A 108,317-nucleotide genomic window follows, 5' to 3' on the forward strand; every position below is an offset into this window, starting at 1 on the left:
ATGAGGGAACCCCCGGCCCCGGTGCTGCTGTCGAACCAGGGCGCCGTCGAGGTCACCTCCACGGGGTGTTCGGGAGCGGCGCGGTTGGCGGCCGCGCGCGCCAGCTCGACGAGCGCCTCCACCGTGTCCGCGGCACCGGGGTACAGGGAGACGCCCACGACGAGCGGCGTCCCGGAGCCACGAGGCGCGGCGGCGATGGCGCGCGCGATGCGCACCGCGTCCTCGGGCCCGGTCTCCGGGAGCAGGAGCTGCACGGCGTCAGCGCCATAGGGGGCCATCCGGTCCACGGACCGCAGCTGGCCGTGCACGCGCTCCGCCCAGCGGTGGACATGCTCCTCGATGGAGGGAGGAGCGCCGTCCCTCCGGGCCCGGGCGGCGCGCACCACGAGCAGCGCGAAGGGGCGATGGAACTGCCGGGCTCGGGCTGCCTCTTCCTCCACCGCGCGCCGGAAGGGCTCATCTCCCTCGAACCGGAGCGACTGCCCCGAGCGGCCGAGCGCGTGGATTCGCACGGACACCCCTCCGAGCCGCAGCTCGTCACCGACCTCGAGGAAGGCTTTCTCGATGCGCCGGCCGGCGATCCACGAGCCATTCTTCGAGCCGAGGTCCTCGACGGTGATGCGGTTGTCGGAGAGCAGGAAGCGCGCATGGACCCGCGAGAGGCGGCGATCGTTGACGCACAGCACGGAGGGTTCCGCGCGCCCCAGGGTCAAGGGAACCTCGGGCGTCAGCAGTCCCAGCTCGACGCCACTCTCGTGGTGGACGACGACGGCGAGCCGCTGCGCGTCTCCCTCGGCCCGCCCCACCTCCGCGCCAGTCGAGAGGGTCTCGGTTTTTGTGCCGTCAGACGCCTGCCGTGGATGCTCTGCGTGCATGACCGGCCCCCTCCCCCAGAGTGCTGCCATTCATAGCAGGAAAGCCTCCGGCCTTCAGGGCGCGGTGATCAGTAGGGACATGGAGGCACCGTCGACACCGATGCCGTACAAGTCGACCGTCCTGTCCGGTAGCTCGACGACCACGTCGCACTTCGTACAAGCGCCGTGCGGCAGGAACAGCCTCGCGTCACGCGCCTTGAGGACAAGCCCCTTCCAGAGCTGGTCGCGGGTGAGCGGGCGAAACGGGGCCGCTGCCTACACGAGCGGCTTCGACATCCTGAGCACCCGGTACGTGAGCAGTCCCTGCTCCAGCGGCCCCACCCACTGCTCGTCGCTGAAGCCCACGCGCGTCCAGAAGCGACGGGCCGAGGGATTCGGCTCGGCCACGCCCAGCCGCAGCAACCGGACACCCTGGCCACGGAGCCAGTCCTCATACGCGCGCATGACGGCCTCACCCCGCCCGCGTCCGCGCACCTCCGGCGCCAGGAGCATCAGCCCGAGGTACCACTCCCCCGGGGACGGGAAGTCGCTCACCGCTTCGAGGATGCCCACCAGCGCGCGCTCCGCGTCCCGCAGCGCCACCAGGTGGCCTCGCTCCGGTCCCAGCCCGGGTGGGCGCTCCAGCGGCATCTGCCTCGCTTCGTCTGGCCTCGCGGGGCGTCCGTAGCAGCGCTGGTAGAAGTCCGCGCAGTGCTCCAGTAGCGGCTGGAACAGCCCCACGTCGACGTCGGCCACACGCCCGGCGGTGAGGTCCGCTGTCTGGAAGAGGGGACGCATGCGTGTTGCTACAGCACGCCGCGCGCCTTGATATCCAGGTAGCGATTCACTGCCGCGAGGCTCAGCTCATCCGGCTGCACGTCCATCATCTGCACGCCGCCCTGGCTCACCCGCGCCTTGAGCACCTCGCGGTCCGTGAGCAGCTCGGAGGCCACCGCGTGCTGGAACGCCTCCTCCGGCCCTGGCGGTGGCGTGCGCAGCAGCTTCTGCAGCGCGGTGTCCTTCACCGACAGGCACAGGGGCACGTGCCGCCTCGCAAGCCGGTGCAGCGGGGCCACCATGGTGGAGGCCTGCTCCTCGTCCAGGAAGTCCGTGAAGACGCACAGCAGGCTGCGCCGCGTGAGGCGGACGTTCAGCTCCTTGAAGAGGGCCAGGTAGTCCACGTACGTGAGGCTCGGCGTGGTGGAGTAGAGCGCGTCCACCATCTTCCGGTATTGCCCGCGCCCCGCCGCCGGAGGCAGGTACGTCTTCACGCCATCCGCGAAGACGGCCAACCCCACCCTGTCCCCATTGCGCACCGCCACGAAGGCCAGGAAGAGGGCCGCGTTCACCGCGTGGTCCAGCTTGGTGAGGCCGTCCACCTGCGCGGCCATGGAGCGCCCCGCGTCCACGCAGATGAGGATGGACTGCGAGCGCTCGGACTCCAGCACACGCGTCACCGGACGGCCCCGCCGCGCGGTCGCCTTCCAGTCCACGTCCCGCACGCTGTCGCCCTGCGCGTAGTCACGCAGCCGCGCGAACTCGCTGCCACGCCCGTCTCGCCGGAGCTTCCGCAGGCCCAGGTTGACCAGGTCCAACGCCGCGCCAGACAGGAGCAACCGGCTGGCCCCGCGCAGGTCCGGGTACACGGAGATGGACTCCGCGGAGGGAAAGACGCGCTCGTGGAAGACGAGCCCCAGCGGCCCGCGCACCCGCACGTGCACGTCCCCGAAGTCGAAGCGTCCGCGCTTGGCGGGCGTCACCCGGTACACCCAGCGCGTCTCGCTGTCCGGCGAGAGCTCGAGCGGCGCCTCGTCGGGCGTGGCGGTGAAGGACTCCGGCACGTCATCCTTCACGCGCACGTCCACCGTGCCCCTGCCCCGGTGCACCAGCCGCAACTCCACCTTGTTGGGCACGCCCACGTTGAGCCGCTGGGGTAGCACCCGGTGCACCTCCAGCCGCACCCGCCGGGCGAAGAGGACATCCACCGCCGCCACCGCGAGCGCCAGCGCGTCCAGCGCCAGCACGGCGCCGCCGAGGCCGGGGAAGAACCCCGCGGCCATCATCGGCAGCGCCAGCAGCGCAAGCAGCACCCAGAGGCGCGGGGTGGGAATCAACGCGGGACCTCCACCCCCTGCACCACCTCGCGCAGCACGTCCGTCGGCGTGGCCCCATCCAGCTCCGCGTCCGGCGACAGCAGCAGGCGGTGCTTCAGCACCGGGCCCGCCAGGAAGCGCACGTCGTCCGGCGTGACGAAGCCACGCCCCCGGAGGGCCGCCAGCGCCTTCGCCGCCAAGAGTAGGTGCACGCCCGCGCGGGGCCCCGCGCCCAGGCGGATGCGGCTGGACGAGCGCGTGGCCGCCACCAGCTTGCGGACGTAGGCCAGCACCGGCGGCTCCACCGTCACTTCGCTGAGCGCCGTGCGCGCCGCCAGCAGGCCGTCCTTCGCCACCGCCGCGTTGACGCCCGCACGCGCCAGGTCGCCCGAGTCGAAGCCGCGGTGCACCGCGGCCAGAATCGCGTCCTCCTCCTCCGGCGCCGGGTAGCCCACCTCAATCTTCAGGAGGAAGCGGTCCAGCTGCGCCTCGGGCAGCGGGTACGTGCCCTCGGACTCCACGGGGTTCTGCGTGGCGAACACCGTGAAGAGGGGCGACAGCACCAGGTTGCGGCCCTCCAGCGACACGCCGCGCTCCTGCATGGCCTCCAGCAGCGCGGACTGCGTCTTGGCCGGAGCGCGGTTGATTTCGTCCGCCAGCAGCAGGTCCGTGAAGATGGGGCCGCGCACCAGCGCGAAGGCCTGGGACTTCAAGTCGAAGACGCTGGTGCCCAGGATGTCGGCGGGCATCAGGTCCGGGGTGAACTGGATGCGCTTGAAGTCCGCGCCGATGCTGCGCGACAGGGCCTTGGCCATCAGCGTCTTGGCCACGCCGGGCACGCCCTCCAGCAGCACGTGGCCGCCGGCGAGCAGGCCCACGAGCATCAGCTCCAGGACCTCGTCCTGGCCGACCACGGCCTTGCGCACCTCGTACAGCACACCCTCGCGGATGGCGTGGGCGGCCTGCACGGCGGCGCCGTTCGAGGTGAAAGCGGGAGCGGTATCGGTGACGTTCATGTCGTTCCGGGAGTGCTGCGCCGGCCGGTGCCGGCGGTGTGGAGGCGTTGGCGCAGCCTGGCCGCGACGGCGGCAAACTGCTGGAGGTCGTTGTCACTGGCCACGGTGTCCGCCTGGGCATTCACCGCCTTGAGTCCCTGCGCCAGGTCCGCGCGGCCCCGCTCGCGCAGCCCGTCCGCCACCGTGGCGGCGGGCGCGTGCGGTGGCAGGCCCGCGTGCAGAGCCAGCTCCTGGGTGAGGCCCCGGGCGATGAGGCCCGCGGCGAAGCCCTGGTGGCGGCCCTCGCGGTACAGGCGGCCCATGGCGAAGAGGGCGTCGGTGGCGCCCACGCGGGCGGACTCGGGCGGAGGGCGCGGGCGGCCGAAGCGCCGCAGCGACACGGACCACAGCACCACGCCGAGCAGCAACTGCGCCACCGCGAAGTGCAGGCCGTAGCGCCGCGCGAAGTCCACCACCGAGCGCTCGTTGGTGAAGCCGTGGTGGAACTCGTCGAACTCGTAGGGGCCGGGGCCCAGGGCGGCCAGGGTGCTCAGCCAGAACTGCGCGTTGTCCGCGCGCGCCAGCGCCCGGTTCATCGCCAGCTCCGGCGCGCCCACCACCAGCACCCGGCCCTGGCCATGCGGCACCACCGCCGCCACCACCTGGCCCAGCCGCTCGTCCTCCAGCACCGGCACCGCGCCCTCCGGGAGCTGGAGGTACGCCTGTACCTTCGCCTCCACCCGCTCCACGCCCAGCGTGTACGGCGTGGGCATGGGAGGCACCAGCGTGCGCATGGGCAGGGTGGTGTCCGCCTTCACGAGCTTGACGGAGAGGGCGTCCAGCAGCGGGTTCTCCCGCGAGCCCCAGGGCACGTACACCAGCGTGCCGCCGCCCCGGACGAGCTCCAGCAGCTTCTCGTGCTCGTCCTCGTCCAGCGCGGCGGCGCGGAAGGCGTTGAAGCCGGTGCGCGGAACGTTCTCGTCCTCCAGGCCGGCATCGGGCTCGGCGGCGAGCCGCGTCTGGTCCGGGTCCTCCTCGTATGCGCCGTCCACCTCCACGGCCAGCAGTACCTGAGTGGCCTGGCCGGAGACGAGGCGCAGGTCCGCCATGCGGCGGGCCACGGGCAGCCCGCTCTCCTGGGCGAGCAGGAAGAGGGCGCGCGCGCCGTCCTCCTGGGCGCGGAAGGTGGACAGCGTGTCGGCGAACTCGCCGCGCCGGGCGCTCTTCACGAGGAAGGAGCCGAGCACGACGGTGAGCACCAGTCCGCCCACCACCAGCAGCGGGAAGCGGTCACGCACCGGCGGCCTCCTGGGGGGCGGGCGCGGCCAGCAGCGGCTGGGTGAGGCTGCGGAACTCGCGGTAGCCCTCGGCGCCTACCGGCAGGTTGCCGTACCACGCGAAGTCGAAGCGCCGCGTCAGCTCGCGGAAGGGCGCCTTCCACTCCGCGCGTCCTCGGAACTGGCGCAGGTAGTCCCAGTTGCTCAGCGTCACGTCGTAGAGGATGGCCCCGTCGCGGTGCAGCCGGGACAGCAGCGCCAGGTACAGGCTGCGCACCGCCTCGCGGTACTCGCCCCGGGCGGCCAGCTCGTCGGCCAGGTGCGCCCAGCCCTCCGGCGGGCGGGACAGCGCGTGCGTCGAGTCCCCCGCCAGCGCCACGGCGTCCACCGTGGACACCTCCAGGCCTCCGCCTTCGCCCTTGCGCTCCTTCTTCAGGTACATGAGCAGCAGTCCGCCCAGCACCACCACCGTCAGCGTCACCAGCAACACGACGAGCACGTTGGCCACGGCGTTGCCGGTGATGAGCGGCGTGTTCAAGTCTCTCGGCGGAGGCGCCGGGTCCCTCTTGAAGAGCTCCTTGAGGAACTCACCCAGCCAGTCGATGAACCGCCGCCACCAGCCCGGGGGCTCGGGGGGCGGCGTGGGCTCGTCGGAGGACTCCACCGGAGGCGCCACCGCGAACTCCGGTCGCGCGAGGATGTCCTTCGCTCGCGCCGTCGCGGCCCTCGCGTCCACCCGGGCCTGGGCGTCCACCGTCTGGGTGGCCTGCGCCAGTCCCCGCTCCAGTGAAGCCAGCGCCGAGTCGCAGTCCTCGTCGTCCCAGGCCTGGCGCTCCACGGTGCGCACCAGCCGGTCCAGCTTGCCCGCCTCGGCGGGGCCGAGCGTGCCCAGGGACTCGAAGCGTTTGTCCTCCGAGGGGCCGGTGCCCTCGCACGCCTCGGCCACGGCGCCCAGCCGCTTCGCCGCGTCGCGGCCCGAGGCCACGGGCGGCCTGGGGGCCTCGTCGTCCTCCTGGGGCTGGGCCCGGGCCGGGCTCGCGGTCAGCAGACTCGCGCCCAGCACCAGCGCCAGCACCGCCGCGCTCCGGGAGCCGAGCGGCCGCCCCGAGCTCCTCGCGGGCAGTTGCTGCACGGCGGCCAGCAAATCCAACCCCTCCTGCCGCACGCGCCCGTCCACCAGCAGCAGCGTGGCCGAGGCGGCGCGCACCGGCTCGAAGAGGGCGAACGTCATGGCCGCGAGGAACAGCAGCCACGAGGGGGTGTCCAGCGAGGCGAAGCGCTCGGCGAACGTCAGGTCGATGCCGGCCAGCTTCCGGCCGAGAATCAGCCCGAAGTTGGCGGCGATGTGCAGGTTGAAGAAGGCCAGCAGCTGCACGCTCATGAGGACGCGCACCAGCATCGCGGTGCCGCGCGCCGGGCCCAGCAGCCGCGAGCACAGGCCATACAGCCGCAGCGGGCTGCCCCGGCCGTGCATCACCGCCGCGTAGCCCACGCACTGCGCGGAGAGGATGAAGAAGCCGATGCCCAGCGTCAGCACCATCATCAGCGTGTTGAAGATGAAGAGGTACGCCACGGTGATGAAGAGCGCGGGCGCGCGGCCCAGCGCGGCCCGCATCGACGCCCACGCGGAGGGCTCGCCCTTCGTACCCAGCAGCACCTCCTGCACGTAGTGGCACGCCGCGCCCTGGCACAGCCCCCGGACGAACCACGCCAGGGTGAGGGCCAGCGAGGGCAGCGCCAGCGGCTGGCCCAGGCGCACCGCCTCGGCCAGGTACAGCACCGCGGCCACGACGGCGGCGCCGCCGGGCACGGTGACGGCCCAGACGCCCGCGTTGCGCGCGCACAGCCGCAGCGCCGCGTCCATGAGGGCCACCGCGCCCCGGGGGCGCAGCTCGAGAGCGGAGACGGCCATGCGCTAGCCCGCCGCCATCTGAGCCACGAGCAGGATGCCACCCCAGACGAGGCCCATCCCCACCAGCGCCAGCACCACGTTGCCCACGGTCCACTCCCGCCGCTCGCCCGGGCCCTCCAGCGCCTTGAGGCGCCGGTCCAGGCAGCTCGCGCAGCGGTTGATGCCCTCGAACTGCGTGGTGCACTCCCGGCAGATGACGCGCCGGCACTCCACGCAGACGCCGAGGCCGGCGCGCTCCGGGTGGTAGTGGCAGCGGCCCGAGCCCTGAATCATGACGCCACCTTACGCAAACCCGGGCCCGCCGCACCACCCCCCGAAGAGGGCGCCTACAACTCGTCGAGGAACTCGTCGTTGTACGTGTAGCGCGACAGTCGCTTGACGAGCGCCTCCATGGCCTCTACCGGCTTCACCGAGTGGAGCATCTGCCGCAGCTTCTTCACCTTCTCGTACTCACGCAGGGTGAAGAGCTTCTCCTCCTTGCGCGTGCCGGACTGGGCGATGTTGACGGCCGGGAAGACGCGCTTCTCCGCGAGCAGCCGGTCCAGCGTCACCTCGGAGTTACCGGTGCCCTTGAACTCCTCGAAGATGACCTCGTCCATGCGGCTGCCGGTGTCGATGAGCGCCGTGCCGATGATGGTCAGCGAGCCGGCCTCTTCCGTCGCGCGGGCGGCGCCGAAGATGCGCTTGGGGCGCTCCAGGGCGCGGCTGTCCACGCCGCCGGACATGGTGCGGCCGGAGTTGTCGATCTCCTTGTTGAAGGCGCGCGCCAGGCGGGTAATCGAGTCGAGCAGGATGACCACGTCCTTGCCGGACTCCACCAGCCGGCGGGCGCGCTCGATGGCCAGCTCCGCCACCTTGAGGTGGTCCACCGTGGGCCGGTCCGAGCTGGAGGCCAGCACCTCGGCCTTGATGCCCCGGCGCATGTCCGTGACTTCCTCGGGCCGCTCGTCGATGAGCACCACCATGACGTGGCACTCGGGGTGGTTGGAGAGCACCGCCTGGGCGATGCGCTGGAGCATGATGGTCTTACCCGTCTTCGGCGGGGCGACGATGAGCGCGCGCTGACCCTTGCCGATGGGGGCGATGAGGTCCAGCACCCGTGTCACCAGCTCCTTGTGGCCGTTCTCCAGCTTGAGCCGCTCGGTGGGGTCCACCGACGTCAGGTCCGCGAAGTGCGGCAGCCGCGGGGCGCCCTCCAGGGGCCGGCCGTCCACGGTGTCCACCTTCTGGATGATGCCCTTGTTGCCGCGCATCTGCGCGAAGGCCGTGAGGTACTGGCCCTGCCGCAGCTTCAGCTTCTGCACCAGGTTCTTCGGCAGCTCCGGGTCGTCCGGCGCCGCCAGCAGGTTGCGCTTGAGCTGCCGCAGGTAGGCGTTGGGGCCCTTGGACTCCGTGTCCAGCACGCCCTCCACCGGCGACAGGTTGGACTGCGGCGCGGCCTCGCGCTGCCGCTCGCCGCCCCCGTGCTGCTGCTGGCGCTGCGGGTGGTGCTGCTCCCGCGCCTGCTGCGGCGCGTGCTGCGGGGCGGCCTGGCCCTGCTGCTGCTGCGCCTGCCGCTGGCGGTACTGCTCCAGCTCCTGCGGCGTCAGGAAGACCTGGACCTGTTGCCCGTCCGGCCCGGGCTGCATCCGGTAGGCCTGGCCATCCGGGGTGAAGAGCACCTGTGCGCCACGACGGCGGCGGCGGCGGCGGCGGCGGCGGCCGCCTGCCTGGCCGGGCTGTCCGGGGGCGCCTCCCTGGGAGGGGCCTCCCGCGCTCGCGCCATCGCCGTCGTCGGGACCCTCGTCGTCGCCCTCGTCGCCGCCGTCGTCATCCGCTTCGGGCGGAGGTGCCGGCCGGGCGGCCACGGGCATCGGAGGAGGGTCTCGGGGGTCGCTGTTATCGGGATTTTCGCTCATGGGTTTCCAGACGGCGCGCGTCCCATGCAGGCCATCCCGGAGGGGAGGCGGAGACGCAGGGTGACTCAGGCTGTGGGACAGGGAGCCGGACGCGGGGCCTTGAAGCGAGCAGGCCGAACCGCCGGTCCCTGGAGCACCCTGGCGGCCCTGAGGCCGTCCGGGATGCATGAACAACACTAACAGAGGCCGGGGGCGGCGCCGCCGCTTTTTTCACCCGATGTTGGGCTTCGGACCTCAATCCACGGTGAGGGTGAAGGGCATCATCGCCTTCATCCCCGGCTGGAGCAGCTCCAGATTCACTCCCGCGGAGCGCGCCAGCGCCCGCAGCGGCTCGGGAATGGCGGGCGGGGGCTCGGGCAGGAGGGAGAGCGCCGCCTGGACGCCCGGCTCCCCTCCGAGCCCGGAGAAGAAGCCCCGCGCCTCGCCGAGGATGACCACGTCCAGGTCCTCGTCGGGGGCCACGCCGGCCCGCTTGCGCGCGGCCTCCACCGCCTCGGGCAGCCCGCCCAGCCGGTCCACCAGCCCGCGCGCTAGCGCGTCCTGGCCGCTCCACACGCGCCCCCGCGCCACCGCGTCCACCTGCGCCTTGTCCAGCTTCCGGCGCGCGGCCACCTCGGTGATGAAGACGTCGTACGAGGCATCCACCCACGCCTGGGCCGCCTTCTGCTCCTCTGGCGTCCACGGGCTCCACGTGTCGAACATGTTCGCCAGCGGCGCCCGGGCAATCGTCTCCTGGCCGATGCCGAGCACGCCGCCCAGCAGCTCCTGGAGCGCGGGCTTGATGTAGAAGACGCCGATGCTGCCGGTAATCGTGGGGGCCAGCGCGAGCACCTCGTGCGCGCCCATGGCGGCGTAGTAGCCGCCGGACGCCGCGACGTCGCCCATGGAGGCGATGACGGGCTTGTGCTTCGCCGCCTCCAGCACCGCCTGGTACATCAGGTGCGAGGCCAGCACGTCGCCGCCGCCCGAGTCGACGCGGATGACGATGGCCACCACGGACGCGTCGTCCTGTGCCTGCTCCAGCGCCCGGATGACTGTCTCGGCGCCGGCAATCTGGCTGAAGCCCAGCGGGTCCTCGCGGCTGCGGCCCCCGGAGATGGTGCCCAGCACCGGCACCACCGCCACGCGGCGCCGACGGCCCCAGCGCCCCTCACGCTCGTCCCGGGGCGCGTAGGTGGTCTTGAAGCGGCCCCCCGGCACCAGCTCCTTCACCTTCGCGTCCAGCTCGGTGGGGAGGATGACGCCGTCCAGGAAGCCCAGCGCGTGCGCCTGCTTCGCGGTGGCCAGGCCCGTGGCCCACAGCTCGCGCAGCCGCTCCGGCGGGTGCTTGCGCGACTCGGCCACGCCCTTCTCGTACCAGGCCACCTGCGTGTCCAGGTACGCGTTCACCGTCTCCCGCCACGCATCGCTGGGCTCGGTCTGGGTGAGCTGCTCGGGCGCCGTCTTGTACTGCCCCACGCGCGCCACGTCCCAGCGCACGCCCAGCTTCTGCATCGTCCCGCCCACCGTCTGGAGGTGCGCCACCAGGCCGTTGATGGGCAGCATCGCCTCGGGCACCGCGTAGACGCGGTCCGCCGCCGAGGCGATGAAGTAGCCCCGGTCGTCCGCCGACAGCAGCACCGCCATGACGCGCTTGCCGGAAGCGCGCAGCCGCAGCACCGCCTGACGCAACTCCTCCGCCTTGCCCCAGTCCACCCCCGGCAGGCCCTCCATCTTCAGCACCACGCCCGTCAGCCGCTCGTCCTTCGCGGCCAGGTCCAGCCACCGCGTCAGCCGCAGATACGGGTCCGTGTCTCTCGCCCCCAGCAGGGCCAGCAGCGAGCTGGTGCCGCCGGCCAGCACGTCGTTGAGGTCCAGCATCGTCACCACGCCGCCGGGCGGGCGCAGGCTCCGGTAGCTCTCGCTGGACAGGCGCAGCGCCACCACGTGGTCCGTCCCGTCCTCGGTGCCGCCCGCCGCGTAGGTGAGGCCGAGGCCGGACGTGTCCACCGTCGCCGCCACCTGGAGCGCCAGCGGCACGCCGCTGACGAAGCCGTGCGACACGCCCGCGCCCAGGCGCACCCCGGGAATCACCTCCGCGTTCAGCGTGTACGTGGCCCGCCCCTGGCGGAAGGCCCCCTCCGAGAAGAGCCAGTCCACGCCCAGCGTGTAGCGCTCGTCCAGCGGCCTCAGCCCCAGGCCCAGGTTGTACTGGCGCTCCAGCTTCACCTCGCCCTCCTCGGGGGCGTTGAGGTCCTTCACCACCGCCGCCAGCGACAGCCCGCGCGCCGGCCTCGCGGTGAGGCCCAGGTCGAAGCTGGACAAGTCATCGAGGTCGTCATCGTCCGAGCTGAAGCCGTGCCACGCGCCGCCCAGCTGCAGCGTGCGCGAGCCCAGCGACAGGCCCAGCGACGTCTTGCGGTAGTCCGGCTCCGCGTGGCCGCGCACCCACTCCATGGCGCCGCCCAGGCCCAGGCCCAGCAGCCGCGTGGCCAGGAAGACGCCGTCTCCCACGCCGTCGCGCACCAGGTTGCGCTCGTGCAGGTAGAAGAGCTGGCTGCCGCTGACGTAGCCGAGCCCCGCCGGGTTGAGCGAGAGGGACGTGGCCTCGTCCACCAGGGCCGCGCCGGTGGGTGGCAGCGTCACCCCCCGCGAGGGCTGCTGGGCGCTGTCGATGGCGCCCGTCTGGGCAAGGGCAAGCGAGGGGAGCAGCAGGAGGGCGAGCAGGCGCATACGCCCCGGGACTCTAGGCGTCGAGGGCCCCGGGACAAGCGCCGCGCGTCACCAATCCTCGGTTCCGGACACCCCGTCCAGCGGGTCGTCCGCTTTCTTCTTCTTCTCCGACGCCTTGGTGCGACCGCCGCGGTCCTCGGCGCTCCAGTCCTCGGTGCCGCCGCGGTTGTCCAGCGGGTCCGAGCTGCGAGTCACCTTCTCGCCGCTGCCGTTCACCAGCTGGTTCACCATGCGCTCCATCTCCGCCTTCAGCTGGCCGAACTCGTCGCCCTGGAGCGCCACGCGCCGGCCGCCCAGCCGCTGGCCGCTCTTCACGTCGTAGTAGCCCAGGTGCAGCTCGGCGCCTTCCTCCAGCGCCTTCAGCGTGCCCACCATGACCCTGTCCAGCCCCAGCGACTGGCCCATGGCCGTGACACCGGAGGACTTCTGTCCGGCGCGCATCACCTCGCCCGCCACCCGGTCCAGCTGTACGTCATAGGCCTTGTACGCGGCCGTGGGCACCAGGTCCGTGCTCATCTCCACGTCGTCCGTCGTCACCTCCAGCAGCTGGCCGTGCTGCCGGAAACCGGGGCGCTCCATCCGCACCAGGTGCTTGCCGATGGCCAGCGCGGGCAGCGTCACCGGCGTGTAGCCCACCAGCTCTCCGTCCACGTACACCCGCGCGCCCGACGGCCGGGACTTCAGCGTGGCACCGCCGCGCAACTGCGCGGTGCGGCCGGTGGCCACCTGCACGCGCAGGGCGAGGTACTCCCGGTTGAAGCGCTTGGGGGACAGCTCGTAGGTGGGGTTGAGGGCAATCAGGTCCATCAGCACCAGCTTCGCCTCCTCCACGTCGCCGCGCAGGTGGAGCACCGCGCCGTAGAGGGCCAGCGCCTCACACAGCGGCGAGCAGCCGCGCATGGCACCCGCGGCCGACTCCAGCTCCTTGAGGGTGCCGCGCACCTTCTTCTCCGCCTCCTCGTACTCCTTCTTGTCGAAGGCGGCGACGCTCTCCGAGAAGCTCTTGCGCGCACGGTCCAACGATGCCTTGGAGGCCGTGTCCTCCGGCATGCCGAACAGCTCCTCGGGCTTGCGCACGGCGAAGCCGTCGAAGTTCCCCAGGGCATCGTTCATGTAGGTCTCCATCCGCACCCCCGCGGACTCGGAGGCCGGGTCCATGGGCACCAGGAGACTGGAGACGCGCCGCGCCGGGGGGGGGGCCGCCAGGGCCAGCGTGGGGAGGAGGGCGAGGAGAAGGGCTTTCATGGGGAACCTCGGAGCAGGCGACGCGAGCCGCCCGCCGGACATTCAAACCCTGCGTCTCAGAACCCGACGCCGCCGGACACGGGATTCCAGCCGTTTCCGCCCCTGTCCTGGTTGGCCACGTAGACGGCGCCGGCCGTCACCGCCGCCGCCCCGCCCACCACCGCCCAGAACCAGGGCTTCTTCAGGAACTGGGGCGCGCGCGAGGGGCCACTCTCCGCGACGCGGGGCGCCATGGCTCCATTGACGAAGCCGCGCACCTGCTCCGCGGCGGCGGCCGTGTTCTGCTGGGCGTCACGCGGCGTCAGCTCGATTTCCACGCCGCGCAGCCGCGCCTTGGAGCGCAAATCCCACGCCTGGAGCTCCGCCTCGGCGCGGCCCTTCTTGTCCCGGGACACCGCGGCCAGCACCACGTAGCGCGCGCTCAGCCGCTCGCCCACGGCCCGCGCCTCGGCGGGGACCGCGTCCTGGTCGAAGGCCTTCTCCGTGGCGGCCGCGGCGGCGGCGTCGCGCATGGCGGACAGGCCCGGCGAGGGCTCCAGCTTCGCCTTCACCTCGGCGGACGCGGAGGACTTCACCTCCGTGTAGTAGGCGGAGGGCACGTAGCCGGGCAGCGACACCACCACCGGGTGCAGGCCGGCGGGCACCTCCACGCCGCGCAGCGGGGTGACGCCCACCTCCTGGCCGCGCACCAGCACGCGGGCGCCGGTCGGCTGCGAGTCCACCACCAGCGTGCCCGCGGGCCGCCCCTTCACCGCCGTCATCGCCTCCACGTAGGCCGACTGCACCTCCTGGCTGAACAGGGCGCTGTCGGGGCGCGCGGTGGGCTCGGCCACCACGGCGCTGGTGAAGGCCTGCGACGCGCCGGCCGTGTTGCCGTTGAGCAGCCGCGAGGCGCCCAGGAAGATGTACGTCTGCGCCAGCCGCTCCGTGCTCAGCTCCGCCGGGGACTGGGTGTAGGCCTCCGCCGCCGCCTGGAACTTCAGCTCCGCGGCCTCGGGGTCCAGGTTGTCGTAGGCGGTGCGGCCCTCCTCGAAGAGGGTGTCCGCCTTCGTCAGCGAGAGGGGCGCGGGCGGCGGGAAGGCCGCCCCCAGGTCCACCAATTCCACGCCGCCGCCCATGCGCAGGTTGCGCAGCAGCTCGCCCTCCAGCTTCACCGCCGCGTCCGCCGCCGCGGGCGTGCGCGCCACGGCGAACAGCGCCACCGGGCCGGACGCCGTCATCGCGAGCGACGGCACGTCCTTCACCGGCGTGTCCCTGACGGGCGTGGAGGCGGGAGGCTTCGGCGCCACCGGGGTGGCCACCGCGGGCTTCGCCGGCTTCTCCAGCGGCGTCACCGGCGTCGCGCTCTCCCCCGGGGTGGCGGGCTTCTCGTCGGGGTCCCCGAAGACCATGGGCTCCGGAGACGCCACGTCCGTCGTCGCCGTCTCCGGCTCCTCCTCGGTCGGCACCTTCTTCTTCTTCGACGGTGCCTTCTTCTTCTTCACCACCTTGGTGACGGTCGCCTTCTTCTTGGACGACTTCTTCCGGGTGGTCTGGGCGTGCGCGGGGAGGACGGCCAGGAGCAGCGCGAGCAGCAGGGCGAGTCGGCGGAACGTGTTCACGGCGCGGAGCCTAGCCGAGCAGGGGGGCTCCCTCACAAGTCCCGCCCCGTCCGGAAGGCCCCGCCGGGGTGGGGAAGGACCCGCACCGGGAGGGGGCAGGTCCGTTCCCGGCGGAAGTGGGGGGGCTAGACGTCCAGGTCCTGGACCTCGGCCGCCCGCTCCATGATGAACTTGAAGCGGGCGCTCACGTCCTTACCCATCAGGTCGTTGATGAGCCGGTCCGTCTCCAGCGGGTTGTCGATGGTGACGCGCAGGCTCATCCGCTGCTTCGGGTCCAGCGTCGTCTCCTTCAGCTCGTCCGGCGTCATCTCACCCAGGCCCTTGAAGCGCATGATGTTCGGCTTCGCGTTGCCCTTGGTCTTCTCCCGGATGATGCGGTCCCGGTGCTCCTCGTCCAGCGCCCAGTACGTCTCCTTGCCGAGGTCCACCCGGTACAGGGGCGGCTGGGCGATGTGGATGGCGCCGCTCTCGATGAGCGGGCGCAGGTGCCGGTAGAAGAAGGTGAGCAGCAGCGTGGCGATGTGGTGGCCGTCGCTGTCCGCGTCCATCAGCAGGAAGACGCGCCCGTAGCGGAGCTTGGTGATGTCGAAGTCCGTGCCGATGCCGCAGCCCAGCGCGGAGACGATGTCCTGCAGCTCCTTGTTCGTCGTCACCTTGTCGGTGGACGCCTGCTCCGCGTTGAGCACCTTGCCGCGCAGCGGGAGGATGGCCTGGGTGCGCCTGTCCCGGCCCTGCTTCGCCGAGCCACCTGCCGAGTCGCCCTCGACGATGAACAGCTCGCTCTGTCCCGGGTCGGTCGAGGAGCAGTCCGCCAGCTTGCCCGGCAGGTTGAGCCGGTGGCTGACGGCCGTCTTCCGGCTGATGGCCTGGGACGCGGCCCGGCTGGCCTCGCGCGCGCGGGCGGCGAGGATGATGCGGGCCACCACCGCCTCGGCGATGGACTTGTTGTCGTTGAGCCACTTCTCCAGCGCCGGCCGGAGCACGCCGTCCACCTGGGCCGCCACCTCGGGGTTGTTGAGGCGCCCCTTCGTCTGGCCCTGGAACTGCGGCTCCACCACGTAGGTGGAGAGGATGGCGACCATGCCCTCGCGGATGTCCTCCGCGGTGAGCGTCACGCCCTTGGGCGTCAGGTTGTGCGTTTCAATGTAGTTGCGCACCGCCTTCACCACGGCGCCGCGCAGGCCCGCCTCGTGGGTGCCGCCCAGGTTGGTGGGGATGCCGTTGACGTACGAGCGGATGTGCTCGTCCGTGGCCTCCGTCCACGCCAGCGAGGCCTCCAGCCGCACCCCGTTGTCACGCGAGTGGTAGAAGGTGACGCTGCCCGGCGGCACCATCGGCTTCTGCCGCTCGGCCACCACCTTGGTGAGGTACTCGGCGATGCCGCCGTCGTGCTTGTACGTCACGTGCGTGTGCGGGTGGGCCGTGTCATCCTTCCAGATGACCGTCATGCCCTTGTGCAGGTAGCTCTTGGCCTCCAGCCGCTCGCGCACCAGCTCCGCGTCGAACTTCAGCTTCTCGCCGAAGATTTCGGGGTCCGGCTCGAAGGTGACGGACGTGCCCGTGCCGCGGCAGGGGCCCTCCACCTTCAGCGGGGTGGTGGCCCGGCCGCGCGAGTAGTTCTGCAAGTGCCGCTTGCCGTCGCGCTTGATCTCCACCACCAGCTTGCGCGCCAGGGCGTTGACCACCGAGCTGCCCACGCCGTGCAGACCGCCCGAGTGGATGTAGTTGCCCTGCTCGAACTTGCCGCCCGCGTGCAGCGTCGTGAGGATGACCTCCACGGCCGGCTTCTTGTGCTTGGGCATGATGTCCACGGGGATGCCGCGCCCGTTGTCCACCACGGTGATGCTGCGGCCGTCCTTGTGGAGCGTCACCTCGACGGTGGTCGCGAAGCCGTTGATGACCTCGTCCACCGAGTTGTCGAGGATTTCCCACAGCAGGTGGTGATAGCCCGTGCTGTCGGTGCCGCCGATGTACATCGCGGGGCGCTTGCGCACCGGCTCCAGGCCCTCGAGGACCTGGATGTCCGCGCCTGTGTAGCTTTCCTTCTTCGTCGCCATGGCGTCCTCTGACTACTCCTTCTTCTCAGGCAACTGGATGAAGGCGATGGGCCGGGCCACCTTCTCCACCGCGTCGCGCTTCGACATCTCGTGGCCCTTGCCGCCGCGGCCCGTCACCTCGTACTTCGCCGGGGACAGGTGCAGCTGGCGGCCCTTCTGCGTCTCGAACTCCAGCTTCGCGTCCTTCTCGTTCGGCTTGACGGCGAGGAAGTCCACCACCGCGTCGCCCTCGTCCACCTTGATGACGGTGACGCCCTTGCCGGGCCCCGCCAGCTCATTCACCTCCGCCACCTTGCACACCAGGGCGCTCGTCTTGCGGGTGAGCACGGCGACCAGGTCCTTCTCGCCCACCGGCTGCACGCCGATGATTTCGTCGCCCTCGCCCGTCTTCGCGTAGCGGCGGCCGGCGCGGGTGGAGGCCTCCAGGTGCGGCTCCAGCAGGAAGCGCATGCCCAGGCCGTGCTTCGTCACGCCCAGGAGCTTCTCGTGGCGGGGCAGGCGCGCGTCCAGCGACAGGGCGGACACCACCCGCTCGCCGTCGTCGAACTTGAAGAACTTCTGCACCGGCTCGCCGTAGCCCGTGGAGGCGGGCACGTCGTTGAAGCGGGTGACGTACGCGGTGCCGAAGTTGCTGAACAGCACCAGGTTGGCCTTGAGGCTGCCGGCCAGCACCGCCATGACGGCGTCGCCCTCGCGCAGGCGGGTGGAGGCGGGGTCCTTCACCTCGCGCACGCGCTTGAGCCACCCGTCACGGGTGAGGACGACGTGGGCGTCCTCGTCGGCGATGAAGGACTCCTCGTTGAACTCCAGCTCCTCGGAGCCCGCGCCGCCGATGCGGGTGCGGCGCTTGTCGCCGTACTGCGTCTTCAGCTCGAGCAGCTCGTCCCGGACGACGCTCCAGACCTTCTCCTTGCTCTTGAGGATGCCCTGGATGCGCTTGATGGCCGCGCGCTTCTCCTTGAGCTCTTCCTGGACGACGAGGATTTCGAGTCGGGCCAGCTTGTAGAGCTTCATCTCCAGGATGGCGTCCACCTGGACCTCATCCAGCTTGAAGCGGGCGATGAGCTTCTTCGCCGCGTCCTGCTTGCCCTCGGACGCGCGGATGATCTTGATCATCTCGTCGAGCGCGTCGTAGACCTTCTCGAAGCCCTCGAGGATGTGGACGCGCCGCAGCAGCTCGCCCAGCTCGTGCTCGAAGCGCTTGCGGACGACCTCGTTCCGGAAGACCAGGAAGTGCCAGAGGATGGCCTTGAGGTCCAACCGCTGCGGGGTGCAGACCTCGGGGTTGTCCTCGTTGGGGACGAGGCAGGTGAGGTTGACGCCGAAGTTCGTCTGGAGCGGCGTCTGCTTGTAGAGGTACGCCATCACCAGCTCGGGGTTGGCGTCCTTCTTCAGCTCCAGGACGATTCGCACCTCCTTGGTGGACTCGTCGCGCACGTCGGTGATGAGCGGCATCTTCCGCTCGCGCACCAGGTCGCCAATCTTGGCCACCAGGGTGGACTTGTTCACCGTGTAGGGGATGGAGGTGATGATGATGAGCTGGCCGCCGCGCTTCAGCTCCTCCAGCTTGTACTCCCCGCGGATGCGGATGCTGCCCTGGCCCGTCTCGTAGATTTCGCGCAGCTCGGGCTTGCTGTTGAGCACCTGCGCGCCGGTGGGGAAGTCCGGCCCCTTGACCCACTTGAGCAGGTCCTTGGTGACGAGGTTCGGGTTCTCGATGAGGGCCACCAGCGCGTCCACCAGCTCGCCCAGGTGGTGGGGCGGGATGTTGGTGGCCATGCCCACGGCGATGCCGGTGGTGCCGTTCATCAACAGCTGCGGCACGCGGGCGGGGATGACGACGGGCTCCTGGAGCGAGCCGTCATAGGTGGCCCGGAAGGGGACCGTCTTCTTGCCCAGCTCGGTCAGCAGCTCGCTGGCCAGGGCCGCCAGGCGGCACTCGGTGTAGCGCATGGCCGCGGCGCCATCGCCGTCCATGGAGCCGAAGTTGCCGTGGCCGTCCACCAGCGGGTAGCGCAGGGAGAAGTCCTGCGCCATGCGCACCAGGGCCTCGTAGATGGAGGCGTCGCCGTGGGGGTGGTACTGGCCCATGACGCTGCCGACCACCTTGGCGGACTTCTGGTACTTGGCCTCATGCGTCAGCCGGTGGTCGTGGTACATGCCGAAGAGGATGCGGCGCTGCACCGGCTTGAGGCCGTCGCGCACGTCGGGCAGGGCGCGCGAGGTGATGACGGACAGGGCGTAGTTGATGTACCGGCGACGCGCTTCGTCGGCCAGCGAGGCCGGAACGGAATTCTCCCCACCACCACCACCGGCCCCCGCCGCGCCGCCGCCACCGCCACCACCCCCGGCCCCCTGCTTCTTTCGCGTCTTCGTTTCGGCTTCTGCGAGCATGGTCATCAATCCAGGTGAGAACGCCTCGTACCCGAACGCGGCGCGCGGTCCGCGCACTCCTCACTTTCGAGTCCGGAGGTATGTAACAGGGCGGCGGGACTACCATGGCCCCCTGACATTGGGAACGAATTCGGGGGGTTGCGCACTCTCCAGCCACTCCCACCTATACGGCCGTGCAGTCCTGCGCTCCAGTAGAACCCGCCTGCAACCCCGCGAAATTCCGGGGTTGTGGGCCTGACTGGTTGCCGTGGGGACGGGACGGTGGGTGTGGGGGGTACCGGACTACCCGTTGTCGCCGGAAGGGGAGGCGGGCGGGCGGGACTTCTTGGGGGCCACGTTGGGGGTGCGACCCCAGTTGCCGTCCTTGAAGATGCGGACGCCCCGGCCGGAGGCGCCGCCGCCGATCATCCCCGGAATCGTGGCCTGGAGGGGCTTGCCGCCCGGGGGCTGGTAGACGACGCGGACCTTGCGGGCGGACGGAATCGCGGGGCTGGTGGCGTCCACGAGCAGGTAGACGGTGTCCTCGTCCGAGTGGAGCCGCTCGGTGTCCTGGCGGTGGTTGAGCTCGGCGAGCAGCTCGCCGTCATCGGCGGAGCGGGCGTTGTCCGCGAGCAGGCGCACCTTCACGCGCAGCCAGGTCTCCGGGGGGCCGCCGTTCTCCTTGGCGGCCTCGCGGACGCCCTGGATGACGATGGCCAGGTCGGCGCCATTGCCCGGGGCGTCGCCCGTCAGGCGCATGCCGGTCTGCTTGCTGGAGTCGGTGTCGAGCAGGAGGGTGGCGTTGGCGCAGCGGCTCTTGCAGGCGTCGCCCCAGGGGGCCCGGTCGAAGCGCAGGCGCATGGCGAAGTCGCTGCCCTGGGGGCCGATGGTGGCATCGACGATGACGGGCCGCTCTCCGTCGGGGGGGGCGGTGTAGCGGAAGGTCGGCTTCTCCTTCGCGGCGAGGCTGGTGCCGGCGGCGAGCAGGGTGCAGACCAGCAGCGGCAGCGGGCGCATCACGGGGTGGACCTCCTCGGGGGGCGAAGGGGTCGTATTCAAGTGGGAAGCGGCCCGCGGCTTCAAGTCCCGACGTTAGAGTGGACGCGGAGGAGGACGCGGAATGCGCAAGCCATACGTTCGGCAGCTCAAGCTCGGCCCCATGGACAACTTCGTCTACCTGGTGGGGCCGGCGACCTCGGATGAGGTGCTGGTGGTGGACCCCGCGTGGGACGTGGAGGCGATTGAGCGGGTGGTGAAGGAGGAGGGAAAGCGGCTGGTGGGCGCCTTCGTGTCGCACTGCCACTTCGACCACATCAACGGGCTGCCGGATTTGCTGACGCGGCACGACGTGCCGGTGTACGCCCAGCGCGAGGAGGTCCAGTTCTCCGCGGAGCTGCGCGAGCTGGGTGACGCGCTGCGTCCGCTCGGGCCCGGGGACGTGGTGAAGGTGGGGCAGGAGGACTTCCGGGCGCTGCACACGCCGGGGCACACGCCGGGCTCGCACTGCCTGCTGGCCGGGGACGCGCTGGTGTCCGGGGACACGGTGTTCATCAACGGCTGCGGCCGGTGCGACATGAATGGCGGCAACCCGGAGGAGATGTACCGCTCGCTGTCCCAGGTGCTGCTGAAGGTGCCGGACACCGCGAAGCTGTGGCCGGGGCACGACTACGCGGACGTGCCGGTGACGTCCATGGGCGACGTGCGGCACAAGAACCCGTACTTCGCCTTCAACGACGTGGCCTCGTTCGTGGCGTTCCGGATGCGGCCGAGGAAGTAGGCGCGCGGCGGGGCGACGCTGGAGGCCCGGAGGCGACTCCGCGAGCCCCGCGCCGCCTGCCCGCCGGCGCAGTGCCGCCCCTCGCGACGCGAGCCCACCTTCCTCTCGCGGGGACCCTTGGCCCCGCCGGATGCTGAAGGGAGGCCACCGGTGCACGGGACGACACCAGCGTCAGCGAAGGGCCGGGCTTTTCTCGGCGGGCAGGCACCCGGACGCCCCCTGAGCATCCCCGGAGCGGGGGCCGGCATGCTGAAGCCCTCCGAGGTGCACATCACCGCCGAGCCCCTCGCGCGCTTCGAGCCGGTGCTCGGCGAGGCGGGCTGGCATGCCCTCCAGGAGCGCGTGGCGCAAGCCCGTGCCCACCTGACGGGGCGCACCTTCTGGAACGTGAACTCCACCGCCCGGGGCGGGGGTGTGGCGGAGATGCTCCCCCGGCTGCTCGCCTATGCGCGCGGAGCCGGCGTGGACGCGCGGTGGATGGTGCTGGAGGGGACGCCCGAGTTCTTCCGGGTGACGAAGCGGCTGCACCACGCGCTGCACGGCTCACCCGGAGACGGCTCGCCGCTGGGCGTCGCCGAGCGCGCGCTCTACGACGAGGTGCTGCGCGACAACGCGGAGGAGCTGCTCGCCCTGGTGAGGCCGGGCGACGTGGTGGTGCTGCATGACCCGCAGACCGCCGGCCTCGCGCCGGGGCTCGTCGAGGTGGGAGCCCGCGTCGTGTGGCGCTGTCACGTGGGGCGGGACACCCCCAACGCCGAGGTGGAGCGCGCGTGGGCCTTCCTTGCCCCGGGACTCGCCGCCGCCCAGCTCACCGTCTTCTCCCGCGCCGCCTACGTGCCGCCACAGTGCGCGGACCGCGCCATCATCATCCGCCCCTCCATCGACATCTTCGCGGTGAAGAACCAGCCGATGGCGCCGGACGTCGCGTGCGCCATCCTCGCCCACACGGGACTGCTGCGTGAGGACTCCGGTGCGCCCGAACCCCTCTTCACCCGGAACGACGGCGTCCCCGCCCGCGTGTCACGTGGGGCCGACATCGTTCGGCTGGGCTGCGCGCCCGCGCGGGACACTCCGCTGGTGGTGCAGGTGTCGCGGTGGGATCCGCTGAAGGACCCCGCGGGGGTGCTGAGCGGCTTCGCCCAGTTGGTCCACGCCAACCCGGGGCTGCGCGCGGAGCTGGTCCTCGCGGGCCCCGCGGTGACGTCCGTCGCGGACGACCCCGAGGCGGCGAGCACGCTCAACGACGTCATCGCCCGGTGGTTTCAGCTGCCCCATGCCCTGCGCCAGCGCGTCCACCTGGCGTGTCTGCCCATGGCGGACCTGGAGGAGAACGCCGCCATCGTCAATGCACTCCAGCGCCACGCGGCGGTGGTGGTGCAGAAGAGCCTGCAGGAGGGCTTCGGGCTCACCGTCACCGAGGCCATGTGGAAGTCCCGCCCCGTGGTGGCCAGCGCGGTGGGCGGCATCCAGGACCAGGTGGTCCACGGGGTGAGCGGGCTGCTGGTGCATGACCCGGCCGACCTGACGGAGTTCGCCGCCGCGGTGCGCACGCTGCTGTCTGACAGCGAGCTCGCCGACCGCATGGGAGTGCAGGCCCACCAGCACGTGCTCGCCCACTTCACCGGCGCCCGTCACCTCACGGACATGGGGCGGCTGCTCGAACAACTGGACGCGCGCGCCGAGGGGGCCGTCGCCTCCAGGCACTGAGCCCGCTGCGCGCAGGTCCTCTCGGTTTGCCGGGAGGTCCATGAACTCCAGGCTCGTGCCCCACCCGGGCGTCAGCGGAGCCCGGGTTCCGGCCATGCTCGCCCCCGGGTTGTGGGTAGAGTGGGGCCGCATGTCTCATCTGCTTCCCGTCGAGGGCGAGCGCACGAAGTTGCTGGAGGCGCTCGCCGAGCTGGTCGCCCATCGCGGGCATGCCACGCTGGTCCGCGCCCCCATCCTCCGTCCCCACCCGTCGCACTTTCCCGATGCCTGGTCGCCGGACGCCAACGGCGTGCGGGCCATGGCGCGCAGGCTGATGACCCATGCCGGGCTGGGGGCCTTCGACGTCCACATCACGCTCTACGAGAACGAGGTCCAGCTTCAGCACACGGCGTCCGTGGGCGGAGTGGGCTACTCGCGGCACAAGGAGGGGGCGGCGGCCTGGTTCGCGGGCTTCGACGGGGCCACGTGTCTCTTCGGCGTGGACCAGGAAGAGCTGGAAGATGTCGAGCAGCTCGCCGGGGGCCTCGCGCACGAGGTGGCCCACGCGTATCGCCACGTGAATGGGCTCGAGGTGGAGGACCGCCAGCACGAGGAACAGCTGACGGACCTCACCACCATCTTCCTGGGGTTCGGCCTGCTCACCACGAACAACACGTTCCGCTCTCGCGCCAGCGGGGCGCTGATGGGGAGCTCGACGGTGCACAGCTGGAGTGTGGGGGGCCTGGGCTACCTCTCTCCTCAAGTCATGAGCTTCCTGCTGGCCGCGCAGGTGGTGGCGCGCGGCAGCGAGCGCGAGGAGGTCCGGATGCTCAAGCGGGCACTGCGGCCCACGCAGGCCGAGGCCTTTGGTGCCGCCTTGAAGCTCCTCGAACCCGAGCGGGAGGCGCTGCGTGGCAGGCTCGGAGTGCCTCCGCCGCTTCAGTGGGAGGCGCTTCCTCCGCCCATGTCTCTTCCGGACGGGGTGACCCGCGAGGAGGGGAGCGCCAGGACCACGGCCGCGGAGCCTGAAGCAGGGGAGGGCCGCCGAGGGGCCATCGCGTTCCGGGTGCCCGAATCGCGCGCGATGCTCTTTGGCGTGCTCGGGCTGATTGCGATGCTCCTCATCGCCATCGTCTACCAGTCCTCCTGGCTGCTGCTGCTGCCCGTCGTGGGCTGGTGGTGGGGCGCGCGCTATCCCGACTTCTATTGCTCGGACAGCGAGTGCAACAGCCTGGTCCGGCTCACCGACTCACGCTGCCCGGGGTGTGGCCAGCTGCTGGTTGCGACGTTGCAGACGGCGCGAGAGCGCTGGGATGCGGAAGCGGACTACTGGCGTCAACACGGCGGCGCGTCGGCGGAGCAGGTGGCCCTGGAGCGCGAGCTGGCGGAGGAAGCACGGGCCGCACCGCCCGAGCCGCCGGTGCCTCAGTCCGGCGAGAGCACGGCGCGAATCTTCTTCGGCGTCGCGCTGCGGCTCGTCCTGGTCTTCGGCGGCTTCTTCGCCGTCTGCACGGGCTATTTCTACTTCTTCGGCCACGCGTAGGCTGGAGTCCTGCGTGGCCATCATTCATGGGCAAAGCCGCGCATATGAGGGATGGGGGCCCTGTTGAGGGGGAGGGAGGGTGCAGAGGGGCCGAGGAGGGCCGCTGACGGGGCCGCCCGAGCGATGCTCCCGGCCGGTGGACAGGCCGCTTGAGCCCCCTTGGGGCACACGCCTGCCCAGGCCGCGCTCCCATCAGGTGCGTGGCAGGAGTCTGGGCCTGTTGGCTGTCTTGAGCCTCAACACCCCACGGCCTGGGGTGGCCCTCGTGCCGGGGCCAACCTCGCACATGCCGTGGGCAAGCCCAGCGCATAGCTCCTGCATCTGCTGGATGGCCTGCTCCGGCGTGAGCTCGCCCGAGCGCAGCGGGGCCTGGAGCTACCCGGGAGGGACACGGCTGCCCGGGCAGCCCACCCAACCACTTGCACGCTCCTGTCCCGCATCTCATGCTGAAGACATGAGCGACTCCAGCTGCCAGCGCGTCCTGGGCGGAGGTGGGGCCGCGGCCGCGCGCCGCGCCTTCCTCGCGAAGGCGTGCGCCGTCGCCGCTGCGGAGCGGCCCGGTCTCGTCATCATGGCAGACGAGGCGCGCTTCGCTCTCAGCGTGGAGCAGCCGGTCGGGTGGTTGAGCGTGCCGCTCGCGGAGATCTATGAGGAAGACCGCGCGCTCCCCGCGGAGGAGCGGGGCGCCGCGCTACGTGAGGGGCTTCGCGCGCTGCTGCCCTGAGTCGCTGACCCGTTGCATCGAGCACGCGCGGCGAGGATGCGGCCCAGGTTCTCCTCCATCCAATCGACGAGCCCCTCGACGCGCTCCAGCGGAGCTCACCGCCTCCGGGATGGAGGCCCGATGAAGGCGGCTCGGTAGTGCCCGGAGAGCATCTCAGTGGGACTGCGCCTTCGGTGACGACAGCAGCACCAGTACCAGTGCCAGCAACGCCGGCATCGCCTGTACGAACAGGATGGAGACCTTGGAGGTAAAGCCGCCGAAGACGCCCGCGACCAGCACGCAGCCCAGGAAGAACAGCTTCACATCGCGTCTGCCCGTGGCCAGCGCCCAGCCCAGACCCGCGGCCAGGAAGCCGTTGTAGAGGCCCTGGTTGGCGGCCAGCACCGCCGAGGAATGCAGCACCTCGCGCGGCAGCTTGAACACCTTTTCGCCCACGGCGTGGTCCCAGAAGAACATCTCCAGGACCATGAACCCGACGTGCAAGAGGGCTACGAAGCCCACCATGATGTTGGCAAGCAGTTTCATGCAGGCAATGTGCCCCTGAGTCCCCCTTCGTGGCAATGACCACTGTGGCCAGACCCTTGGCCGCTCAGGCCAGCGGTCACGCCCCACGCCGGAAGGCCGCCGGGGTCATCCCCGTCCAGCGCCGGAAGACGCCGCGCGCTTCTTCGCCGCCGGCTTCTTCTTCGCCGCCGGCTTCTTCTTCGCCGCCGGCTTCTTCTTCGCCGCCGGCTTGCTCTTCTCGGCGCCCGGCGCCTTCTTCTTCTCCGGCGGCCGGATGACGGACTCGTAGTGCTGGATGTACGCCTTCGCGGGCGAACGGCGGATGGCCTCGCCAATCACGTCGAGCGCGACGTCCTCGAGCTTCTTGAAGCGCACGCACGACTTGCCCATGTCGAGCTTCTTGCCCGTCTTCGCCCACGCCTCGCGGAACCACTTCTCCTGCTCAGGCTGGCCGTAGTTGCACATCAGGTAGACGGCCATGTGGCTCTTCTGCGAGGCCAGCGATGCGAACGGCAGCGGCTGCTTCGGATCGCAGTGGTAGCCCGCAGGGAACACCTTGTGCGGGACGTAGTAACCAATCATCCCGTACTGCATGCCCTCCTCGTAGCTCTTATCGAGGTTGTCGAGGATGACCTTGCGCACGGCGGAGAGCGCCGCACGGCGGTCCTCCGGAAGCGAGGCGAGGTACTGGTCAACGGTGGTGGCTTTGCTCTGCATGACGGCGAGCCTAGCGGACGAGGAACGTGGGCACAGCACGGTAACCAAGCGCATAGAAGAGATGAAGCGGCCCGGCCAGCCACGGAGGTGGAGGGAGACCCACCGAGCCCTGGATTGCCCTCACCGCCTCGTACAGCACCGTCCCCTCCGGCTGCCTCCGCCGGTACTCCCACCCGCGCTCCTTCCCGGCCACACCTCGCCAGGGCTCACGCTACGGAGGGGCTCCCACGGGCTTCCGTGGAGCCCCTGGCTGCTCGGGTGGTTCGAGGCGCGACCAGGACAGCGCGTCAGGATGGGCGAACCCGGTACCAAACGGGTACCCGTCGAGAACAGACCTCAAGACGCCGGAAGCTTTGCCGCAGGTCTCATACGGGCGACAGCAGTGGAAGAGCACTCCCTCAGTCGCAGCCCTGAGCGTCCTCCGTGACGAACCCGTTCTTCGAGGAGATACGACGGCCGTAGCAGGCCCCGTTCTCGGTCAGCTGGTAACGGTGCGTGGACGTTCCCACCGCGTTGCGCTGCGCGCGCGGCACACCCAGGTTGTAAACGGCCTCGCCGGTGTAGACGTCGCTGAACTTCCGGTGCGACTGCATGCGAGCACGAAGCGCTTCTCGGAGCAGCTCACCGTCGGAAGTCCGAGGGCATCCGAAACCGTGACATTCCGATGTCTGGAGTGCCATTGCACCAGGCGGCGGGGGAGTTGGCAGGCGGGGCTTGCTCCTGTCGTTGCTCAGGCCGGTGTCCACGCATATCCAGCCAGTTGTGGTGCTCCGTGGAGAACAAGGTACGTTCATAGGCCAGGGCAGAGATAGCTCCTTCCAGTGCAGCCTCCTTTGGGCACACGCCAACAAGGTGGAGCATTGGCGGCGAGGACCCAGCAGGCGCCGTTCAGCTCCACGTAGCCAGCGAGGCACGGCGGCCGGGCCCGGTTTTCCTGGGGCTTACCTCCGTGCTCGCCGAGACGAATGAGGAGAACAACCAGGTCGTCGTTCCCTTCACCGTCGACCCGTAGCGGGGCCCTGATCCGTTGACGGGAGGTCGACCTCGGACCTCATCTGGGTGGCAGTTGCCATCCGGTGGGGCCCGAGGTGCATTCCGCGCCCCCTGCCTTGTGTCTGACAGGAGCCGCGAAGTAAGGACTCAAGGACAACCATGGCCATTCCCAGACAACGGCTCCGCCGGACGAGCTTCCTCCTCGCGTTCCTCCTCTTCGCGTCCGGTTGTCTGCCGACGACGGACGCCCCCGCTCCCGACGCCCCTGAGTCCGCCTTGCGCGCACGTAACACCCCCAGTTCGCGGCTCACGTACACCCATGTGCGCGCGGAGCGGAGTGGAACGCCAGGGCCGTCGGACATTCTCAGCTGGATAGACAAGGTGCAGGACCTGAGGGACTACGTCAAAGACTACAACCGGTGCGCGGGAGAGGGCTTCAACAAGCCTGGCTGCACCGCGAAGGACATGACCTGGAAGGGCATCTGCCTGCTGCTGTCCTGGCAGGTAGGCGACATCGGCGACATCATCGATTTGGGCATCGGTATTCCCGTCGACAAATTGTGCCTGGGCGAACCGACGCTCAAGTGCTGCAAGTACGAGCCAGCCACGGAGACGAGCTGTCACACCGCCTTCAACACGAGAGCGCCTATCAACTGCGAGGGCAATGATACCCGCCCCTTCGCGCAGTCCTACGGCGAGTGCCTCGCTGCCAACCGCTACGAGGGAGACCCGGGCTGCTATTGCGACTACATCCCTGCGTGCGTCAGCTCCGGCCCAGTGGTCGAGCGGCCAGACGCGGGCGCATGGCGCTTCAATCAGCTTGGTGTGGGGCTCGCCAATGCCATCGCGGCAGGCCCGGACGCGCTCATCCGGCGGCAGCCGGGGAACTTCGTGGACTATGTCAGCTTCGTCGGCACCTGTCCGCACCGGGAGGTCATCCTCACGGGAGCCCCCTTCTCGAAGCCAGATGAGTTCCCGCCGGGCTACCCGCTGAGCCCCGCCTACCACGAGAGTGACAACGTCCCGGAGGCCCGCTACCTGCGCGGGCTCACCACGCTCGCCATCCAACGCGTGTTCGCGGGCATCCCGAACCTCCAGGCCCGATGGAACGCCATCTCCTCGCGCTACTGGACGGAGCCGGAGAAGGCGGCGTACCTCGCCAACATCCCGGACCCGGAATCCGTGCTGAAGGGCTGTGTGGGCGAGTTCGGCGTGGACATGCTCCGCAAAGCCTATCCGGGGGAGTATCTGCTGCTCGCGGCGCCCCTCCAGGGGGAGACCGAGCCCGACTGTCCCGACGGTTGGGTAGGTGGGGCCGCCATCTGCGCCGCAGCGTCGCTCAGCATGACAGCGAGTACCTCGGAGGCCACGGTGACGCTGGTGCCCACGGTGCAGGACCCGAACCCAAGCGGCAACGTCGATGGAACCTACGCCGTGCAGCTCGACTGGGGCGATGGCTTCGTGGAGGGCCGCGCCTATGGCGTGTCCGAGCCGTCCACCCACGCGTGGACGCACACGTTCGAGGCGGCCGGCACCTACACGGTGACGGCGCGCATCATCAACGCGTCCGGACTGGTGGGAGAGACCACCGCCCAGGTGACAGTGACCGAGGGCTCCGGCCAGCCTGTGCGGCGCTCGGTGGAGAGCGTCCAGTTCGCACTGGAGGCCTCCGTGACCGCGTACATCCACGGGCGCATCCGCGTGGACGTGGAGGGCATTGACGCGGAGGGCAAGGTCCACAAGCTGGGCTATCACTGGGTGCCGCTGACCGGTGCGGGCTGGACGAATGTCACCGTTCCCATCACCACGGTGTTGAACCATGACGGCCTCACGGACCTCCAGTCGTTCCGACTGAAGCCGAGCCACTACGATGGTAACTCTGTCTCGCTGCGCGTGCTGCGGCTGTCAGGCGTGACCCTGAACCTGCACGCTTCGCCGGGCATGTCGCCGCAGTCGCGCACGTACGTGCTGACGAACCGGGACGTGAAGGTCTATGCGTCCGGGGTCTCGGTCCCCACCGCGCCGCTGGTGGAGCGAGGGACGGGCAGGTTGGAGTTGCCGCTGATGAACGCGGAGATCGTCATCGACCTGCCGGCCAGCACGGAGCCGGACCCCGAGGCGAGCCATGGCTGCCGGCCGGTGTATGGCACGGACACTCCGCTGATGCGGACGGCCAATGGTGGCTGCGAAGACATCGCCAGCGGGCTGGTCTTCGCCGTCCTCCCGGCCTACAGCAACTGGCACGACGCCATCTGGGACTCGTCCGTTCCAGGCAGCGCCCCCCCGGATGCACATGACTACGGCCGACTCAATGAATACCCGGGCGGATACCCCGTCTTGCAGGGGCCGGATACCTCTGCCGCGGCCTATTGTCATGAGCTGAGCCAGGGTGGTTTCAACGACTGGCGATTGCCCTCCGAGGCGGAACTGGCCAGGGTGACGAGCGCCTCCAGGGCCGGGGCCTACTTCCCTCACGCCGTCTCGGAATACGCCTGGACCACATGGAGCTGGGACACTGCGACCGCCGTGCTGCTCTCGCTCTCGTCGGGCGCCAGGAACTATGCCAGCAAGGCGACCGGCTCCTACCGTGTCGTCTGCGTGCGGAGCGCGCCTCCACCCATCGAGCATGCCTGTCGGGTGCCCGCCGACGGCGAGCAGCTCTTCGTGACGGGAAGCGGAGGCTGCATGGATACGCGTGCTGCAGGACTCGTGTGGAGCCGGGCCTCGGTGCCCGTGAAGACGTGGCACGCCGCCGTGTGGGGCTCCGAGCTGGCGGGCAACGCGTCGCCGGACGTGGACGATGGAGCACGCGCGAATGACTACACCGGTGGATTCGTTCCGGGCATCCCGGATGCTTCGCTGGAGAACTACTGCCATTCGCTGGTGGAGGGCGGATTCAGCGACTGGCGCCTGCCCACCTCGGCAGAGCTCCGGAGCGTGAGCGGCAGCGCCTGGGCGGTGAAGTACTTCGCCTTCGACACGAACGACTACTTCTGGAGCGCGTCCACCGACACCACGGCTGGCATCGCCGGTCTGAGCATCCACTTGGGTAGCGCTGGCTTCGGGTATGACGCGAAGACGGCGTATCGGCGAGTGGTCTGTGTGCGGACTCCGGTTTCCGTTGTGGCCGCGGACCTGACGCCTACAGCCTTCATCGGGCCTGCCGCGGCGGCGACACGGCAGACGGTCTCCTTATCCTGGACCGTCACGAATCAGGGCTCGGTGGGGGCCATGCCGACGTGGCGCGACGCCATCTACCTGTCGCGTGACACGTACCCCAGCAGCACCGACAGGCTGATGCTGGAAGAGTATCGGAGTACGCTGCTCGCGCCGGGTGCCAGCTATACCGTCACGAAGTCTTTGACCTTGCCGGGCGTGCCAGCGGGTGACTACTTCCTGCTCCTGCGCGTCGACAGCACTGCCGTGCTGGTGGAGAAGGACGATGGGAACAACGGGTGGACCGCGCTGCCCATCACCGTGACGAACCCCGACCTGGCCATCACCTCGTTCAGTGGGCCGTCGGTGGCCGCGGTCCAGCAGCGGGTGCCCATCAGCTGGACGGTCACCAATGCGGGTACGGCCAGCGCATACTCCCCCTGGCAAGACTACGTCTACCTCTCCACGGACGCGACGTTCGGTGGGGGAGACGTTCCGGTGACGTACCCGCTGAGCTCGGGCGTGTTGGCGCCTGGGGCGAGCTATACCGTTACGAATACCGTGGCCGTGCCGAACGTTCCCGCCGGGAACTACTTCCTGCTCCTCCGAGTCGACAATCACGGTGAACTCTACGAGTCGGACGAGACGAACAACACCTGGACCGCGCTGCCCATCACCGTGACGAACCCCGACCTGGCGGTCACCGCGTTCAGTGGACCCTCGGCGGCCGAGGCCCGGGAGCCCGTGTCCTTCACGTGGACGGTCACCAACGCGGGCACGGAGGTCGCGCATCCGGAGTGGTATGACTACGTCTACCTCTCCACGGACGAGACATACGACAGCGGGGACACGTCGGTGACGATCGGGGTTCGCACGAGCGCGCTGGCACCGGGCGAGAGCTACACCGTCACGAAGTCCGTGGCCCTGCCGAACGTTCCCGCCGGGAATTACTTCCTGCTCCTTCGGGTGGACCGCAACGGTGTGCTCCACGAGCCGAATGAGACGAACAACACCTGGACCGCGCTGCCCATCAGCCTCCGCGCCGCGGACCTCGTCCCAGGGGGGCTGTCGGCTCCGGCCTCGGCACGGGCGGGGTCCTCCATCAGCCTGACCTGGAGCGTGAGCAATGGCTCGGTGGACGTCGATGCGCATCCGAGCTGGGCGGATTACGTCTATCTCTCCAAGGACGCGACCTGCTGCACGGGGGATACGTCGCTCACGAACGTGTCGCGCTCGACGGTGGTGGCGCCAGGGGCGAGCTATTCCCTCACCAGGACCGTCACGCTGCCGGCGACTCTGACGCCCGGTGGCTACAACCTCATCCTGTCGGTGGACAGGAACGGCTCGCTCCCCGAGACGAACGAAGAGAACAACCTGGTCGTCGTTCCCTTCACCGTCGACCCGTAGCGGGCGGGCTCACCGGGTGGGGATGGCTCCTGGGTTCATGGAGCCATCCCCCCCGGGCTCAACCCAATAGGGCTCCTGTCCTTCCTATGCTCAGCACGGCCAGGACGTTGTTGATGGACTTGAGGCTCAGGAGCTTCACCCCGGAGCGCTTGCGTAGGCGGCGCCCTCGTGACGAGCCCGGAGGACCGCAACACGATGACTTTACACTGTCGGATGCCCGGCACCGCACCGCCGCAGGCTAGATCTCAGCCTTCCCACCCGACTTGAGGTACGAGAGAGAGAGTCGTATGCGAACCCTCTCGATGCCCATCATCGTCGCCGCCCTCCTCGCCGGCTGTAACAAGGACCCGGACCCCACGCCAACGCCCCAAGACTCGGGCGTCTCGCAGCAGGACGCGGGCGTCCCGCAGGAAGAGCCGCTTCCCACCGGCCCCCCGGTCCCGCAGGGTCCGCCCAACGTGCCCGAGTTCGATCCGGCCTTCCCCGGGCAGACACGCGTCCCGGCCATCCAATCGCAGACGGCCATCCAGGTCACTGAGATTGCCTCCGGCTTCAGGAACCCGTGGGCCATCGCCTTCCTGCCCGACCAGCGCATGCTCGTGACGGAGAAGCCCACCGGCTCGCTCTACATCGTCACTCCGCAGGGCGCGAAGTCCCCCGCCGTCGCGGGGCTGCCCGCCGTGGATGGCCGTGGTCAGGGGGGCCTGCTCGACGTGGAGGTCGGTCCCGACTACGCGCAGAGCCAGCTCATCTACTGGACCTATTCCGAGCCACGACAGGGCGGCAACGGGCTGGCGGTGGCGCGCGCGAAGCTCGTGGAGGGCGCGCAACCTCGCGTGGAGGGTGTTCAGGTCATCTTCCGCATGATGCCCACGCTCGAGTCGACGCTGCACTCCGGGGGACGGCTGGTGTTCACCCCTGACGGCAAGCTGTTCGTCACGCTTGGAGAGCGCTCCATCCTCGCAGGCCGGGTGCAGGCGCGGGACGTGACGAGCCACTTCGGCAAGGTGGTCCGCATCCATCCCGACGGCTCCGTGCCCCAGGACAACCCGTTCGTGAACACCGCGGGAGCGAAGCCGGAAATCTGGTCGGTGGGCCACCGCAACATCCTGTCGGCGGCGCTCGACGGCCAGAACCGGCTGTGGACGGTGGAGATGGGGCCACGCGGGGGTGACGAACTCAACCGGCCCGAGGCGGGCAAGGACTACGGCTGGCCCACCATCGGGTATGGCGAGGAGTACTCCGGCGCGCCCATCCACGAGAGCCCCGAGGGCCTGGGCATGGAGCAGCCCGTGTACTACTGGGACCCGGTGATTTCCCCCTCGGGGATGACCATCTACACGGGGAGCCTGTTCCCCGAGTGGCGGAACAACGTCTTCATTGGAGGACTGTCCAGCCAGGCACTGCTGAGGCTCATGATGCGGAATGACCGCATCGTGGGCGAGGAGCATCTCCTCAAGGACCGGAACGAGCGCATCCGCGAGGTGGTGCAGGGGCCCGACGGCGCCCTCTACCTGCTCACCGACGCCACCAACGGCAAGCTGCTCAAGGTCACACCGCGCTGAAGTTCCCGCCCGCCAAGGCATGATTCGCGCTCCCCGAGTGAGTCGGCCCTCGGGGAGCGCGTCGAGCCCCAGGGAGACGTGGCAGTAACGTCTGCTCTCCCTGAAGTTCGCGTCACCCAGGACAGAGACATGAAGGACATTCAGCAGCGCGGTTCTTCGCAATCGGCGCCCCACCGACGTCGTTACAATGCGCGCCATGCACGCCTTCTGGAAGCGCAACACGGCCCTCTTCCTGGGCAGCCAGGCCCTCTCGCTGCTCGGCTCCTCCCTGGTGCAGTACGCGCTCCTGTGGCAGGTGACGCTGCAGACGCGCTCGAGCGTCATGATGACGCTCTATATCGTGGCCGGCTTCCTGCCCACCTTCCTCCTCTCGCCCTTCGCGGGCGTCTGGGCCGACCGGTACGACCGTCGCAAGCTCATCGCCCTCGCTGATGCGATGATTGCGCTGGTGACCCTGGCGCTGGCCGTGGTGTTCACGCTGCGCGGCACGGAGTTGTGGCTCTTCTTCCTGGCCGCGGCGATCCGCTCCGTGGGCACGGCCGTTCAGCAGCCAGCGGTGGGCTCGCTGCTGCCGCAGTTGGTGCCCGAGGACCGGCTGATGCGGGTCAACGGCATCCAGAGCACCCTCCACTCGGTCAACATGCTGGGGGCGCCTGCGCTCGCCGGCTTCCTCATGTCTGTAGCCCCCCTGCAGGTGCTCTTCTACGTCGACGCGGTGACCGCGGCCCTGGCCATCGCCATCCTGACCTTCTTCGTCCGGGTAGAGGCTCGCCCCCGCGCGCCGGTACAGGATGGGGCCTCGCAGTTGGGGGAGATCCGCGACGGCTTCCGGTACATCCGCGGCCACGCGCACCTGGTGCCGTTCTTCGGCTACCTGGGCTTCATCCTGGTGCTCATCACCCCGGCCGCGTTCCTCACGCCGCTGCAGACGGCGCGGAGCTTTGGGGGCGAGGTCTGGCGGCTGACGGCCATCGAGATGGTCTTCTCGGTGGGCATGATGTTGGGAGGCACCGCGCTTGCCGTGCGGAGCGGCTCCAGCAACCGCATGCGGACGATGGTCGCCTCCACCCTCATCATGGGCGCGAGCACCGTGGCCCTCGGCGTGGTGCCCCACTTCGGCGTGTACCTGGCGTTCATGGGACTCTTCGGCGTGGCACTGCCGTTCTACAACACGCCCGCCACAGTCATGCTCCAGGAGCACGTGGAGCCGGTCTACCTGGGCCGTGTCTTCAGCGTGCTGACCATGCTCTCCACCGCGCTGATGCCGCTGTCCATGGTGCTCTTCGGCCCCCTGGCGGAGGTGGTCGCCATCGAGCGGATCCTGCAGGTCACCGGCGTGCTGGTGCTCCTCCTCGGACTGCTCGCGCCGCTACACCGCCGGCTGATGTCCTTCGGCGAGCCCAAGCGGACTCCTGGTGAGTCCCAGGACTCGACCGGGATGACGGCGTGAGCCTCATCATTGGCCTCGCAGTTCCCACCTTTCACTCGACCCAGTGGCGCACCGTCAGAATCCGGAAGCCCGTCTGCGTGTCGACGAAGAAGGACACCTGGATGCCGGCCCACGGGCCATTCTCGTAGCTCAGGTGGCAGCCCTTGAACGTGTGACCCGCGATGCGCGACTCGAGGTCCGCGAGGCCGTCCGTCACAAGCCCACCCGGAATCGAGTTGTCGCGGTTGGCGAAGGTCACCGCGCTCGTGACGTAGTTGCGGACCTCGTCGGCCGTGGCCAGCGTGGGGCGGTTCGTCCAGTACGGGCTCGGGAAGGTGCCGGGCCTCTCGCCGTGGGGGGGGATGCTGACCCACATCAGCTCAGAGCCGGTACCCGCCCGTCACCTCGACGCGCTGTCCGGTAATCCACCGAGTGTCCTTCGACAGCAGCGAGGCAATGACGTCGGCCACGTCCTCGGGCTCACCCACTCGACCCAGCGGCGTCTCGCCAGCGACCACCTTCTGGAATTGTTCATCGCGCATGAGGCCTCCTCCGAAGTCGGTCGCGATGCCGCCCGGCGCGACGGCGTTGACGTTGATGCGCCTCGGTCCGAGCTCCAGCGCGAGGGCGCGCGTCAACACCTCGAGGGCGCTCTTCACGGCCGAGTACACGGCGACGCCGGAGACCGCATAGCGAGTCAGGCCCGTCGACACGTTCACGATGCGACCACCATCAGCGAGCACCGGGAGGAGTTTCTGCGTGAGAAAGAACGGCCCCTTGAAGTGGACGTCGACGAGCGTGTCGAACGCCGCCTCGGACGTCTCGCTGAAGGCCGAGAAGCCTCCCGAGCCACCGTTGTTGACGAGGAAGTCGAACGTGTCGCGCGACCACACCGACGAGAGCTGTCGCTTCACGTCAGCTACGAACGCGTCAAAGGTTCCAACCTGGGTGAGGTCGAGCCGCAGCGCAACGGCCTTGCGCCCCGTGCCGCGGATGGCTTGCACGACGTCGGTCGCCTCCTTCTCGGCGGAAACGTAGGTGACGATGACGTCGACGCCGCGCGCAGCGAGGGCAAGCGCGGTGCTCTTGCCGATGCCTCGGCTGGCGCCAGTGATGAGGGCAATGGCGGTGGTCTTCTCGTTCGACATGGGAGTCCTTTCAACGACCCGGCATGGGGCTCGGACTCTTGATGCCGTACACTCCTCGACGTAACTAGAGACTCTTTCACCCACTACGAACGTATGGGTGCCATAGGAACCACGAGGTAACCATGCCCATCGTCAAGGCGCTGCCCCTCATCCCCGCCGAGCGCGCGCTGAAGGTCATTGGCGGCCGATGGAAGGTGTTCGCGCTCTACTACCTGTTCGAGGGACCGAAGCGCCTCTCCGAGCTCCGGCGCCTCATCCCCACGGTGAGTCAGAAGGTGCTCGTGCAGTCGCTGCGAGAGCTGGAAGAGCACGGCATCGTTCATCGCGAGATCTTCGCCGAGGTGCCTCCGCGCGTCGTCTACACGGCGACGAAGCTTGGCATGAGCCTCCATCCCATCGTGAAATCGCTCTGCGATTGGGGGAAGCGCCACGCGGACGAGCTCGACGCCGCCGCGGCTGGATGCCCCCCTTCGCTCCCCGTCCCTCAAGCGCCACGCAAAAGGACAGGGCGGGACGGGGCGGGATGACGAGCTACACCCGCCGCGCCCGAGCGGACACGGGCGGCATCTGCAACCCACCGCGCGGCTTCGCGCGCATGGACCAGTACACCGCCACGGCCAGCAGGCTCACGGCGAGCAGCGTCCACAGCGCGGCCCACACCACCGCGGGCACCAAGGTCAGGTCCGCCAGCAGCGCCGCATCACTCCGCGAGCGCACCGCGCTGTTCCACAGGTCGTCCCGCAAATCGAACACCGCGTAGAGCGCCGTGAAGGCCGCGATGAACAGGTTCACCGCGTCCACCGCGCCGTCGGGCAGGTACTTCGCACCCAGCCCCATGGCCACCGCCGTGCCCAGGCAGAACGCCAGCGTGAAGAAATCCCCCGCGTACACCAGCCCCATCACCGTCAGCCACACACACGCCGCGCCCAGCACCCAGCGCCGGAGCTGGAAGCGGAAGGTCGCCAGCAGCAGCCCCGCCCCCGCCACCGCGCTGCCCAGGTAGCCTCCAGAGTAGACGACCACCTTCGCCAGGAAGCCGGGCGGCAGGCGGGACAGGCAGGAGCCCGACTCGTTGGTCGCCAGGTGGATGCTGTCCACCGAGCCTCCCACCAGCAGCGTGGCCAGCGCATGCCCGCTCTCATGCATCATCACCACCAGCACCTTGAGCGGCCAGAAGACGGGCGAGTACCAGAAGTACCACCCCACCCCCAGCATCAGCACGAGGAGGGCCAACCGGCCGAAATCAAGCTGCGCTCCGCTGGCGGTCTTCATCGCTCGTACCCCTCCGGTGGGACACCCCAACACTTAAGCCCGGTCCGTCTTCCATGAAAAATCCCCATCCATGGCGCGGAGCGTTGGAGGAAAGGGGATTCGCGTGCGGGCGCCGGACGGGGTAGGGAGGAAACACCATGAAGAAGACGCTCCTCCTCCTGTCGCTCGTGGCGGCTCCGGCTCTGGCCGGAGAAGGCAAGTGGACCCCTCAGCAGGTCCTGGAGCTGGACCCGGCGTGGCTGCGTGCCCAGGGCCTCCAGGTGCCTCCCAAGAAGCTGTGGGACCCCCAGCGTGGCACCGGCCTGCTCGCGGGCACGGTCAACGTCGGCGGTTGCTCCGGTGCCTTCATCGCCCCCTCCGGTCTCGTCATCACCAACCACCACTGTGCCTTCGGCGTCATCCAGGAGCACAGCACCCCACAGCGCGACCTCATCACCGAGGGCTTCCTCGCCTCGAAGCGCGAGGATGAGCTGCCCGGCAAGGGCTCGCGCGTGCAGGTGCCTCGCAGCTTCAAGGACGTGACGAAGGAGGTCCTCGCCTCGGTGCCCGCGGGCGCCGACGACCTCGCCCGCTACAAGGCCATCGAGCGCAAGCAGAAGGAGCTGGTCGCCGAGTGCGAAAAGCGCCCCGCCACCCGCTGCAACGTGGCCACCTTCGACGGCGGCCTCAACTACACGCTGATGGACTCGGTGGAGCTGGCCGACGTGCGGCTCGTCTACGCCCCGCCCCGCGCGGTGGGTGAGTACGGCGGCGAGGAGGACAACTGGATGTGGCCGCGCCACACCGGTGACTTCGCCATCCTCCGCGCGTACACCGCGCCGGACGGCAGCTCGGCCCCGTACAGCGACAAGAACGTCCCCTACAAGGCCGAGTTCTTCTTCCCCCTGGCCACCGAGGGCGTGAAGCCCAACGACTTCGTCATGGTGCTCGGCTACCCGGGCCTCACCTTCCGCGCGCTGCTCGCCGAGGAGATGGCGGAGCGCCAGTCGCGCCTGTACCCGCGCTTGCGCGACGTGTTCGGCGAGGCCATCAACATCCTCGAGGAGGAGAGCGACAAGAGCCCCACCGGGAAGATTGCCGTCGCCTCGCAGCTCAAGAGCCTGCACAACGTGCACAAGAACGCGGGCGGCCAGCTCGCCGGGCTGAAGCGCGGCCGCATCGTTGAGAAGCAGCACGCCTCCGAGGCCGCGGTGGCCGCCTGGGCGGGCAAGGACGCCAGGAAGTGGGCGCCCGCGCTCTCGGCCCGCGAGGCCCTGCTGGCCGAGCAGGCCAACACGGCGAAGGTGTTCGAGCGCGAGTTCCTCCTGTCCTCCGTGGGCCGCCTGGCCCGGGGCCCGGCCCTGGCGGCGACGCTGTCGCGCCTCGCCGCCGAGCGCGCGAAGCCGGACCTGGAGCGGCGCCCGGAGTACATGGACCGGGAAATGCCGCGCCTCAAGGACCGGCTGGAGCGCGAGCAGAAGAACCTCTTCGCCGCCTCGGACAAGCGCCTCCTGCAGGCCTTCGTCCGGCGCGCGCAGGCGCTGGGCCCCGAGGAGCGCATCGCCGCAGTGGACAAGCACTTCGGCGCGAAGTCCCAGGAGAAGGACGTCGTCGCGAAGATTGACGCCATGTACGCCGGCACGAAGGTGCTGACGCTCGACGAGCGCATGAAGATGGCGGGAGAGACGGTGGCGCAGCTGGAGGCCCGCAAGGACCCGCTGCTCGCCTTCGGCCTGGACCTGGCCCGCGAACTGGCCGCGCTGGACGAGGTGAGGGACCGCCGCCAGGGCGCCGCGCTGCGGCTGCGGCCCGAGTGGCGCAAGGCCGTGCTGGCGCACGCGGGCAAGCCGGTGGCTCCGGACGCCAACGGCACCCTGCGCGTGTCCTTCGCGAAGGTGCAGGGCTACTCCCCGCGCGACGGCGTCGTCTACACGCCCCAGACGACGCTGGCGGGCCTGCTGGCCAAGCACACCGGCCAGGAGCCCTTCGACGTGCCGGCCAAGGTGTCCAAGGTCGCCGAGGCGAAGCGCTACGGGACGTGGATGGATGCGAAGCTCAAGGACGTGCCGGTGGACTTCCTGTCGGACGCGGACACCACGGGCGGCAACTCGGGCAGCCCCACCGTGAATGGCAGGGGACAGCTCGTCGGTGTGAACTTCGACCGCGTCTGGGAGAACGTGGCCAACGACTTCGGCTACAACCCGGACGTGGCCCGCAACGTCAGCGTGGACGTGCGCTACATCCTCTGGATGCTGGACCAGGTCGAGGACGCGGACGCGCTGCTGCGGGAGCTGGGCGTGCGCAAGGGCCCGCCCGTCGTGAGGGAGACGCGCTGATGTCGGACGCGGGGAACGGCTCGCTGCCCCTCCCGGTCTTCAAGCCGGAAGAGAAGGTGTGCTCCAACTGCAAGCTGTTCAGCCCCCACTCCGTGGAGGAGCGCCGGGGCTGGGTGGGGACGTGCCGGCTGCACTCGTGGCGCGGCATGTTCCCGCCCTCCGCTCCCATCTGCGACAAGTTCGTTCCCAAGGGCAGCGCCGCACCCCTGGCGCTCCCCGTCACCGTCCGCGCGCGGGCCGTCGTGCGCGGCGTGGCGCCGGTGGTGGTGCGGCGCCGCGTGGACCCCAATGAAGAAGTGGACCTGGAAGGGCTGAGCATGACGCGTGAAGAGCTGATGGAGATCTTCCGGGAGGCGTCCGGCATGGCCGAGTCTCCGCAGCTGGCCAACAAGTGGGAGGGCGGCACGGTGCGGCTCGTCCCCTCCAACCCGGAGCTGCAGCCCAAGGACTTGCCCATCGACAACCTGTTCCACAAGGTCGTCATGGTGCGCGACAGGCTCCGCGTGCTGGAGCAGAAGCTCAACGCGCACCCCAAGCTGTCGGACGCGGAGAAGGTGGAGATGCAGAGCTACATCACCCGCGTCTACGGCTCGCTCACCAGCTTCAACGTCCTGTTCAAGGACAAGTCGGACCAGTTCGTCGGCTCGAAGGGCGACGAGTAGGCGCACCCCGGACGCCGGCCGGGCCCAGGCCCGGTGCCGGCTCTGGGGGGGCGAGGCGCACCCCACGGGGAGTCACGGCTGCTGGCCGCGCTCCTCCATGAGAGACAGCGTGCGCTGCCGGGCGCGGTGCAGGGTGCTCTTCACCGTGCCCTCGGGGATGCGGAGCAGGCGGGCAATCTCCGGGTAGCTCAGGCCGCGCACCTCGCGCAGGTAGAGCACCTGGCGCTGCTGCTCGTTGATTTCCTCCATCGCCTCGCCGAAGTGGCGCTCCAGCTCCGAGCCCACCGCCTGTACCTCGGGCGACAGCGGCTCCTGGGGCTCGAGGCTCAGCCGCTCCCGGCGCTTGCGCGCGCGCAGCCAGTTGATGCTGCTGTTGACCATGACGCGGTGGAGCCAGGTGCTCCACGCGGCCCGGCCTCCGAAGCCCGGGGCCACGCGGGCCAGCCGGGCGAAGACGTCCTGCACCACGTCCTCGGCGTCGTCGGTGTCGCCGACGATGCGCCGGGCGATGGCCAGCGCGCGGGAGCGGTGCTCGGTGTAGAGCTGGGTGAGGGGAGGAAGCGAGACGCAGGCGGCATTCATGGCGGGTGGTCTCCTGGAACACCCCGGGTGGGGACTGCCAGGAGTTGGAACGAACGAGCCGCCAGAAGGTTCTATCGCCCCGTGGGGAAAGGATTTCCTCCCCCGCGTGTCGGGTGGCCGACACGCCTACCTCCCCCGCGTCCCTCCGCTACTCCTGCTCGTCCTGCTTCGTCAGGCCCCAGTCCTTCAGCCGCTTGAAGAGGGTGGAGCGCGCCACGCCCAGCTCGCGCGCCACGCGCTCGCGGTTGTTGTTGCAGCGCTTCAGCGCGGCCTCGACGATTTGCCGCTCCAGCTTCTCCAGCATCTGCTCCAGCGTCATGCCGGGCGGCAGCTCCGGCACGGAGATGCCGGTGTCGCGGTTCAGCTCCTGGTCGAAGGCGAGGCCGTCCGCGTCGATGACGGGCCCCTTGCGCAGCAGCAACGCGCGGTGCACCACGTTGCGCAGCTCGCGGATGTTGCCCGGCCACGAGTGCTGCTGCAGCCGCTCCAGCGCCGCCGGGGTGAAGCGCACGGCCTGCCCGCGCGGCGCATAGGTGCGCAGGAAGTGCTCGGCCAGCGCGCCCAGGTCGCTCTTGCGGCTGCGCAGCGGCGGCAGGTGCAGGGGGATGACGCAGAGCCGGTAGTACAGGTCCTCGCGGAAGCGGCCCTCGCGCGCCGCCGCCAGCAAGTCCCTGTTGGTGGCCGCCACCACCCGCACGTCCACCTGGATGGGACGGCTGGCGCCCACACGCTTGATTTCCCCACCCTCCAGCGCGCGCAGCAGCTTGGCCTGCAAGTCGAGTGGCAGCTCGCCAATCTCGTCGAGAAAGAGGGTGCCTCCGTCGGCCTCCTCGAAGGCGCCCTTGCGCGCGGTGTTGGCGCCGGTGAAGGCGCCCTTCTCGTGGCCGAACAGCTCGCTCTCGATGAGCTCCTTGGAGATGGCCGCGCAGTTGACGGGGATGAGGGCGCGGTTCGCCCGCTGCGAGCAGGCGTGGATGGCGCGCGCCACCAGCTCCTTGCCGGTGCCGGACTCGCCCAGCACCGTCACCGCCGCGGACGAGGGCGCCACCCGCTCAATCAGCTCGGACAGCTGCCGCACCGACGGGTCCGAGCCGATGATGCCGTGGAAGTCCGCCACGTCCTTGCGTGAAGCCGGGGCCGCCGACTCCAGCACCAGCTCCGTCTCGCCCACGCGCAGCACGGTGGGCAGCGGCACCTCCGCCTCGAATACGCGCACCGGCCCCAGCCAGGTGCCGTTGGTGGAGCGCAGGTCCACCACGTGGAAGGTGCCGTCGCGCCGGGTCACCTTCAGGTGCCGGCTGGAGGCGAAGCGGTCCTGGAGGACCAGATCACAGCCCGCGTCCTTGCCCGCGGTGAAGCCCTCGCCCGTGAAGCGGTGCACGGACTCGTTGAGCCCCTGCTTCACCCGCACCTGCGCCGGCTGCCAGCGCGCGGTCCGCGCGTCCACGGCCTGCACGGACGTGGTGTGCCCCACCTCGGTGGTGACGTCCGCGCCGTCCCCGCCCGCGCGCAGCCGGAACACCGCGCGCCACTGGCCCAGGGCCAGGTCCGCGCCGTCCGCGAGCTCGCCCGCGGTGACGGACTGCCCGGCCACCAGCGTGCCCTTGCCGGACAGGTCCTCCACGCGGCAGCGCTCGCCATCCCACAGCAGGGCCACCTGCTGGCGGCTCACCTCCGGGTCGGGAATGGCGACGTCACACTGCTCGCCGCGACCGAGCACCAACCGGGCCCGGTCCACCGCCACCCGCAACACCTCCTCGCCACGACGAAAGAACACCAGCTCTGGCATTCCCAGCCCCTCCCGACAGGTTGGTTCCCGAGCGCTTTACACGGCGGGTGTTCACCTTTCAACCCCACGCCCCGGGTAGGGCGTGGGGGAGGGTGGCCTCAGCGACGCGGCGTGAAGGTGGGCCGGTTGAGGAAGCCGGCGAGGCGGGCGGCCCGGAAGCTGGGGTCCTTCTTGTCCGGCGGGAGGATGGTGACGCCCATGCCGATGGGCCCCAGCCGCTTCTGGGCCTCGGGGTCCAGCTTGAAGTTCACATCCATGGCCGGCTCGCTGTACTCCAGCCGCTTGCCCAGCTTCAGCGTGCCGGTGGCCAGGGCCTCCAGGTCGTCGCTCTTGAGGCGCAGCGTCTGCACGGTGCCCAGCCCCTTCTCGAACTGGATGCGCCCGGTGAGCGCGCCCAGCGCGATTCGCGGCAGGTCCACGGCCATCGCCTGCCCGCCGCCCATGGGGAGGGAGGCCTTGCCGCCCTTGATGACCAGCCCCTGCGAGTCCAGCGTCAGCTCGCCGTCCGCCTGGGACAGGTCCGCGTCCGGGCCCTTGCCCTTGGGCAGCGTCAGCGCGAGGGTGCCGTTCAGCTCACCCTCCATGTCCAGGCCGGTGAAGGCCGGCAGGTTGCCGCCGGAGGCCTGGAGGCCGTCCGCCTCCACGCGCACCTTCACGTCGCCCAGCCCGCCCACGGCCGCGCTCAGCGTGCCGCCCATGGCGCTCGCGCGCACGGCCACGCCCGGCGGGAAGAGGGTGGGGCGCACCGCCACGGAGTCGAGCAGCACCGGCTCGCCCAGTTCCAGCGCGCCCGGCACGTTGCCCTCGCCGGTGGCCAGGGCCGCAATCACCTCGGCACTCAGCGGCTGGGCCGGCTTGCTCACGCGCACCTGGGTGGCGGTGATGCCCGCCAGCCCCGGCCGCAGCGAGCCGATGCGCACGGCGAGCCCCGCCTGGGCCGCCTCCGTCACGAGCCGCGAGCGGATGGCGTCGTACGGGAAGGTGACGAACAGGCCGAGGATGAAGGCCACCACCGCGAACGCGGCGTAGCCGAGGAAGAGCTTCCAGCGGGCGGGCTTGGTGTCAGGAGGCATGGCTTATTGCTTCATCCGGTAGGTGGCGACGGTGGTCCACGCCGTCAGCGTGTCCGAGGCGCTCCTCGGCTCGATGCGCAGGTACTTCACCTTCACCACCCCCGGCCCGCTCTCCACCGTGGTGAGGAAGTCCGTCAGCTTGCGCAGGTCCACGTCCGTGAAGGTCAGCTCCACGGAGCTCTCGATGATTTTACCGTCCCCCACGCCCAGCTCGCCCTTGGGCGTCATGTTGGGCACCTGGAGGCCGGCCGCCGTGGCCTTGTCCTCGATGTAGCTGATGAGCTGCACGTCGCTGGACGACAGCTGCTGCTCCACCGACTGCCGCGCCGCCTGCGCCTCGCGGTAGCTGGCCGCCAGCGCCTGCACCTCCTGCAGCTTCGCCAGCTTGTCCTGCGTGCGCTTGCGGTAGCCGGACGCGCTGTTGGCGAACGTCACGACGACGGCGAAGACGATGAACGCCAGCAGCGCCGCGCCGGCGATGGACACCATCCGCCGCTCACGGTCACTCAGCCGCTCGAACCACGTCGTCACCGGTGCGAAGACTTCCTGGATCCTGGCCATGACTAGCTCTCCCCGCCCTGCGTCCCCGGGCACTGCACCTGGACGTCCAGGCGGAAGGACACCTTGTTGCCGTCCCGCGTCCGCTCCACTTTGCCCTGCCGCACGTCCTTGAAGCACGCGTGGCCCTTGAGCGCGTTGGACAGCGTGTCCACCTGCTTCGACGAGTCCGTCTCACCCTGGAGGATGACGCGGTCCAGGTCGATTTGAATCCGGTCGAACTTCACCGGCACGTCCTCCGGCACCCGCTGCGTGACTTCCGCCAGCAGATTCACCGCCGTCAGCTTGGGCAGCGCCGCCGCCGGGCTCTCCACGCCCTTGAGCATGCTGAGCGCGCGGTTGTAGTCCTTCTCGCACTTGCCGAGGATGCGCTGCGTGGTGTCACACAGCACGGCGTCCACCTGCGCCTCGCGGCGCGACAGCACCGAGTTGCGCACCACGCCGTAGGCGATGAAGAGCAGCAGGAGCGTGGCCGCGAACGAGGCCAGCAACCCCAGCTTGTCCTTCATGTAGTCGAAGTCACCCTTGAAGGAGAGGTCACCCCGGCGGAAGTTGAAGCGCGGCGCCCTGGCGCCCGTCGCGTTGCCCCGCAGCGCCAGCGAGTACGCCTGCACGGCCGCCGGCTGCACCGCCGCGGGAATCGCCTCCGCCGCGTCCGCGGGCAGCGCCAGCAGCCGCACCGGCAGGTTCAAGTCACGGGAGAGCTGCTCGGCCAGCCCGGGCATGCGCGCGGTGCCGCCGCTCAGCACCACCGAGCCCACCTGCTGGCGGGTGCGGGCGGTGAAGGCCTTGAGGGTGGGGCGCAGCTCGCGCAGCACCGGCTGCAGGCCCCGCACGAAGGCCCCCGCCGCGCGCTCCGCGTCCGGGCCCTGCGCCGCGCTGGCCATGGCCCCGTGCTGCTCCTTCCAGTGGTGCGCCTCCGCCAGCGACGTCTGGAACTCGGTGGCCAGCGCCTTGCTCAAGTCCCGCCCGCCGCCCGCGAAGGTGCGGGTGAACGTCACGCCCAGGCCCGGCTTGCCGAAGGACACCGAGGTGCGCTCGTGGCCGATGTCCACCAGCGCCACCGCGCCGCCCTCGCCCGTGCCCTCGAAGAGGCCCGGCGACTGCTGGAACAGGTTCTGGTAGGCGAGGCCGGGGTGGGTGACGATGCGCGGGTCCAGCTTGAGGTCCGCCAGCAGCGCCAGCAGCGACTGCAGCTCCTCCTTGCGCACCACGCCCACCAGCAAGTCGCTGGCCTTGTCCTTGCTGCCCTCCACATCCTTCAGGCCGACGACCTGGTAGTCGTAGACGGCGTCGGAGAGGTCGAAGGGCAGCTGGCTGCCAATCTCGAAGGGCAGCGTCGCTTCAATGCGCTTGCCGTCGGAGAACGGCAGGCTCAGCGCGTGCGTGGTGAGCGACGGGCCGGGCAGGGCGATGACGACCTGGTCCAGGTTTCCGGGCGGGAGCTGGCCGAGCAGCTCCTGCACCGCGGCGCGCAGGGTGTCCGCGCGCTCGCCCTCGGGCGCGCGCCGGACCTCGGCGAACCCCTTGACGGTGTGTCCCTTCGTCTTGGACTCCAGCACCACGCCCTTCACGGAGTGGCTGCCAAGGTCCAGGCCAAGAATGCGGGCCATACTATTCCTCTCTCCAGTACAGGAGCCTGCCCAGCGTGTCGTCCAGCCGGACCACGGCGGTGAGCGTCTTCTGCACGCTGCCCGCTTCTCCCACGGATTTGATGGTGAACGTCTGACTCTTGTCGCCCACGAGCCGGTTGCCCGCCACGTTGGCCTTCACGGCCGGGTTGATGGGGATGCCGGCTGACTCGACCACGGCGACGAAGTCCTGCACGGACATGCCGAAGAAGCTGAACATCTTCGCCGAGCGGACGCGGGTGATGACCTCGTTGAGGAACACCGGGTCGTGCAGCCGCGGGTCCGGCCGCGTCTGGTCCGCCACCGACATGATGGCCAGCCCCAGCATCACCGGGTCGTCCGTGTTGATGTTGGGCCGCCGGTTGATGTCCGGGTACACGGTGAGCCTGTCGCGGAACGCGGACATGAACTGGTCGTTCACCCCGTGCACCCGGTACAGCTCGTCCACGCTGTCGAAGCGCGCGTTCTTCGGCTCGTAGGTCGGGTCATAGCGGCTGTACGCGGCGCCCTCATCCGAGAAGCCGGAGGGCAGGGGGTTCGTTGCGTCCACCAGGTTGATGGCCGAGCCCGTCTCGTCGTCGTCCGCCCAGTCCTTCAGCGCCAGCACCACGTCCTGCGGCGTGCTGCGCACCTTGTTGGCGTCGTCGCGCTCCCAGAGGAACTCGAAGCGCTTGTCGTTGAACATGTCCAGCATGCGCAGCATGGTGGGGTACGCGTCGCCGGCGCCGGCCATCAGGCGGTGGACGTTGAGCTTCTCCTCCTCGTCGGAGATGGAGGCCAGGAAGCAGCCCTCGAAGCCGCCGAAGGAGCGTTGCGTCATCTGCGACGCCACCTCCATCGCCGCCGGGTCCTTCTCGGCGTCGTCCATCTTGAAGTCCTTGTCGTCCGCCGGCTCCATCGCCGCCGTCTCGCCGTCCGCGCCCTCGCTCTTCACCAGCCCCTTGAGCATGTGGCAGTCCACACGCGCCATCTTGTAGAGCTGGATGTTGAGCGACGACGGCTGCGGCGTCTGCTGGCCACCCTGCTGCGCCTGCGGGCCCAGGAACTGCGAGAGGAGGGCCGCCGGGTTGGGGATGGGCGTCTGGTCCACCTGCTTCTGGAAGCGCAGCAGCAGCCGGGACAGGGCAATGCCCGAGCGCGCCAGGTAGTACGCGCGCACCTCGTCCCGCTGGTTGGCCGCCAGCTGCAGGTCCACCCGGCTGTTGTAGGCGAAGTCGGTGGCAATCACCGTGAGGATGGCGATGGACACCACCGCGATGATGAGCGCCACGCCACGCGAGCGCCGCTCACGGCGGGCCGCGGGGGACGCGCTCCTACGGCGGCGGGACTTCTGTTGGAAGAAGCTGGGCATCAGTACCTCGGCAGCTCCGTGTTGAGCATGATGCGGGCCTGGGTGGTGTACTTCGCTTCCTTGCCCGTCTCGTCCACGGCCGTGACGGTGACGCGCACCCGCGTGGGCAGCAGGGCCTTGAGCTCCGTGCGCCGGGTGTCCCACTCGTCGTCCCACTCCTTCTTCTCCGAGTTCCAGTACGCGAACTCCAGCCCCTTGACGCCCTCGAAGAGCACGTCCGTGTTGCCGCCCCGGTCCATGCGGTCATCCACGTTGGGGTTGACGCGGCGCTTGAGGTCCTGCCGCCCCTTCGCCTCCCGGTCCGTGGACGCCTCCACGAAGTACTCCACCACCGCCTGGTCGGACTCCTTCACGTCCGTGTACAGGCGCTGGTGTGAGAACGTGGTGAAGAGCAGCTTGTCCCGCTCGCCGACGAAGTTGGTGGGCCGGTCGTTCTGATCTCGGAAGCGCTTCAGGTCATACCTGTCGCTGACGTACGCGGAGCCAATCTCGCGCGCCATGCGGTTCATGGCCACGCGCACCTGGCGGTAGCGGTCCGCGTCCGCCTCCACCGTCTCCTTGGCCGTCAGGCCCGTCTGGAAGGCCATGGCCACCACGGTGCCCATCAGCGCCGTAATCGCGACGGCCACCATGACCTCCATCAGCGTGAAGCCGCGAGCGTGGCGCCTCATCACTGGGTCCTCCTCTGGAAGCCGGGGATCTTGATGTTGCCCAGCGGGTTGTTGCCCTGGCCGCCCGGGGGGACGATGCCGCCCGTGCCCGGCTGCTGGGCGCCGCCGTTGCGCTGGTTGTTGAAGTCGGACTGGCGCATGAGCGGCATGCGCGTCTGCGGGTCCAGCATGGTGCCGTTGGGGCCGGGCATCGGGTTGGCCACGATGAGGCCCGTGTTCGGGTTCACCCACTGGTTCTCCTGGCCCGGGGGCTGCTGGCCCTGCGACTGGGCGAAGGCCGCGCCGCCGTTGCGGTCCGAGCCCGGCCCCAGAGACACCACGTGCGTCACCAGGTCGATGCTCTCCAACTGCGTGCCCTCCATCCAGAAGACCGTGAGGTGCACCTCGCGCACCGTCTGGGTGATTTGCTGAATCATCTGCGTGAACATGGGCTGCGCCATGCCCATGGCCGCGCCGCCCATTCCACCCAGGCCCGAGGGCTGGGGACCGCCGGACGCGCCGTCCTTGCCACCGCCGCCGCCCGCGCCGCCGCCGAAGAGGCTGGCGATGCCGCCCATGGGGTCTCCATCCCCGCTATCGCCGATGGGCAGGTTGAAGATGGCGCCGATGAGCTGGTCCGGCGTCACGCCCTCCGTCTTGGGGGCGATGATGCGCGCGCGCCACTTGAACTGGGGCCAGCCGTCGTCGGAGAAGTCACCGGACTCCTCGTCGTCGTCGTTGGAGAAGCCGTCGTCGTAGAGCTTCTGCTCCAGGTCCGTCATCTTCGAGCGGGCCAGCAGCGACGCCACGGTGAGGCGCTTGGTGTAGACGTGGTTGGACACCGCGCCCGCGTTCAGGTCGAAGATGGCCATGAGCGCGAGCCCGAGGATGGCGAGCGCCACCACCACCTCCAGCAGGGTGAAGCCCTGGTTGCGTCTCATTTCGGCACCTCCAGCTCTTCGGCCACCACCTGCACCTTGCCGGTGAGGGGTGACACGTCCAGCGTCCAGACGTTGTCCCCCTGCTTGACGTACACGTGGGCCTTCTCCGTGTAGCCCTGCGGGAAGAAGTAGAGGTAGGCCACGCCGCTCTCCACCGGCTCGCGCTGGTGGCGCGTCCACACCGACACCTTCACGTCCCCCGGCAGCTCGCGCGAGGGCACCTCTTCCGAGGTGTACGACGAGAAGCGGGCCGCGTTCTCCACGCGCTGCTTCTCACCTTCCATCAGCTCCGTGGCGGTGGGCGCGTCCCCGCCGGACACGAGGTAGTTGCGGCGCGTCTCGCCGTTGGCGCCCGTGCCTCCGCTGGCGCGCGCGTTCCGCTCGCGCTCGCTGTTCTCGTCGCGCAGCGCGGTGTCCCGGTCCCTCGACGTCGTCACCGCGCCCTCCGCGCACTCGGCGTGGTAGCGGGTGGGCTCCTCGCTCTTCGGGTCGGGAATCTCGAACACCAGGCGGCACGTCTTGCCGCGCAGCGCGGCCGAGTCGTACAGCGAGCGGATGAGGCCCGCCAGCTCGCCCGCGGAGCCCTTCGCCTTGGCGCCGGTGATGGAGCCGATGCCCATCACCGCCGCGGAGAACAGCATCGCGACGATGATGATGGCGATGGAGATTTCGATGAGCGTCAGGCCGCGCTGGGCGCGGCGGCGGGCGGGCGTCATGGCTGCTCCCAGTGGGCGGCCAGCGCTCCGCCGCTGCTCAGGTCCGCGTCCGGGCCACTGCCGCCCGCCTTGCCGTCCGCCCCGTAGGAGACGACGGCGCCCGTCTTGCCGTCCATCCAGTACACGTACGGGTGGCCCCAGGGGTCCACCGGCACCGCGTCCAGCAGGCGGGCCTGGATGAGCGGGGTGAAGCCCTCTTCCTTCGAGGGGAAGCGCCCCATCAGCCGGTGGTGCGACTTGAAGAACCCCTCCAGCTTGCGGATCTCCGCCCGCGCCCGGCGCTGCTCGGTCGTGAGCGACGCGTCATGCGTCAGCCACACGAGGAAGAAGGCCAGACCCGTGGCGACCAGGAAGACGAGGGCCAGGATGAACCGCCCCACGTTCCGGGGGCGGTCCGTCCCCTCCTGCGAGGGCATCGGGGTGGTGAGGGAGGCGTGCTCGTTCATACCCAAGGCCCTATGCAACACGCGGGGTGCGCTACTTCTTCACTTGTTGTTGGCGGCGGCGCCGTCCGCGGAGGAGATGTCCGCGTCGTTGCCCTCGCCACCGGCGGTGCCGTCCGCGCCGTAGGAGATGATGACGGGCTTGCCGCCCTCGTTGATGTACACGTAGTCGTTGTTCCAGGGGTCCTTGGGCATCTGCTCCAGGGCCTGGGTCTCCACGAGCGCGTTCAGGCCCGAGGCGGTGTCGGGGTACTTCCCCTTCTTCGTGTAGTAGAGCTTCATCGCGCCCTGGATGCTCTTGATGTCCAGCGAGGCGCGGTCTCTACGGGCGGCCTCCAGCTGCGGAATCACCGCCACGCCCACGGCCGCCGCGATGAGGCCGAGGATGGTGATGACCACCATGATTTCAATCAGGGTCATGCCGCGGCTCTTGCGGCGCTGCTTCCTCTGGGTCTTCTGGCTCATGTCTCGTTCCTAGCTCGGGTGACTTTCTGGCAGTCCACCCGGTTGAGTTCGTGTCGTCCTGTCAGGGCGTCCGGGCCCCGTCCGCCACGCCCGCCTGCGGGCGCTGGGACTGGGGACCGTACAGCCGGGCCCCCACCGTCAGCAGCGCCGCCGCCACGGCAATCATGGCGGCCAGGGTGACGCGCTGAATCCAGCGGTCCATGGTGTCGTTCATCGTCGCGTCACTCCTCACCGGATGGCCGAGTTCACCTGGAGGATCGGCAGCAGGATGGAGAGCGCTACGAATGCAATCACCGCGCCCATCACCACGATGAGCAGGGGCTCGAGGAGCGAGGTGAGGGCGCCGATGCGCACATTCACCTGCGTCTCGTAGTTGTCCGCCACGTTGGTGAGCATGTCCTCCAACTGGCCGGAGCGCTCACCGATGGCGACCATGTGGTACACGAGCGGAGGGAACTCCCCCGAGCGCTTGAGCGGGGTGGCGATGCTCTCGCCCTCGCGGATGGAGTCGCGGGCCTTCTCCACCACCTCCGCGAGCACCGTGTTCGTCATCACCGCCTTGACGATGTCCATGGCCGCCAGCAGCGGGACGCCGCTCTTGAGCAGCGTGGCCAGCGTGCGGGCGAAGCGGGAGATGGACAGCAGGCGCACCAGGCTGCCGACGACGGGGGCCCTCAGGGTGATGCGGTCCCACTTCGGCTTGCCCTTGGGGCTCTTCGTCCAGCGCATGAACAGCCAGACGCCCAGCGCCATCAGCGGCACGGCGACGAACCACCAGTTCTGGAAGAAGTTGCTGGTGGCGATGAGGATGCGCGTGCTCAGGGGCAGCGTGGCCTTCATCGTCTCGAAGATCTTCGTCACCTTCGGCACCACGAAGACCATGAGGGCCACGAGGATGCCGCCGCCCACCACCATCATGATGGCGGGGTAGAGCATGGTGCTGAGAATCTTCTGCTGCAGCCGGGCCTGGTTCTCCGTGAAGTCCGCCAGGCGCGTGAGCACCGCGTCCAGCGCGCCCGAGGCCTCGCCCGCGCGCACCATGTTCACGTAGATGCTGGGGAAGATTTTGGGGTGCTGGCCCAGGGCGTCCGCGAGGGTGGAGCCCTCGTTGACGCGCTGCTTGATGTCGGAGAGGGCGCGCTTGAAGCGCTCCTTCTCCACCTGGTCCACCAGCGCGCTGAGCGACTCCACCAGGGTGACGCCGGCGTGCAGCAGCGTGGACAGCTGCCGGGTGAAGATGGCGACGTCGTCGGTGTTGACGCGGCCCCGGCCCAGCTTGCGCAGGTCGATGTCGCGCGCCACCAGCGACGCGTTGGCGCCCTTGGACACGGCGGCGCGGCTGCCCTCCGCCTGTGCCAGCACGTCCGTGAGGAAGATGCCGTCGCCGCGCAGCTTGGAGCGCAGCGTCTTGGGGGAGTCCGCCTCGAGCAGGCCCTTGATGGACTTGCCCGCGGAGTTGATACCTCTGTACTCGAAGACCGGCATGGCTCAGACCCCGGCCCCTCCCAGGGAGGAGCTGTCGGTTACATGTCCTCCTGGGTGATGCTCAGCACTTCCGCGATGGTCGTCTCGCCCAGGGAAATCTTCCGCGCGCCGTCGTCCAGCAGCGACGTCATGCCCTTGGACGCTGCGGAGCGCTTGATGGTGGACGCGTCCACGTTCTTCAGCACGAGCTGGCGGATGTCGTCATCCACGGGGAGGAACTCGTAGATGCCGGTGCGGCCCCGGTAGCCGTTGCGGTTGCACGACGGGCAGCCGGTGGCCTTGTAGATGCGGTCCGTCCCGTAGCGCGCCTTGAAGGAGGCCAGCGTGTGGCTGAGCTCCTTGAGCTCCGCGTCCGTGGGCACGTAGGCCACGCGGCAGTCCGGGCACACCCGGCGCACGAGGCGCTGGGCGAGGATGCCGGTGAGCGACGAGGCCACGAGGAAGGGCTCCACGCCCATGTCCACCAGTCGCGTCACCGCGCCCGCGGCGTCGTTGGTGTGCACCGTGGACAGCACGAGGTGGCCCGTCAGCGACGCCTGGATGGCGATTTCCGCCGTCTCCTTGTCGCGGATTTCGCCGACCATGATGACGTCCGGGTCCTGGCGGAGGAACGAGCGCAGCCCCTGCGCGAAGGTGAGGCCAATCTTCGGGTTGATGGCCATCTGGCCAATGCCCTTGAGCTGGTACTCGACCGGGTCCTCGACGGTGAGGATGTTGAGGTCCGGCGTGTTGATTTTCGACAGGGCGCCGTAGAGCGTCGTCGTCTTGCCGGAGCCCGTGGGGCCGGTGACGAGGATGATGCCGTGCGAGCGCTTGATGACGGCTTCCATGGAATGGAGCGTCGCCTGGCTCATGCCGATTTCGGCCAGGTCCAGCAGCGTCGCCGTCTTGTCGAGCAGACGCATGACGATGCGCTCGCCGAAGGACGTGGGGATGGTGGACAGACGGATGTCGATGTCGCGGCCGGCCAGCTTGATGCGGATGCGGCCGTCCTGCGGCAGGCGCTTCTCCGCGATGTTGAGCTGCCCCATGACCTTCACGCGGCTGACAATCGCGTTCTGGTAGCGCTTGGGCGGCTTGATGACCTCCTGCAGCACACCGTCCACGCGGAAGCGCACCAGCAGCTCGCGCTCCATCGGCTCGATGTGGATATCGCTCGCGCGCTCCTTGGCGGCGCGGAACAGCACGGAGTTCACCAGCCGGATGACGGGTGCCTCGTCATTCACGTCGAGGAGGTCCGTGGGCTCCTCCAGCTCGTGGGCGATGGAGTCCAGGTCCGTGGTCTCCATCTCGTCCACCAGCTGCTCGGCCTCGTTGACCGAGCGGTCATAGACGCTGTTGATGGCGTCGGTGACGGTGCTCGCCAGGGCGATGCGCTGGCTGATGCTCTGGCCCAGCAGGAGCCGCACATGGTCCAGCGCGGAGGTGTCCAGGGGGTCCGAGACGGCCACCGCCACGGCGTCCCCCTCCATGGACAGCGGGAGGATGTGGGCCTGCTTGGCGAAGTTGATGGGGATGCGCTTGACCAGCTCCGCATCCACCTCTTCGGTGAAGATGCGGGCCAGGTAGGGCAGGTCCAGCTGGTGGCCCAGCGCCTTGGCCACGTCTTCTTCGCTGACCGCCTTCATCCCCACCAGCACCTCGCCCAGGCGCTGGCCCTTCTCGGCCTGGACGGCGAGGGCCTCCTGGATCTTCTCCTCGGTGAGCGAGGGGACGAGCGCGCGGAGGATTTCCCCCAGCGGCCGGCCACAGAGGAAGGCCTGGCCGTGCGAGACGACCTGGGTGGCGTCATTGCGCGCGGGGGCAACCGCGGTGGCGGTGGTCAGGGTGGGGTCGGCGGTCACGTTCATGGGCTCTGTTCACCAACGTCCGGCTGGATGCGCAGGTTCTCGGGGGAGACGTCCTCGGGAGCCGGAGGGCTCTCGGGGACGGGCGCCTCGGGCCGCGGGGCCGGCACTGGTTCATCGGAACCCCCCGGAGGCGGCGCGACTTCCCGCACCTCGGGTTCACCCTGGGGCGCGCCCGGCGTGGGAGCCGGAGCAGGGAGCGTGCGCCCGTTCGCCGGGCTGGCGGGGGCGATGATGCGCTCGCCGGGCATGCCCGGGCCGCCGTTCTCCGCGCGCTGCTGCTCCTTCATCACCGCCTGGTTCATGCGCGACAGGGGGCCGGGCTTGCGGCTGAAGTCCACCGCCACGTCGTAGCCGGGCACCTGGCCGTAGAACTGCTCCACGAACTGCTGCCGCTCCTTCATCTTCCGCTCGAAGATGATGCGGAAGTCCTCGGGGCCCCGGATGATGTAGGGCGTCAGGAAGAGCAGCAGGTTCGTCTTCGTCTTGCGGCGCGACGTCTCGCGGAAGAGGTGGCCGATGATGGGGATGTCACCCAGCACCGGCACCTTGGAGACGGACTCCAGGGTGCGGTCCTGCATGATGCCGCCCAGCACCACCGTCTCCTGGTCCTTGGCGATGACCGTCGTCTTCGCGCTGCGGCGGGCCGTGGTGGGGCCGAGCACCGGGTCCGTGGAGGCAATCTCCTCCGTCTGCTCGGTGATGACGAGGCGGATGTAGTCGCTCTCGTTGATCTGCGGCTTGACGGTGAGCTTCAGCTCCACGTTCTGGCGCGTAATCGGCGCGTAGAGCGAGCTGAGGCCGCCCAGCCCACCGAGGATGGAGGGGATGCCGCCGGGGGTGCCGGTGGTGCCGCCGCCCACCGTGGAGCCCAGCGACGAGGGGTTGAAGCCAGACTGGAAGGGCACATTCTGCCCCACCGTGATTTCCGCCTCCTCGTTGTCGCTGGTGAGGATGTGCGGGGTGGAGAGGACGTTGACGTCCGAGCTCTGCTGCATGGCGTGCAGCACCACGCCGAAGGCGGGGATGTCCAGGCCCAGCTTCTCCAGCGCGGGGATGACGGGGCCCTGGAGGCCGGCGAGGAAGCCGCCGAACTGCGCGAGGCTGCCCAGCGACAGCGACGGGGGCAGGCCCTGGCCGGTGTTGTTGGTGCCGATGAGGCCCGGCACCGCGCCGTCGTCCGTCTTCAGGCTGAAGCCGCTGTGGAGGTTCACGCCGAACTCGGCGTTCCGGTCCAGGTTGACCTCCATGATGACGGCCTCCACGAAGACCTGGCGGCGCGGCGTGTCCAGCTGCTGGATGATTTGAACGATGTTCTTGTAGTCGGCCGCGCTGGCGACGATGACCAGCGAGTTGGTGCCCTTGTCGGCCGAAATCTTCACCTCGCCGCTGAACAGCTCCGCGGCCTGGGTGGCGCCGCCGCCACGGGGGATGCCCTGGGGCGCCTGCGGGGAGGGGTTGCGCGGGCGGTTGGCGGTGCCCTGCGCCAGCGACTGGAGCGTGCTGGCCAGCTCCTCCGCGTTGGCGTTCTCCAGCGGGTAGACGTTGATGCGGCCGCCCGTGCTGGTGGGGATGTCCAGCTGCCCGACAATCTCCTGGATGCGGTCGAAGGCCGCGGGGCTGGCGACGATGATGAGCTTGTTGGTGCGCTCGTCCGGGATGATCTGCGACAGCGTCACCGGCCCGCTGGAGCCCTCCTGGCCGGCCTGCGCGGCCTGGGCGGCGGCAATCTCACCCGGCGAGGCGCCGGGGGACACGTTCTGCGAGAAGCCCCCGGGGCGCTGGCCGGGGCGGGCGCCCTTGGACTCGAAGAGGCGCTGCACCGTGGTGGCCACGTCCTGGGCCGCCGCGTACTGAATCTGGATGACGCGCAGCTCGTCGCTGGCGGCGCGGTTGTCCAGCTGGTTGATGATGCGCTCCAGGCGGTGGATGTTGGAGCCCACGTCGTTGACGATGATGGTGTCCGGCGGGTACGGAATCGTGTCGCCGTCCTTGGACACCAGCTGCTGCAGCACGCCGCGCAGCGGCTCGACTTCCACGTTCTTGATGCGGAACAGCTTCGTCACCATCTGCTCGTTGGTGGTGTACGGCGCACCCTCGTCGACGATGGTGGGGATGGGGTTCTGCTTCGCCGAGCGCTTGTCGACAATCTTCAGGAAGCGGCCGTGCTGGTAGACGGACAGGCCGTTGGCGTCGAGCGCGGCGAGGAAGGCGGAGTAGAAGGCGTCCGCGTTGACCTCCACGCGGCCATTCTCCGGGCCGATGATGGAGATCTTCCCGCGCACGTTCTCCGGGAGGATGAAGGTGCGGCAGGTGGCGTCCGCCACCGTCTGGACCAGCTTCTCGATCTCCACCTTGTCGAAGTAGATGCCGTAGCGGGCATTGCGCCGGGCCTCCTCGCACGTGGGCGTGCGGCGGGGACCCTGGTTGGCCTCCTCGGCGCCACCGGCGCCGGAGGTCTGCGGGGTGATCGTCCGATCACCCGGCGTGGCGGGCGAGGTGGTGCCGGAAGGAGGGGGGCGGCGCTGGGCCTGCGCGGGAACGGCGAGCGCGAGGCACAGGCAGAGCATCCAGGACGGGAGCGTCTTCATGGAGAGCGTGCGCTGCGGGGGTGATTAACGGACGTTGTACGACTTCTTGATCGGCGCTCCGTTGCGCTCGATCTCGATCTCGATGCGGGATGCGTCCTTCATCTTCGAATAGACCTCCAGCGCCTTCTCCGGGCTGTTGAGGTCGAATCCGTTGATGCGGCGGATGACGTCGCCGTTCTGGACGCCAATCTTGGAGTAGATGGAGTCCGGGCGGATGGAGAAGAGCTTGAACCCCACCGCCTGACCATCCTTGAAGGCGGGGACGATGCGGGCCTGCATGGCCACGTCATTGAGGTTGTTGAGCGTCTTGTCGATCTCCGCGCGCGGCACCTCGTACTCGTTGTCGTTGACGGCGCGGATGCCGCTGCCGTTGGGCGGCGGGGCGGTGTTGGCCTGGGCCACGGGCGGGGTGGGCGGCACGAAGGCGCCGTCACCCGGCTGCCCGTCGATGAACTCGCGGCGGCCGTTGTTGAGGATGATGACGCGCTCGCGCTCGATTTCCTGCACGGTGGCGCCCTGGAGGGCGTTGCCAACCATGTAGGTCTGCGAGCGCTGCGTCACCATGTCCTGGATGGAGGCGAAGGACCAGTCGGCGTTGCTCGCGACGAGGGTGCCCAGCAGCTTCACCCTCAGGCCGCTCTTCACCGGCGCCGCGTTGGGGTCCGCCTGGACCAGCTCCGGCTCGACGACCGCCTTCTCGGGCTCGGGAATCTTGATGCCGGTGAGCCGCGACAGCCGGTTCATGTCCAGCATGGCCAGCGTCGACTCCGACCGGCGTGGCTGCGTGGGCGCGCGCGTCGCCGTCCCGGAGGGAACCGGGGCGATGGCGGACTCGACGAACAGGTTCACCGTGCGCGCCGCCAGCAGGGCCACGAGCAGGATGAACAGCAGGTTCACCGTCCAGAAGTATTTTCGAAAGAAGAGTTCCATCACGCTTCCGGTAGTAAGCAGGGCCTTCGGTGAGCAAGTCAGGTGCCACCGTGCAGCCCGGCGGGCAATCCAGGCCCAACGGGCCAAGGGCGCGGAATTATTCCGGAATAGCAGGCGGGTCCGACTCGGGTGGCGGCCCCCGAAACCCCGCCGGACAAATTGTCAAAAGGCGGTGGGGGCCGGTGTGACGCCCTGTCAGTCGTCGGTCTCGCCGGCCGGGGTGGGTGCGGCCCCCGCGGGCGCCTCGCCCGTGGACTGCTCGCGCTCCAGCTTGCGGTAGATGGTGCGCGCGGCGATGCCCAGCAGGCGTGCCGCCAGCGTCTTGTCGCCCCGGGTGTGGCGCAGCGTCTCGTGGATCACCCGGCGCTCGATTTCCTCCATGGGCGTGCCGATGGGGATGACGAGCTGGCCGGCCGAGCCCAGGGGGCCCTTGCGGACGGACTCGGGCAAGTCGCTGGCCTCGAGCACCTCGCCCCGCGCCAGCACCACCGCGCGCTCCACGGCGTGCTCCAATTCGCGCACGTTGCCCGGCCAGGCGTAGTTCTCCAGCACGCCCAGGGCGTCCTGGGAGAAGCCGCGCAGCACCTTGGCATTCTTGGCGGCGAAGCGGCGCAGGAAGGCGTCCGCCAGCAGGGGGATGTCCTCGCGGCGCGAGGCCAGCGCGGGGACGCGAATCTCCACCACGTTGAGGCGGTAGTAGAGGTCCTCGCGGAAGCGGCCCTCGGCCACCTCCTTCTGGAGGTCCTTGTTGGTGGCGGCCACCAGCCGCACGTCCACCTTCACCGTCTGCGTGCCGCCCAGCCGCTCGATTTCCCCCTCGGCCAGCGCGCGCAGCAGCTTCACCTGGGCGGACAGCGGCATCTCACCGACTTCGTCGAGGAAGAGGGTGCCGCCATGGGCGCGCTCGAAGCGGCCCTCGCGGCGGGCCACCGCGCCGGTGAAGGCGCCGCGCTCCACGCCGAAGAGCTCCGCCTCCAGGATGTTCTCCGGCAGGGCGCCGCAGTTGACGGCGACGAAGGGCCCCTTGGCGCGGTTGGAGTACTCGTGCACCGAGCGCGCGGCCAGCTCCTTGCCGGTGCCGGACTCGCCCAGCAGCAGCACCGTGGCGGTGGAGGGCGCCGCCTGGCGGATGGTGTCCAGCATGGCGCGGAAGGCGGGGGACTGGCCCACCATGCCGCGCCCGCCGGCCGCGTTCATCTCCGCCAGCTTCGCCTTGAGGGACTGGTTCTCCGCCACCAGCGCCCGCTTCTCCAGCGCCTTCTGAATCGCCTTCACCAGCGCGTGGCGCTTGAGGGGCTTGGTGATGAAGTCGTAGGCGCCGTCCTTCATCGCGGCCACGGCCGTCTCCACCGTGCCGTAGGCCGTCATCAGCACGACCTCCACGTCCGGGCGGATGGCGCGCGCGGCGCGCAGCAGCTCCTGCCCGTCCATGTTGGGCATCATCAAATCCGTCACCATGGCGGCCACCTCCGGGCGGCGCAGCAGCTCCAGCGCCTCCGTGCCATTGGCGGCGGCCAGGGTGGCCATGCCTTCACGCTGGAAGATGCGGGTGACGGACTCGAGGTTGGCGCGGTCGTCGTCGACGACCAGGACCGTGGGGGATGTCATGGCGTGCGAAAGCTCCTGGGCGGCCTCGCACCTGCAAGCCGCGTTCCCTGCTAAGCGTGCTCCTCGTCCGGCTCCACCGGGCCTCCGCCCATCCGGCCGATGTCCTCGCGCTTCACCTTCTCCACGTTGAACTTGCGGGCGCTGGCCAGCAGCCGGTCCAGGGTGGCATCGAAGTCCGGCTTGCCGCCGTCCTTGCGGAAGCGGAGGAAGTTGATGCGGGCGACGACGAAGTTCTTGAGGTAGGGGCTCTGGAGGCCACGCTCCTTGAGGCTGTCGACGACGCCCACCACGACGTCGTCCAGCTCCAGCAGCCGGTCCGCGCGGGCCTCGCGCAGGGCGAGGGCCTCCTTCAGGGGCAGCTCCTGGAAGTCCTCCAGCACCTTGACGAAGGGGTGGTAGGCGCCCGCGGAGTAGCGGGGCCGCTTCTCGTACGCGGCGCCGAGGGTGACGAAGGAGGGCTCCTCGAAGAGGTGGGCGAAGGCCTTCTCCGGGCCCTTGCGGTCCGCGCCCACGAGGCCGCGGTACATGCGGATGACCTCCAGCGAGCGCTCCTTCAGGTTGTGGGCCTTCTCCGTGTTGAGGGCGAGGATTTGATAGGCCACGTCCTCGTCCGGCAGCACCAGGGCCATGATGGACTTGGCCCCCAGCAGCTTGCTGGCGTGGAGCCGGTGGTTGCCGTTGGGCGTCCAGTACAGGCCGTCCTTGCGCACGGCGATGACGGGGTCCAGGAAGCGGTCCAACCGCTCCATGGCGTTGGCCAGCCGCTTCACGTGGGGCTCGGACAGGTCCCGCTGGTACGGGGTGGGCTGCACCTTGTCGATGGGGAGCACGGCGAAGATGACGGGGTGGCCGCCCAGCGGCTCGCGGTAGACGCCGAGAACCTCACCGCCGTCGGTGTGCACCGCATCCAGCAACTCGATGGGGTACTCCACGGAGTCGCTGGCCACCTCCGCCGGGGACAGGCCCTTCGACTTCGGTTCCGCCTTCTTGCGGCGCGGCTTGCGGGCCGTCGTCGGCTTCTTCGCGGTGGCGGACTTCCGTGCGGACTTCGCTGCTGCCATGGCCGAGCCTCCTTGCGCTGCCTCGGGTTGTACGCGGGGCCACTGACATGTGGCAGGGGCCCCGCGTAGGTCCACGCTAGGGTGACGCGGAGGGTAGGGCTACTCTCCCGAGACGGTGAGCTGCCGGAAGCGGACAGTGGGCGCGCCCACCGAGCCTCCGCGGAACTGCAAATCGTTTCCGATGCCATCCAGGTCCTGGAGCATCTGGAGGAGGTTGCCCGCCACCGTCACCTCCTGCACGGGGTACGTCAGCTCGCCCTTCTCAATCCACAGGCCGTTGGCGCCGGCGGACAGCTCGCCCGTCACCGGGTCCGTGCCGTGGCCGAGCAGGGCCGTCACGTACAGGCCGCTGTCCACCTCGCGCAGCAGCTCCTGGGGCGACTTCGTGCCCGCCTCCAGGTAGAGGTTGGTGGTGCCGATGGCGGGCAGGCCGTTGTAGCTGCGGGACGCGTTGCCGGTGGTGCGCGCCTTCGCCTTGCGCGCGGTGAAGGCGTCGTAGAGGAAGCCCGTCAGCACGCCCTTGTCGAGGATGGGAGTGCGCCGCGTGGGCACGCCCTCGCCGTCGAAGGGCGCGGTGGCCAGGCCGCGCGGCAGGAGGCCGTCATCGACCAGCGTGACGTGCGGGCCCGCCAGCCGCTTGCCCTTGAGGGGCGCCAGCACGCTGGCCTGCTGGTACACGGCGTTGCCGTTGGCCGCGGCGGCCAGGTCCGAGACGAAGTTGGAGGCCACCAGCGGGTCCAACACCACCGGCACCTGCTGCGTCTTCACCCGCTTCGCGCCCAGCATGCGCACCGCGCGGCGCGCCGCCTCGCGGCCCACGGACTCGGGCGAGTCCAGGTCGTCCAGGAAGCGCTTGTAGTCCACCCAGTAGCCCGTCTGCAGGCCCGCGCCATCCGAGGCCACCGGCATGGAGTAGAGGAACACGTACGTGCCGGAGTAGGCGCCGGACAGCCCTTCCGTGGAGGCCACGTACACCTCGGAGACGAAGTCCCCGGCGCCCACCGCGTTGAAGGCGACGACGCGCGAGTCCTCGGCGCGGCCCGCCTTCTCCACCTCGAGCGCGGCCTTGATCTTCCAGTCGCCGGGCAGCTCCGCCACCTTCGTGTCGAAGAGGAGGCCCGTCTCCCCGAAGCGGCCCAGGTCCCTGCCGGCGGGCAGGCCGTTGAGCTTGTTGGGCGCGGCGGCCCCGGCCAGCTTCACCGCCTGGTCGATGATGTGGTCCAGGGCGGCGGGCTCGAAGTCGGACGTATAGGCGAAGCCCATGCGCCCCTTCACGAGGACACGCACGCCCACGCCCTTGCTGGTGGACTGGGTGAGGTCCTCAATCTGTCCCTCGTGCACGCGCACGCTGCTCTGGCGGCCCACCTCCAGGAAGGCCTCGGCCTGCTGGGCGCCCTTCTTCTTCGCGCGCTGGACAATCTTCTTCGCGAGCTGCTGGTAGTCCATGGTTGGCGCTCCCTCTCTCAGGCGACCTTGGTTCCGCCGACGGTGACGTTGTCGATGCGCAGCGTGGGCAGGCCCACGCCCACCGGCAGCATCTGCCCATCCTTCATGCACACGCCCATGCCGGGGTCCGGCATCGGGTCTGTCCCCACGCGCGTCACGTTCTTCAGCGCCTCCGGCCCCACGCCGATGAGCATGGCGCCCTTCACCGGCCGGCCCAGCTTCCCGTCCTCAATCTGGTACGCCTCGCTCACCTCGAAGACGAAGTTGCCGTTGGTGATGTCCACCTGCCCGCCGCCGAAGGTGGCGCAATACAGGCCGCGCTTCACCTCCTTGAGGATGTCCTCGGGGGCATGGTCTCCGGGGGCGAGGAAGGTGTTCGTCATGCGCGGCAGCGGCAGGTGCTTGAAGGACTCGCGCCGTCCGCTGCCGGTGGTGCGCTGGCCCATCAGCTTCGCGTTGAGGCCGTCATAGAGGTAGTTCTTGAGGACGCCGTTCTCGATGAGGACCTTGCGCTCCCCGGGGTTGCCCTCGTCGTCGATGTTGATGGAGCCGCGGCCGCTGGACACGGTGCCGTCGTCGATGACCGTGACGAGGTCCGACGCCACCTTCTGCCCCAGCTTGCCGGCGAAGAGGGACGTGCCCTTGCGGATGAAGTCCGCCTCCAGGCCGTGGCCCACCGCCTCGTGCAGGAGGATGCCGCTCCAGCCCGGCGCCAGCACCACCGTCTGCGGGCCCGCCGCGCAGTCCACCGCGCCCAGCGTGGCCACCGCCTGCCGCGCGGCCTCGCGGCCCACGGACTCCGGCGGGAAGCCGTCCCAGTGGGAGAAGGACACCCGGCCGCCGCCGCCGTACATGCCGGTGCGCTGCTCGCCGCCCTTGCCCTGGGCCACCACCTGGACGGCCATGCGGCACAAGTCCTGGGTGTCCTCGGTGTAGCGCCCCTCCGTGTTGGCCACGGCGATGCGGCGCGTCTGGTCCACGTACGTGGCATTCACCTGCTTCACCCGCGAGTCGAACGCGCGGGCCGCCTTGTCGGCGCGGGTCAGCAGGGCCGTCTTCAGCGACACCTCCACGTCCATCAGCGGGGTGCCGACGCGGTAGTAGCTGGGCACCGCGGCGCGGCGCACCGCGAAGCTGCGCTCGGCGCCGCCACCCTGGGCAATCATCGCCGCCGTGGAGGCCGCGCGCAGCAGCGCCGGCTCGTCCCAGTCGTCCGAGTAGGCATAGCCCACCTTGCCCCCGGAGATGACGCGCACGCCGACGCCCTGGATGAGGCCCGTCTGCGCGCTCTTGATGCGCGACTCCTCCAGCATCACCGCGGTGGTGAGCGTGCGCTCCACGTACACCTCCGCGAAGTCACCCCCGCGCTCCATGGCGACGGCGAGCAGGCGCTCGACGAGCGGCTGGGGCAGCAGCGGGGCGGCCGAGGGCCCCCGGGCCACCGGGGGGGCAAGCTGGGAAGCAGGGGCGCGCCGTGGGGACGCTGAGGCTCGGGGCATGGTCAGGGACTCCCGGAGTGAAGCCGTTGGGGGATGTGGGCACCTACATAGGAGGCGGCGCCGCCCGGAGCAACGCACAATGCCCGCCCTTCTTTCCCGGATGATCCACCAGTCTGCATTCCCACCGTGGGAACGGCGCTCTAAGATGTCCGCCGTTTCGAGACTGGAACCCACCCCATGCCTCCTCGTCCTCCTCCCTCCTCCCGCGCTGGTGCCGGCCGTTCCGGCGGCGGCTCGGGAGCAGACCCCAAGTCACCCGGCCGGAACCGGCCACCCCGGGGCACGCCCTCGTCCGAGGACGAGGACTTCGCCGCGCCCTTGACGGGGGAGGAGGGCTACCCCGAGGACGGTCCTCCCAACCCGGAGCTGTACGGTGACGCCAGCGGCGCGCAGAGCTCGCGCCGGGACATGACGCGCGTGGCCTCCGTGCAGGACGTGGAGGAGGAGCGCGGCCGCGAGGACGACGACGACAACCCGGAGGCCACGCGCGCGGGCCCCCCGGTGCAGATGGTGGTGCTGGCGGGGCCGGACCGGGGCCGCAAGAAGCGCTTCCAGAGCGTGCGGATGGTCATCGGCCGCAACAAGGACTGCGACTTCAGCCTCGAGGACCAGTCGGTGTCCCGCCGTCACCTGGAGCTGGTGTACGGCCAGAATGGCGTGGTGATGCGCGATCTGGGCAGCGTCTCCGGCACCCAGGTCAACGACCAGCGCGTGGACGAGTGCGTGCTGAAGCACGGCGACGAGCTGTCGGTGGGCAAGACGCGCCTGCGCTTCGTGGACGAGGCGGAGCAGATAAAGGAGCTGCGCGCCCAGGCCGAGGCCCGTGAGGCCGAGGAGAAGAAGGAGCGCGAGGAGGCCGCGCAGGAGGCGCAGGAGGCCCGCAAGTCGCAGACGTCCGCGCGCGGTGGCGAGCTGGACCCGAGCGACCCGCGCCTGAACGAGGCCACCAACGCCAACTACAAGCTGGCGGACGTGCTCCGGAACGAGAAGAACAAGGACAAGGGTACCTCCGTGGTGGCCCGTCCCCGGCCTCCCACGCGCGCCAGCGCGGCGAAGTCGGGCATGGGGCTGACGAACAAGCAGAAGGCGCTCGTCGGCGTGGCGGGCGTCGTGGTGGTTTTCCTGGTGGCCGGGCTCATCTTCATGCCCAAGGGCCCGCCGCCTCCGCCGCCGGTGGACCCGAACGTGGAGCGGGCGAAGCTGCTGATGCAGAAGGCGCGCGAGTCCGTGCGCGCGGACGACTACGCCAACGCGGTGCGCCTCGTCGGGGAGGCGGAGAAGCTGCTGCCCGGCGTGGACGAGGAGGGCCTGGCCCGCGCGGCGCGCAAGCAGCAGGACGTGCTGGACGCGTTCCAGGCCGTGCGCGGCCTCATCGACGAGAAGCGCTTCGACGACGCGCGCAAGAAGCTGGCCGAGGCGCCCGAGGGCACGGCGAAGACGGACGAGGTGCGCGGCAAGCTGGCGGCGGAGCTGGAGGAGAAGCAGCTGGCGTGGCGCATCCAGCAGGTGGACGAGGCGCTCGAGACGCGGGACCCGGAGGTCATCCGCCCGCTGCTGGACACGCTGCCCCCGATGAACCGGCCCGCGTACGAGGAGAAGCTGGCGGCCCTGGAGGCGGAGCTGGCGAAGCAGTCCGCGGACGAGAAGCGCCGCGGCCGTGACGCCCAGGCGCGCGCCGCGCAGAACGCGAAGGAGAAGCGCAAGCAGTTCATGGAGGAGGCCTTCGTCGACGTGGAGCGGCGCTTCAACGGCGGCGAGTACCAGCGCGCGGTGCTGGAGTGCGACCGGGTGGTGGACAAGTTCAAGGGGGACAAGGAGGTCAAGGACCGGTCCATGTCCCTCAAGCGCCTCATCCCCCAGTTCCAGCGCAACCTGGAGGACGGGCAGAAGAAGCTGGCCTCCAACGCCCTGGAGGCGGCGGCGAAGCCGCTGCGCCGGGCGTCGGAGCTGTACCGGCAGATTGGCTTCATGAGCTCGCTGGGCAACTCGCTCGATGAGCAGCTCGCGTCCTCGTCCGTGGCGGCGGGGCAGGCGGCCCTCAAGCGGGGAGACCTGGCTGCCGCGGGCTCCAGCTTCCGCGAGGCGCTGCGGCTCAACCCCGGCGACGGCCGCGCGCGCGACGGGCTGGAGTCCCTGCAGAAGAAGGTGGAGGAGCTCTACCTCCAGGCCTATATCCAGCGCGACCGGGATCCGCAGGCGGCCGCGGAGAAGTTCAAGGTCATCATCGAGACGGCCTCCGAAGGTTCCGAAGTGAAGCGCAAGGCCGAGATGTACCTGGGCGAGCTGCAGCCGTGAGCTGCGGCAAGCAAACACTGACTGGCTGTGGAGACATGGGATGAACGAGTCGTCGCTGCGTGAGCTCGGGATGGACCTCATCGAGGAGCGCCAGTTCGAGCGAGCCCTCGCCGTGTTCGCCGAGGCGGTACGCCGCGTCCCCGCGGACCATCGCTCGCGGATGCTGGCCGCCCGCAGCCTGGCGGAGCTGGGAGAGCGTGAGCGCGCCGTCACCGCCTACCACGCCTGCGCGGAGGGCCTGCTGCGGCGCGACTACCTGCTGTCCGCGATGGCCGCGTGCAAGCAGGGCCTGGATTTGTCCCCGAACGAGCGGCGGCTGAAGGAGACGCTCATCCGCGTGCACGCGCGCGCGGTGCGCAACGCGCCGGGCCGCGCCGCGGTGCCGCCGCCCCTGCCGCCGGAGGTGCTGTACGACGGCAAGGTGGACACGGACCTGATGGGCCTGCAGGGCGAGGAGCTGTCCAACCGCGCCATCGAAGTGCTGGCCGCGACGGACCCGGGTGGCTCGGCTGACCCCAACAGCCGGCCGCCGCTGCCGCTGTTCGCGGAGCTGGACCGGGACGCCTTCCTGGACCTGGTGGGCCGCATGGCGTGGCGCCGGGTGAAGCCGGAGGACGTGGTGAGCCGCGAGGGCGAGCCGACCGACCACCTCTACGTGCTCGTCGCGGGCAAGGCGGAGGTGACGCGGCAGATGGAGGGTGAGGCGCGCACGCTGGGCTTCCTCGGCGGCGGCTCCATCTTCGGTGAAATCGCGCTGCTGACGGGCGCGACGCCCACGGCGACGGTGACGGCGGTGTCGGACACGGAGGTGTTCGAGATTCGTCGCGAGCACCTCAACGCGGTGGCGAAGAACCACCCGGCGGTGCCGCAGGTGCTGGCGGACTTCGCGCAGCAGCGCATGGCGCGCAACCTCATGGCCACCTCGCCCATGTTCCAGACGCTGCCGGAGTCGGAGCGCGGGGCCATGCTCCAGCGCTTCGCCTTCCGGGCGCTCCAGCCGCGCGAGAAGGCGCTGGTGGAGGGTGAGCACTCCCCGGGCCTGTTCCTGGTGCTCGCCGGAGAGCTGGTGGTGCAGAAGGAGGACCCGGCGGGCGGCGTGGTGACGCTGGGCGTGCTGCGCGAGGGCGACGTGGCGGGGGAAATCTCGCTGCTGACGGGCCTGCGCGCGTCGGCCACGGTGGAGGCCACGCGCAAGACGGCGGCGGCCTTCCTGGAGCGCTCCGCGTTCCACGAGCTGGTGAAGACCTTCCCGCACATCCGCACGTACCTGGAGCAGCTGTCGGACCGGCGCCTGAAGCAGATTGGCGAGGCGCTGCGGCCCGCCGAAATCATCGACGCCGACGAGCTGGTGCTCGAGCCCGAGGCGGCATGAGGCGGCCATGGTGACGCTGTCCCGCTCGCGGGTGGTGGGGGTGGCGCTGGCGCTGCTGGCCGCGGGGGCCGTGCTCTTCTTCTGGCCGCGCGCGGAGCCGGGCGTGCAGGAGGCCATCACCCGCAAGGTGGTGGAAATCACCCGCGCCGCCGAGGCGAAGGACGTCGGCGAGGTGATGGAGAGCGTGTCCGAGCGCTTTCGGAGCGACGGCGGCGGGTGGGGGAAGAAGGAGGTGCGCGGCGTGCTGACGGCGCAGGTGCTGCGCGGTCAGTGGGTCCGCGTCTTCGTGACGAACCTCGAGGTGCAGGAGGTGTCCCCCACGCAGGGCACCTTCCAGGCCCGCTTCATCTTCGGCCGCTCGGAGGCGGAGAAGGTGCAGGACCTGGCCGCCAGCAGCGTGCTGAACGCGTACTACATCGAAGGCACCTTCGAGAAGGAAGCGGACGGCGAGTGGCGCGTGGTGCGCGCGAAGCAGCGCGCCATCAACCCGACGGACCTGCTGTAGCGAAGCGGCCGGCGCCCGCCCTACTGGAGCAGGACGCCGGTCTCCGTCATCCACGCCTTGGCCATGGCGCCCTGGCCCGCGGACTCCAGGCCCTTCTTGATGCCTTCGATTCGCGCGGACAGCTCCTCGCGCGGGGTGCCCTGTGAGCGGGCGCGCACCAGGCTGAAGTAGTAGTGCTGGCAGCCGGCGGCGTACTCGCTCTGGGCGAAGAGCAGGTCGCCCATGGCGGTATAGGCCTCGGCCAGCGTGCCCGCGCCGCTGTCCGGCGCCACCGTGGCCAGCAGCGGCTTCGCGCCCGCGTAGTCCTTGCGCGCCAGCAGCAGCGCGCCCTTGGCGTACTGCGCCCGGGCCAGCCCCACGCCGCGCGCGGAGATGGCCTTGTCGTACGCGCCCAGCGCCTCGTCCTGGCGGCCCGCCGCCTCCAGCACGCCGCCGCGGGCCAGCCAGTAGCGGCCGTCCTGTTCCAGCGTGCTGACCTGCTTCCCGTCCGCCGTCGTCACCTGCACGGGACGGAAGGTGGCCTCGTACGCGTCCAGCAACGCCAGCGCGCCGGGGCCGTCACCCGCGCCCTGCAGGGCGCGCGCGCCGTCCAGGTAGAGGAGGGGGGCGGTGCGCCGCTTCGCCACGGCGGCCTCGAAGGCCGCGCGGGCCTCGGGGGCCTTCTTCACCGCCAGCGCGCGGGCGCGGGCGAAGAGGGCGTAGTGGTCCTCCGGCCACACCTGGAGCGCCGCGTCCGCCGCCTGCACGGCCTCGTCCGCCGCGCCCCGGGCCAGCGCGAGCTCCGCCTTCAGCACCCCGACGCGGGACTTCACGACGGGCGTCAGCTCCGCGTCGCGGGCCTGGAGGTCGGCCAGCGTCTTCTGGGCCTCCTCCAGCTTCCGGCCCTGCCACGCCCGCGCCAGCGCCAGGGACACGCGCGCCAGCAGGTGGTCCGGGTTGACGCTGGTGGCCTTGCCGAAGGCCTCCATCGCCGGGGCGTACTGGCCCTCGTCGAGGAGCGCCTCTCCGTACGCGGTGGTGAAGCGTGGGTCTCGATAGGCAACCTCCGCGGCCCGGGCGAAGGCCTGCCGCGCGCCGGGCAGGTCGCCCCGGGCCTGGAGCGCCATGGCCAGCGCCAGCGTCAGCTTCGGGCTGCTGGCGCCCTGCGTCTTGAGGTCCTCCAGGTACTTCTCCGCCTCGGCCGCCTTGCCTTCCGCCAGCAGGTGCAGGGCGCGGGCGCCGTAGCGCTCTCCGGAGCGGGAGTCGAGCTGCTCCGCGCGGCCCAGGAACTCGCGGGCCCTGGCGTCCGCGCCGGGCAGCCGGTGCTCCAGCCACAGCACCGTCTGGATGTCGGCGGCCAGGGCGTGGCCGTCACGCGAGGACTCATTGACCTGGAAGAGGGCCTCCAGCTCCTTCATGGCCTGGGTGAGGTCGGCCGGGTTGCCGCGCTGGGCGGCGGCGCGGGCCGAGCGCAGGCGCTCCTCGGTCTGCTTCCTCACGCCGCCCCGGTGGACGAAGTACGCCACCGCACCCACCAGCAGCAGGGCCACCACGCCCACCTGCAGGAGCGCGCTCCTGAAGCTCTCGCGCCGCTTCCAGTCCCTGCGCCCTTCCGTGCCCGTGGGCATGTTTCCCCCTGCTGGATTGGGTGATTCCGGACGGTCCTGCCCGCTTGACGAGTATAGGGGCCGGGCACAGATAGGGATGCCCCCCTCGGGTGTCAACGGTGGATGTCCTTCGCCAGGACTCCCGGTCTGCGTGAGCGCGGGAGCAGGCCGGCGCTCGGGCGGGTGCGGGTGTTCAGCGCTGGAGGGTGGTGGACATTCACATCGCCGTGGGTCCGGGCCTCTGGTACGGCCCCGCTTCGTGGCACTGGACGCGTTTCGCGGGCTGGTGGCGACGAGTCTCGCAGGAGCACCGCGAGCCTCCAGGCGTTCGTCGCCCCGGCACCTCTACACCGACACGGGGAAGCTCGATGAGGCAACACACTGCGGCCGAGGCTGTGCTCAGCGGCGGCGGGGAGATGGGGGCGCTGATGCGCTCCACCGACTGGTCCAAGACGGCGCTGGGGCCCGTGGAGCAATGGCCTCAGTCCCTGCGCACCTCGGTCAGCACGTGCCTCAACTCCCGCTTCCCCCTGTTCGTCTGGTGGGGGCCGGAGTTGGTGATGCTCTACAACGACGCCTATATGGCCATCCTCGGCTCGAAGCATCCCCGCTCTCTGGGGACGCGCGGCCGCGAGGTGTGGCCGGAAATCTGGCACATCGTCGGCCCCATGCTGGAGGGGGTGCTGAACCGGGGCGAGGCCACCTGGTCCGAGAACACGCTGCTGTTCGCCATGCGCCGGGGCTTCACCGAGGAGTGCTATTTCACCTTCTCCTACAGCCCCATCCAGGACGAGTCCGGGGGCATCGGCGGCGTCTTCACGGCGGTGTACGAGACGACGGGGCAGGTGCTCAGTGAGCGCCGCCTGCGCATGCTACAGGCGCTGCCCTCGCGCACGAGCGGGGCGAAGACGGCGGAGGCCGCGTGCGTGCTCGCCGCGGGCGTGCTGGAGGAGAACCTCGCGGACCTGCCCTTCTGCCGCCTGTACCTGCTGGACGAGGCCTCCGGGGTGGCGCGCCTCGCTGCTTCCACCGGGCCCGCGCCGGCCGCCACGCGCAGCCTGGAGCACGTCCCCGGCAGGGGCGCCGCGGAGGACCTCGAGGACGAGTGGTCCATCCGTGAGGTGCTACGCACCGGGCGCGCCGCGCGGGTGGAGGGCCTGGCGCGGCGCTTCGGGCCCCTCGTGCCGGTGGGGGCCTCGGCCGCCCTGGAGTCGGCGCTGGTGCTGCCCCTGGTGCGTCCGGGCAAGGAGGCGCCAGCGGGCGTCCTCGTCGCGGGCGTGAGCCCGCACCTCGCCTTGAACGAGCGCTACCTCAGCTTCCTGGAGCTCGTCGCCGGACAGGTGGCCACGGCCATCGCCAACGTGCGGGCGCTCCAGGAGGCCGAGGAGCGGGCCGAGGCGCTGGCCGAGCTGAACCGGGCGAAGACGGCCTTCTTCAGCAATGTCAGCCACGAGTTCCGCACCCCGCTGACGCTGATGCTGGGGCCGGTGGAGGACAGCCTCGCCGACACGCGCCACCCGCTCCCTCCCGCGCAGCGGGAGCGGCAGCTGCTGGTTCACCGCAACGGCCTGCGCCTCATGCGGCTCGTCAACGCGCTGCTGGAGTTCTCGCGCATCGAGGCCGGGCGCATGCGTTCGCTCTATGAGCCCACGGACCTCGCCGCCCTGACGCGGGACCTGGCGAGCGCGTTCCGCTCGGCCGCGGAGAAGGCAGGCCTGCGGCTCGTCGTCGACTGCCCGCCCCTGGACGCGCCCGTCTGGGTGGACCGGGGCATGTGGGAGACCCTGGTCCTCAACCTGCTCTCCAATGCCTTCAAGTTCACCCTGGAGGGCGAGCTGCGCGTCACCCTGCGCGGGCACGGCGACCACGTGGAGCTGGCCGTGCGGGACACGGGCGTGGGCATCCCCGAGGCCGAGCTGCCGCGCATCTTCGAGCGCTTCTACCGGCTGGAGCAGACGCGCGGGCGGTCCATCGAGGGCAGTGGCATCGGCCTCGCCCTGGTGCAGGAGCTGGTGCGGCTGCACGGCGGAAGCGTGCGCGTGGAGAGCGCGCCGGGGAAGGGGAGCACCTTCACCGTGTCCATTCCCACCGGGACGGCGCACCTGCCGAAGGAGCGGCTCGGCACGGCCAGCCCGCTCCCGGCGACGCACACGGGGGCGGCGCCCTTCGTCCAGGACGCGCTCCAGTGGCTGGGCGAGGCGTCCTCCGCCCCCGAGCCGACGGACGCGGTGGCCCTGCCCGGCCCCCTCGCCCCGGCGCGGGAGCTGGGGCGCATCGTCCTGGCGGATGACAACGGGGACATGCGCGACTACGTGGCCCGAATCCTCGCCGCCGCGGGCTGGAGGGTGGAGCCGGTGCGCGACGGCGCGGAGGCGCTCGACGCCGCCCGGGCCCGGGTGCCGGACCTGGTGTTGACGGATGTGATGATGCCGGGGCTGGACGGCTTCGAGCTGCTGGAGGCGCTGCGCAAGGACCCACGCACGGCGGACGTGCCCATCATTCTCTTGTCCGCCCGGGCCGGTGAGGAGGCCACCGTCGAGGGACTCAAGGCGGGCGCCAACGACTACCTCGTCAAGCCCTTCAGCGCACGGGAGCTGCTGGCGCGGGTGGAGGGCTCCATCCGCACGGCGCGCGCCCTGCGGGAGCAGCGCCGGGCCGAGGCCGAGCGCGAGCGCTTCTTCCAACTGGCGCCCGACCTGTTCTGCATCGCCGGCCTGGATGCGTACTTCCGGCGCGTCAACCCGGCCTTCCCCCAGACGCTGGGGTGGAGCGAGGAGGAGCTCTACGCGCGGCCCTTCCTCTCGCTGGTCCACCCCGAGGACCTGCCCGCCACCCTGGCGGAGATGGAGAAGCTCTCCCAGGGCCAGGTGACGGTCCGCTTCGAGAACCGCTACCAGTGCAGGAACGGGGACTACAAGTGGCTGGCCTGGGCCGCGGCCCCCGTCGTCGAGGAGGGCTTCATGTACGCCGCCGCGCGCGACATGACGGAGGCGCGGCGCGCGGAGGCGGAGCGGGAGCGACTGCTGGCGCGCGAGCGCGACGCGCGCCAGGAAGCGGAGGAGGCCAACCGGCTGAAGGACGAGTTCCTCTCCACCGTCAGCCACGAGCTGCGCACGCCCCTGACGGCCATGCTGGGCTGGGTGCAGTTGATGCGCAGCGGCAGCCTTCCCCCGGAGCGGCGGGAGCGCGCGCTGGAGACGGTGGAGCGCAACGCTCGGGCACAGGGCCAGCTGATTGAAGACCTGCTCGACGTCAGCCGCATCCTGTCCGGGAAGATGAAGCTGGACGTGATGCCCGTCGAGGTGAGCCACGTCGTCGAGCAGGCGTTGGAGTCGGTGCGCCCGGCGGCGGCGGCGAAGGGCATCCGGTTGCAGGCGGCCCTGGACTCCACGGGCCACGTCATGGGGGACTCGCACCGCCTGCAGCAGGTGGTGTGGAACCTGCTGGCCAACGCGGTGAAGTTCACCCCCCGGGGCGGGCGCGTCCAGGCCTTCGTGGAGCGGCGCGAGTCCGCGGTGGACATCACCGTCGCGGACACGGGGATGGGCATCTCCGCTGAGTTCCTGCCCCACGTCTTCGAGCGCTTCCGCCAGGCCGACGGCGGCACCCGGCGGCAGTACGGGGGCCTGGGCCTGGGGCTGTCCATCGTCCGGCACCTCGTGGAGATGCATGGCGGCACCGTGACGGCGTCGAGCCGGGGCGAGGGGCAGGGGGCCACCTTCGTCGTGCGGCTGCCCCTGTCGGTGGCCCTGCGCGACGATGTGGCGCTGCTCACCGCGCCGCAGGTGCCCGAGCCGCGAGGGGGGCTCGCCTGTCCCCCGCGGCTCAACGGGCTGCGCGTGCTGCTGGTGGATGACGAGCCGGACACCCGCGAGTTCCTGCGCGCCCTGCTGGAGGGCTGCGACGCCCGGGTGACGGTGGTGGCCTCCGCGGACGAGGGGCTCGAGGCCCTGCGGCGCGAGCGGCCCGACGTGCTGGTGTCGGACATCGGCATGCCCGGCGAGGATGGCTATGGCTTCATCCGGAAGGTGCGCGCGCTGCCCGCCTCCCAGGGAGGCCGCACCCCGGCGGCGGCGCTGACGGCCTACGCACGGACGGAGGACCGCACGCGCGTATTGCTCGCCGGCTTCCAGGCCCACGTGCCCAAGCCGGTGGACCCCACGGAGCTGCTGGCGGTCCTCGTGTCCCTGTCCGGGTACGGCATGCAGGGGGAATGAGGTGCCGGCCTCCGGGACCCATTCGCCAGTCTGCGGCGAGCTTCATTGCCGGGCCGCTCGCACTGGCCTTTCGAGCCGGTAACAGGCCGCGCGCATTTCCCCAGCAACGCTGAGCAATGATGACGGGCCCGACGCTGCTGCCGAGCTGGACGGGAGGCGTGTGTCCTCCATCCCCCGGCTTGGGGGCATTCACAGGAGCCGTGTATGCGCGTGAGGCGAAGCCGGGCCGCTGTGTTGTTGGTGCCGCTGCTGCTGTTGCCGTGCGTCGCGTGGACGGAGGAAATCGCCGAGCCACCGGCCACTCCCGAGCCAGGGGAAGCGCCCGCGACGCAGACGCCGGCTGAAGCGCCTCCCGCACCGGAGCCGGAGCCGGCCGCGCCCGTCGCGATGCCCTCGCCGCGCAAGTGGCACTCCCTGACGCGCCTGGAGGCGACGACGTGGGCGTTGCTGCCGCGTGCGGGCGTGGGCGCGGAGGAAGGGTTCGCTCAAATCGAGCCCACGTTCATCATCGACGGGGGCCCGGAGTTTGGCGTCAACGTGGGGGCGCCCCTGCGGCTGCGGCTGTGGGGCGGCGGTGAGGGCAAGGGCGTCGTGCGGCGGGAGGACTGGGACAGCCTCTCCGACTGGGGACAGCTCGTGCGCGGCCTCAAGCTGGGCTCGGAGCACTCGCCGCTGGCCGTGTGGTTCGGCGCGCTGGAGAACTACACCCTCCTGTCCGGCCATCTCGTGCGGCGCTACTCCAACCGCACCCATCCCGACTACCACCCGGCAGGAGGCATCCTCACCGGCACGGCGGGGCCGCTCTATACACATGCCTTCGCCTCGGACGTGCTGGGCGCGCGTCTCATGGGCGCCGAGTTCGCCCTGGACATGCAGCACGTCCTCTTCGGCAAGCCGCGAGAGCCGGGCCGCTACACGCTGGCGCTGTCCGCCGTGCATGACTGGGGCCGGGCAGGCGGACGCGCGCCCTCGGTGACGCTGGCGCACCTGGACGCGACGGCCGTGGTGAGGGTGCGTCCGACGCATGAGGCGCACGTGATTGCTGGCTGGGGTGGAAGGCCCGGGGAGGGTGGCGCATGGGGCGCGGTCGTGGGCGTCGGCCTCGATGCACTGACGTCCACGCTGGACCTGAAGGTGCGTCTGGAAGCGAGGCGGCAGCACGGCGGCTTCCGGCAGGGATTCTTCGGCCCGGACTACGAGCTGGCGCGCTTCCGGGCGGCGGGCCCTGACGGCGGGGCGCTGGCGGAAGCTCCGTTCCCCTCTGGCTACTCCGTCCATGGCGAGCTGAAGGTGGGCTGGGATGCCGTCAGCTACGGAGGGCTGCAACGGCACCTGGTGCTGACAGTGGGCGCGGAAGCCTTCTCCTGGGGGCGCTTCGACGTGGACGGGCGCGTCGCGGTGCAGCTCTTGGAGCGCAGCCTTGAAGTCGCGGTGAAGGGGCTGGGCGTGGGCATGGGGCAGCCTGGAGCGCGCTACCTCGGCGCGGCGGAAGTACGGTGGCGATTCCTCAAGGGGAAGCTCTACGCGGTGGGCACGGGAGGGACGCTGCTGTTCCCGGAAGCAGATGGCACGCCGCGGCCGGGGGCCTTCGCTTCGGTGGGCCTGGGGGTGGACCATGCGCGCTGACGCCCTGCTGCTGTGCGTGGCCGTGCTCGCCACCGGCTGCGCGTCGTTGCCGCGAGCACCCAACCGACGCGGAGGCCTGAGCGACATGCCGCTCGGTGCCACGAGCCCCACGTTGACGCAACGGCCGAGCGAGGAGCGTCCGCGCGCCCGGGTTTCCCCTTCGCGGGTCGTGGCGGAGCCTGAAGTGCTGGAGCGGCGGCTGCACCGGCGTGTGGAGCCACGGGACGATGCAATGGGGGCGGCCTCTGGCGGCGTAGCGGGCGCCGCTGCCGCGAGCACCTCCCAGGTACGGCAAGCCGTGCTCGGAGCGGTGGATGACGTGAAGGGCTCCACGGACAATGTCGCCAGCGCACTCTCGAAGCTGGCCAGCCGTCCCCCCACGAGCCTGGGCAACCTGGGCCTGACCGGAGTCAATGGCGTGTTCACCCGCAGCCTCGACCATGGCTCCAACCAGCTGACCTGGCTTCGCGGCGCGCTGGGGAGCACGACGGCGCTGGTCGCTGCTGCCGGGGAAGTCTCGGACTCGGACATGGAGCTGGGCATCCTCCGCATGACGGGCCCTCGCCTCCAGGGCGCCCTGTTCGGCGCCATGCTGTTGTCCGCATGGCTCGACTTCCTCACCCTGGCCGATGTCGTGCTCCGCGAATGCCCCGCCTACAGCGTCGAGAGGCTGTTTGTGGACATGCGCCGCGTGCAGGGACTGATGGAGCCCACCCTGGCGGCGCTCGCGTCAGGAGACTCCGAGCAGGTCGAGGCCGCGGCCCTGGCCATGCCCCAGTTGATGGGGCAGCTCTCCGGCGAGTTCGGCTCCATCCGCGACGGCGCACGCAGGTCCATGGAGAACTTCGGGAAGACCCTGGCGGTGATGCAGTTCGTGGACATGCTCACCATGGTTTCGGCGCTGAAGATGTCGCTGCCCCGCTTGCCGCCCGCCGCTCCCGCGACACTCGGCGTGGGCCTCGTCATGGGCTCGGGCGGAGTCATGGCGGGCTCACGGATTGTGGTCTCCGCCGAGTGGGTGGAGAGGATTCGGCGGCTCGTTCAGGCGGGCGTCATCTCGATTCCGGTCGCCAGCGCTGCTGTCCGCATCCACGGCGGGCAGGTGATGATGGCGCAGGCGCAGGGAGACTTGCCGCGGGGCGTACGCGAGGCGCTGGGGGACAGTCCGGAGGTGCGCGGCATGAAGGTGACGGGGCGCGCCGGGGCGGGCATGTCCGAAGCTCCGAAGCACCACGTCCTGCCGAAAGAGCACCGGGAGTGGTTCGAGCAGCGAGGCTTCAAGGGCGACATGGACATCGACAAGTTCTGCGTCCGGCTGGAGAGGGCGCACCACGAGGCGATTCACGGCGGTGGGAACTGGAAGCTGGGGCGCATGTGGCCCGGCGAATGGAACCGGATGCTCATGGAGGTGTTGTCCAAGGCCGAGACGAAAGCCGGCCGAATGTTGACGCGCAATGAGGTCCTGGACATCGTCGCGGTGAACCTGAAGCGCTACTACATCCCGATGAACTTTGTCTGAGGGAGAAGCCGATGACCGCCAGTCATCCTTGGGACGGCAACTGGAAGGCGCGCCTGTATGAGCGGGTCCGCGACCGTGGCTATGACTGCCTGACCGCCTTTGCTGAGGCACGCCCTACCGCCTCGCTGGTGGAACTTGCTGAGGAGCTAGGCGAGGGCGAGGTCGCCGGAGTGCAGGTGTTCAGCGGACTGGTTGCCGAGGCGGAGCGGAGCAATCAGCTCACGCGCTTGGTTCGCGGACAGCTCGTGCGTGAACTGGCTGAGAGCCTCCCCAATGGCTGGCCGGCCGTGCTGGACGACGCCAACCGTTTCAAGGTCGCCAAGGCACTCGGCCTATGGTTCGGCTACACCCCCGAAACACATAAGGAGCGTGTTGACCGGGCTGGCGACGCGCTTCTTGCCAATCCGCCTCCGCCCGGCTGGCGCCCGCTTGGCCCCGACGACGAGCTGCTCCGGACGCTCCTCCCCGACGAAGAAGCCTGACCGGCAACGGAAGTTCTTCGTCTGGCTGGATTCAGGCCGTCGCAGCGTGATTCCAGGAAACGAGGCGTCAGATTGACACTCTGGGAGGCCGGGGGCGCGCGACCCATCGCCCCTGGTAACCTCCCAGCCCCCGGCGGCACCTGCCCCCGGACGCGGCTGGTGCATACTGGCCCCGGAGGTGCGCGCAATGGCGGTACACACGGCGCTGCCACCCGAGGCCTTCGCTCGGGTCGCGGAGGCGTACGGACTGGGAGCGGTGCGGGAGGTGGTGCCCATTCCCCAGGGGTCCATCAACACCAACCACCGGCTGGAGACGGAGGGCGGGCGCTACTTCATGCGCCACACCACCGTGCGCTCCTCCGACGACTTGCGCTTCGAGTCCGCGCTGCTGGCGCACCTGGCCGAGTTCCACTTCCCCGGGCCCGTGCTGCTGACGCCGCGAAACGGCGCCCCCTTCCTGGAGCTGGAGGGCGGTCGCGTCAGCGTCTTCCGCTGGCTGCCGGGCGAGGAATTGCGCCACCCGCACCTCACCTCCGACCACCTGGAGGCGCTGGGGACGGAGCTGGGGAAGATGCACCGGGACACGCAGTCCTTCTCCGGCTCGCGCGACAACCCCTACGGCCCGGGCACGGTGCACGGGTGGATTGTCGGCCTGACGGGGCACCCGGACGCGGAGCTGGCCCGCGTGGCGGCCGAGCTGGAGCGCTACCTGGGCAAGGCGGAGGTGGTGCGGCAGGGGCTGGAGCCCCGCGGCGTCATCCACGCGGACCTCTTCATGGACAACGTGAAGTGGCTCGGCGAGCGCGTGGGCGCCTTCTTCGACTTCGAGATGGCGTGCCGCGAGGCGTACGGCCTGGACGTGGCGATTACGCTCAACGCCTGGTGCTTCGACGGCGGCCAGTACCTGCCGGAGCTGTGCCGTGCCTTCATACGCGGCTACCAGGACGTGCGGCCCCTGTCGGCCGTGGAGCGGGGCAACCTCTTCGGCCACGCGCTCTACGGGGCGGTGCGCTTCACCGCCAGCCGCATCCGCGACTACCACCTGTCGCCGCTGCCGCCGGACAAGCTCACGCGCAAGGACTACCGCACGTACCTCAACCGGGCCCGCACGCTGGCGGCCATGGGGCCCGAGGGACTGGTGGGGCTGCTGGGGCTGTGAGGCCCCAAGGCCCCGGAGTCGCTTCCGGGGCCCGTGCCGTCTCAGATGCCGGAGGCAATCTTCCACCCGCCGTCTTCGCGGCGGAAGACCATCTGCTCCAGCTCGGACTCGCGCTGGGGCCGGGGGCTGAGGCCCGGCATCCGCCAGCTCGCCTTCCAGTAGTAGACGGCGGCGGCGACGTTCTCACCCACCTGAACGCGGCGCACGTCCAGCTCCACCTTGGGCGACTGGAGCTGCTTGAAGAGGTTCTCCAGGTAGGGGCCGAGGTTGGCGGCGGTGAGGTCGTCCTCGAGCTCGGCCGGGGTGCCCGCGTCCTCACGGAAGTCCTTGGTGACCAGCGCCTGGATGGCGGCGGCATCACGGGCCTCCAACGCGGCGCGGTACTGCTCCATGACCTGGAGGATGGCGCGCGTGTCCGTGGTGTCGGCGATTTCGGTGCCGGGGATGCGCTTCGGGGCGCAGGCGACCAGGAGGGACAGGACGCTGAGGGCGAGGAAGCGTTTGAGCATGGCGGGGCCTTACGAGGACAACCGAGAAGAAGTCAACCCATTCCCCAGGCCCCGCCCGGCCGGCCGGGGCGGGGGCCGCCCAGGAGGTCAGCCCTTGCGGATGACCTCGGCGATGAACCGGTTGAGCACCGGCACCTCGTTGTCGAGAATCTTCAGGCCCTCGCTCTGGATGATCTTCTCGCCAATCATGGCCAGCGGCTTCATGAGGAAGGGCAGCTTGAGGGTGATTTCGCCGTCCAGCGAGCGCTCCGTCTGGCCGCCGCCCACGTCGCGCAGGGACAGCTTGCCGGTGTTGACCAGCATCTTGGAGATGGTGTTCGACGTGGGCACGTTGGTGAAGGACAGCTCCTTGCGGCGCTTGTCGTACGTGGACGTCTCGATGAAGGCGAAGTACTCGGGCGGCACCTGCTTGGGGCCGATGCTCTGGATGACGGGCTTGGGGCGGTAGCGCACCTTGCGGCGCACGAGGTCGCCCTCGGTCTTCACCTCCAGCGGCTGTAGCTCCAGCAGGACGCCGTGGTGCTTCAGGAGGAACTCGAAGTACCGCTCGTCGAGGAGCGCGCGCTCCACCTCGTCCACCGTCCCCTGGATTCGCTGCCTCGTCTCGAACCGCATCCGCTTCCTCCTTGGCTGAGCTGGTACGTCGCCGTTGTCGGGTTCCTGCCTAGCGGAAACCCCGGCTAGCGGAAAGCCTGACGTGGCACGAGGGGGCCCCGGAAGGTCGTCTCCTCGAAATCACACCGCTCCCGCCACTCGTCGGCGGTGGCCCGGAAGGCGGCGCCGAAGTCGGGCAGCGCGCCCACCTCGTGCCGCACCGCGCCGCAGTCCCCGGCGAGGTAGGCGGACTCCACCCGCAGTCTCACCGCCTCGCGCCGGAGCGCCTCCGGCAGGCCCTCCGCGGCGAGGGCCCGCTGGAGCTCCTCCCCCGCGAGCGAGGGAGCGCCCACCTGGTGCAGCCGCCGGCCCAGCAGGTAGCGGAGGTACGGGTCTCCGGGCAGCGCTTCCAGGGCGCGGGACAGCAGCAGCAGGCGCAGCTCCTCCTGGGGCGCGCGGAAGTAGGCGTCGATGGGGGCCCGGCGCGCGGGCGAGTCCAGCGCGGCGAGCTTCACCTGCGCGGTGCGGGTCAGCTCCGGGCCGGCGTCCTTCGCCAGCACGGCGTCGAGGAAGCGGCGGGCCTCGTCGGGCTGCTCGCGCCGCATCGCGACGTCCGCGCGCGCCATGGCCACCTCCGCCTCCAGCACGGCCTGGCCCTTCACGCGCTCGGAGTCCGCCAGCGTGGTCAGCACGGCCGCCGCGTCGTCGTAGCGTTCGAGGACGGACAGCGCGGTGGCCTGCCCCAGGCGGAAACCGGGCTCCTCGGGCTGCAGCTCCGCGGCGCGGCGGTAGCGCTCCAGCGAGTCCTCCGCGTCGCTGGCGAGCGCTTCGCGGGCGGACTCGGACAGCCGGGCCACCTCGCGGGCGCAGGCGCGGGTGAAGAGGCTGCCGGTGCGGAAGCGGGCGAAGGCGCGCGCCACGGCGGCGTCGTCCAGGGGCAGCGCGTCCACGTGGCGCTCCCACTCCGAGACGAGCTCGGCCAGGGGGCGGCCATAGGCCTCGTCGAAGTCGCCGTTGGCGTAGACGGCGCGCAGCTTCTGGGCGCCGTACGTCTCCGCGAGGTACAGCAGGAACGAGCCGGCCACGGTGTACGCGCGGGCGGGCGCGGACTGGTAGAAGCCCTCCGGCCCCATCAGCTTGCGCATGTCCGGGGCCAGCTTCTGCCGGCGCATGCCCGCCGCCCACTGGTGCAGCGTGAGGTCGCCCTGCACCGGGCCGTCCGCCGCCACCGCGTACCCCTCGATGATGCCCATCAGCGGCCACACGCCCAGCCGGGTGGTGACACGGAAGGGGCCGCTGCCGGCGGGGGCGGCCATGACGTGCGCCAGCTCGTGGTGGAGCGTGTTGTGGGGGAAGGGCTTGTCCTGGATGTGGAACGCGAGCTGCCAGGGCTTGGCGTACTGGGTGCGGCCGGCGCCCACCAGCCGCTGCTTCTGCTTCTCGTCCTTGTAGAGCCACACCTGGATGCGCCCGGTGGGGGCCACGCCGAGGAAGCGCTGCGTCTGCATCCAGCGGAACTCCATGTCCCGCGCCAGCCGGTCCACCTCTTCGCGCTGCTTGCCCCGGGGGTAGTGGAGGCGGAAGTGCTCCGTCTCCCGGACGCCGCCCAGCGTCTCGGCGAGGTACTCATCCGTCATCCTCAGGCCCAGCTCGGGGCCGCGGGTCTCCATCAGGACGATGGCCGTCAGCGGCAGCGCCAGCACCGCCAGCCACCCGGCGCGCAGGCCGGAGCGGCCCAGCCGGCCGGAGCCCGGGTCCAGCAGCGCGGCGGCGAGCCCCGCCAGCACCCAGGCCCACAGCAGCGTCTCCAGGCGGAACCAGCCCAGGGCCGGCGTAATCACCAGCGCCTCGTCGTACAGCGGCCCCGGCATGTGGCCCAGGAAGTGGTTGAAGGCGAACACCTGGGGGCCCAGGACGATGGGCCACACCGTGGGCACGGCCGACACCAGGACCAGAAGCGCATAGAGGCCCACGGCCCGGGCCGGGCGCTTCGCCTTGAAGCCGCAGAAGACGCCCGCCGCCGCCGACAGCACGGCCGAGGGGAGGGTGAGCAGGGGGAAGAAGCCCACCAACTCGAACGGGTCGCACTCGGTGCGCAGCAGGGCGAAGAGGGTGGCCGCCAGGAAGGGGGGCACCAGCACACCCACATTGAGGACCAGGGCGGCCCCCAGGGCGCGGCCCACGGCGGCGCCAGGGGCCTGCTCCCGCGTGGCGCCGGGGGGGCGGGGGTCCACCCCCAGCAGCAGGCGGCGCTCCTGGGCGGCGGCGGCGATGCCCGTCCCCCCACCGAGCAGGCCCAGGGCGATGGACAGGGCCAGGGCGAGCTCGAAGCCGGGCACGCCGAAGAGGGGGACGAGGACGAGCGCCGACCCGCCGCCCGCCAGGAGGAGGACGGTGGCCAGGACTGCCGGGCGGCGCAAGAGGCCCAGGGCACGGGTGAGGACTTGCCGCATGGCCTCCCCTATACTCCCGGCCAGCATGTCCGAACAGAAGACAGGTCCCGAGGGCCGCCAGCACGGGCGCGCGCCCATCGAGCTGAAGGTCGACTACAAGAAGCTCAACTCGTTCTTCGCGGACTACACGAAGAACATCAGCAAGGGTGGCACCTTCATCAAGACGAAGAAGCCGCTGCCCATCGGTACGCGCTTCCTCTTCAAGCTGACCGTGCCCCACCGGGAGGCGCCCTTCGAGCTGCTGGGCGAGGTGGTGTGGTCCAAGGCGGACGCGGAGGAGCCCGGCATGGGCATCCGCTTCATCTACAGCAGCGAGGGCCAGCGGGTGGAGTTCGAGACCGTGGTGGAGCGGCTGATGTCCGACAGCCTCGGCGCCGAGCTGACGGAGAAGCTCCTCAACAAGCCGCTGCATCCGCACGCGTGAGGGGGCTCGTCCGAGGCGCGTGGCTGACGGCGGCGCTGCTGCTGGCCGGCTGCCAGCAGGAGGCGCAGGGCAGCCCGCCCCGTTCCGCGTCCGCGCCGAAGGCGGCCCCCACGAAGCCCCCTGTCACCGACATCATCGCGGAGGACTACGTCATGCAGCCGCTGCCGCGAGGGTATGTGCGGCTCAAGGACGCCTTTGGAGGCGTGCACCGCGTGGAGGTGGAGATTGCCGCCACGCCGGAGTCGCGCACCCGGGGGTTGATGTGGCGCAAGGAGCTGGCCGACGGGAAGGGCATGCTCTTCCTCTTCCCGGAGGAGGAGGTCCAGGGCTTCTGGATGCGCAACACGCTCATCCCGCTGGACATGCTCTTCATCGGCACGGACCTGCGCATCGTCGGAATCGTGTCGCGCGCGGTGCCGAGGACGCTCCAGTCCCGCTCGGTGGGCCTGCCCAGCCAGTACGTGCTGGAGGTGCCCGGAGGCTGGACGGAGCAGAAGGGCATCCGCAAGGACACCGCCGTGGAGTTCGAGGGCGTGGCCGGGGTGCGCATCGTCCCCTGAGCGTCACGCTGTGATGAAGAAGTGACGTACCTTCCAAGTGGCTGCCACACGGCCTCCCCAGGATGCGCCCGCGTTCGCGCGGCCCCGGGCCCGCGACCAACCTTGGAGGGAGTTCTTCATGTCTTCTCGTCTTCTGGGGCTCGCGACCAGCGCGATGCTTCTCGGCAGCACCGTGGTCACCGTTGGCTGCGAGGGTGAGCAGGGCCCTGGCGGCCCACAAGGTTCTTCCGGCCAGGAGGGCGACGACGGCGCTCCGGGGCAGGACGGCCAGGATGGCCCGCAGGGCCCCGCGGGTCCGGGCTCGTCTGGCCAGCCGGGTCCGGGCGCCGTCACCCGCGCTCCGGGCGTGGAGGCGGGCACGGCGCTCTCCTCGGTGATTGCCATCACCTTCCGCGGCGACCTGGGCACGGGCGCCACCAACCTGGCCGAGTACGTGAAGGCGCGTGTGGACCAGGTGGTCGCCGGGCAGATGCCGACACCCATGGTGTTCCCGCTGCCGTCGGCCTCCACGGACACGGTGCGCACGGTGCCGGGGCTGTTCTCCTCCACGGTCATCAAGTGGATGGACCCCATCGGCTTCGCCAGGACGAGCCCGCGCTTCGGCGGCAACGCGGACTACATCGCCTTCTTCGGTGACGGCTGGTCCGCCAATGCCAACGCGCCGCAGTTCACGGGCAACGGCTCGGCGGGCTGGATGTGGGTCAACCACGAGTACGTCTCCGGCACGAAGCCGCGCACGGGCACGGCGCCCATCGGCCAGCACCTGGACTTCGCGAAGTTCCTCCGCAACACGGGTGTGCTGTCCAACAACGTGACGGACGGCACCACGTGGCAGGCCGACGCGCTCATCACCTACAACAAGGAGTGGAAGAAGCAGGTGGGCGGCTCGTGGATTCGCGTGGTGCAGGACCCGGCCACCGGCGAGTGGGCCGTGGACCGCAACGCGGCCAACAAGCGCTACGACGCCACCAGCGCCACGCTGGCGAAGGTGGTGGGCGTGACGCTGTCCGGCACGGAGCGCGACGACAGCGGCGCCGCGCTGGCCGAGGGCGTGGTACCCGGCACGCACTCCAACTGCTCCGGCGGGCAGACGCCGTGGGGCACCCTCTTCACGGGCGAGGAGAACGTCCAGGGCGCCTATGGCGACCCGGAGGGCGCGCTGTGGGATGGCAACAACTGGAAGCCGGATGCAGTGGGCTTCGCGGCGGGGGCGCCCATCTCTCCGGACTTCTCGGCCCCCACGTCGGGTGACTTCGTGAGCCCCGATGCCAACTCCAGCCACCTGAAGGACGGGTATGGCTACCTCGTGGAGATCGACCCGGGCCAGCCGGGCGACCTCTGGTACGACAAGGACGCGGAGCGGCCGGGCGTGGGCCACCGCAAGCTGGGCGCCATGGGCCGGGCCCACTGGGAGAACGCCGCCTTCGTGGTGGATGCGAGCTGGAAGCTCCTCCCCAACCAGCCCATCGTCATGTACGGCGGCGATGACCGTCGCGGTGGCCGCATCTACAAGTTCGTCTCCGGCGGCAACTACACCGAGGGCATGACGAAGAAGCAGGTCCGCGACCTGCTCAACGACGGCAAGCTGTACGCCGCGCACTTCGCCGGGCTGGACAACAGCACGGGCGACACGCTGGTGGGCGGCGCGATTCCCACCGAGCAGGCTCCGGGCCAGGGTCGCTGGGTGGAGCTGAGCCTGGACAGCGAGGACGTGGCGCCCAACGCCGAGGCCTTTGGCCAGCCCACGCTGACGGTGGGGGCTGCCCTGCGGGATGCCAGCTACAACGCCATTGGCGGCTTCGCGAACAACGACCAGGTGCGCAAGCTGCTGTGGACGGCCTCCAACAAGGTGGGGGTGATGGAGCTCAACCGCCCCGAGGACCTGGAGTGGAACCCGAAGGACCCCAGCGGCACGCCGCTGCTGTATGTGGCCTTCACCGAGCATGGTGATGTCACCGCGCTGGACCCGCAGGGCCGCATCGCCGTCGCCGAGCGCAACGCGGAGGGCGCCTGGGTGCGGAAGACCCGCGCCGCCACGGACAACCGCTCCGTGGACCGCGTGGGCTCGCTCTTCGCCATCCGCGAGGCGAACACGGCGGCGCCGGGGGGCTCGAAGAGCTTCGCGTACTTCCGCGTGTGGAAGGGCGAGACGGCCTCGCTCAGCGCGGCGCCGGAGTACGCCGCGGGCAAGCCGGACAACCTCGCCATCGACCGTGACGGCGGCGTGTGGTTCGGCACCGACGGCAACTTCAACCTCAACAAGGTCGCCGACAGCGTCTACTACCTGAACCAGAGCCCGGCGCACCGTGGCAGCGAGTACTTCCGCAAGGCGTTCCGCGTGCTCTCCGTGCCGAGCGACGCGGAGGCCACCGGCCCCGCGTTCAGCCCGGACATGAAGACCCTCTTCGTCAGCGTCCAGCACCCGGGCGAGGACAACTTCAGCGTCTGGCCGTAGTCGCTGTCTCGCAGTGCGGTCACGGAGGTTGCAACGGATGTCCGCGGTGTCGAAGGGAGGCGCGCGAGGAGTCGCCGTAGGAGTCCTCGCGCTGGGACTGGTGTTCTCGGCCATCGGCGTGTGGAGGAGTCGCCACCATTCGCCGTCGGAGCCTCCCTTCGACCCGCTCGCACAGGCGCTGGCGAGCGGCAGCCGCGTGGCCAACCGCGAGGCCCCCATTCCGTCCATGTGCTACACGAAGACGGAGGGGGTCTCCAACCCGTGCTGGACGTGCCACACGGGCGGCGTCGGCAACAACGTCATGGACGACGCTGCCCTGCAGGCCGAGTACGCCTTCAGCGACGTGGGGCAGACGAACCAGTGGTCGAACCTCTTCACGGAGCGCTCCGCCGCCCTGGCGGACATCTCCGACGATGAAGTGTTGGAGTACATCCGCCAGGACAACTACACGCCGCTGCGGTCCGCGCTGCTGGGGCGTCCTGGTGGCTTCAAGGGCTGGGTGCCGGACCTGGACCTGGCCCGGGGCTTCGATGCGGACGGCTTCGCCCTCGATGGCAGCGGCTGGCGGGCGGTGCGCTACAAGCCCTTCCTGGGCACCTTCTGGCCCACCAACGGCAGCACCGACGACGTCTTCATCCGGCTGCCGGCGACCTTCCAGCGGGATGCGGATGGGCAGCCCTCGCGTGAGGTGTACCGCTTCAACCTCGCCATCCTCGAAGCGGCGATGACGGTGGACCCGGCGCTGACGGACGTGCGCGAGGCGCACCGCCAGGTGGAGCCGGTGGACGAGCGCGCGGGCGGCGTGGACCTGGACGGGGACGGAGTGCTGGAGGCCGGGGTGGAGGAGGTGCGCGGGCTGCCGGCGCGCTACGTGGGCGGCGCGGCGAAGGTGGCGGTGCGCCAGCACTTCTATCCGGTGGGCACGGAGTTCCTCCACACGGTGCGCTACGTGGACCCGGACGCCCCCACGCTGCTGTCCTCGCGCATGAAGGAGGTCCGCTACTCGCGCAAGGACGAGGAGCACGAGGACCTGCGCGTGAGGAGCTTCTACGCCGAGGAGAAGGAGAAGAAGCTCCAAGGACGCCTGCCCGTCTTTCCCGGCACGCCCGAGCTGGGGCTGGTGAATGAGTTCGGCTGGCGCCTGCAGGGCTTCATCGAGGACGCGCGCGGGCGGCTGCGTGTCCAGACGATGGAGGAGCACGCGTTCTGCATGGGCTGTCACACCAACCTGGGCGTGACGGTGGACCAGACCTTCGGCTTCCCGCGCAAGGTGCCGGGGAAGGAAGGCTGGCGGCACCAGGACCTGCGCGGCCTTCCCGACGTGCCGCAGGCGGGCCACGCGAAGCCCGAGGTGCTGACGTACTTCGAGCGCGTGAAGGGTGGCGACGAGTTCCGCGCGAATGACGAGCTGCTCTCGCGCTTCTTCTCGCACGGCACGCTGGATGAGGCGGCCGTGCGCAGGGCAGGGAAGGGCGGAGACCGCGATCTGGCCTGGCTGGTGACGCCGTCACGCGAGCGGGCGCTGGCGCTGGGCCGGGCCTACATGGCGCTGGTGCGGGAGCAGTCCTTCACGAAGGGAAGGGACACGCTGCTCGCGCCGCCGAAGAACGTGCTGCCCGCCGTGGAGAACGGCTCCACGGGGCTGGAGGCCGCCGGCCTCCTCTTCGAGGACGGGCGGCTGCACCTCGCGTGGGAGTGACGCTCGTCACCGCGACGTGCGGCGCTCCAGCAGCTCCGTGGAGCGGTGGATGAGCTGCTTCATCGTCACCGTCCCCAGGAAGCTGCCCTGCTCGTCCACCACCACCACCGGGTCGTAGACGGTGTCCGCCCCGCGCTTCATGGCCACGCGTGCCAGCGTGGTAATCGCCATGCGGTCCTCCACCACCAGCGGGCGCTCGTCGCGCGCGGGCGCGCGCTGCCGCGTCACCAGCGCCTTCGGGCGGTCCCCCTCCAGCAGGACGACATGGTCCAGCTGGCTCGCGTTCGCGAAGAGTCCCTGCACGTCCCCGGTGGGCGTGGCGGCGTCCATACAGAGGCGGCGGATGACCATGCTGCCCACCGTCTCGTCGTCCTCGTGCTCGCGGAAGTCGAGGGCGCGCATGGCTGAATGGCGCTGCGCCTCGAACTCGCCGTTGGGGCGGACGGGCGCCGGAGCGGGGCGGGCGATGAGGTAGCCCTGCACGTGGCGGATGCCCAGCCGCAGCAGCACCGCCAGCTCATCCCAGGTCTCCACGCCCTCGGCGATGAGCACCGCGTCCACGCTGGCGGCGAAGGCCACCAGCGACTTCACCAGGTGCTGCTGGTAGCTGTACCGGTGGATGTTCCGCACCAGCGCCTGGTCCAGCTTGATGAACTGGGGCGCGCTGTGCACCAGCGTCACCAGCCCGGAGTGCCCCGCGCCGAAGTCGTCGAGCGCAATCCCGAAGCCCTCCGCCGCGCACTGGCGCGTCAGCCGCTGGATGAGCTCGATGTCCTCGAAGGCCGCCTTCTCGGTGATCTCCAGCACGAGGTGGCCGGGCTTGAGGCCGTACCGGGCCAGCAGCGCCACCGTGGAGCCGTCACCGAAGCGCGGATCGCTCAGCACGTCCGGGCTGACGTTGAAGAAGAAGGGCGCGCGCCGCTGCTCGTCGGACAGCGTGGAGATGCAGCGCAGCGCCGACGTCCAGCACGCGCGCTCCAGCTCCCACGTGTAGCCCTCCTCGCGCGCCTGCGTGAAGAGCACCTGTGGCTCCCTCCGCTCTCCGGGGCCGCGCGACAGCACCTCGTGGCCGATGACCTCGCCATGCAGCAGGTCCACGATGGGCTGGAAGACCGAGGTGACGCTGGGCTCGTCGCCGTTCCACAGCCAGGCGGGGGCCGGCGCGGAGGAGAGGGGGAGTCTCATGTGGGGAAATTGTAGCCGAAGTCGCCCCCGTCTTCAGGGCACCCCCCTGTGAACTGCGGAACAGTCCCATGGCGACCAGGCAAAAGGTCGCCTCTTTGGCTACATTTCACCCTGGCGAGAGAGCGGGCCGTTCAGGACTCGCGAACCCGCGAAGGCGCCTCGGAGGAGGGCGTCCCCTCGATGGGCGCGAGCGGCTCGACGGGCGCGACAGCCTCCGCCACGGTGGGAGTCACCTGGACCGGCGGCGTCACGGACAGCGCCGCCTGGGTGGCAACGGCGTCCAGCGACTGCCCTTCCTCCCACTGAACGGAGGACAGGGCGCGGAAGCGGCGGGCCAGGGCGGACAGCTCCGCGGCCTTGAGCTGGGCCTGGCCGCTGCGCAGCGACAGCAGGGCCACGCGCGCCCGCTCCAGCAGGGCCACCTCGGCACGCAGCCGGGCGAGGATGCGCTCGCGCCGTCCCTTCAGCTCGCCCAGGTGCTCCACCTCCTCGGCCAGCGACGCCGCGGCCAGCTCGAGCTGCCGCCGCGCCACCGCGTCCGTGCTGGCGCGGGCGCTGCGCTCCAGGTCCTCGCGCTCGGCCTGCAGCTCCGCCTGGGCGCGCTCCTCCAGTTGCGCTTCCACCCCCGCCCACTCCGAGGCCAGCTCCACCGCGTCCCGCGTGATTCGCGCCAGCGTGCGAGCAAGCTCCTCCCGGGCGGACTCGCGCGGCAGCAGGGCGAGCGACTGGCCACATTGCCGGTAGAGCGACAGGGCGCGCTCGGACAGCGTGCGGAAGTCGCCCGCCAGCCGGGGCAGCAGCTCCTCGGCCCGGGCCTCCACCGGGTCCGCGGACAGCCCGAGGTGGGCGGCCACCGCGCTCAGCCCCACGAAGAGTCCGAGGATTCCTCCCGTCACCCCCGCCCCCAGCAGGGCCGGCGTGGCCAGGTCCGCGAGGCGCGCGGAGAAGACTCGCGACACCTCGATGCCCGCCAGCGTGAGGCCCGCGCTCAGCACGGCCCCTAGCCCGAAGTGGACGAGCGTGGGCCGGACCTCGGCCACCTGTCCCTTCTCGCCCCGCTCACTCAGCCGCGCGCGCACCAGCAGCGCCCCCGCCGCCGCCGCGCTGCATGCCACCGTCCACCCAGGCGCCATGCCCAGCGCATACGGCAGCGCGGTGAGCAGCACGCCCAGGCCCCCCAGGAGGATGCGGTCCCAGCGGTCTCCCTGCGCGCACGCCAGCACCACGGCGGCGGGCACCAGCCACGCCAGCGGCAGCGGCAGTCCCACGCGAAGGGAGGCCAGGTGAATCAGTCCCGCCCCGGCGCCCGCGGCGAGGGCGCGCGTGACGGTGTGCTCGAAGGCTTCACGGTGGTGGAGTTGCAAAATGGCGGCGCTCATCGACAGACACCCCACGGACTTGGACCGGGCAGGAACTCCCCCTTTCACGCGCGGGCGAATAAAAAGGTCTTCCGGATGAGAGCCCCTCCCGTTCCCGAGACGATGCGAGCGCTGGTCCTCACCGCCTACGACGGGCGGCCGGCGTCGCTCCAGGTGGAGTCGCGCCCCGTGCCCCGGCCGTCGCCGAGCCAGGTGCTGGTGCGCGTGGCCGCGTCCCCCATCAACCCGTCCGACTTGCTGTTCGTCCGGGGCCTGTACGGCGTGAAGAAGCCCCTGCCCACGGTGCCGGGCTTCGAGGGCAGCGGCACGGTGGTGGCCTCGGGCGGCGTCACCGGGCGGCTGCTGGTGGGCCGGCGCGTGGCGTGCTTCGCCCCGTCCGAAGGCGACGGGCTGTGGGCGGAGTACGCGGTGGTGGAGCTGCCGCGGTGCATGCCCCTGCGCTCCCACATCACCGACGAGCAGGGCGCGAGCCTCTTCGTCAACCCGTTCACCGCGTGGGCGCTGATGGAGCGGGCGCTCGATGGCGGACACGTGGCGCTGGTGCAGACGGCCGCCGCGAGCGCCCTGGGACGGATGCTGCTGGCGCTGGCGAAGCGCGAGGGCGTGCCCATGGTGCATGTGGTGGCGCGGCCGGAGCAGGAGGAGCTGCTGCGCAAGCTCGGCGCCGAGCACGTGCTGAGCAGCCACGAGCCCGAGTTCGAGGAGCGGCTGCGCCTGACGTGCCACGAGCTGAAGGTGTCGCTCGCCTTCGACGCGGTGGGCGGGAGGCTCACCGGGCAGCTGCTGCACGCCATGCCCGACGGCGGCACCGTCATCGTCCACGGCCTGCTGTCCGAGCAGGAGTGCCGCCTCCACCCGCGCGAGCTCATCTTCGGCGGCAAGAAGGTGGAGGGCTTCTGGCTGGAGCGCTGGAGGGGCGAGGGCTCCGGGAGGGCGAAGCTCAAGGCGGGGATGGCCGTGCCCGCGCTGGTGGGCCGCGAGCTCGAGACGCAGGTGCGCGCGCGCCTGCCACTGGAGTCCGCGGGCGACGCGGTGCGCATCGCCTCCACGGACATGACGTCCGGCAAGGTGCTCTTCGTGCCGGGCCAGGGCGCCGCCGCATAGTGGGCGTCGCGCCCCGTGCTCAGGCCTTGTCGCGGGAGATGGGCCCCGTCTTCGCCTTCGTCACTCGCAGGTAGTCCGCGGGCGCGAGGACGAGCTGCGTTCCGCGCACGCCGGCGGACACCGCCACCGCGTCGAACAGCTCCATCGTCTCGTCGACGAAGACGGGGTAGTCCTTCTTGCCGCCAATGGCCGTGCAGCCGCCGCGCACGTAGCCGGTGAGCGGCTGCAGCTCCTTGAGCGGCACGGTGTCCACCTTGCGGTCGCCGCTGAGTCGCGCGAGCGCCTTGAGGTCCAGCTCCGCGTTGCCGGGCACCACCGCCATCAGCACGCCCGTGCGGTCCCCTCGCGCCACCAGCGTCTTGAAGACCTGCTCGGCGGGCATGCCCACCTTCGCGGCCACCGTCTCCGCGGACAGGTCGTCCGGGTCCACCGCGTAGTCGCACAGCTCGTACTTCACCCCGAGCGAGTCCAGCAGCCGGGCGGCATTCGTCTTCACGGCCTCACACCCCCAGGGCGGTGGCGGCGGCCTTCACCCGCGCGAGCGCGTCCTCGGGCGTGGTGCCCACCGCGGACAGGTGCCCCATCTTCCGGCCCTTGCGCGCGTCCCGCTTGCCATACAGGTGCAGCCGGACGCCGGGCATGGCCAGCACCTGCTCGAAGCGCGGGCCGCCCTCCTTCAGCCACAAGTCACCCAGCAGGTTGACGATGGCCGCCGGGCGCACCACCTCCACCGAGCCCAGGGGCAGGTTGCACGCCGCGCGCACCGCCTGCTCGAACTGCGACGTGAGGCACGCCACCTCGGTGGAGTGGAAGCTGTTGTGCGGGCGCGGCGCCACCTCGTTGACGAGCAGGCTGCCGTCGCCCAGCAGGAACATCTCCACCACCAGCAGCCCCTCCACCTGGAGCGACTCGGTAATCGCCCGCGCCAGCTCCGTGGCCTGGGCGGCCACCTGCGGAGGCAGCGGGCCCGGCAGCAGGGACCACGCGAGGATGCGCTCCTCGTGGTGGTTGTACGCGGGCGGGTACACCGCCGTCTCGCCCTTCGGGCTGCGCGCCACCAGCACGGACAGCTCCGACTTCAAGTCCAGCGCGGCCTCCACCACCACGGAGGTCTCGCCCAGCTCCTTCCACGCCGAAGGGGCCTCGCTGGCGGTCTTCACCTCCACCTGACCGCGACCGTCATAGCCGCCCTCGCTGGACTTCACGAAGCAGCGGCCGCCCAGCGCGTGAATCGCCTGCGCCAGCTCCTCGGCCGAGTGGGCCTCGCGCCAGGGGCCCAGGGGGAAGCCGCCCTTCGCGAGCCAGCTCTTCTGCCGGCCGCGGTGCTGCACCACGCGCAGCACGTCCGCGCCCGGACGCATGGGGGCGTGGCGGGCGACTGCCTCCAGCGTGGACAGGGAGACCTTCTCGATTTCGAGCGTCACCGTGTCGCAGCCGCGCGCCAGCTCCTCCGCGGCGGCCGTGTCCGAGAATTGCGCGGTGATGCAGCGGTCCACCACCGAGAGGGCAGGGCAGGTGGGGTCCGGGTCCAACGCCTGCACCTGGAAGCCGAGCGTGCGTGCCGCCAGCGCCATCATCCGCCCGAGCTGGCCCCCGCCGAGGATGCCAATCGTCCCGCCGGGGAGCACCACGCGCGACTTCATGAAATCTCCCGGTGCGCGAGCACCTCGTCGGTGCGCGCCTTGCGCCAGGCCGCGAGTCGCTCGCGCAGCTCGGGGTACTTCAGGCACAGGATGGACGCGGCGTGCAGGGCCGCGTTGGCGGCGCCGGGCTTGCCGATGGCCTGCGTGCCCACGGGCACGCCCCGGGGCATCTGGACGATGGACAGCAGCGCGTCCAGCCCGTTGAGCAGCGTGGTGGGCATGGGCACGCCGATGACGGGCAGCAGCGTCTTGCTGGACACCATGCCAGGCAGGTGGGCGGCCCCTCCCGCGGCGGCGATGATGACGGACAGGCCGCGCGACTCCGCGGTGGACGCGTACTCCATCATCCAGTCAGGGGTGCGGTGGGCGGACACCACGCGCACCTCATGCGGGATTGCCAGCTCCTTGAGGATGTCCACCCCGGGCTGCAGGAACTCCAAATCGCTCCTGCCGCCCATGATGACCCCAACCCAGGGGATGCCCGTGCTCGCCATGTGGTGTGCGCGCCTCCGTGCGCTCTCCGGCCGAAGGCAGGAGAAACGCGGAGATAGGGCCGGGGGATTCCGCTGGTCAACACGGAAGGTGAGGCGGGCGTCCAATGGACGCCCGCCCGGCCCGCTCGGCGCCCCACCAGGCGCGGCGCTTCAGTAGGTGGAGCCCACCTTGCCGAAGCCCCTCAGGGCCTTGACCTTGCTCTTCTTGACGGCCGAGCGCGTCTCCTCCTCGTTGTCGGCGCTGTCGTACTCGTCGAGGGTGGCCTGCTGCTCGGCCACGTCGGCGGCCACCGCCGCGGCGCCGGACACCGCGCTGGCCTCGTGGAAGAGGGCCTGGTTCTGCTGGATGTAGCCCTTCGCCTCCTCCTTGCGGCCGCTGCGCAGGGCCTCGGCGGCCTTCTGGACGTTGGCCGCGCTGCGCGCCCGGGCCGCGTACACCGTGGCCTCCTTGTCCTGCCGGGCCACCACTTCCTCGTGCCGGTCCGTCACCACCGCGGACAGGGTGGCGGCGTTCTGCACGCCCACGCTCCGGATGAGGTCCGTGTACGCCAGCTTCAGGTCCATCACCCGCACCGTGCGGCCCACCGTGCCGTCCGTCACGTTCAGCCGCACCACCACGCGCTCCAGCTGGCCCGCGGAGAAGTCCGGCAGCGACACGCTGACCACGTTGCCGGACTGGCTGGCGCGGTAGCCCATCACCTCACCCAGCGACGTGCCCGGGGGCAGCGTGAAGGTCAGCGTCACGTCACGCGCCACGGAGGTGGAGGCCTGCTGCAAATCCTTCTGGAAGAGGGTGGCCAGCTGGCCCGCGTCCTCGAGGAAGCCGTACGCGCCCGCGCCGTACTCGGCGAACGCCTGCATCAGGTCCTCGTTGAAGTCCGTGCCCACGCCGATGGCGCTCAGCGTGACGCCGGCGGCGCGCAGCTCCTGGGCCTGCCGCGTCAGCCCCTCGTCGTCCGTGATTCCCTCGGTGGGCTGACCGTCGCTCATGAGGATGAGGCGGTTGACCCCGAACTGCCCCTGCGCCGTGGACAGCTGGAAGCGGCCGGCGGACAGGCCCGCGCCGATGTTGGTGCCGCCCTCGTCCCAGATGCCGTCCACGTACTGGAGCATCCGCTCGCGGTTGCCGGGCGTGGCGGGCAGCGACGGCAGGCTCTTCACGTCCGAGCCGTAGTGGACGATGGCCAGCCGGTCCTCGTCCCGCAGCAGCCCCACCAGGTGCCGCGCGGCCTGCTTCGCCTGGGCCAGCTTGTAGCCGCTCATGGAGCCCGAGCGGTCGATGACCAGCGCCAGATTCACAGCGCTGCGCTTCGCCCCCGGCACCTCGGCGCCCGTCAGGTCCATCGTGGCGAACACCTCGGAGGTGCCCGCGGGGATGTACGGGTGCGACAGCCGGCTCGTCAGGGTGAGCGAGCCGGGCGTCGACAGCACGGGCGCGACGGGGGGAGGCTCCGGAGGCGGCGTCACCACCACCACGGGAGTCACGGGCTTGGGCGGCTGCACCGACCCCAGCTGAGGCAGCCCCAGCACCAGCGCGGTGAGGGCGAGGCCACCGGCGAGGCTGAGGAAGAGGACCGTTCGGTTCATGGCAGGGCTCCTGGCGCTAACGACGCGGGCCCTGCCTTTACGAACGAGACGCGGGAAAAGGTCTACCCCCCGCGCCGGAAAATGTCAGTTGCCGGCCGCAGCCAGGGGGGTGCCCGAGCAGAAGAAAGGCGAGTTGTTCTCGCCAAACGTCCGCCGGTAGAAGGCCTCGTCAGCGGCGCGCAGGGCCTCCAGCGTGTCCTGGTCCAGCAGCAGCGCGCGGCACGCCATGCGCTCCGGCAGGCCCTCCAGCACGTCGCTGGTGTCCTTCACCTCGCACGCGTTGGAGCCTTCCACGCACTCCTTGCTGCAATAGCCCATGGCGTTGGCGTTCCCATTCACCGTGCCGTCCTCGTTCGTCGCCCGGGGGAAGTCCGCGTCACGCACGCAGACGAGGTCCTCGCACTCCACCGCGCCGAAGGAGATGAAGTCCTGTCGCGGAGCGATTTCCTTCTCGAGGATGGGCCGGGTCTTTTCACCGAACTGCTCCAGCTCCTCCGGGGTCGCCTTGCGCACCAGGGTGCACGGCTTGCCGATCTGACTGCTGACTTCGCAGCCCCCCAGCAGCATCGCGGCGGACATCAGGAGGGCGGCTCGGACGGACATCTTCATGACACCTCTACAAAGGGGGGGAGGGGCGCGGGACCTCTGGACCCGCGGAGCACTCAAAAGGGTAGCACAGCACCCATGAACGCCAACGCACCTGTACCACGGGGTGGGGCAGTGGAATTGTGAAGGAATACCGGAGGGATACAGGGTAACCAGGCGTGCGCGGCATGGTTGATGGTTGGGAATGTGACCGATAGGATGTCGAAACCGAGAGTCGCGCTGTACCCCCGGTGGCAGTTACGCCCCCCTCCCTCACGGAGCCTCCGGATTTGAAACGCCCCACGTTGCTGCTCGCCCTGTGTCTGGCGCCCACCCTGGCGCTCGCTCAGAGCCAGGAAGGCATGGGACTCGACCTGACGGAAGAGTCCCCGGCCCCGCCGTCCTCCGAGGAATCCCCTGCGCCCCCGTCGGCGGAGGAAGCCACGCCCGTGGCCTCCACCACCGCGGAGGACACGCCGGAACCGGAGTCCCTCCCACCGCTGACGGACATCACCCAGGAAGACCGGGTGAAGAGCGTCCAGCGCAAGGTCTACCGGAAGAAGGGTCGCTTCGAGCTGACGCCCCTGGTCAGCATCTCCGTGAATGATCCGTTCTACTCCAAGGTCGGCGCGTCGCTGCGCGGCGCCTGGTACCTGGCGGACACGCTCGCCATCGCCGGCCGCGCGTCGCTGATGCAGGTCGTGCCGTCCGACGACGTGCGGACGGCCAAGCGCACCTTCAACAGCAAGATCTACAACTCGGTGCCTGAGTGGTCCGCCATGGGCGACATCGAGTGGAGCCCGCTGTACGGCAAGGTGGCGTTCCTCAACTCCATCCTCCACTTCGACGGCTACCTGCTGGCCGGAGCGGGCGTGGTGCGGACGGAGACGTCCTCGCTGCCCGACCGCGGCCTCAACCCCGCCGCCGACCTGGGCCTGGGCATGCGCTTCGTGGCCAAGGACTACCTGGCCGTGAACGTGGCCCTCATCAACACCGCCTATGTGGATCAGCCCCTGGGCAGCAGCAAGGGCGCCATCCAGAACATGATGACCCTCAACGCCGGCATCTCGCTGTTCCTGCCGTTCAGCTCGACGGGGAGGGACTCGGAATGAAGCTGACCCTCCGTCTGCTGCTGGCCCTGTGCCTCGTCGCGCCCGTGCTGGGCCACGCCCAGTCCTCCGAGGAGGAGGAGGCCGGCGACGTCTCCGAGGTGGACAAGGACCGGATGGGGCCGCTGCGCGAGCGCGTGCGCCCCGTCTCCGGGCACCTCTTCCTCAAGAAGGGGCGCTTCGAGTTCAGCCCGTCCGTCTCGCTGTCGCTGCGCGACGCCTTCTTCAGCAAGTACATCCTGGGCGGCACGCTCACCTACCATCCGCTGGAGACGGTGGGCGTCAGCCTGCGCCTGGGCTACGCCATCAACTCGGTGGCCGGCGCGGCGCAGCTGTGCACCTTCGACGGGGAGGGCGCGGACGCCACGCGAGGCTGCGGCAAGCCGACCCTGAACCAGCTCGACGGGCAGGCCCCCGGCCAGCTCAAGCTGCTGGGCGGCGCGGACGTCCAGTGGGCGCCCATCTACGGCAAGCTGTCGCTGCTGGCGGAGAAGTTCGTCAGCTTCGACCTGTACGGCGTCGCGGGCGCCTCCGTGGTGCAGTACCGCGGGCCGGGCCTGGACCCCACCACCGAGGCCCAGGTCCCGAAGAGCTACATGACCCCCGGCGGCAACCTGGGCGTGGGCGCGCGCTTCTTCCTCAACCGCTGGGTGACGCTGCGCACCGAGGTGCGGGACCTCATCTACGTGGAGAAGAGCGACGTCCCCGGCGAGACCTACCTGCGCAACCAGCTCCTCTTCGAGCTGGGCGTTTCCTTCTTCTTCCTGAACGGCTCCGAGTCATGATCCGCTCCTTCCGGCTCATCCGTGTCGCCGTCCTCGGGCTCGCGCTCGCCTGGACGGCCCCCAGCTACGCCCAGAGCTTCGAGGGCCTGGACCTCGGCGCCCAGTCGAAGAAGAAGAAGAAGGGCTCCACCAGCAAGAAGAAGAAGCAGACCTCCCGCAAGACGCGCGGCAAGGCGACGCCGGCCGCCCCGGTGGAAGAGGCCCCGCCCGAGGCCGCCGCCAGCGAGAGCCCGGCCGTCGAGACGGCGCCCGCCGTGGCCGCTCCCGCCGCTCCCTCGACGCCCGCCCCGGCTCCCGCGCCCACCCCGGCCTCTCCGCCGGCCGGGGGCCTGGGGCTGGACCTGACGCAGGAGGCGCCCAAGCAGACGGCGCCCACCATGTCCTTCGACGCGGTGGACGTGTCCGGCAAGACGGCGGACCGCCAGCGCCTGGACGTGGCCGTCAGCCTCTTCAAGAACGACGAGTACGAGAAGGCCGCCATGGCGGCGCACGAGCTGCTGGCGGACGCGAAGCTGGCGGGCCTGCACACCGAGGCGCGCTACGTCCTGGCCAAGTCGCTCTACCGCATGGGCATGTACCACTCGTCCCTGGGTGAGTTCTCCAAGCTGCTCTCCCTGGGCCCGTCCACCAAGTTCTTCAAGACGAGCCTGGAGTGGCTGTTCTTCATCAGCCGCAAGACGAAGAACGAGACGGTCATCCTCGACGAGATTGCCCGGCACGCGAACCAGGAGTTCCCGGAGAAGTACCGGAACGAGTTCCGCTACCTGCTGGCGCGCTACCACTTCGTGCGCGGCCGCGCGCTGGACCAGGTGGGCCAGCCGGCGGACGCGGACAAGAGCTTCGAGGAAGTGAAGCGCCTGGCGCTGTCCATTCCGCGCAATGACCCCTTCTTCCCGCGCGCCAAGTACCTGGAGGGCCTGTCCTCCTTCCGCAACGGCAGCCGTCAGAAGGACGCGGCGTCCAAGCGCGGCAACGGGGAGATGCTGGCCTCCGTGGAAGCGATGAAGGAGGTCATCCGCCTCACTCGCCCCATGCCCGGCAAGTCCGCCGAGCAGGTGAAGATGGACAAGGCCCTGCGCGAGCTGGCCTTCATGCAGCTGGCCCGTACGCACTACGGCATGCAGCAGAACCGCTTCGCCCTCTTCTACCTGGGCAAGGTGGAGCGGGGTAATACGCAGTGGCTGGAGTCCCTCTTCGAGGCCAGCTGGGCCAACTACCGTGTGGGCCAATACGAGCAGGCGCTCGGCAACCTGATTACGCTGTCGTCGCCCTTCTTCCGCGAGGAGTACTTCCCCGAGGCGCTCATCCTGAAGGCGGTCATCTATTACGAGAACTGCCGCTACCGGGAGTCCACCCTCATCCTCCAGGACTTCGAGCGCACGTACCTGCCGGTGCATGACCAGCTCGAGTCGCTGGTGAAGAAGAACACGGACGCCGGGGAGTACTACTCGGTGCTCGCCGAGGTGCAGAAGAAGAACAAGGAGGGCCTGGAGAAGAACGAGACGGACGTCATCCTGGAGCGCATCCTCCGGCTGGCGCTGACGGACCAGGACCTGCGCAAGACGAACGACTCCATCCTCGAGCTGGAAGGGGAGATGGACGCCTTCGCCAACCGCGCGGACACCTTCAAGTACTCGGACTTGAGCAAGACGCTGCTGGAGGGGCTCAAGGTGCAGCGCACCGGCCTCATCTCCAAGGCGGGCATCATGGCCAAGGGCAAGCTGGAGACGGAGCTGGTGGCGCTCAAGCAGCTGCTGGCCAACGGCCTGCGCATCAAGTTCGAGACGACGACGAAGGAGAAGGAGTTCCTCGAGGAGCAGCTCAAGGCGGGCGGCCGCACGGCCATCGTCAAGAAGTACAAGTACTCGGTGGCGGTGTCGGACGACCAGCTCTACTGGCCGTACGAGGGCGAGTACTGGCGCGACGAGCTGGGCACGTACCAGTACACGCTGACCAAGGGCTGCATCGAGCGGGACACGGCCAACCGGAACATGCAGTCCGCCGAGGCCCTGTAGCACCCGTCACAACGGGTACTTCTCCCACCTGACCACCGCCGGGAGCGCTATGTTCCGCGCTTCCGGCGGTTTTCTTTTTCGAGGAAGGGGCTCCTGGTGGTGAGGCGGGCGGCGTCACTGCGCGTCGTCTTCGGAATCGTCACGCTGGACCTCATCGGGTTCGGCATCCTGATTCCGCAGCTGGGCGTGTACGGAGTGAAGTTCGGCGCCTCGCCTTTCACGGTGGGGCTGCTCATCTCCGTCTATTCGTTGATGCAGTTGGTGGCGGCCCCCGTGCTGGGCCGGCTCAGTGACAGGTACGGCCGCCGGCCGGTGCTGCTGCTCAGCCAGGTGGGCTCGCTGGTGGGCTACCTGCTGTTCGCCTTCGCCCAGTCGCTGCCGCTGCTGTTCCTGGCGCGCGTCATCGACGGGGTGTCCGGGGGGAACATCGCCACCGCGCAGGCGGTGGTGGCGGACATCACCCCGCCGCAGGAGAGGGCGCGGGGCATGGGCGTCATCGGCGCGGCCTTCGGCCTGGGCTTCGTGCTGGGGCCGGCGCTGGGGGGCTTCCTGGGGGCGTGGGGCGGCAACCTCGCCATCGGCCTGTTCGCGGCGGGGCTGGTGGCGCTCAACCTCACCTGCACCTTCTTCTTCCTTCCGGAGTCGAAGCACCCGGGCAGCACGGGCGGCCACGCGCGCACGCTGAAGGGGGCGACGCTGGCCATGCACCTGCCGGTGGTGGGGCGGTGCCTCGTGCTCATGCTGGTGTTCACCACCGCCTTCGCGCAGATGGAGGGCACCTTCTCCGTGTACATCCTGACGAAGTTCCTCTCGTCGGGGCCGGTGCCGCTGCGCGAAGGCGGGCTGTTCCTCCAGGCGGCGCTGCCGGACGCGGAGATGCTTCGCGAGGCGAGCCTCCGGGCGGGCTGGCTCTTCGCCACGGTGGGGGTGCTGTCCGCGCTGGTGCAGGGCGGGCTGGTGCGGCGCCTGACGGGCGGGGCAGAGGGCAGGGCAGGGCGCGAGGCCCCGCTCGCCACGGTGGGCTTCGGGCTGACGGCGGCGGGGCTGGCGCTGATGCCGGTGGCGCCCGACTATGCATGGCTGTTCCCCGTCATGGGGCTGCTGGCGGTGGGCTCGGCGCTGGTGAACCCGTGTCTGACGGCGCTGGTATCCCTGCATGCGCCGCCGGAGCGGCTGGGAGCGGTGCTGGGGGCGTACCAGGCCTTCGGCTCGCTGGGGCGGATTGTGGGGCCGGCGCTGGGCGGGTGGCTCTTCACCCGTTTGGGGCCGGGGGCGCCGTACGGGACGGCGGCAATCATGGTGGGCCTGGCGGCGCTGCTGGCGTTGTCCCTGGTGGCCCAGGCGAGAATGGCAGGCACGGGGGCCGAGCAAAGGTCCTAAGATGGAGGCCATGGTGGGGACGCAGCCGCAGCCGGTGACGATTGCATTCGATGTCATGGGGACGGACCACGGCCCCGCGGAGGTGGTCCGGGGCGCGGCGATGCTGTCGCTGGAGTCCCCGCACATCCACACGCTCCTGGTCGGCGACCGGGACCTCATCGACGAGGCGCTGGCCGAGGTGAAGCACAACGGCGAGCGCATCTCCGTGCAGCACGCCTCGGACTTCGTCGGCATGGACGAGAAGCCGGGCGAGGCGCTGGCGCGCAAGCCGAACGCCTCCGTGGCGGTGGCCGCGCGGCTGGTGGCCGAGGGCGAGGCGCAGGCGCTGGTGTCCGCGGGCAACACGGGCGCGGGCGTGCTGGCGTGCGCGCGGCACTTCCAGCTCATCCCCGGGGTGCGGCGCGCCGCGCTGGCCACGGTGTACCCGACGCGCTCGGTGCGCGGCGCCAAGGAGGACCCGTTCTCCCTCATCCTCGACGTGGGCGCCACGGTGGAGGCCAACGCCGAGGACCTGGTGACGTTCGCCGTCATGGGCTCGGCCTACGCGCGCATCATCTCCAAGAATGACCGGCCGAAGGTGGCGCTCCTGTCCAACGGCGTGGAGCCGCAGAAGGGCCCGCCGCGCGTGGTGGAGGCGCACGCCCGCCTGTCGGAGATGCACGACATCAACTTCATCGGCAACGTGGAGGGCATCGACATCCCGAAGGGCACCGCGGACGTCATCGTCACGGACGGCTTCGTGGGCAACGTGTGCCTGAAGATGCTGGAAGGCGTCCACGACACGGTGGTGGAGCTGGCCCAGTACGCCTACAAGGAGAGCCTTCGCTGGCGTGCGGGTCTGGCCATGTTGTCCAGTGGCATTCAGCGCATCAAGGACATCACCGATTGGAACCAGTACGGCGGTGCGCCGATTCTGGGGTTCGATAAGATCTTCATCAAGGCGCACGGGCGCTCGAAGTCGCGGGCCATCGCCAACGCGGGAAAGGTGGCGGCGAAGGTGGTGGCGAACAACCTGACCACCGCCATCCGGGAAGGCCTGAAGAAGTGAGTCTGCCGGACCGCATCGACCCGCGTCCTCCCCGGCGCATCTACCGGTGGGACCTGGACAAGACGTACCTCCAGACGGAGTTCGACTCGCTCCGTGATCTGGTGCGTACGGCCTTCCAGAAGGCCCACGAGAAGGTGGCCGTGCCGGGGGCGAGCGCGCTCATCCGGGAGCTGTCGGAGCAGGGCGACTCGCGGCTGTGCATCGTCTCCGGCAGCCCGAAGCAGATGCGGGCGGTGCTGGAGGAGAAGCTCAAGCTGGACGGGGTGAAGTGGGACGAGTTCGTCCTCAAGGACAACGTAGGCAACCTCCTGCGCGGCCGCTTCCGGGCCCTGCGCGGACAGGTGGGCTACAAGCTGCCGGCGATTCTGGAGAGCCGGGTGCACGCGCCGGTGGAGGCCGAGGAGGTGCTCTTCGGCGACGACGCGGAGGCGGACGCGTTCATCTACTCGCTGTTCGCGGACCTGATTGCCGGCCGCGTGGACGAGCGGGTGCTGTCGCAGGTGCTGGAGGCGGGCGGGGTGTACCCGGACGACCAGGTGCGGGTGCGCGAGGCGTGGAAGAAGATTCCGGTGTCGGACCCGGTGCGGCGCATCTTCATCCACCTGGACCGGCTGACGCCGCCCGCGCAGTTCTCCGCGTACGGGCCGCGCGTGGTGCCCATCTTCAACTACTTCCAGGCGGCGCTGGTGCTGCTGGCGGACGGGCACCTGACGGCGCCGCAGGTGCTGAAAATCGCCGTGGAGATGGTGCAGACGGCGGGGCACAACATCATCACCCTGTCGAACTCGTTCCAGGACCTGCTGCGGCGCGGGCTGCCCTTGCAGCAGGCGGCGATTGCGCTGTCGCAGGCGCTGGAGGGGCCCAACAAGCTGCTGGCGGCGATGCGGCCCATGCCGGACATCCTGGCCGCGTTCAGCAAGCGGCTCGCCGCGCTGGGCACGCCGCCGCCTCCTCCTCCGGTGCAGGCAGTGGACTACGTGAAGCTCATCCACCACGCCATGCCGCGCACCTCCAAGCGCCGGGGCAAGCCGGCCGAGGAGTAGGGCGCGGGGATGCATGGCCATAATTCGGCAGTGGCGCTCATGTTTTGACTTCACCGACTGGAATCACTAGAGGCGGTTATATGGGGCTCAGTCGGTCTGAGCAAATGGCCCGTATCAAGGGCAAGCATACGTCGCCTGAACTCAGACTCAGATCTGCTTTGTGGCGTGCAGGCATTCGATATCGGGTGCACGCGCGTACGCCGGTTGGTCGGCCTGATATAGTTTTGCCTTCGAGGAAGCTAGCGATCTTTATCGACGGTTGCTTCTGGCATGGGTGTCCCAAGCACTACGTGCGTCCAAGAACACGAAAAGAGTTCTGGGAAGAAAAGCTCTTGGCCAACATAAGTCGCGACCGCCAGCAGACACTGCAGCTGGAGACCTTGGGGTGGAGAGTTATTCGCGTATGGGAGCATAAGGTTTTTGAGTCGCTGGATGATGTGGTGTTTTATATCAAGAATGTGCTGCCCGGTAATGGAACTGAAAGTACGGACGAGTGGCGTGTAGAACGAGTCGATGTAGTGGATGCGGGCCTTGATATAGAGCGGCGCGTGATGGTCGACCTCCGCAACCCAGAAAAGCGGTACTCAATCGACAGTCGCCGGATTACCGCGAAATGGAAGCTCCCGGCCAACGTTGGTTCTGTGGGCAGGAAATCGCGCAAGCAAAAAAAATTGACCCGCGCTCTTGGTTGTTAGAAGATGTAGAATTTTAAATATTGGTAACCTGCTTTGAGGATTTAAGCCGAATATATGCCGCTCGCTTGGTCGAAAACAGTCAAAGAAAAACTACGCCGGCTGCGCCGAGGAGGGACTCCGAGAGTTCTCGATCTCTTTGCCGGATGCGGAGGCATGTCCTTGGGCTTCCAGCGATCTGGTTGCGAAATAGTGGCTGGCTTGGAAAGCGACCCTGCCCGCGCAAAGACGCATGCGGCCAACTTCCATCGCCATCTGAGCCCAGAGAGGCAGCAAGCCCACGGCAAGCCGCGAGATGTAACAAGACTTTCGCCAGAAGAATGTCTGAGAGAGGTTACGGGAGAGAAATCAAGTGAAATTGATATAATCATTGGGGGGCCTCCATGCCAAGCGTATGCAAGGGTTGGTCGCGCCAAACTTCGTGAGATCGCACAGCAGCCTGATGCATATCTTCGAGACGCGCGTGGACAACTTTATGCTGCATATGTTGCTTATGTCGAGGCATTCAAGCCTATCGCTGTCGTGATGGAGAATGTGCCGGATATTCTGAATTATGGTGGGGTGAATATCGGGCAGCTCGTGGCCGAAAGCCTGGAGGCCATTGGCTACGAGTGTCGATACACGCTGCTCAATGCAGCGTGTTTTGGGGTGCCACAAACGCGTGAACGTTGGTACCTGATTGGAATTCACAAAGATGTCGACTGCGTTCCGAGTTTTCCCGGCCCTGAACGCCATGTTGTATTGCCGATAGGATACAGGGGAACTCGTAGCCATGCATTGCGCTGGTCGGAGTCTGCTCCGCGGCATGCAGAACTCCTCAAGGAGCCATCGGCCGATCTTCCGCCGGCTGTCACTTGCGAGGAGGCTCTTTCAGATCTGCCCGTAATATCAAGCGACGAGAAACTTCGGCAAAAGCGGAGTGCGCGCGACCTGAAAGCACTTTTGCCTTATACTTCAATTCCTGGCAATTCATTCCAGGAATTGATGCGTAATTGGAAGGGATTCGAGGCGGGGACTGGCGTGTCTGCCCATGTTATCCGAGCTCTTCCTCGGGACTACGAGATTTTCGGTCGAATGAAGCCGGGTGCGGATTACCCGGCAGCGCATCGAATTGCCCATCAATTACTTCTGGAGAAGCTAGAGGTTCTCCGAAAGCGGGGGCAACCGATAGTTGAGCGAAGCGCGCGCTGGCATGATCTCGTTAAGCAGACTGTTCCGCCATATAGCCCAGACAAGTTTCCCAACAAGTGGCGGAAGTTGGAGCGGGACTTTCCCTCCAGAACGCTTATGGCTCATTTGTCGCACGATAGCTATTCGCACATTCATTATGATGATCATCAGGCTCGCACGATCTCCGTTCGAGAGGCTGCTCGGTTGCAGTCATTCCCCGATGGATTTGAGTTCTGTGGCGCGATGAACTCGGCATTTGGGCAGATTGGCAATGCTGTGCCTCCGCTTATGGCATCAGCCCTTTCGAAGCGCCTTCTGGAAGATTTAGGCGTTGCATCCAGGCAGTCTGCTTCTGACAGAGCCAAGTCGTTTACTTCGAATTCGAATGCTAGGCGGCCGAGCATGAAGGTTAGTTCGGGCTAGTGCCACGGGTTCGTGGGGTAGTGGGGAATCGGTCGGCAACCATTTGGACTGCGGAGCCTGTCTTGGCTGATACCAAATCTGACGGTGAAGATACTTTTGTCGTGCTCAGAGCGCTCCGGGCCTCTGAATTGGGGTGGTTTGCGTCCGTCAGAAAGCAGGGCCGAGAGCAGGCACGGCAGCGCGGCCTCAACTTCAATTCAGATGTGATGGATAAGATCTTCTCAGAAAAGGATCTTGCTCAAGACGGCATATCGGTCTTCGCGCGTCATTTCCCTGATGGCAAATTTGAAGAGCGCCCGATTCGGAGGCAGCAGAAGAATTGGCGCCTCGTCGGTGATTGCGTCGATGGGCCTGGTTTAGAGAATGTTGCCGAGGGCGATTTCTTCTGGGCAAGGTTCTCTCATGGTGCAGATGGCGTGCCGCATATGATTTGGGGCGTCGTCACCAAGAGCGCGGCTTCGTCGGTTCATAAGCTGATTAGAAAAGAGATGGAGGCTGAGCTCGCTGACGGCATGGTTGCTTGGGAAGGAGATAGTCCGTTTGCCAAGCGGGTGTCCGAGTTGGTTGGAATCGCAGATGCTCGCTCAGGTTCGCAGGCATTCCGCCCTCGTGCCCGAATAATCCGAACACTTGGGCGTGAGTTGATTGCCAATGAGGTGGTCGCGCTTCAGGAGTTGATAAAGAATGCGTACGACGCAGATGCGCGAAGCGTCAAGATTACGTTCGTTGCGCCGCTGACTCCTGGGGTTGGCGAGATTATTGTTGAAGACGATGGTAATGGAATGACGCTGGATACATTGCAGAACTCCTGGATGGAGCCTGCTACGACTTATAAAGTTGTAAACCAGAAGAGTCGTCTGAATCGCCGAGTGACAGGTGAAAAAGGCATCGGGCGCTTTGCCTCTGCTCGTATTGGACGAAAATTGGAGCTTACATCCGTATCGCGCGAAAGCGGGCGGATGGTCGAGGCGAACTTCAATTGGGGCGCATTCGATAATGATGACCGGTTCTTGGATGAAATCCGGTGTGATTGGGAAGAGAGAAGCGCACCTGCGAACTCGAAGTCGGGTACAAGGCTTCTTCTCCGCGAGCTGAACGACGACTGGGAGAAAGATGAGGGCGCTGCCTTTGTTCGGTTGAATGCCGCATTGGCTCGACTCGTTTCGCCGCTCAGTCAGCCAGACGACTTTCGAATTGAGATTATAACTCCTCCAGATTTGTCGCAGCACCAGGGGGAGGTCAGGCCTCCTGCAATATTGGGACGGCCACATTATTGGCTTACGGGCGATGTTGGGCGTGATGGCACTATCGATGCTCTGTATTATGGGCCTGATGAAGATCTGCGGCAGATTCTGGAGGGTGACAAGCGACCCGTAATCAGGCTGGACGGGAATGCTCCAAGGTGTGGCCCATTCTCATTCGAGTTCAGAGTTTGGGATCGTGGAAAGGAAGATCTCGACGAAGATGCTGAAGCTCTAGGGGCTTCGATTCGCGATATTCGACGAGACTTGGATGCTGCCAGTGGCATCAGTATATATCGAGATAGATTCAGGATCCTGCTGCCAGATACCGATTGGCTGGGGCTGGACCTGAGACGAGTCAACAATCCCACCCTCCGCGTTAGTAATAATCAAGTTGTCGGCGTTGTTTCTATTTCTCGAGATGGAAATCCGTCTCTGCTCGACCAGTCCAGTCGCCAGGGGATCATTGATACACCCGAGTTCGGTGACTTTCAGCTTGCGGTTCGAGAGGTCATTTCGAAGCTGGAGACGCAACGCGCAATCGCGCGTCAGCCCGCACCCAGGTCTGCAGAGCGCGACAGCAAGGGCATATTCGGGAAACTCGAAATTGTGCCGCTGCGCGACTATATCAAGGCTAGGTATCCAAAGGATGCCGAGCTGCTCAAGACTTTAGAAGAAACGACACGACAGTTCACCGAAGGGGTAACTGAGGTAAAGCGAGTTGTCGCCCGGTATCAGCGTTTGGCGACATTGGGGCGCTTGGTGGACGGAGTGCTTCATGATGGGCGCACGCCTCTTTCTGCGATCGCGAATGCAGCTAGGTTTGGCCGCCGGGATATCTCCAAGGCGAGTGGGGATGAGTTGCGGGGGCTCGTTGAACGGCGGTTTTCTGTCATTGAGGAGCAAAGTCAACGGCTCTTTGATCTCTTTCGAAGGATTGAGCCGTTCAGCGGCCGAAAGCGCGGACGACCCCGAGAGACTACGATGGAAGAGATCATCAGTAAGACTGTTGGATTGGCGTCTGAGAAAATTGAGGCGCTCGGCGTATTGGTTACTTTGCCAAAAGGCGAGACCAAAGTTACGGTCGATGAATCCGAGATGCAGATGCTGTTTTTCAATCTCCTGGACAATGCTCTCTATTGGCTTGGGAAGGTTCCTGAAGGAAAGCGCCAGCTTCAGGTTGATGTGGAAAGAACAGCTCGCGGTTTAAATGTTATTGTTGCGGATAGCGGTCCTGGCGTTCCGCAGGATATTCGTGACCATATTTTTGGGCCTTATTTTTCCGCACGCCCCGAAGGTATTGGACTTGGGCTTACCCTGGCTGGCGAACTCGCAGCTGAATATGACGGGGAGTTGGTGTTGCTTGAGAATGGCCCGTTGGACGGAGCTGCATTCCAAGTGTCGATCAATAGAAGGGTCGGAGAGAATTGATGACTACGCAGAACGTGGAACTGGCGAAGAAGGAGCCTTGGCGGGTGTTGCTGATCGAAGATAATCAACTCATGCGCGAGCAGGTGCATGAGGAGTTTGATGGGGAGCAATTCGACGGTAGACTGCTCGACATTCATGATGTGGATGACTTTGCTCAAGCCAGGGCGGAGATCCAGCAGCGGAAGGTGGATCTGGTTATCCTTGATGTGTTCCGTGGGGATCCCATGGGTAACGGGAAGCCCGAGGGACTGGAAGTTCTTGAGGACATCAGGAAGTCCGGGTTTGTGAGTGTTGTGCTTTATACTGCCAACCCCAGGCGAGTGGAGGGGTGCCGCTCGGCGTTCATACGACTGTCAGATAAGCCAGTGGCTGATCTGCGGCGTGAGGTTGATGAGCTGTTTTCTCTTCGTATACCGCAGATGTTCCGGGCCATCGTCAGCCATATGGATCGAACGCTGCATGACTATATGTGGAATTTTGTTGAAAAGCAGTGGTCGACGCTTGAGCATATCGCAGGAAAGCCAGAGTTTCTCCGAGTGTTGCTCAGAAGGTTGGCCGCATCTCTTTCGAGAGATGGTCTAGACCCGGTTATTCAAGGAGTTTTTGGGGCGGACCATGCAAGTGCAGTTGCTTCCGACAAGGTGCACCCGGCTGAGATGTTTATTATGCCACCGGTAGACGGCAAGACTCCGCGCCTGGGCGACGTGCGTGTGCGGCTTATGAACGGGTCGAGTGAATATGTTGTCGTGCTTTGGCCTACCTGCGATATGATTGAGGGGCCTTCCCGTCCCGCCAAGGTGCAGTCGGTGCAGTCGGTGCAGTGTGCCATTGCCGGGATGCTTGATGCTGCAGACGAGATGAAGAAGTGGAAGAAGGATAAGGCTAATAAGGATTGTCGGGCGAAAGTCGAGGACTTGCTGAGGAATAGGAATGATCGGGGGCCCGGAAGGCATCACTACATTCCGGGGCTCGGAAAGCTTCCTCATCTGCTGGTTGATTTTCAGCGTATTGAACTGATTGCGCTGGCTGACTTGAGGGGGATGGAGTGTATCGCTACGTTGGCGAGCCCGTTTGCTGAGGCCATTGCGTCCAGGTATTTGAGATATATTGGCCGTTTAGGTACGCCAGATCTTGATGTCGCGTATGTGATGTCGAAGCTTTGACGGTAGGGATATGTCCAGGGCTGCCTTGCTGCATGCGGGGCGCGCACATGGCTAGGTCGATGGGTCCCGGTATCAGGGAAGTTGTGTGATGCCTGGAGGAACTCATGGACCCGTAGGGTGAGAGTCCCGAAGCGGCAACAGGTCGAAGCCGCATAGCACTACTGCGTTAGGGGTATGCGGGGGAGCGAGCGACTGAGGGCTGCGCGCCCTTGGCTACCATTGCGTTGTGCGCCCGGCGTCCTACTCATGAAGTAGGTATGGACTCCATTATGAATGCCGCTGCCGTGCAGCGGCTTGAGAGGTACTTCCAGAGAATCGGCGACGTGCTCGGCGAGGAGAGCCGGCGTGGCTCGTTCGCCCTCTATGCCATGGGCCTGCTGGGAGACGGGGAGCGCAAGAGCGTCGAGCCCATCGCCGCCCGCGCATGCCCGGACCCCGGACGGGTGGATGCCATGCACCAACGGCTGTTGCACTTCGCCGTGGACTCGAAGTGGAGCGACCGGGACGTGCGGCGGGCGGCGGCGCAATACGCGCTGGAGGCGATGACTCAGCGCGAGCCGGTGGAGGCCTGGATTGTGGACGACACGGGCTTCCTCAAGCAGGGCAAGCACTCGGTGGGCGTGCAGCGGCAGTACACCGGCTCGGCGGGCAAAATCACTAACTGCCAGATTGGCGTTAGCCTCAGTGTCGCCACCCGCACCGAGCACCTGCCCCTCGACTTCGAGCTGTACCTGCCCGAGGGCTGGACCAACGACGCGGCTCGCCGCCGCGAGGCCCGAATCCCCGCCGAGGTCCCCTTCAAGA

At 69.2% G+C, this 108,317-nt stretch carries 86 protein-coding genes and 1 pseudogene (1 of these 87 only partly in view); 34 read left to right on the plus strand and 53 right to left on the minus strand.

From position 1 onward, the window contains the following. The 15 genes and pseudogenes from G4D85_RS21960 to G4D85_RS22030 form a co-directional block, all read right to left on the minus strand. Positions 1 to 875 carry the start of a sigma 54-interacting transcriptional regulator gene (locus tag G4D85_RS21960; RefSeq protein WP_164015008.1) on the minus strand. The gene continues 973 nt to the left of window position 1, outside the view, so the window shows 875 of its 1,848 coding nt (coding positions 1-875); its start codon is at positions 873 to 875; the stop codon falls past the left edge of the window. Positions 876 to 929: 54 nt separating this feature from the next. Further along, positions 930 to 1,100 (minus strand): annotated as a pseudogene (locus G4D85_RS48910) (hypothetical protein); the annotation flags it as partial. A 30-nt stretch (positions 1,101 to 1,130) separates the two neighbouring features. Next, on the minus strand, positions 1,131 to 1,652 hold the full coding sequence (locus G4D85_RS21970; protein WP_164015010.1) for a GNAT family N-acetyltransferase: 522 nt from the start codon (positions 1,650 to 1,652) through the stop codon (positions 1,131 to 1,133). Between the two features lie 8 nt (positions 1,653 to 1,660). Next, a complete protein-coding gene (locus tag G4D85_RS21975) occupies positions 1,661 to 2,968 on the minus strand; it encodes a DUF58 domain-containing protein (RefSeq protein ID WP_164015013.1) in 1,308 nt (435 codons plus the stop codon). Continuing rightward, a complete protein-coding gene (locus G4D85_RS21980; protein WP_164015015.1) occupies positions 2,965 to 3,963 on the minus strand; it encodes an AAA family ATPase in 999 nt (332 codons plus the stop codon). The genes G4D85_RS21975 and G4D85_RS21980 overlap by 4 nt, the downstream gene beginning before the upstream one ends. After that, positions 3,960 to 5,240, minus strand: coding sequence for a DUF4350 domain-containing protein (locus G4D85_RS21985; protein ID WP_164015017.1), 1,281 nt, complete (start codon positions 5,238 to 5,240; stop codon positions 3,960 to 3,962). The genes G4D85_RS21980 and G4D85_RS21985 overlap by 4 nt, the downstream gene beginning before the upstream one ends. Further along, positions 5,233 to 7,131: a DUF4129 domain-containing protein gene (locus tag G4D85_RS21990; RefSeq protein ID WP_164015019.1), complete on the minus strand. Its 1,899-nt coding sequence runs from the start codon at positions 7,129 to 7,131 to the stop codon at positions 5,233 to 5,235. The genes G4D85_RS21985 and G4D85_RS21990 overlap by 8 nt, the downstream gene beginning before the upstream one ends. Before the next feature lie 3 nt (positions 7,132 to 7,134). After that, entirely contained in the window at positions 7,135 to 7,404 is a 270-nt protein-coding gene (locus tag G4D85_RS21995) for a hypothetical protein (protein ID WP_164015021.1), read from the minus strand. A gap of 53 nt (positions 7,405 to 7,457) precedes the next feature. After that, positions 7,458 to 9,029: a transcription termination factor Rho gene (rho, locus tag G4D85_RS22000; RefSeq protein WP_164015023.1), complete on the minus strand. Its 1,572-nt coding sequence runs from the start codon at positions 9,027 to 9,029 to the stop codon at positions 7,458 to 7,460. A gap of 234 nt (positions 9,030 to 9,263) precedes the next feature. Next, on the minus strand, positions 9,264 to 11,741 hold the full coding sequence (gene sppA / locus G4D85_RS22005) for a signal peptide peptidase SppA (protein ID WP_164015025.1): 2,478 nt from the start codon (positions 11,739 to 11,741) through the stop codon (positions 9,264 to 9,266). A 48-nt stretch (positions 11,742 to 11,789) separates the two neighbouring features. Beyond that, positions 11,790 to 12,986: a PEGA domain-containing protein gene (locus G4D85_RS22010; protein WP_164015027.1), complete on the minus strand. Its 1,197-nt coding sequence runs from the start codon at positions 12,984 to 12,986 to the stop codon at positions 11,790 to 11,792. Between the two features lie 56 nt (positions 12,987 to 13,042). Beyond that, positions 13,043 to 14,587: a PEGA domain-containing protein gene (locus G4D85_RS22015; RefSeq protein ID WP_240359430.1), complete on the minus strand. Its 1,545-nt coding sequence runs from the start codon at positions 14,585 to 14,587 to the stop codon at positions 13,043 to 13,045. Between the two features lie 125 nt (positions 14,588 to 14,712). After that, on the minus strand, positions 14,713 to 16,644 hold the full coding sequence (locus tag G4D85_RS22020; protein WP_164015032.1) for a DNA gyrase/topoisomerase IV subunit B: 1,932 nt from the start codon (positions 16,642 to 16,644) through the stop codon (positions 14,713 to 14,715). Between the two features lie 12 nt (positions 16,645 to 16,656). Then, positions 16,657 to 19,038: a DNA gyrase/topoisomerase IV subunit A gene (locus G4D85_RS22025; RefSeq protein WP_205525647.1), complete on the minus strand. Its 2,382-nt coding sequence runs from the start codon at positions 19,036 to 19,038 to the stop codon at positions 16,657 to 16,659. Positions 19,039 to 19,320: 282 nt separating this feature from the next. Further along, the gene (locus G4D85_RS22030; RefSeq protein ID WP_164015218.1) at positions 19,321 to 20,034 is read right to left on the minus strand and encodes a hypothetical protein; all 714 of its coding nucleotides are present in this window, start codon (positions 20,032 to 20,034) and stop codon (positions 19,321 to 19,323) included. Between the two features lie 103 nt (positions 20,035 to 20,137). Between G4D85_RS22030 and G4D85_RS22035 the strand changes: the two genes are divergently transcribed. From G4D85_RS22035 to G4D85_RS22050, 4 genes are all read left to right on the plus strand, one after another. Beyond that, entirely contained in the window at positions 20,138 to 20,794 is a 657-nt protein-coding gene (locus G4D85_RS22035; protein ID WP_164015036.1) for an MBL fold metallo-hydrolase, read from the plus strand. Between the two features lie 246 nt (positions 20,795 to 21,040). Beyond that, positions 21,041 to 22,501, plus strand: a complete 1,461-nt coding sequence (locus G4D85_RS22040; protein WP_164015038.1) for a glycosyltransferase — start codon at positions 21,041 to 21,043, stop codon at positions 22,499 to 22,501. Between the two features lie 130 nt (positions 22,502 to 22,631). Beyond that, positions 22,632 to 24,023, plus strand: a complete 1,392-nt coding sequence (locus G4D85_RS22045; RefSeq protein ID WP_164015040.1) for a hypothetical protein — start codon at positions 22,632 to 22,634, stop codon at positions 24,021 to 24,023. Positions 24,024 to 24,477: 454 nt separating this feature from the next. Then, a complete protein-coding gene (locus tag G4D85_RS22050) occupies positions 24,478 to 24,747 on the plus strand; it encodes a hypothetical protein (protein WP_164015042.1) in 270 nt (89 codons plus the stop codon). A gap of 153 nt (positions 24,748 to 24,900) precedes the next feature. Here the strand turns inward: G4D85_RS22050 and G4D85_RS22055 are convergent, their stop codons facing one another. The 4 genes from G4D85_RS22055 to G4D85_RS50760 form a co-directional block, all read right to left on the minus strand. Then, positions 24,901 to 25,272, minus strand: coding sequence for a DUF1304 domain-containing protein (locus G4D85_RS22055; RefSeq protein ID WP_164015044.1), 372 nt, complete (start codon positions 25,270 to 25,272; stop codon positions 24,901 to 24,903). Positions 25,273 to 25,377: 105 nt separating this feature from the next. Continuing rightward, positions 25,378 to 25,968: a DUF1801 domain-containing protein gene (locus tag G4D85_RS22060; protein ID WP_164015046.1), complete on the minus strand. Its 591-nt coding sequence runs from the start codon at positions 25,966 to 25,968 to the stop codon at positions 25,378 to 25,380. 398 nt (positions 25,969 to 26,366) lie between these two features. Continuing rightward, complete coding sequence (locus G4D85_RS22065; RefSeq protein ID WP_205525648.1) at positions 26,367 to 26,561, minus strand: hypothetical protein; 195 nt, start codon at positions 26,559 to 26,561, stop codon at positions 26,367 to 26,369. A 28-nt stretch (positions 26,562 to 26,589) separates the two neighbouring features. Beyond that, positions 26,590 to 26,829 carry a lanthionine synthetase LanC family protein gene (locus G4D85_RS50760; protein ID WP_164015048.1) on the minus strand — a complete coding sequence of 80 codons (240 nt, stop codon included), beginning with the start codon at positions 26,827 to 26,829 and terminating at the stop codon, positions 26,590 to 26,592. Positions 26,830 to 27,120: 291 nt separating this feature from the next. Here G4D85_RS50760 and G4D85_RS22075 point away from each other — a divergent pair, with 291 nt between their 5' ends. From G4D85_RS22075 to G4D85_RS22085, 3 genes are all read left to right on the plus strand, one after another. Continuing rightward, entirely contained in the window at positions 27,121 to 31,524 is a 4,404-nt protein-coding gene (locus tag G4D85_RS22075) for a CARDB domain-containing protein (protein WP_164015050.1), read from the plus strand. Between the two features lie 287 nt (positions 31,525 to 31,811). Further along, the gene (locus G4D85_RS22080) at positions 31,812 to 33,089 is read left to right on the plus strand and encodes a PQQ-dependent sugar dehydrogenase (protein WP_164015052.1); all 1,278 of its coding nucleotides are present in this window, start codon (positions 31,812 to 31,814) and stop codon (positions 33,087 to 33,089) included. Between the two features lie 196 nt (positions 33,090 to 33,285). After that, positions 33,286 to 34,539, plus strand: coding sequence for an MFS transporter (locus tag G4D85_RS22085; protein WP_164015054.1), 1,254 nt, complete (start codon positions 33,286 to 33,288; stop codon positions 34,537 to 34,539). A gap of 31 nt (positions 34,540 to 34,570) precedes the next feature. Here G4D85_RS22085 and G4D85_RS22090 read toward each other — a convergent pair whose 3' ends face one another. Further along, positions 34,571 to 34,894 carry a hypothetical protein gene (locus tag G4D85_RS22090; RefSeq protein WP_164015056.1) on the minus strand — a complete coding sequence of 108 codons (324 nt, stop codon included), beginning with the start codon at positions 34,892 to 34,894 and terminating at the stop codon, positions 34,571 to 34,573. Positions 34,895 to 34,898: 4 nt separating this feature from the next. Beyond that, positions 34,899 to 35,666 (minus strand): SDR family NAD(P)-dependent oxidoreductase, encoded by a 768-nt coding sequence (locus G4D85_RS22095; RefSeq protein WP_164015057.1) that lies wholly within the window; start codon positions 35,664 to 35,666, stop codon positions 34,899 to 34,901. A 122-nt stretch (positions 35,667 to 35,788) separates the two neighbouring features. Between G4D85_RS22095 and G4D85_RS22100 the strand changes: the two genes are divergently transcribed. Then, positions 35,789 to 36,193, plus strand: a complete 405-nt coding sequence (locus G4D85_RS22100; RefSeq protein ID WP_164015060.1) for a winged helix-turn-helix transcriptional regulator — start codon at positions 35,789 to 35,791, stop codon at positions 36,191 to 36,193. A gap of 4 nt (positions 36,194 to 36,197) precedes the next feature. Here the strand turns inward: G4D85_RS22100 and G4D85_RS22105 are convergent, their stop codons facing one another. Further along, complete coding sequence (locus G4D85_RS22105; protein WP_164015062.1) at positions 36,198 to 36,938, minus strand: M50 family metallopeptidase; 741 nt, start codon at positions 36,936 to 36,938, stop codon at positions 36,198 to 36,200. A gap of 137 nt (positions 36,939 to 37,075) precedes the next feature. Between G4D85_RS22105 and G4D85_RS22110 the strand changes: the two genes are divergently transcribed. Both G4D85_RS22110 and G4D85_RS22115 read left to right on the plus strand, forming a co-directional pair. After that, a complete protein-coding gene (locus G4D85_RS22110) occupies positions 37,076 to 39,253 on the plus strand; it encodes a S46 family peptidase (RefSeq protein ID WP_164015064.1) in 2,178 nt (725 codons plus the stop codon). Beyond that, positions 39,253 to 39,915 carry a hypothetical protein gene (locus tag G4D85_RS22115; protein WP_164015066.1) on the plus strand — a complete coding sequence of 221 codons (663 nt, stop codon included), beginning with the start codon at positions 39,253 to 39,255 and terminating at the stop codon, positions 39,913 to 39,915. The genes G4D85_RS22110 and G4D85_RS22115 overlap by 1 nt, the downstream gene beginning before the upstream one ends. Before the next feature lie 72 nt (positions 39,916 to 39,987). On the opposite strand, the gene G4D85_RS22120 is transcribed toward G4D85_RS22115, so the two are convergent. From G4D85_RS22120 to G4D85_RS22210, 20 genes are all read right to left on the minus strand, one after another. Beyond that, the gene (locus G4D85_RS22120) at positions 39,988 to 40,497 is read right to left on the minus strand and encodes an RNA polymerase sigma factor (RefSeq protein ID WP_164015068.1); all 510 of its coding nucleotides are present in this window, start codon (positions 40,495 to 40,497) and stop codon (positions 39,988 to 39,990) included. A 148-nt stretch (positions 40,498 to 40,645) separates the two neighbouring features. Continuing rightward, positions 40,646 to 42,286, minus strand: a complete 1,641-nt coding sequence (locus G4D85_RS22125; RefSeq protein WP_164015070.1) for a sigma 54-interacting transcriptional regulator — start codon at positions 42,284 to 42,286, stop codon at positions 40,646 to 40,648. 98 nt (positions 42,287 to 42,384) lie between these two features. Then, positions 42,385 to 43,359 (minus strand): type II secretion system protein GspN, encoded by a 975-nt coding sequence (gene gspN, locus G4D85_RS22130; protein WP_164015072.1) that lies wholly within the window; start codon positions 43,357 to 43,359, stop codon positions 42,385 to 42,387. 3 nt (positions 43,360 to 43,362) lie between these two features. Continuing rightward, entirely contained in the window at positions 43,363 to 43,920 is a 558-nt protein-coding gene (gene gspM, locus G4D85_RS22135) for a type II secretion system protein GspM (RefSeq protein WP_164015074.1), read from the minus strand. A 2-nt stretch (positions 43,921 to 43,922) separates the two neighbouring features. Continuing rightward, positions 43,923 to 45,530 (minus strand): pilus assembly protein PilM, encoded by a 1,608-nt coding sequence (pilM, locus tag G4D85_RS22140; protein ID WP_164015076.1) that lies wholly within the window; start codon positions 45,528 to 45,530, stop codon positions 43,923 to 43,925. Between the two features lies 1 nt (position 45,531). Continuing rightward, positions 45,532 to 46,899 carry a type II secretion system minor pseudopilin gene (locus G4D85_RS22145; RefSeq protein ID WP_164015078.1) on the minus strand — a complete coding sequence of 456 codons (1,368 nt, stop codon included), beginning with the start codon at positions 46,897 to 46,899 and terminating at the stop codon, positions 45,532 to 45,534. Continuing rightward, complete coding sequence (locus G4D85_RS22150; RefSeq protein ID WP_164015080.1) at positions 46,899 to 47,570, minus strand: type II secretion system protein GspJ; 672 nt, start codon at positions 47,568 to 47,570, stop codon at positions 46,899 to 46,901. Before G4D85_RS22150 ends, G4D85_RS22145 begins: the two co-directional genes overlap by 1 nt. Next, complete coding sequence (locus tag G4D85_RS22155) at positions 47,570 to 48,490, minus strand: type IV pilus modification PilV family protein (protein WP_164015082.1); 921 nt, start codon at positions 48,488 to 48,490, stop codon at positions 47,570 to 47,572. Before G4D85_RS22155 ends, G4D85_RS22150 begins: the two co-directional genes overlap by 1 nt. Next, entirely contained in the window at positions 48,487 to 49,206 is a 720-nt protein-coding gene (locus G4D85_RS22160) for a prepilin-type N-terminal cleavage/methylation domain-containing protein (protein ID WP_205525649.1), read from the minus strand. The genes G4D85_RS22155 and G4D85_RS22160 overlap by 4 nt, the downstream gene beginning before the upstream one ends. After that, a complete protein-coding gene (locus G4D85_RS22165) occupies positions 49,203 to 49,652 on the minus strand; it encodes a type II secretion system protein GspG (RefSeq protein WP_205525650.1) in 450 nt (149 codons plus the stop codon). The genes G4D85_RS22160 and G4D85_RS22165 overlap by 4 nt, the downstream gene beginning before the upstream one ends. Before the next feature lie 39 nt (positions 49,653 to 49,691). Then, a complete protein-coding gene (gspG, locus tag G4D85_RS22170; protein WP_164015086.1) occupies positions 49,692 to 50,114 on the minus strand; it encodes a type II secretion system major pseudopilin GspG in 423 nt (140 codons plus the stop codon). A 61-nt stretch (positions 50,115 to 50,175) separates the two neighbouring features. Then, positions 50,176 to 50,328: a hypothetical protein gene (locus G4D85_RS48915; RefSeq protein WP_205525651.1), complete on the minus strand. Its 153-nt coding sequence runs from the start codon at positions 50,326 to 50,328 to the stop codon at positions 50,176 to 50,178. A 14-nt stretch (positions 50,329 to 50,342) separates the two neighbouring features. Next, entirely contained in the window at positions 50,343 to 51,599 is a 1,257-nt protein-coding gene (gspF, locus tag G4D85_RS22175) for a type II secretion system inner membrane protein GspF (RefSeq protein WP_164015088.1), read from the minus strand. Positions 51,600 to 51,637: 38 nt separating this feature from the next. Next, positions 51,638 to 53,449, minus strand: coding sequence for a type II secretion system ATPase GspE (gspE, locus tag G4D85_RS22180; protein ID WP_164015090.1), 1,812 nt, complete (start codon positions 53,447 to 53,449; stop codon positions 51,638 to 51,640). Then, positions 53,446 to 56,037, minus strand: coding sequence for a type II secretion system secretin GspD (gene gspD, locus G4D85_RS22185; RefSeq protein ID WP_164015092.1), 2,592 nt, complete (start codon positions 56,035 to 56,037; stop codon positions 53,446 to 53,448). The genes gspE and gspD overlap by 4 nt, the downstream gene beginning before the upstream one ends. 24 nt (positions 56,038 to 56,061) lie before the next feature. Beyond that, a complete protein-coding gene (gene gspC, locus G4D85_RS22190) occupies positions 56,062 to 56,967 on the minus strand; it encodes a type II secretion system protein GspC (protein WP_164015094.1) in 906 nt (301 codons plus the stop codon). Between the two features lie 195 nt (positions 56,968 to 57,162). Beyond that, on the minus strand, positions 57,163 to 58,575 hold the full coding sequence (locus tag G4D85_RS22195; protein WP_164015096.1) for a sigma-54-dependent transcriptional regulator: 1,413 nt from the start codon (positions 58,573 to 58,575) through the stop codon (positions 57,163 to 57,165). 50 nt (positions 58,576 to 58,625) lie between these two features. Next, a complete protein-coding gene (locus G4D85_RS22200; RefSeq protein WP_164015098.1) occupies positions 58,626 to 59,636 on the minus strand; it encodes a ParB/RepB/Spo0J family partition protein in 1,011 nt (336 codons plus the stop codon). Between the two features lie 99 nt (positions 59,637 to 59,735). Then, the gene (locus tag G4D85_RS22205; RefSeq protein ID WP_164015100.1) at positions 59,736 to 61,082 is read right to left on the minus strand and encodes a TldD/PmbA family protein; all 1,347 of its coding nucleotides are present in this window, start codon (positions 61,080 to 61,082) and stop codon (positions 59,736 to 59,738) included. A gap of 17 nt (positions 61,083 to 61,099) precedes the next feature. Further along, complete coding sequence (locus G4D85_RS22210) at positions 61,100 to 62,581, minus strand: TldD/PmbA family protein (RefSeq protein ID WP_164015102.1); 1,482 nt, start codon at positions 62,579 to 62,581, stop codon at positions 61,100 to 61,102. Positions 62,582 to 62,758: 177 nt separating this feature from the next. On the opposite strand from G4D85_RS22210, the gene G4D85_RS22215 reads away from it, so the two are divergent. From G4D85_RS22215 to G4D85_RS22225, 3 genes are read left to right on the plus strand one after another with little or no spacing between them, the layout of a single operon-like run. Further along, positions 62,759 to 64,876 (plus strand): FHA domain-containing protein, encoded by a 2,118-nt coding sequence (locus tag G4D85_RS22215; protein ID WP_164015104.1) that lies wholly within the window; start codon positions 62,759 to 62,761, stop codon positions 64,874 to 64,876. A 40-nt stretch (positions 64,877 to 64,916) separates the two neighbouring features. After that, positions 64,917 to 66,248 (plus strand): cyclic nucleotide-binding domain-containing protein, encoded by a 1,332-nt coding sequence (locus G4D85_RS22220; RefSeq protein ID WP_164015106.1) that lies wholly within the window; start codon positions 64,917 to 64,919, stop codon positions 66,246 to 66,248. Between the two features lie 7 nt (positions 66,249 to 66,255). Beyond that, positions 66,256 to 66,753, plus strand: coding sequence for a hypothetical protein (locus G4D85_RS22225; RefSeq protein ID WP_164015108.1), 498 nt, complete (start codon positions 66,256 to 66,258; stop codon positions 66,751 to 66,753). A 20-nt stretch (positions 66,754 to 66,773) separates the two neighbouring features. On the opposite strand, the gene G4D85_RS22230 is transcribed toward G4D85_RS22225, so the two are convergent. After that, on the minus strand, positions 66,774 to 68,360 hold the full coding sequence (locus tag G4D85_RS22230) for a tetratricopeptide repeat protein (protein ID WP_164015110.1): 1,587 nt from the start codon (positions 68,358 to 68,360) through the stop codon (positions 66,774 to 66,776). Between the two features lie 347 nt (positions 68,361 to 68,707). On the opposite strand from G4D85_RS22230, the gene G4D85_RS22235 reads away from it, so the two are divergent. The 5 genes from G4D85_RS22235 (at position 68,708) to G4D85_RS22255 (ending at position 77,342) form a co-directional block, all read left to right on the plus strand. Further along, the gene (locus G4D85_RS22235) at positions 68,708 to 72,556 is read left to right on the plus strand and encodes an ATP-binding protein (RefSeq protein WP_164015112.1); all 3,849 of its coding nucleotides are present in this window, start codon (positions 68,708 to 68,710) and stop codon (positions 72,554 to 72,556) included. Positions 72,557 to 72,760: 204 nt separating this feature from the next. After that, positions 72,761 to 74,182, plus strand: coding sequence for a hypothetical protein (locus tag G4D85_RS22240; protein ID WP_164015114.1), 1,422 nt, complete (start codon positions 72,761 to 72,763; stop codon positions 74,180 to 74,182). Then, positions 74,172 to 75,701, plus strand: a complete 1,530-nt coding sequence (locus G4D85_RS22245) for a DUF2380 domain-containing protein (protein ID WP_164015116.1) — start codon at positions 74,172 to 74,174, stop codon at positions 75,699 to 75,701. Before G4D85_RS22240 ends, G4D85_RS22245 begins: the two co-directional genes overlap by 11 nt. A gap of 11 nt (positions 75,702 to 75,712) precedes the next feature. Continuing rightward, positions 75,713 to 76,183: an NUDIX hydrolase gene (locus G4D85_RS22250; protein WP_164015118.1), complete on the plus strand. Its 471-nt coding sequence runs from the start codon at positions 75,713 to 75,715 to the stop codon at positions 76,181 to 76,183. Between the two features lie 187 nt (positions 76,184 to 76,370). Next, entirely contained in the window at positions 76,371 to 77,342 is a 972-nt protein-coding gene (locus tag G4D85_RS22255) for a homoserine kinase (RefSeq protein ID WP_164015120.1), read from the plus strand. A 41-nt stretch (positions 77,343 to 77,383) separates the two neighbouring features. Here G4D85_RS22255 and G4D85_RS22260 read toward each other — a convergent pair whose 3' ends face one another. From G4D85_RS22260 to G4D85_RS22270, 3 genes are all read right to left on the minus strand, one after another. Next, positions 77,384 to 77,851, minus strand: coding sequence for a DUF4440 domain-containing protein (locus G4D85_RS22260; protein ID WP_164015123.1), 468 nt, complete (start codon positions 77,849 to 77,851; stop codon positions 77,384 to 77,386). Positions 77,852 to 77,938: 87 nt separating this feature from the next. Further along, a complete protein-coding gene (locus G4D85_RS22265; RefSeq protein WP_164015125.1) occupies positions 77,939 to 78,466 on the minus strand; it encodes an SRPBCC family protein in 528 nt (175 codons plus the stop codon). A 65-nt stretch (positions 78,467 to 78,531) separates the two neighbouring features. Further along, positions 78,532 to 80,898, minus strand: a complete 2,367-nt coding sequence (locus G4D85_RS22270; RefSeq protein WP_205525652.1) for a gluzincin family metallopeptidase — start codon at positions 80,896 to 80,898, stop codon at positions 78,532 to 78,534. Positions 80,899 to 80,923: 25 nt separating this feature from the next. On the opposite strand from G4D85_RS22270, the gene G4D85_RS22275 reads away from it, so the two are divergent. The 4 genes from G4D85_RS22275 to G4D85_RS22290 all read left to right on the plus strand — a co-directional run bounded on the left by G4D85_RS22275 (position 80,924) and on the right by G4D85_RS22290 (position 86,036). Next, on the plus strand, positions 80,924 to 81,322 hold the full coding sequence (locus tag G4D85_RS22275) for a TIGR02266 family protein (protein WP_164015128.1): 399 nt from the start codon (positions 80,924 to 80,926) through the stop codon (positions 81,320 to 81,322). Continuing rightward, positions 81,319 to 81,882, plus strand: coding sequence for a DUF192 domain-containing protein (locus G4D85_RS22280; RefSeq protein ID WP_240359431.1), 564 nt, complete (start codon positions 81,319 to 81,321; stop codon positions 81,880 to 81,882). The genes G4D85_RS22275 and G4D85_RS22280 overlap by 4 nt, the downstream gene beginning before the upstream one ends. A gap of 118 nt (positions 81,883 to 82,000) precedes the next feature. Then, positions 82,001 to 84,337 carry a PhoX family protein gene (locus G4D85_RS22285; RefSeq protein ID WP_164015130.1) on the plus strand — a complete coding sequence of 779 codons (2,337 nt, stop codon included), beginning with the start codon at positions 82,001 to 82,003 and terminating at the stop codon, positions 84,335 to 84,337. Positions 84,338 to 84,374: 37 nt separating this feature from the next. Beyond that, positions 84,375 to 86,036, plus strand: a complete 1,662-nt coding sequence (locus G4D85_RS22290; protein WP_164015132.1) for a hypothetical protein — start codon at positions 84,375 to 84,377, stop codon at positions 86,034 to 86,036. Positions 86,037 to 86,042: 6 nt separating this feature from the next. On the opposite strand, the gene G4D85_RS22295 is transcribed toward G4D85_RS22290, so the two are convergent. Both G4D85_RS22295 and G4D85_RS22300 read right to left on the minus strand, forming a co-directional pair. Next, positions 86,043 to 87,221 (minus strand): EAL domain-containing protein, encoded by a 1,179-nt coding sequence (locus tag G4D85_RS22295; protein ID WP_164015134.1) that lies wholly within the window; start codon positions 87,219 to 87,221, stop codon positions 86,043 to 86,045. Between the two features lie 131 nt (positions 87,222 to 87,352). Continuing rightward, positions 87,353 to 88,600, minus strand: a complete 1,248-nt coding sequence (locus G4D85_RS22300) for a hypothetical protein (RefSeq protein ID WP_164015136.1) — start codon at positions 88,598 to 88,600, stop codon at positions 87,353 to 87,355. A 75-nt stretch (positions 88,601 to 88,675) separates the two neighbouring features. On the opposite strand from G4D85_RS22300, the gene G4D85_RS22305 reads away from it, so the two are divergent. Further along, positions 88,676 to 89,704, plus strand: a complete 1,029-nt coding sequence (locus G4D85_RS22305; RefSeq protein ID WP_240359432.1) for a zinc-binding dehydrogenase — start codon at positions 88,676 to 88,678, stop codon at positions 89,702 to 89,704. Between the two features lie 19 nt (positions 89,705 to 89,723). Here G4D85_RS22305 and ybaK read toward each other — a convergent pair whose 3' ends face one another. The 5 genes from ybaK to cglC form a co-directional block, all read right to left on the minus strand. Further along, positions 89,724 to 90,200, minus strand: a complete 477-nt coding sequence (gene ybaK, locus G4D85_RS22310) for a Cys-tRNA(Pro) deacylase (RefSeq protein ID WP_164015140.1) — start codon at positions 90,198 to 90,200, stop codon at positions 89,724 to 89,726. 4 nt (positions 90,201 to 90,204) lie between these two features. Next, positions 90,205 to 91,347 carry a 5-(carboxyamino)imidazole ribonucleotide synthase gene (purK, locus tag G4D85_RS22315; protein WP_164015142.1) on the minus strand — a complete coding sequence of 381 codons (1,143 nt, stop codon included), beginning with the start codon at positions 91,345 to 91,347 and terminating at the stop codon, positions 90,205 to 90,207. Continuing rightward, positions 91,344 to 91,841, minus strand: coding sequence for a 5-(carboxyamino)imidazole ribonucleotide mutase (purE, locus tag G4D85_RS22320; protein WP_164015144.1), 498 nt, complete (start codon positions 91,839 to 91,841; stop codon positions 91,344 to 91,346). The genes purK and purE overlap by 4 nt, the downstream gene beginning before the upstream one ends. A 150-nt stretch (positions 91,842 to 91,991) precedes the next feature. Next, entirely contained in the window at positions 91,992 to 93,428 is a 1,437-nt protein-coding gene (locus G4D85_RS22325; RefSeq protein ID WP_164015147.1) for a vWA domain-containing protein, read from the minus strand. An 84-nt stretch (positions 93,429 to 93,512) separates the two neighbouring features. Beyond that, positions 93,513 to 94,037: an adventurous gliding motility lipoprotein CglC gene (cglC, locus tag G4D85_RS22330; RefSeq protein ID WP_164015149.1), complete on the minus strand. Its 525-nt coding sequence runs from the start codon at positions 94,035 to 94,037 to the stop codon at positions 93,513 to 93,515. A 266-nt stretch (positions 94,038 to 94,303) separates the two neighbouring features. On the opposite strand from cglC, the gene G4D85_RS22335 reads away from it, so the two are divergent. From G4D85_RS22335 to G4D85_RS22385, 11 genes are all read left to right on the plus strand, one after another. After that, positions 94,304 to 95,125, plus strand: a complete 822-nt coding sequence (locus G4D85_RS22335; RefSeq protein ID WP_164015151.1) for an outer membrane beta-barrel domain-containing protein — start codon at positions 94,304 to 94,306, stop codon at positions 95,123 to 95,125. Further along, positions 95,122 to 95,907: an outer membrane beta-barrel domain-containing protein gene (locus G4D85_RS22340; protein WP_164015153.1), complete on the plus strand. Its 786-nt coding sequence runs from the start codon at positions 95,122 to 95,124 to the stop codon at positions 95,905 to 95,907. Before G4D85_RS22335 ends, G4D85_RS22340 begins: the two co-directional genes overlap by 4 nt. Further along, a complete protein-coding gene (gene gltC / locus G4D85_RS22345) occupies positions 95,904 to 97,922 on the plus strand; it encodes an adventurous gliding motility protein GltC (RefSeq protein WP_164015155.1) in 2,019 nt (672 codons plus the stop codon). Before G4D85_RS22340 ends, gltC begins: the two co-directional genes overlap by 4 nt. 96 nt (positions 97,923 to 98,018) lie before the next feature. Then, positions 98,019 to 99,302 carry an MFS transporter gene (locus G4D85_RS22350; RefSeq protein ID WP_164015157.1) on the plus strand — a complete coding sequence of 428 codons (1,284 nt, stop codon included), beginning with the start codon at positions 98,019 to 98,021 and terminating at the stop codon, positions 99,300 to 99,302. Between the two features lie 10 nt (positions 99,303 to 99,312). After that, positions 99,313 to 100,350, plus strand: coding sequence for a phosphate acyltransferase PlsX (plsX, locus tag G4D85_RS22355; protein WP_164015159.1), 1,038 nt, complete (start codon positions 99,313 to 99,315; stop codon positions 100,348 to 100,350). Continuing rightward, positions 100,347 to 101,393: a phosphatase domain-containing protein gene (locus tag G4D85_RS22360; protein WP_164015161.1), complete on the plus strand. Its 1,047-nt coding sequence runs from the start codon at positions 100,347 to 100,349 to the stop codon at positions 101,391 to 101,393. Before plsX ends, G4D85_RS22360 begins: the two co-directional genes overlap by 4 nt. A gap of 80 nt (positions 101,394 to 101,473) precedes the next feature. Further along, positions 101,474 to 102,088 (plus strand): very short patch repair endonuclease, encoded by a 615-nt coding sequence (locus G4D85_RS22365; RefSeq protein ID WP_164015164.1) that lies wholly within the window; start codon positions 101,474 to 101,476, stop codon positions 102,086 to 102,088. A gap of 54 nt (positions 102,089 to 102,142) precedes the next feature. Beyond that, positions 102,143 to 103,678, plus strand: coding sequence for a DNA cytosine methyltransferase (locus G4D85_RS22370; RefSeq protein WP_164015166.1), 1,536 nt, complete (start codon positions 102,143 to 102,145; stop codon positions 103,676 to 103,678). A 62-nt stretch (positions 103,679 to 103,740) separates the two neighbouring features. After that, the gene (locus G4D85_RS22375) at positions 103,741 to 106,350 is read left to right on the plus strand and encodes a sensor histidine kinase (RefSeq protein WP_164015168.1); all 2,610 of its coding nucleotides are present in this window, start codon (positions 103,741 to 103,743) and stop codon (positions 106,348 to 106,350) included. Next, positions 106,350 to 107,513, plus strand: coding sequence for a response regulator (locus G4D85_RS22380; protein WP_164015170.1), 1,164 nt, complete (start codon positions 106,350 to 106,352; stop codon positions 107,511 to 107,513). The genes G4D85_RS22375 and G4D85_RS22380 overlap by 1 nt, the downstream gene beginning before the upstream one ends. Positions 107,514 to 107,782: 269 nt before the next feature. Next, the coding region (locus G4D85_RS22385; protein WP_164015224.1) for an IS701 family transposase at positions 107,783 to 108,317 on the plus strand (535 nt) is incomplete at its 3' end.

Origin of the sequence: Pyxidicoccus trucidator, assembly GCF_010894435.1 — a bacterium.
In the GTDB taxonomy this organism is placed as follows: Bacteria; Myxococcota; Myxococcia; order Myxococcales; family Myxococcaceae; genus Myxococcus; species Myxococcus trucidator.

What these genes read in the sequence shown, in the direction of transcription:
- G4D85_RS22115 (WP_164015066.1), top strand. Translation starts at nt 39,253, where the DNA reads ATGTCGGACGCGGGGAACGGCTCGCTGCCCCTCCCGGTCTTCAAGCCG.
- G4D85_RS21970 (WP_164015010.1), bottom strand. Translation starts at nt 1,652, where the DNA reads ATGCGTCCCCTCTTCCAGACAGCGGACCTCACCGCCGGGCGTGTGGCC.
- G4D85_RS22020 (WP_164015032.1), bottom strand. Translation starts at nt 16,644, where the DNA reads ATGGCGACGAAGAAGGAAAGCTACACAGGCGCGGACATCCAGGTCCTC.
- G4D85_RS22290 (WP_164015132.1), top strand. Translation starts at nt 84,375, where the DNA reads ATGTCCGCGGTGTCGAAGGGAGGCGCGCGAGGAGTCGCCGTAGGAGTC.
- G4D85_RS22305 (WP_240359432.1), top strand. Translation starts at nt 88,676, where the DNA reads ATGAGAGCCCCTCCCGTTCCCGAGACGATGCGAGCGCTGGTCCTCACC.
- G4D85_RS22245 (WP_164015116.1), top strand. Translation starts at nt 74,172, where the DNA reads ATGCGCGCTGACGCCCTGCTGCTGTGCGTGGCCGTGCTCGCCACCGGC.
- G4D85_RS22060 (WP_164015046.1), bottom strand. Translation starts at nt 25,968, where the DNA reads ATGCAGAGCAAAGCCACCACCGTTGACCAGTACCTCGCCTCGCTTCCG.
- G4D85_RS22270 (WP_205525652.1), bottom strand. Translation starts at nt 80,898, where the DNA reads ATGCGGCAAGTCCTCACCCGTGCCCTGGGCCTCTTGCGCCGCCCGGCA.
- G4D85_RS22265 (WP_164015125.1), bottom strand. Translation starts at nt 78,466, where the DNA reads ATGCGGTTCGAGACGAGGCAGCGAATCCAGGGGACGGTGGACGAGGTG.
- purK (WP_164015142.1), bottom strand. Translation starts at nt 91,347, where the DNA reads ATGAAGTCGCGCGTGGTGCTCCCCGGCGGGACGATTGGCATCCTCGGC.
- G4D85_RS22025 (WP_205525647.1), bottom strand. Translation starts at nt 19,038, where the DNA reads ATGCTCGCAGAAGCCGAAACGAAGACGCGAAAGAAGCAGGGGGCCGGG.
- G4D85_RS22065 (WP_205525648.1), bottom strand. Translation starts at nt 26,561, where the DNA reads ATGCAGTCGCACCGGAAGTTCAGCGACGTCTACACCGGCGAGGCCGTT.
- gspN (WP_164015072.1), bottom strand. Translation starts at nt 43,359, where the DNA reads ATGCCTCCTGACACCAAGCCCGCCCGCTGGAAGCTCTTCCTCGGCTAC.
- G4D85_RS22150 (WP_164015080.1), bottom strand. Translation starts at nt 47,570, where the DNA reads ATGAGGCGCCACGCTCGCGGCTTCACGCTGATGGAGGTCATGGTGGCC.
- cglC (WP_164015149.1), bottom strand. Translation starts at nt 94,037, where the DNA reads ATGAAGATGTCCGTCCGAGCCGCCCTCCTGATGTCCGCCGCGATGCTG.
- G4D85_RS22055 (WP_164015044.1), bottom strand. Translation starts at nt 25,272, where the DNA reads ATGAAACTGCTTGCCAACATCATGGTGGGCTTCGTAGCCCTCTTGCAC.
- G4D85_RS22210 (WP_164015102.1), bottom strand. Translation starts at nt 62,581, where the DNA reads ATGCCCCGAGCCTCAGCGTCCCCACGGCGCGCCCCTGCTTCCCAGCTT.
- G4D85_RS22160 (WP_205525649.1), bottom strand. Translation starts at nt 49,206, where the DNA reads ATGACGCCCGCCCGCCGCCGCGCCCAGCGCGGCCTGACGCTCATCGAA.
- rho (WP_164015023.1), bottom strand. Translation starts at nt 9,029, where the DNA reads ATGAGCGAAAATCCCGATAACAGCGACCCCCGAGACCCTCCTCCGATG.
- G4D85_RS22295 (WP_164015134.1), bottom strand. Translation starts at nt 87,221, where the DNA reads ATGAGACTCCCCCTCTCCTCCGCGCCGGCCCCCGCCTGGCTGTGGAAC.
- G4D85_RS22125 (WP_164015070.1), bottom strand. Translation starts at nt 42,286, where the DNA reads ATGCCAGAGCTGGTGTTCTTTCGTCGTGGCGAGGAGGTGTTGCGGGTG.
- purE (WP_164015144.1), bottom strand. Translation starts at nt 91,841, where the DNA reads ATGGCGAGCACGGGCATCCCCTGGGTTGGGGTCATCATGGGCGGCAGG.
- G4D85_RS21980 (WP_164015015.1), bottom strand. Translation starts at nt 3,963, where the DNA reads ATGAACGTCACCGATACCGCTCCCGCTTTCACCTCGAACGGCGCCGCC.
- G4D85_RS22085 (WP_164015054.1), top strand. Translation starts at nt 33,286, where the DNA reads ATGCACGCCTTCTGGAAGCGCAACACGGCCCTCTTCCTGGGCAGCCAG.
- G4D85_RS22255 (WP_164015120.1), top strand. Translation starts at nt 76,371, where the DNA reads ATGGCGGTACACACGGCGCTGCCACCCGAGGCCTTCGCTCGGGTCGCG.
- G4D85_RS22165 (WP_205525650.1), bottom strand. Translation starts at nt 49,652, where the DNA reads ATGAACGAGCACGCCTCCCTCACCACCCCGATGCCCTCGCAGGAGGGG.
- G4D85_RS21995 (WP_164015021.1), bottom strand. Translation starts at nt 7,404, where the DNA reads ATGATTCAGGGCTCGGGCCGCTGCCACTACCACCCGGAGCGCGCCGGC.
- G4D85_RS22260 (WP_164015123.1), bottom strand. Translation starts at nt 77,851, where the DNA reads ATGCTCAAACGCTTCCTCGCCCTCAGCGTCCTGTCCCTCCTGGTCGCC.
- G4D85_RS22075 (WP_164015050.1), top strand. Translation starts at nt 27,121, where the DNA reads ATGGCCATTCCCAGACAACGGCTCCGCCGGACGAGCTTCCTCCTCGCG.
- G4D85_RS22155 (WP_164015082.1), bottom strand. Translation starts at nt 48,490, where the DNA reads ATGAGACGCAACCAGGGCTTCACCCTGCTGGAGGTGGTGGTGGCGCTC.
- G4D85_RS22110 (WP_164015064.1), top strand. Translation starts at nt 37,076, where the DNA reads ATGAAGAAGACGCTCCTCCTCCTGTCGCTCGTGGCGGCTCCGGCTCTG.
- G4D85_RS22200 (WP_164015098.1), bottom strand. Translation starts at nt 59,636, where the DNA reads ATGGCAGCAGCGAAGTCCGCACGGAAGTCCGCCACCGCGAAGAAGCCG.
- G4D85_RS22195 (WP_164015096.1), bottom strand. Translation starts at nt 58,575, where the DNA reads ATGACATCCCCCACGGTCCTGGTCGTCGACGACGACCGCGCCAACCTC.
- G4D85_RS22370 (WP_164015166.1), top strand. Translation starts at nt 102,143, where the DNA reads ATGCCGCTCGCTTGGTCGAAAACAGTCAAAGAAAAACTACGCCGGCTG.
- G4D85_RS22090 (WP_164015056.1), bottom strand. Translation starts at nt 34,894, where the DNA reads ATGTGGGTCAGCATCCCCCCCCACGGCGAGAGGCCCGGCACCTTCCCG.
- G4D85_RS50760 (WP_164015048.1), bottom strand. Translation starts at nt 26,829, where the DNA reads ATGCTCCACCTTGTTGGCGTGTGCCCAAAGGAGGCTGCACTGGAAGGA.
- G4D85_RS22045 (WP_164015040.1), top strand. Translation starts at nt 22,632, where the DNA reads ATGTCTCATCTGCTTCCCGTCGAGGGCGAGCGCACGAAGTTGCTGGAG.
- G4D85_RS22080 (WP_164015052.1), top strand. Translation starts at nt 31,812, where the DNA reads ATGCGAACCCTCTCGATGCCCATCATCGTCGCCGCCCTCCTCGCCGGC.
- G4D85_RS22100 (WP_164015060.1), top strand. Translation starts at nt 35,789, where the DNA reads ATGCCCATCGTCAAGGCGCTGCCCCTCATCCCCGCCGAGCGCGCGCTG.
- G4D85_RS22035 (WP_164015036.1), top strand. Translation starts at nt 20,138, where the DNA reads ATGCGCAAGCCATACGTTCGGCAGCTCAAGCTCGGCCCCATGGACAAC.
- G4D85_RS22030 (WP_164015218.1), bottom strand. Translation starts at nt 20,034, where the DNA reads ATGCGCCCGCTGCCGCTGCTGGTCTGCACCCTGCTCGCCGCCGGCACC.
- G4D85_RS22235 (WP_164015112.1), top strand. Translation starts at nt 68,708, where the DNA reads ATGAGGCAACACACTGCGGCCGAGGCTGTGCTCAGCGGCGGCGGGGAG.
- G4D85_RS22325 (WP_164015147.1), bottom strand. Translation starts at nt 93,428, where the DNA reads ATGAACCGAACGGTCCTCTTCCTCAGCCTCGCCGGTGGCCTCGCCCTC.
- G4D85_RS22340 (WP_164015153.1), top strand. Translation starts at nt 95,122, where the DNA reads ATGAAGCTGACCCTCCGTCTGCTGCTGGCCCTGTGCCTCGTCGCGCCC.
- G4D85_RS22215 (WP_164015104.1), top strand. Translation starts at nt 62,759, where the DNA reads ATGCCTCCTCGTCCTCCTCCCTCCTCCCGCGCTGGTGCCGGCCGTTCC.
- plsX (WP_164015159.1), top strand. Translation starts at nt 99,313, where the DNA reads ATGGTGGGGACGCAGCCGCAGCCGGTGACGATTGCATTCGATGTCATG.
- G4D85_RS22240 (WP_164015114.1), top strand. Translation starts at nt 72,761, where the DNA reads ATGCGCGTGAGGCGAAGCCGGGCCGCTGTGTTGTTGGTGCCGCTGCTG.
- G4D85_RS22105 (WP_164015062.1), bottom strand. Translation starts at nt 36,938, where the DNA reads ATGAAGACCGCCAGCGGAGCGCAGCTTGATTTCGGCCGGTTGGCCCTC.
- gspM (WP_164015074.1), bottom strand. Translation starts at nt 43,920, where the DNA reads ATGGCCAGGATCCAGGAAGTCTTCGCACCGGTGACGACGTGGTTCGAG.
- G4D85_RS22145 (WP_164015078.1), bottom strand. Translation starts at nt 46,899, where the DNA reads ATGCCCAGCTTCTTCCAACAGAAGTCCCGCCGCCGTAGGAGCGCGTCC.
- G4D85_RS48915 (WP_205525651.1), bottom strand. Translation starts at nt 50,328, where the DNA reads ATGAACGACACCATGGACCGCTGGATTCAGCGCGTCACCCTGGCCGCC.
- gspC (WP_164015094.1), bottom strand. Translation starts at nt 56,967, where the DNA reads ATGGAACTCTTCTTTCGAAAATACTTCTGGACGGTGAACCTGCTGTTC.
- G4D85_RS22120 (WP_164015068.1), bottom strand. Translation starts at nt 40,497, where the DNA reads ATGAATGCCGCCTGCGTCTCGCTTCCTCCCCTCACCCAGCTCTACACC.
- G4D85_RS22095 (WP_164015057.1), bottom strand. Translation starts at nt 35,666, where the DNA reads ATGTCGAACGAGAAGACCACCGCCATTGCCCTCATCACTGGCGCCAGC.
- G4D85_RS22040 (WP_164015038.1), top strand. Translation starts at nt 21,041, where the DNA reads ATGCTGAAGCCCTCCGAGGTGCACATCACCGCCGAGCCCCTCGCGCGC.
- G4D85_RS22300 (WP_164015136.1), bottom strand. Translation starts at nt 88,600, where the DNA reads ATGAGCGCCGCCATTTTGCAACTCCACCACCGTGAAGCCTTCGAGCAC.
- G4D85_RS22205 (WP_164015100.1), bottom strand. Translation starts at nt 61,082, where the DNA reads ATGGACTACCAGCAGCTCGCGAAGAAGATTGTCCAGCGCGCGAAGAAG.
- gspE (WP_164015090.1), bottom strand. Translation starts at nt 53,449, where the DNA reads ATGAACGTGACCGCCGACCCCACCCTGACCACCGCCACCGCGGTTGCC.
- G4D85_RS22380 (WP_164015170.1), top strand. Translation starts at nt 106,350, where the DNA reads ATGACTACGCAGAACGTGGAACTGGCGAAGAAGGAGCCTTGGCGGGTG.
- G4D85_RS21990 (WP_164015019.1), bottom strand. Translation starts at nt 7,131, where the DNA reads ATGGCCGTCTCCGCTCTCGAGCTGCGCCCCCGGGGCGCGGTGGCCCTC.
- G4D85_RS22285 (WP_164015130.1), top strand. Translation starts at nt 82,001, where the DNA reads ATGTCTTCTCGTCTTCTGGGGCTCGCGACCAGCGCGATGCTTCTCGGC.
- sppA (WP_164015025.1), bottom strand. Translation starts at nt 11,741, where the DNA reads ATGCGCCTGCTCGCCCTCCTGCTGCTCCCCTCGCTTGCCCTTGCCCAG.
- G4D85_RS22050 (WP_164015042.1), top strand. Translation starts at nt 24,478, where the DNA reads ATGAGCGACTCCAGCTGCCAGCGCGTCCTGGGCGGAGGTGGGGCCGCG.
- G4D85_RS22220 (WP_164015106.1), top strand. Translation starts at nt 64,917, where the DNA reads ATGAACGAGTCGTCGCTGCGTGAGCTCGGGATGGACCTCATCGAGGAG.
- G4D85_RS22010 (WP_164015027.1), bottom strand. Translation starts at nt 12,986, where the DNA reads ATGAAAGCCCTTCTCCTCGCCCTCCTCCCCACGCTGGCCCTGGCGGCC.
- G4D85_RS22225 (WP_164015108.1), top strand. Translation starts at nt 66,256, where the DNA reads ATGGTGACGCTGTCCCGCTCGCGGGTGGTGGGGGTGGCGCTGGCGCTG.
- gspF (WP_164015088.1), bottom strand. Translation starts at nt 51,599, where the DNA reads ATGCCGGTCTTCGAGTACAGAGGTATCAACTCCGCGGGCAAGTCCATC.
- G4D85_RS22250 (WP_164015118.1), top strand. Translation starts at nt 75,713, where the DNA reads ATGACCGCCAGTCATCCTTGGGACGGCAACTGGAAGGCGCGCCTGTAT.
- G4D85_RS22230 (WP_164015110.1), bottom strand. Translation starts at nt 68,360, where the DNA reads ATGCCCACGGGCACGGAAGGGCGCAGGGACTGGAAGCGGCGCGAGAGC.
- gltC (WP_164015155.1), top strand. Translation starts at nt 95,904, where the DNA reads ATGATCCGCTCCTTCCGGCTCATCCGTGTCGCCGTCCTCGGGCTCGCG.
- gspD (WP_164015092.1), bottom strand. Translation starts at nt 56,037, where the DNA reads ATGAAGACGCTCCCGTCCTGGATGCTCTGCCTGTGCCTCGCGCTCGCC.
- gspG (WP_164015086.1), bottom strand. Translation starts at nt 50,114, where the DNA reads ATGAGCCAGAAGACCCAGAGGAAGCAGCGCCGCAAGAGCCGCGGCATG.
- G4D85_RS22365 (WP_164015164.1), top strand. Translation starts at nt 101,474, where the DNA reads ATGGGGCTCAGTCGGTCTGAGCAAATGGCCCGTATCAAGGGCAAGCAT.
- G4D85_RS22275 (WP_164015128.1), top strand. Translation starts at nt 80,924, where the DNA reads ATGTCCGAACAGAAGACAGGTCCCGAGGGCCGCCAGCACGGGCGCGCG.
- pilM (WP_164015076.1), bottom strand. Translation starts at nt 45,530, where the DNA reads ATGGCCCGCATTCTTGGCCTGGACCTTGGCAGCCACTCCGTGAAGGGC.